The organism is Coriobacteriia bacterium (assembly GCA_003149935.1).
GTDB lineage: Bacteria > Actinomycetota > Coriobacteriia > Coriobacteriales > QAMH01 > QAMH01.
On record QAMH01000010.1, the window covers coordinates 1 to 115,343 of the forward strand.

Annotated in this window: 90 protein-coding genes, 5 tRNA genes and 1 pseudogene (1 of these 96 running past the window's edge); 24 read left to right on the forward strand and 72 right to left on the reverse strand. The window is 59.5% G+C overall.

The window, feature by feature from the left end; genetic code table 11:
* From DBY20_08625 to DBY20_08640, 4 genes are all read right to left on the reverse strand, one after another.
* The coding region (locus DBY20_08625) for a hypothetical protein (protein PWL77428.1) at nt 1-1,646 on the reverse strand (1,646 nt) is incomplete at its 3' end.
* A 216-nt stretch (nt 1,647-1,862) separates the two neighbouring features.
* Complete coding sequence (locus DBY20_08630) at nt 1,863-2,423, reverse strand: hypothetical protein (protein ID PWL77429.1); 561 nt, start codon at nt 2,421-2,423, stop codon at nt 1,863-1,865.
* Between the two features lie 302 nt (nt 2,424-2,725).
* The gene (gene higA / locus DBY20_08635; protein ID PWL77430.1) at nt 2,726-3,040 is read right to left on the reverse strand and encodes an addiction module antidote protein, HigA family; all 315 of its coding nucleotides are present in this window, start codon (nt 3,038-3,040) and stop codon (nt 2,726-2,728) included.
* 11 nt (nt 3,041-3,051) lie between these two features.
* Nucleotides 3,052-3,330, reverse strand: coding sequence for an excinuclease ABC subunit A (locus DBY20_08640; GenBank protein PWL77431.1), 279 nt, complete (start codon nt 3,328-3,330; stop codon nt 3,052-3,054).
* A 427-nt stretch (nt 3,331-3,757) separates the two neighbouring features.
* On the opposite strand from DBY20_08640, the gene DBY20_08645 reads away from it, so the two are divergent.
* Nucleotides 3,758-4,957 carry a hypothetical protein gene (locus tag DBY20_08645; GenBank protein PWL77432.1) on the forward strand — a complete coding sequence of 400 codons (1,200 nt, stop codon included), beginning with the start codon at nt 3,758-3,760 and terminating at the stop codon, nt 4,955-4,957.
* Nucleotides 4,958-5,268: 311 nt separating this feature from the next.
* Here the strand turns inward: DBY20_08645 and DBY20_08650 are convergent, their stop codons facing one another.
* From DBY20_08650 to DBY20_08700, 11 genes are all read right to left on the reverse strand, one after another.
* Nucleotides 5,269-5,781, reverse strand: a complete 513-nt coding sequence (locus DBY20_08650) for a peptidylprolyl isomerase (protein ID PWL77611.1) — start codon at nt 5,779-5,781, stop codon at nt 5,269-5,271.
* A 15-nt stretch (nt 5,782-5,796) separates the two neighbouring features.
* Nucleotides 5,797-6,078, reverse strand: coding sequence for a hypothetical protein (locus tag DBY20_08655; GenBank protein PWL77433.1), 282 nt, complete (start codon nt 6,076-6,078; stop codon nt 5,797-5,799).
* 2 nt (nt 6,079-6,080) lie between these two features.
* Nucleotides 6,081-6,623: a hypothetical protein gene (locus DBY20_08660; protein PWL77434.1), complete on the reverse strand. Its 543-nt coding sequence runs from the start codon at nt 6,621-6,623 to the stop codon at nt 6,081-6,083.
* A gap of 68 nt (nt 6,624-6,691) precedes the next feature.
* Nucleotides 6,692-7,495 (reverse strand): oxidoreductase, encoded by an 804-nt coding sequence (locus DBY20_08665; GenBank protein PWL77435.1) that lies wholly within the window; start codon nt 7,493-7,495, stop codon nt 6,692-6,694.
* 12 nt (nt 7,496-7,507) lie between these two features.
* Nucleotides 7,508-10,297, reverse strand: a complete 2,790-nt coding sequence (locus DBY20_08670; GenBank protein PWL77436.1) for a dehydrogenase — start codon at nt 10,295-10,297, stop codon at nt 7,508-7,510.
* A gap of 131 nt (nt 10,298-10,428) precedes the next feature.
* Nucleotides 10,429-11,010, reverse strand: coding sequence for a hypothetical protein (locus DBY20_08675; protein PWL77437.1), 582 nt, complete (start codon nt 11,008-11,010; stop codon nt 10,429-10,431).
* Between the two features lie 261 nt (nt 11,011-11,271).
* On the reverse strand, nt 11,272-12,108 hold the full coding sequence (locus tag DBY20_08680; protein ID PWL77438.1) for a hypothetical protein: 837 nt from the start codon (nt 12,106-12,108) through the stop codon (nt 11,272-11,274).
* A 13-nt stretch (nt 12,109-12,121) separates the two neighbouring features.
* Complete coding sequence (locus DBY20_08685) at nt 12,122-12,958, reverse strand: hypothetical protein (protein ID PWL77439.1); 837 nt, start codon at nt 12,956-12,958, stop codon at nt 12,122-12,124.
* Nucleotides 12,959-12,994: 36 nt separating this feature from the next.
* Complete coding sequence (locus DBY20_08690) at nt 12,995-14,428, reverse strand: hypothetical protein (protein ID PWL77440.1); 1,434 nt, start codon at nt 14,426-14,428, stop codon at nt 12,995-12,997.
* A gap of 254 nt (nt 14,429-14,682) precedes the next feature.
* The gene (locus tag DBY20_08695) at nt 14,683-15,360 is read right to left on the reverse strand and encodes a hypothetical protein (protein ID PWL77441.1); all 678 of its coding nucleotides are present in this window, start codon (nt 15,358-15,360) and stop codon (nt 14,683-14,685) included.
* A gap of 41 nt (nt 15,361-15,401) precedes the next feature.
* Nucleotides 15,402-16,271 carry a short-chain dehydrogenase gene (locus tag DBY20_08700; GenBank protein PWL77442.1) on the reverse strand — a complete coding sequence of 290 codons (870 nt, stop codon included), beginning with the start codon at nt 16,269-16,271 and terminating at the stop codon, nt 15,402-15,404.
* A 360-nt stretch (nt 16,272-16,631) separates the two neighbouring features.
* Here DBY20_08700 and DBY20_08705 point away from each other — a divergent pair, with 360 nt between their 5' ends.
* The 5 genes from DBY20_08705 (at nt 16,632) to DBY20_08725 (ending at nt 24,759) form a co-directional block, all read left to right on the forward strand.
* Nucleotides 16,632-17,990: an ATPase gene (locus DBY20_08705; protein ID PWL77443.1), complete on the forward strand. Its 1,359-nt coding sequence runs from the start codon at nt 16,632-16,634 to the stop codon at nt 17,988-17,990.
* A 76-nt stretch (nt 17,991-18,066) separates the two neighbouring features.
* The gene (locus tag DBY20_08710; protein PWL77444.1) at nt 18,067-19,836 is read left to right on the forward strand and encodes a hypothetical protein; all 1,770 of its coding nucleotides are present in this window, start codon (nt 18,067-18,069) and stop codon (nt 19,834-19,836) included.
* A gap of 10 nt (nt 19,837-19,846) precedes the next feature.
* Nucleotides 19,847-21,193 (forward strand): biotin carboxylase, encoded by a 1,347-nt coding sequence (locus DBY20_08715; protein ID PWL77445.1) that lies wholly within the window; start codon nt 19,847-19,849, stop codon nt 21,191-21,193.
* A 9-nt stretch (nt 21,194-21,202) separates the two neighbouring features.
* Entirely contained in the window at nt 21,203-23,521 is a 2,319-nt protein-coding gene (locus DBY20_08720; GenBank protein ID PWL77446.1) for an ATP-dependent helicase, read from the forward strand.
* A 143-nt stretch (nt 23,522-23,664) separates the two neighbouring features.
* A complete protein-coding gene (locus tag DBY20_08725) occupies nt 23,665-24,759 on the forward strand; it encodes an ATP-binding protein (GenBank protein PWL77447.1) in 1,095 nt (364 codons plus the stop codon).
* Nucleotides 24,760-24,802: 43 nt separating this feature from the next.
* Here DBY20_08725 and DBY20_08730 read toward each other — a convergent pair whose 3' ends face one another.
* Nucleotides 24,803-25,195, reverse strand: a complete 393-nt coding sequence (locus DBY20_08730) for a hypothetical protein (GenBank protein ID PWL77448.1) — start codon at nt 25,193-25,195, stop codon at nt 24,803-24,805.
* A 71-nt stretch (nt 25,196-25,266) separates the two neighbouring features.
* Between DBY20_08730 and DBY20_08735 the strand changes: the two genes are divergently transcribed.
* A complete protein-coding gene (locus DBY20_08735) occupies nt 25,267-26,079 on the forward strand; it encodes an MBL fold hydrolase (protein ID PWL77449.1) in 813 nt (270 codons plus the stop codon).
* A gap of 278 nt (nt 26,080-26,357) precedes the next feature.
* Here the strand turns inward: DBY20_08735 and DBY20_08740 are convergent, their stop codons facing one another.
* From DBY20_08740 to DBY20_08825, 18 genes are all read right to left on the reverse strand, one after another.
* Nucleotides 26,358-27,779, reverse strand: a complete 1,422-nt coding sequence (locus DBY20_08740; protein PWL77450.1) for an amino acid permease — start codon at nt 27,777-27,779, stop codon at nt 26,358-26,360.
* A gap of 12 nt (nt 27,780-27,791) precedes the next feature.
* Nucleotides 27,792-29,282, reverse strand: a complete 1,491-nt coding sequence (locus DBY20_08745; protein ID PWL77451.1) for an MFS transporter — start codon at nt 29,280-29,282, stop codon at nt 27,792-27,794.
* Nucleotides 29,283-29,404: 122 nt separating this feature from the next.
* Nucleotides 29,405-30,661: a hypothetical protein gene (locus tag DBY20_08750; GenBank protein ID PWL77452.1), complete on the reverse strand. Its 1,257-nt coding sequence runs from the start codon at nt 30,659-30,661 to the stop codon at nt 29,405-29,407.
* Between the two features lie 262 nt (nt 30,662-30,923).
* Nucleotides 30,924-31,000 (reverse strand) — tRNA-Pro (locus DBY20_08755).
* Between the two features lie 132 nt (nt 31,001-31,132).
* On the reverse strand, nt 31,133-32,416 hold the full coding sequence (locus tag DBY20_08760; GenBank protein PWL77453.1) for a hypothetical protein: 1,284 nt from the start codon (nt 32,414-32,416) through the stop codon (nt 31,133-31,135).
* Between the two features lie 17 nt (nt 32,417-32,433).
* Nucleotides 32,434-32,733 carry a hypothetical protein gene (locus tag DBY20_08765; GenBank protein ID PWL77454.1) on the reverse strand — a complete coding sequence of 100 codons (300 nt, stop codon included), beginning with the start codon at nt 32,731-32,733 and terminating at the stop codon, nt 32,434-32,436.
* A gap of 120 nt (nt 32,734-32,853) precedes the next feature.
* Nucleotides 32,854-34,083 carry a hypothetical protein gene (locus DBY20_08770; GenBank protein PWL77455.1) on the reverse strand — a complete coding sequence of 410 codons (1,230 nt, stop codon included), beginning with the start codon at nt 34,081-34,083 and terminating at the stop codon, nt 32,854-32,856.
* Nucleotides 34,080-34,631: a hypothetical protein gene (locus DBY20_08775; protein PWL77456.1), complete on the reverse strand. Its 552-nt coding sequence runs from the start codon at nt 34,629-34,631 to the stop codon at nt 34,080-34,082. Before DBY20_08775 ends, DBY20_08770 begins: the two co-directional genes overlap by 4 nt.
* 101 nt (nt 34,632-34,732) lie before the next feature.
* Nucleotides 34,733-35,713 (reverse strand): (4Fe-4S)-binding protein, encoded by a 981-nt coding sequence (locus tag DBY20_08780; protein PWL77457.1) that lies wholly within the window; start codon nt 35,711-35,713, stop codon nt 34,733-34,735.
* Between the two features lie 18 nt (nt 35,714-35,731).
* Nucleotides 35,732-37,039 carry a radical SAM protein gene (locus DBY20_08785; protein ID PWL77458.1) on the reverse strand — a complete coding sequence of 436 codons (1,308 nt, stop codon included), beginning with the start codon at nt 37,037-37,039 and terminating at the stop codon, nt 35,732-35,734.
* Between the two features lie 181 nt (nt 37,040-37,220).
* On the reverse strand, nt 37,221-38,144 hold the full coding sequence (locus DBY20_08790; GenBank protein PWL77459.1) for a hypothetical protein: 924 nt from the start codon (nt 38,142-38,144) through the stop codon (nt 37,221-37,223).
* Between the two features lie 5 nt (nt 38,145-38,149).
* Nucleotides 38,150-40,369, reverse strand: a complete 2,220-nt coding sequence (locus DBY20_08795) for a dehydrogenase (GenBank protein PWL77460.1) — start codon at nt 40,367-40,369, stop codon at nt 38,150-38,152.
* Nucleotides 40,370-40,724: 355 nt separating this feature from the next.
* Complete coding sequence (locus DBY20_08800; protein ID PWL77461.1) at nt 40,725-41,954, reverse strand: hypothetical protein; 1,230 nt, start codon at nt 41,952-41,954, stop codon at nt 40,725-40,727.
* A gap of 123 nt (nt 41,955-42,077) precedes the next feature.
* Nucleotides 42,078-43,169, reverse strand: coding sequence for a hypothetical protein (locus DBY20_08805; protein PWL77462.1), 1,092 nt, complete (start codon nt 43,167-43,169; stop codon nt 42,078-42,080).
* On the reverse strand, nt 43,166-43,729 hold the full coding sequence (locus DBY20_08810; GenBank protein PWL77463.1) for a 4Fe-4S ferredoxin: 564 nt from the start codon (nt 43,727-43,729) through the stop codon (nt 43,166-43,168). Before DBY20_08810 ends, DBY20_08805 begins: the two co-directional genes overlap by 4 nt.
* 16 nt (nt 43,730-43,745) lie before the next feature.
* A complete protein-coding gene (locus tag DBY20_08815; GenBank protein PWL77612.1) occupies nt 43,746-46,595 on the reverse strand; it encodes a dehydrogenase in 2,850 nt (949 codons plus the stop codon).
* Between the two features lie 361 nt (nt 46,596-46,956).
* Entirely contained in the window at nt 46,957-47,781 is an 825-nt protein-coding gene (locus tag DBY20_08820; GenBank protein ID PWL77464.1) for an ATP-binding protein, read from the reverse strand.
* A gap of 170 nt (nt 47,782-47,951) precedes the next feature.
* Nucleotides 47,952-48,026: transfer RNA gene (locus tag DBY20_08825), tRNA-Val, on the reverse strand.
* 102 nt (nt 48,027-48,128) lie between these two features.
* Here DBY20_08825 and DBY20_08830 point away from each other — a divergent pair.
* Nucleotides 48,129-48,204, forward strand: a tRNA-Gly gene (locus DBY20_08830).
* Between the two features lie 55 nt (nt 48,205-48,259).
* Nucleotides 48,260-48,333: transfer RNA gene (locus DBY20_08835), tRNA-Cys, on the forward strand.
* A gap of 41 nt (nt 48,334-48,374) precedes the next feature.
* Here the strand turns inward: DBY20_08835 and DBY20_08840 are convergent.
* From DBY20_08840 to DBY20_08905, 14 genes are all read right to left on the reverse strand, one after another.
* Nucleotides 48,375-48,450: transfer RNA gene (locus DBY20_08840), tRNA-Met, on the reverse strand.
* A gap of 28 nt (nt 48,451-48,478) precedes the next feature.
* Nucleotides 48,479-49,663: an RNA polymerase sigma factor RpoD gene (gene rpoD / locus DBY20_08845; GenBank protein PWL77613.1), complete on the reverse strand. Its 1,185-nt coding sequence runs from the start codon at nt 49,661-49,663 to the stop codon at nt 48,479-48,481.
* Between the two features lie 287 nt (nt 49,664-49,950).
* Complete coding sequence (locus tag DBY20_08850) at nt 49,951-51,810, reverse strand: DNA primase (GenBank protein ID PWL77465.1); 1,860 nt, start codon at nt 51,808-51,810, stop codon at nt 49,951-49,953.
* Between the two features lie 2 nt (nt 51,811-51,812).
* On the reverse strand, nt 51,813-52,670 hold the full coding sequence (locus tag DBY20_08855; GenBank protein PWL77466.1) for a riboflavin biosynthesis protein RibF: 858 nt from the start codon (nt 52,668-52,670) through the stop codon (nt 51,813-51,815).
* Nucleotides 52,671-52,779: 109 nt separating this feature from the next.
* Entirely contained in the window at nt 52,780-53,751 is a 972-nt protein-coding gene (truB, locus tag DBY20_08860) for a tRNA pseudouridine(55) synthase TruB (protein PWL77467.1), read from the reverse strand.
* Nucleotides 53,748-54,797 carry a recombinase RecJ gene (locus tag DBY20_08865; GenBank protein ID PWL77468.1) on the reverse strand — a complete coding sequence of 350 codons (1,050 nt, stop codon included), beginning with the start codon at nt 54,795-54,797 and terminating at the stop codon, nt 53,748-53,750. The genes truB and DBY20_08865 overlap by 4 nt, the downstream gene beginning before the upstream one ends.
* A 51-nt stretch (nt 54,798-54,848) precedes the next feature.
* Nucleotides 54,849-55,184 carry a 30S ribosome-binding factor RbfA gene (rbfA, locus tag DBY20_08870; GenBank protein PWL77469.1) on the reverse strand — a complete coding sequence of 112 codons (336 nt, stop codon included), beginning with the start codon at nt 55,182-55,184 and terminating at the stop codon, nt 54,849-54,851.
* A 2-nt stretch (nt 55,185-55,186) separates the two neighbouring features.
* A complete protein-coding gene (locus tag DBY20_08875; protein ID PWL77470.1) occupies nt 55,187-57,739 on the reverse strand; it encodes a translation initiation factor IF-2 in 2,553 nt (850 codons plus the stop codon).
* A gap of 8 nt (nt 57,740-57,747) precedes the next feature.
* The gene (locus DBY20_08880) at nt 57,748-58,047 is read right to left on the reverse strand and encodes a DUF448 domain-containing protein (GenBank protein PWL77471.1); all 300 of its coding nucleotides are present in this window, start codon (nt 58,045-58,047) and stop codon (nt 57,748-57,750) included.
* Nucleotides 58,047-59,321 carry an antitermination protein NusA gene (locus DBY20_08885; protein PWL77472.1) on the reverse strand — a complete coding sequence of 425 codons (1,275 nt, stop codon included), beginning with the start codon at nt 59,319-59,321 and terminating at the stop codon, nt 58,047-58,049. The genes DBY20_08880 and DBY20_08885 overlap by 1 nt, the downstream gene beginning before the upstream one ends.
* A 10-nt stretch (nt 59,322-59,331) precedes the next feature.
* Entirely contained in the window at nt 59,332-59,847 is a 516-nt protein-coding gene (locus DBY20_08890; GenBank protein PWL77473.1) for a ribosome maturation factor, read from the reverse strand.
* A gap of 477 nt (nt 59,848-60,324) precedes the next feature.
* Nucleotides 60,325-62,838 carry a leucine--tRNA ligase gene (locus tag DBY20_08895; protein ID PWL77474.1) on the reverse strand — a complete coding sequence of 838 codons (2,514 nt, stop codon included), beginning with the start codon at nt 62,836-62,838 and terminating at the stop codon, nt 60,325-60,327.
* A gap of 93 nt (nt 62,839-62,931) precedes the next feature.
* On the reverse strand, nt 62,932-63,513 hold the full coding sequence (locus tag DBY20_08900) for a hypothetical protein (GenBank protein ID PWL77475.1): 582 nt from the start codon (nt 63,511-63,513) through the stop codon (nt 62,932-62,934).
* A 9-nt stretch (nt 63,514-63,522) separates the two neighbouring features.
* Nucleotides 63,523-64,242: a dioxygenase gene (locus DBY20_08905; GenBank protein PWL77614.1), complete on the reverse strand. Its 720-nt coding sequence runs from the start codon at nt 64,240-64,242 to the stop codon at nt 63,523-63,525.
* A gap of 306 nt (nt 64,243-64,548) precedes the next feature.
* Between DBY20_08905 and DBY20_08910 the strand changes: the two genes are divergently transcribed.
* Nucleotides 64,549-64,917: a 3-hydroxyisobutyrate dehydrogenase gene (locus tag DBY20_08910; GenBank protein ID PWL77476.1), complete on the forward strand. Its 369-nt coding sequence runs from the start codon at nt 64,549-64,551 to the stop codon at nt 64,915-64,917.
* Nucleotides 64,918-64,929: 12 nt separating this feature from the next.
* Here DBY20_08910 and DBY20_08915 read toward each other — a convergent pair whose 3' ends face one another.
* Nucleotides 64,930-65,322 carry a hypothetical protein gene (locus DBY20_08915; GenBank protein ID PWL77477.1) on the reverse strand — a complete coding sequence of 131 codons (393 nt, stop codon included), beginning with the start codon at nt 65,320-65,322 and terminating at the stop codon, nt 64,930-64,932.
* A 274-nt stretch (nt 65,323-65,596) separates the two neighbouring features.
* Between DBY20_08915 and DBY20_08920 the strand changes: the two genes are divergently transcribed.
* Nucleotides 65,597-67,021: an aminopeptidase gene (locus DBY20_08920; GenBank protein ID PWL77478.1), complete on the forward strand. Its 1,425-nt coding sequence runs from the start codon at nt 65,597-65,599 to the stop codon at nt 67,019-67,021.
* 326 nt (nt 67,022-67,347) lie between these two features.
* Here DBY20_08920 and DBY20_08925 read toward each other — a convergent pair whose 3' ends face one another.
* The 4 genes from DBY20_08925 to DBY20_08940 form a co-directional block, all read right to left on the reverse strand.
* Nucleotides 67,348-68,664 (reverse strand): hypothetical protein, encoded by a 1,317-nt coding sequence (locus DBY20_08925; GenBank protein PWL77479.1) that lies wholly within the window; start codon nt 68,662-68,664, stop codon nt 67,348-67,350.
* A 416-nt stretch (nt 68,665-69,080) separates the two neighbouring features.
* Complete coding sequence (locus DBY20_08930; GenBank protein PWL77480.1) at nt 69,081-70,337, reverse strand: hypothetical protein; 1,257 nt, start codon at nt 70,335-70,337, stop codon at nt 69,081-69,083.
* Nucleotides 70,338-70,346: 9 nt separating this feature from the next.
* Nucleotides 70,347-71,153: an oxidoreductase gene (locus DBY20_08935; protein ID PWL77481.1), complete on the reverse strand. Its 807-nt coding sequence runs from the start codon at nt 71,151-71,153 to the stop codon at nt 70,347-70,349.
* A gap of 2 nt (nt 71,154-71,155) precedes the next feature.
* On the reverse strand, nt 71,156-73,741 hold the full coding sequence (locus tag DBY20_08940; GenBank protein ID PWL77482.1) for a dehydrogenase: 2,586 nt from the start codon (nt 73,739-73,741) through the stop codon (nt 71,156-71,158).
* Nucleotides 73,742-73,951: 210 nt separating this feature from the next.
* Here DBY20_08940 and DBY20_08945 point away from each other — a divergent pair, with 210 nt between their 5' ends.
* Nucleotides 73,952-74,878 carry a hypothetical protein gene (locus tag DBY20_08945; protein ID PWL77483.1) on the forward strand — a complete coding sequence of 309 codons (927 nt, stop codon included), beginning with the start codon at nt 73,952-73,954 and terminating at the stop codon, nt 74,876-74,878.
* A 13-nt stretch (nt 74,879-74,891) separates the two neighbouring features.
* Here DBY20_08945 and DBY20_08950 read toward each other — a convergent pair whose 3' ends face one another.
* Nucleotides 74,892-75,845, reverse strand: a complete 954-nt coding sequence (locus DBY20_08950) for a hypothetical protein (GenBank protein PWL77484.1) — start codon at nt 75,843-75,845, stop codon at nt 74,892-74,894.
* A gap of 119 nt (nt 75,846-75,964) precedes the next feature.
* On the opposite strand from DBY20_08950, the pseudogene DBY20_08955 reads away from it, so the two are divergent.
* Nucleotides 75,965-76,081: pseudogene (locus DBY20_08955) on the forward strand (hypothetical protein).
* 45 nt (nt 76,082-76,126) lie between these two features.
* Here DBY20_08955 and DBY20_08960 read toward each other — a convergent pair.
* The 3 genes from DBY20_08960 to DBY20_08970 all read right to left on the reverse strand — a co-directional run bounded on the left by DBY20_08960 (nt 76,127) and on the right by DBY20_08970 (nt 80,726).
* On the reverse strand, nt 76,127-76,579 hold the full coding sequence (locus tag DBY20_08960; GenBank protein PWL77485.1) for a hypothetical protein: 453 nt from the start codon (nt 76,577-76,579) through the stop codon (nt 76,127-76,129).
* Nucleotides 76,572-76,931: a hypothetical protein gene (locus DBY20_08965; GenBank protein PWL77486.1), complete on the reverse strand. Its 360-nt coding sequence runs from the start codon at nt 76,929-76,931 to the stop codon at nt 76,572-76,574. Before DBY20_08965 ends, DBY20_08960 begins: the two co-directional genes overlap by 8 nt.
* A gap of 69 nt (nt 76,932-77,000) precedes the next feature.
* The gene (locus tag DBY20_08970; GenBank protein ID PWL77487.1) at nt 77,001-80,726 is read right to left on the reverse strand and encodes a phosphoribosylformylglycinamidine synthase; all 3,726 of its coding nucleotides are present in this window, start codon (nt 80,724-80,726) and stop codon (nt 77,001-77,003) included.
* Nucleotides 80,727-81,345: 619 nt separating this feature from the next.
* Between DBY20_08970 and DBY20_08975 the strand changes: the two genes are divergently transcribed.
* A complete protein-coding gene (locus DBY20_08975) occupies nt 81,346-82,296 on the forward strand; it encodes a hypothetical protein (protein PWL77488.1) in 951 nt (316 codons plus the stop codon).
* Nucleotides 82,297-82,641: 345 nt separating this feature from the next.
* On the opposite strand, the gene DBY20_08980 is transcribed toward DBY20_08975, so the two are convergent.
* The 3 genes from DBY20_08980 to DBY20_08990 form a co-directional block, all read right to left on the reverse strand.
* Entirely contained in the window at nt 82,642-85,434 is a 2,793-nt protein-coding gene (locus tag DBY20_08980; protein PWL77489.1) for a hypothetical protein, read from the reverse strand.
* A gap of 363 nt (nt 85,435-85,797) precedes the next feature.
* Complete coding sequence (locus tag DBY20_08985) at nt 85,798-85,995, reverse strand: hypothetical protein (protein PWL77615.1); 198 nt, start codon at nt 85,993-85,995, stop codon at nt 85,798-85,800.
* A gap of 200 nt (nt 85,996-86,195) precedes the next feature.
* Nucleotides 86,196-86,813, reverse strand: a complete 618-nt coding sequence (locus DBY20_08990; GenBank protein ID PWL77490.1) for a hypothetical protein — start codon at nt 86,811-86,813, stop codon at nt 86,196-86,198.
* A gap of 98 nt (nt 86,814-86,911) precedes the next feature.
* Here DBY20_08990 and DBY20_08995 point away from each other — a divergent pair, with 98 nt between their 5' ends.
* Nucleotides 86,912-87,664, forward strand: coding sequence for a hypothetical protein (locus DBY20_08995; protein PWL77491.1), 753 nt, complete (start codon nt 86,912-86,914; stop codon nt 87,662-87,664).
* 8 nt (nt 87,665-87,672) lie between these two features.
* On the opposite strand, the gene DBY20_09000 is transcribed toward DBY20_08995, so the two are convergent.
* Nucleotides 87,673-88,122 carry a ribonuclease HI gene (locus tag DBY20_09000; protein PWL77492.1) on the reverse strand — a complete coding sequence of 150 codons (450 nt, stop codon included), beginning with the start codon at nt 88,120-88,122 and terminating at the stop codon, nt 87,673-87,675.
* A gap of 6 nt (nt 88,123-88,128) precedes the next feature.
* Nucleotides 88,129-89,631, reverse strand: a complete 1,503-nt coding sequence (locus tag DBY20_09005) for an aspartate aminotransferase (GenBank protein PWL77493.1) — start codon at nt 89,629-89,631, stop codon at nt 88,129-88,131.
* A gap of 351 nt (nt 89,632-89,982) precedes the next feature.
* Between DBY20_09005 and DBY20_09010 the strand changes: the two genes are divergently transcribed.
* Together DBY20_09010 and DBY20_09015 are read left to right on the forward strand one after the other, a co-directional pair.
* Nucleotides 89,983-91,524 carry a DNA methylase gene (locus tag DBY20_09010; protein PWL77494.1) on the forward strand — a complete coding sequence of 514 codons (1,542 nt, stop codon included), beginning with the start codon at nt 89,983-89,985 and terminating at the stop codon, nt 91,522-91,524.
* Nucleotides 91,521-91,736, forward strand: a complete 216-nt coding sequence (locus tag DBY20_09015; protein PWL77495.1) for a hypothetical protein — start codon at nt 91,521-91,523, stop codon at nt 91,734-91,736. Before DBY20_09010 ends, DBY20_09015 begins: the two co-directional genes overlap by 4 nt.
* 23 nt (nt 91,737-91,759) lie before the next feature.
* Here the strand turns inward: DBY20_09015 and DBY20_09020 are convergent, their stop codons facing one another.
* From DBY20_09020 to trxA, 6 genes are all read right to left on the reverse strand, one after another.
* Nucleotides 91,760-92,065 (reverse strand): transcriptional regulator, encoded by a 306-nt coding sequence (locus tag DBY20_09020; GenBank protein PWL77616.1) that lies wholly within the window; start codon nt 92,063-92,065, stop codon nt 91,760-91,762.
* Nucleotides 92,066-92,410: 345 nt separating this feature from the next.
* Complete coding sequence (locus DBY20_09025) at nt 92,411-93,802, reverse strand: sodium-dependent transporter (protein PWL77496.1); 1,392 nt, start codon at nt 93,800-93,802, stop codon at nt 92,411-92,413.
* A 65-nt stretch (nt 93,803-93,867) separates the two neighbouring features.
* A complete protein-coding gene (glmM, locus tag DBY20_09030) occupies nt 93,868-95,190 on the reverse strand; it encodes a phosphoglucosamine mutase (GenBank protein PWL77497.1) in 1,323 nt (440 codons plus the stop codon).
* A gap of 80 nt (nt 95,191-95,270) precedes the next feature.
* Nucleotides 95,271-97,361, reverse strand: coding sequence for a glutamine synthetase type III (locus DBY20_09035; GenBank protein PWL77498.1), 2,091 nt, complete (start codon nt 97,359-97,361; stop codon nt 95,271-95,273).
* Nucleotides 97,362-97,465: 104 nt separating this feature from the next.
* Nucleotides 97,466-98,407 carry a thioredoxin-disulfide reductase gene (gene trxB / locus DBY20_09040; protein PWL77499.1) on the reverse strand — a complete coding sequence of 314 codons (942 nt, stop codon included), beginning with the start codon at nt 98,405-98,407 and terminating at the stop codon, nt 97,466-97,468.
* Between the two features lie 31 nt (nt 98,408-98,438).
* Nucleotides 98,439-98,747 carry a thioredoxin gene (trxA, locus tag DBY20_09045; protein ID PWL77500.1) on the reverse strand — a complete coding sequence of 103 codons (309 nt, stop codon included), beginning with the start codon at nt 98,745-98,747 and terminating at the stop codon, nt 98,439-98,441.
* Between the two features lie 204 nt (nt 98,748-98,951).
* Between trxA and DBY20_09050 the strand changes: the two genes are divergently transcribed.
* The gene (locus DBY20_09050) at nt 98,952-101,837 is read left to right on the forward strand and encodes an excinuclease ABC subunit UvrA (protein PWL77501.1); all 2,886 of its coding nucleotides are present in this window, start codon (nt 98,952-98,954) and stop codon (nt 101,835-101,837) included.
* A 20-nt stretch (nt 101,838-101,857) separates the two neighbouring features.
* On the opposite strand, the gene DBY20_09055 is transcribed toward DBY20_09050, so the two are convergent.
* Nucleotides 101,858-102,445, reverse strand: coding sequence for a hypothetical protein (locus tag DBY20_09055; protein PWL77502.1), 588 nt, complete (start codon nt 102,443-102,445; stop codon nt 101,858-101,860).
* A gap of 189 nt (nt 102,446-102,634) precedes the next feature.
* On the opposite strand from DBY20_09055, the gene DBY20_09060 reads away from it, so the two are divergent.
* From DBY20_09060 to DBY20_09075, 4 genes are read left to right on the forward strand one after another with little or no spacing between them, the layout of a single operon-like run.
* Nucleotides 102,635-103,789: a hypothetical protein gene (locus DBY20_09060; GenBank protein ID PWL77503.1), complete on the forward strand. Its 1,155-nt coding sequence runs from the start codon at nt 102,635-102,637 to the stop codon at nt 103,787-103,789.
* 37 nt (nt 103,790-103,826) lie between these two features.
* Entirely contained in the window at nt 103,827-104,681 is an 855-nt protein-coding gene (locus DBY20_09065; GenBank protein ID PWL77504.1) for a hypothetical protein, read from the forward strand.
* Nucleotides 104,682-104,723: 42 nt separating this feature from the next.
* Nucleotides 104,724-106,025 carry a hypothetical protein gene (locus DBY20_09070; protein ID PWL77505.1) on the forward strand — a complete coding sequence of 434 codons (1,302 nt, stop codon included), beginning with the start codon at nt 104,724-104,726 and terminating at the stop codon, nt 106,023-106,025.
* A gap of 2 nt (nt 106,026-106,027) precedes the next feature.
* Nucleotides 106,028-106,570, forward strand: coding sequence for a hypothetical protein (locus DBY20_09075; GenBank protein ID PWL77506.1), 543 nt, complete (start codon nt 106,028-106,030; stop codon nt 106,568-106,570).
* Here DBY20_09075 and DBY20_09080 read toward each other — a convergent pair.
* Together DBY20_09080 and mfd are read right to left on the reverse strand one after the other, a co-directional pair.
* On the reverse strand, nt 106,567-107,688 hold the full coding sequence (locus DBY20_09080) for a hypothetical protein (GenBank protein ID PWL77507.1): 1,122 nt from the start codon (nt 107,686-107,688) through the stop codon (nt 106,567-106,569). The genes DBY20_09075 and DBY20_09080 overlap by 4 nt on opposite strands.
* A gap of 411 nt (nt 107,689-108,099) precedes the next feature.
* Entirely contained in the window at nt 108,100-111,564 is a 3,465-nt protein-coding gene (gene mfd / locus DBY20_09085) for a transcription-repair coupling factor (GenBank protein ID PWL77508.1), read from the reverse strand.
* A 104-nt stretch (nt 111,565-111,668) separates the two neighbouring features.
* Here mfd and DBY20_09090 point away from each other — a divergent pair, with 104 nt between their 5' ends.
* Nucleotides 111,669-112,205, forward strand: a complete 537-nt coding sequence (locus tag DBY20_09090; protein PWL77509.1) for a hypothetical protein — start codon at nt 111,669-111,671, stop codon at nt 112,203-112,205.
* Between the two features lie 6 nt (nt 112,206-112,211).
* Nucleotides 112,212-113,885 carry an ABC transporter gene (locus tag DBY20_09095; protein ID PWL77510.1) on the forward strand — a complete coding sequence of 558 codons (1,674 nt, stop codon included), beginning with the start codon at nt 112,212-112,214 and terminating at the stop codon, nt 113,883-113,885.
* A gap of 87 nt (nt 113,886-113,972) precedes the next feature.
* Here the strand turns inward: DBY20_09095 and DBY20_09100 are convergent, their stop codons facing one another.
* Nucleotides 113,973-115,343, reverse strand: the 3' portion of a protein-coding gene (locus DBY20_09100; GenBank protein PWL77511.1) for a sodium-dependent transporter. 21 nt of this gene lie beyond the right edge of the window; only the last 1,371 of its 1,392 coding nucleotides appear in the window; its start codon lies beyond the right edge, outside the window; its stop codon occupies nt 113,973-113,975.

Sequence of the window (115,343 nt, forward strand, 5' to 3'; positions counted from 1 at the left end):
ACGAAGAACTCGACCTCGTCGGTGCGGATGGCGTCCTGGTAGTTGAAGCCGCCGTCCCAGCAGTTCATGTTGCAGGGTTTCTCCGACCACAGCATGTGAACCTTGGAGAAGCGCGGTATATTCTGCTTCTTCTTCTCGTACTCGGCCTCAAGCTCCTCGAGCGTGATGCCGCGCGAGTTAGCCATAGCCGCGTTGGGCGTACCAAGAGCGGTGACGAAACTCTCCTCGGTCGTGGGGTACACGAATTTTTGGAACTGCTCGCTCGTCTCGACGTAGACGATGGAGGGAGAACCCCACCACTCGAGCTTGCCCTTCTGCAGCGCCTCGGCCACAAGGGTGCGCGGAATGGTCTGCGCGCTGGGATAGAACATGCGGCACTGGATTGCCATGGTAAACGGCGCTGACGTGGAACGGCCAATCTTCTCCTTGGCGACGACCAGCGAACCAAGGTGCAGCTGCTGCACACCTGGCTTGCCCAGGCCCTGCATGGCCATGAGATAGGCAGAGGTGCGGGCGGGCTCATGGCTATACGGCGTCTTGATGTGGCCAGAGCTGTAGTGGACGTGTGCGGTCGCCTTCTCCATGACGTTGCGCGCAAAGGCCTTGATTGTCCAAGTCGGAACGCCACAGCGCTCGCTTGCCCACTTGGGATCCTTGACCTCGCCGTCCTCCTTGCCCATGACGTAATCGACGAGCTTATCGAAGTGGATGGCGTGCGTTTCGATGTAGTCCTTGTCGTAGAGTCCCTCGGTGATCAACGTATGGAAGACGCCGAAGTGGAAGGCTGCGTCAGTATTTGGAAGCACCGGGATCCACTTCATGTTGTGGCAGACGTTGGTGTAGTTGCAGAACGGGTCGACGCTCACCATCTCCTTGCCAAGCACCTCGAAGTAATCCATGAGCTGCGAGAGGAAGAGGCTTGCATAGTTGGTAGTGAGCTCCCAGTCGCCAGCATCGAAAAGCAGCATCTGGGAATTCTCCGCAACGTCCTTGATGACGTTCCAGGGGTTGTAGCCGGTCTCAACAGGCGCGGCAAGACCCAGGCCCTTGTTGCAACCGCAACCCCAGACGTGCTTGGCACCCCAGTACCAGCCCTCGACGGAGTCCGGCGTGCGGGTCTCGCGCGTGTAGCCACCCAACTTGTCCATGAGGTTTGCGTGCATGCCGCCGCCGGCGTGCAGGTCCTTGGACTCGCGGTGCCCGTCCTCGCCCACGCAGAAAACAGCGTAGGGGCCGTACGTGTCGATGATGCGCCTGAGCTCGCTCTCCATGATGTCGAGCGCCTCGTCCCAGGAGATCTCGACGAACTTGGACTTGCCGCGGTTGGCCGCGTTGATCTTTGCGGGGTCGCCGCCCGGCTCCCAGTCCACGCGCTTGAGCGGTTTGAGCACGCGGTTCTTGGAGTACACGCGGTTCTTGTAGGCAAGCGCCATCCAATTGGGGCAGGTCTTAATCGTCGGCTTGAACACCTCGCCGTCGACGTCAATCTCCCACATCGAGTCCTTCAGCTCGTCGAGCGTGTACTTGGTGTCGATGCGAAACGGCCTGATGCGCACGATCTTGCCGTCCATGGTGTCGACCGCGGTCATCTCACCGCCCGTACCGCCGCAAGCAATGCTCTGGAGCGTCGTCTCCATCTTGCTCATGTGCTCTCCTTCCTCTCATCTTCATGGCATTGGGCATGCGAAAGACACACCTTTGCCACCTTGTGCATCTATCTTCTTCTGCATGGAGGGAGCGCACAATTTACAAAGTCAACGAGTCATTGACGTGCGAAAGCAATCTGGGTGCTTCGTGATGTGCGGGATTACAAATCAATTCGTTTGTACATCCTCTTGCGAGAATGATGTACGAAAATGAGCCTACTGCTTGATGCTGCGCCAAAAGCTCGCAGTAATGGAGCTGTAGAGCGTGGAAAGCTCGTGCGGTGTCATGGGAAAGCCGTCACTTACCCACTTTTGCATGAGCATGGCCTGCGAGGATGCAAAGAAGTACGAGACGTAGTCGGCTTTGAGGGGATCCGTCAAAGTCGAAACGCTCGGGATAAGATGCATGTTCAGGTCGTAGATGACATGCGTGACCACGCGCAGGAAGGTGTCATCATGACCGCGCATGGGCCCGACGAGGTTACGATAGAACTCCCCGTTGTCTGCCAGGCGTTCGTACATGCGCTCGTTGATGAGTTCCATCATGGGGTCGAGGTCGTTGTTGGTTAGCAGGCGATTGAGGTCGCGGATGGGCTGGATGACATCCTCCCGGAAGATATAGGTGATGACGTCTTCCTTGTCCTCGAAATTGGCGTAGAAGGCGTTGCGCGAGACGCCCGCGCGCTTGCACAGCTCGTTCACCGTGATCTTGTCGTAGCGCATCTCCTTGACCATGCCGGTAAACGCCTCGATGACACGCTCCTGCGTCGCCGTCATTATGCCTCCCCCGCAATAATTCCCCTTGCGGTGGATTGTAGCATCTCGAACGCACAGCGGCGTCGAATGATGACGACACGCTTTGCCGGTCACTGACCAACCATCTTTGCCAAATGACAAAGACAGCCGGTCACTGACCGTATATCCTTGTCGTGGCGAGGTCACAAACGGCAATCTCTGCCACGTGCGAGCAACTCTTTCTTTGCGCAGGGGCCGCGTTTCACGCAGCCCGCGGGGTGCCTTGCAGGCGTCCCCTGCACAATCGTGATCGCGGGCCAATCCTTGCGCAGGGACCTGGTGCACTAGGCCATTTCGAGCTCGCAAAGGGGCGTTATCGTGGCAAGCTCGCCTTCGATGCGCCGTCTGGCAAGCTCGGTATCGTATGCTGCCTGGGCACGTAGCCAATAGCCATCCGTCAGGCCGAAGTACCTGCAGAGCCGCAGATCCGTGTCCGCCGTGACCGCACGCTTGCCAGCGACGATCTGACCAATGCGGCCGGCAGGCACGTGAATATCCTTTGCCAGGCGATACTTGGAGATGCCCATGGGCTTGAGGAACTCCTCCTCGAGGAGCTCGCCTGGCGAGACGGGCACGATTGCATATTCGACGGTTCCCATGGCTTGACCTCCTAGTGATAGTCGACTATCTCGACGTCAGCGCACCCGGCTTGCGTCCAGACAAAGCAGATGCGGTACTGATCGTTTATGCGAATGCTATGCTGGCCCTCCCGACTCCCCTTCAAGGCCTCAAGATGATTGCCGGGCGGCACACGCAAGTCGTTGAGCGATCCGGCAATCTGGAGCTGGCGAATTTTCCTGAGCGCCACTCTCTCGATATTCGCGAAGCGGGCTACATGCTGTCCGTCAGCAAGCTTGCGCGTATCCGAATCTTTGAACGACTTTATCATGGAAGAATATTAACGTCATTCGTTATTAACGTCAAGCATCAATACTTATCATGAACTTGTCTTCGCCCGCGAATCATCCTTTGCGCAGGGGCCGCATTCCATGCGGCCCACGCAGCCCACTGCAACTTGTGTGGGCCAGATGAAATCCGGCCCACAAATCCGGCGAATCGTCGGAGTGAGCCGCAAAATCCAGATGCGCTGCCGGCGATTCCGGCAGCGCATCCGCATAAGGGGGGCGGATTCACTCCATGAGGGGAAGGCTCACCCGACATGATTCCAGACACGTCAAGACGCCCAGTTGAGGAAAAGGAGCTAATGCGATGGACAGGCATCTGTCACCACGAATCCTGGCTCATATGATGCTCGTGACAGCACACTCAATCAATTGCCAGTCGAGGCAAATCGTTTTCTCCTCGCAGCAATCGACATGCATAGTCTATGCAGCACGTTACATATCAGGCAAGATGTTGAGCGCTGCTTATCAAACGCCGGTTTCATGCTAGACACCCTCCCACCTCCCCCTCTTTGTCCGCTACCGCGCGACAGCCCTGCTCTATACCCTAGACATACAGGGAAACCCGAGTGGATTGGAGAGAACATGGAAGGGAACATGAAGGCGTTGATGTACCGAGACATCGGCAAAGTGGAATGCGTCACGCTGCCCATTCCCGAATGCGGACCCAAAGGGATCACCATCGAGGTGGCACGGGCAAGCATCTGCGGGTCGGACATCCACGCATACAATCGTGGCCCGCTTGCTGGCGGCCTATGGGGCAAAGACGTCCAGTTTGGTCATGAGTTCGTGGGAATCGTCGTCGAAGTCGGCGACGAGGTCGAAGGCATCAAAATCGGCGATCGCGTATGGGTCAACCCTGACTTTTGCAAGGGAGATCCGCGCAAGTCGTGCATGGCCGGTGGCTTTGCCGAGTATGCATCCACCGTCGACGCGCGCCTTGGCGAGACGGTTTTCATCTTGCCCGACAACGTACCCTTCAAGACAGCCGTGCTGCTCGAACCAATGGGCGTGGGCGTGCACACCAAGAACCGCGCCGGCGTGAAACCGGGCGACAAGGTGATGATGATTGGTGCCGGCCCCATTGGCCTCATGGGATGGGCCGCCATGAGGCACCAGGGCATCAAGGACATCATCGCCGTCGAGTACATGCCCTCGCGTGTCGAGTTCGCGCGTGGATTCGGCGTGGAGGCCTACTGCAACCAGGACAAGGACTCATACGAAATCGCAGCCGAGAGATTTGGCACGGCAAGCCCGTTCACGTACGAGCGCGCCGATGTCGACGCCGTCATCGACTACGCTGGCCTCGGGTCGATTCTTGGCGAATACCTCGAGAAGGGACGTGGTAAGTCGACCTTCACCACGCTTGGGCTCGACCCCACGTCGCTTACCATCCTTCCCAACGAGTTCATGAGCAAGGAGTTCACGGTCAAGGGTGCGCGCGGCTATACTCCCGAAGACATTCGCGAGTGCATCGACTTGCTCGCCGACGGCGAATATGACCTGTCGAGGCTCGTGACAGCAGAGTATCCCCTCGACGAGCCCATTCGCGCCTTCGAGGCGGCATGCGGACGTGACGACAACTGCAAGGTGGTCTTCAACATCAGTGACTAGGACGAGCTTTCCTGTCGCAACAAGAGGTGCCCGGGGGCCATGCGGTTCCCGGGCACCTTCTTTGTTTATCTGATGCAGAACTAACCGTAAGAGTGGGCTCGGTGTCAGCCCGCGTGGTGCAAGATGAGGCGTAGAGCACAACTTGCACGATTGGGCTTCGAATCCGCGTGCGCGCGTGGTGCAAGATGAGGCGCGGGGCACAACTTGCACTATGGGTCGTGTCAGGAAACGGGGATAGCGACATGCAATTTGCATGTCGCTATCCCCGTTTCCTGACACGCTATCCCCGTTTCCTGATGCGACTCGGCGTGCTATTTGACGGCTTTCAACGACTCCTGCAGCCTATCGCAACCGCATGCGCAGCCGGCAGCGTGCTTCTCGCGCTCCATGACATCGTCATCCTCCACATCCACGAGCGTGATGTCGAAGTTGAGCGCCTCGCCCGCAAGCTCGTGATTGCAATCGAGGACGACCTCGTCGTCGTTCACCTCGACAACGCGCACGCGCATAACCTCGCCATCGGGTCCCTGAATGCCGAGCATAGCCCCGACGGGCAGCGGCTCGCCGTTGGGAAGCGAGGTCACGGGCATCGATATCACAAGGCTCTCGTCGCGCATCCCATAGCCTTGCGCCGCGGGAACGTGAATGCTCACCGACTCGCCGGGGTTGAGGTTCATGATGGCCATCTCGAAGTCCGGAAGCATGATGCCCGCCCCGATGGTGAATTCGAGCGGCTCTCCCTGGTCCCTGGTACTCGCGAAAACGGTACCATCATCGAGCTTGCCGCGATACTCGACAATGACGCGGTCTCCTTGTCGTGGCATAAGCATCACCCTTTCCTATGCCTTAATTGCCAATGAGCTCTGGCTCTTTCGGCAGCTGTTATCTGGTCCGTACAGGTATGTCCAACGGCCGTTCTTGCGCTTGTAGAACGGCTTGAGCACGATATGCCCGCCATGCGACCCGCTTCCATGGTAGGCAATCGTGCCTTCCTCGACGGGGCCTTCCATAACGAACAAATCATTGGAGACTTCAAAGTAGCGATTCTCATGCGCGTCGATAAACGCGCGCGCTGCCTTGTCAATCCCAACGATGGGTATTTCTCGTAACGTAATTTGCATTGCTAATCCCTGCCTGCCACCATCTTCATGACATCTTGGACGCCAATGAGCGCCGGGTCATCCAGCTTCTGATGAATGCCCTTGCCCATCTGCGCGAGACGGTCATTGGGATTGTTCACCTCGATGTACTGCCCCAGCGTCTCGCGCATGTCAAAATACACGACGTGCAATCCCGCACCACTCGTGAGCTCCATGGCAATCTCGAAGCCGCGCTCCTTGAAGTCGGCCTTGGCCTGCTCGACATCGTCGACCCATATGCTGTAATGGTTAAGCCCATAGCGCCCCATCTCCTGATACGGGCTCGGGCAATTGCTCAGAACCTCGATGAGCTCGATCTCCATGTCACCTAGATAGCCAATGGCAGTGCGCATCTCGACGGGCTCCTCCATGCCGCGTACCTTGCAGGTATCGGGCACGTTTACGCCCAGGTCTATGAACGGTCCTGCCCCCAGTAGGCCATGGAATAGCTCGGCCGTCTCCTCGATGCTCTCGACGTAATAGCCCAGCTGCTTGATTCCGTAGGTACCAAATAGCTTGTTGTCCATATGCCTGTCCCCCTCACAAGAGCAAAGGCCGCCGCATTTCCAGCGGCGGCCCCCAGGTTCTCGTGCATCTACACAAACGCGACGTCTCCGAGGCCCTTGTCCTCCTTGATGGTATCAACCTCACGGAAGGCCCTCTTGCCGTCCTTCTCGAAGTCGACACGCCACTCGGCGGCGGGCAGGTCCTCCAGCCAGAAGTCGCCCCAATCATCGGTCATGGTCGTGAACTCGCCCTCGGCCCACGAAGCCGTGACCTTGGCGCCCACGACGACCTCCTCGGTGTCCGGGTCGTAGAGCGTGCCGGCAATGAAGCGCTTGGGGAGCTTCGTGTAGTACACGTGCGGGTCGGTCTTGTACTCGGGGTGCAGGACCTCCATGTCCTCAAGGTCGAAGTCCTCGGCCTCACCGAAGCGGATGACGTCCAGGTGGCAGTTGTCCACGCAGCGCGGGGTGCGGATGGGCTGCTCGGGGTCGTCGATGAGGTGCGCGCAGCCCGTGCACTTCTGAGGAATCTCGAGCTCCTCGTTCCAGTAGATCACATCGTACGGGCACGCGTCCACGATCTGCTTCTGGCCCTTGGCCTTGACCGGGTCGATGATGACCAGGCCGTCGTCGCGGCGGTAGACCGCGTCGTTTTGCGCAGCCTTGATGCACGGAGCGTTGCCGCAGTGGTTGCACAGGCGCGGGGTGTAGCTTACGCGCACATGCGGCTTGTGCCCGCGTTCCTTCTGATCGACCTTCATCCAGAACTGGCCGATCTCGGGCTGGGACTCCGCGTACGGCATCCAGCAGTTGCCGCAATGCTCGTCCTTGCAGCCGATTTGGCAGTCATGGCAGCCGACGCAGCGGGTGGGATCAATGACAAATACCTTCATGTTGACCTCTCTTTACTTCTCGATGATCCACGAGTCACGGGTGATGCCGGTGGCCGGGTCATACTTGCGCTCGAACGCCTCCGGGTAGTCGCGCTTCCAGCCCTCGTACTCCTCGTCCGTGACCTTCTGAACCTCGGCGAGGTAGCCGGTGACGGCAAAGCCCTTGCAGTGCTTGGAGATCTGGTTTTGCGGGCAAATCAAGTTCGCCGCGCCGCCGCGGTCCAGGTGCGGGGCGATAGGGTCTACGCGGCTGCCCTTGGCGATGATCACGCTTCGCTCGGCGACGCGCTCGGAGATGCGCGCACCGCACAGAATCGTGCCGCGGTCGTTGTACACCTTGCAGATGTCGCCATCCTTGATGCCGCGAGCCTCAGCGTCTTCCGGGGCAATCCAGACGGGCTCGTACAGGTAGCCGTCCTTGCCCTTGACCTTGCAGGTCTCGATCTCGCGGAACCACTTGATGTCGTCGCCCTGGACATGCACGCGCCACTTTGCCGGGTTTGCGGTGACCAGCAGCGGGTACTTCTTGCAGCGCTCGCCCCAGAAGGTCTCGTCATGCGTCCAGCCCTCCTCGGCTGGCCCGCCGACGATCCACTTGGCAAGCGGCTGGCGCTCCTTGTCATCGGGGAAGTTGTCCGCAAGCGCCTGGCTCCAGAACTCGAGTTTGCCACTCGGGGTGTCCAGCGGATAGGCCTCGGGATCTTCGTAGAAATTGCGCATGCCCGGAACCATATCTTCCCAGTTCTCCTCGAGCTGGGGATAGTAGTAGCCGCGCTCCTTGTAGTCCTCCCACTCGATCTCCTCGGGCAGGCGCGAGCTCTGGAAGGCGACCTCGAGCCACATGTCGTCGCTCATGCCCTTGTCGATCGCCTCGCGCACGCCGAAGCGCTCGCCAAGAGTGGCGGCAATGTGGAAGTCGGACATGCTCTCGCCACGTGGCTCGATGGCAGGTGGGGTCAGACCGGCGTGTCGCATGGAAACCGTCTGCGAAGAGCCCATGTCGTCGTTGTCCTCGAGGCAGGTGGTGACGGGGAGCACCAGGTCGGCGAACAGCGAGTCATTCTCGAGCCACTGGTGGTTGGTCACGAAGAACTCGACCTCGTCGGTGCGGATGGCGTCCTGGTAGTTGAAGCCGCCGTCCCAGCAGTTCATGTTGCAGGGTTTCTCCGACCACAGCATGTGAACCTTGGAGAAGCGCGGTATATTCTGCTTCTTCTTCTCGTACTCGGCCTCAAGCTCCTCGAGCGTGATGCCGCGCGAGTTAGCCATAGCCGCGTTGGGCGTACCAAGAGCGGTGACGAAACTCTCCTCGGTCGTGGGGTACACGAATTTTTGGAACTGCTCGCTCGTCTCGACGTAGACGATGGAGGGAGAACCCCACCACTCGAGCTTGCCCTTCTGCAGCGCCTCGGCCACAAGGGTGCGCGGAATGGTCTGCGCGCTGGGATAGAACATGCGGCACTGGATTGCCATGGTAAACGGCGCTGACGTGGAACGGCCAATCTTCTCCTTGGCGACGACCAGCGAACCAAGGTGCAGCTGCTGCACACCTGGCTTGCCCAGGCCCTGCATGGCCATGAGATAGGCAGAGGTGCGGGCGGGCTCATGGCTATACGGCGTCTTGATGTGGCCAGAGCTGTAGTGGACGTGTGCGGTCGCCTTCTCCATGACGTTGCGCGCAAAGGCCTTGATTGTCCAAGTCGGAACGCCACAGCGCTCGCTTGCCCACTTGGGATCCTTGACCTCGCCGTCCTCCTTGCCCATGACGTAATCGACGAGCTTATCGAAGTGGATGGCGTGCGTTTCGATGTAGTCCTTGTCGTAGAGTCCCTCGGTGATCAACGTATGGAAGACGCCGAAGTGGAAGGCTGCGTCAGTATTTGGAAGCACCGGGATCCACTTCATGTTGTGGCAGACGTTGGTGTAGTTGCAGAACGGGTCGACGCTCACCATCTCCTTGCCAAGCACCTCGAAGTAATCCATGAGCTGCGAGAGGAAGAGGCTTGCATAGTTGGTAGTGAGCTCCCAGTCGCCAGCATCGAAAAGCAGCATCTGGGAATTCTCCGCAACGTCCTTGATGACGTTCCAGGGGTTGTAGCCGGTCTCAACAGGCGCGGCAAGACCCAGGCCCTTGTTGCAACCGCAACCCCAGACGTGCTTGGCACCCCAGTACCAGCCCTCGACGGAGTCCGGCGTGCGGGTCTCGCGCGTGTAGCCACCCAACTTGTCCATGAGGTTTGCGTGCATGCCGCCGCCGGCGTGCAGGTCCTTGGACTCGCGGTGCCCGTCCTCGCCCACGCAGAAAACAGCGTAGGGGCCGTACGTGTCGATGATGCGCCTGAGCTCGCTCTCCATGATGTCGAGCGCCTCGTCCCAGGAGATCTCGACGAACTTGGACTTGCCGCGGTTGGCCGCGTTGATCTTGGCAGGGTCGCCACCCGGCTCCCAATCGACGCGCTTCAAGGGTTTTAAGACGCGGTTCTTGGAATACACGCGGTTCTTGTAGGCAAGCGCGAAGTAGTTGGGGCAGGTCTTCATCGTCGGCTTGAGCACCTTGCCGTCGACCTCAATCTGCCACATCGACTTTGCCAGCTCTTCTTCGGTATAAGACGTGTCCCTTCGGAACGGCCTGATGCGCACGACCTTGCCATCCATGGTGTCGACTGCGGTGATCTCACCTCCCGTGCCGCCACTAGCGATGCTCTGGAGCGTGGTCTCGATCTTGCTCATAAGCTCTCCCTTCATCCTCTCTTTTCTGCTGCGAAGCCGCCTCATGCAGGCTTTGCCAGCTTTCGGATTCATAGTGAAGAGGAGAGGGGAATGCTTCAATTATCATTGGATGCAATACGTTTGCGTGTCAGGCCGATTGAGGTTCCCCGTATGTGGAAAGGTTACAGAAGGACGCTTGTGTGAAAGAGATGTACTCGCGCGGATTAGCGCGATACGTCATGCCAAAACGCTGATGTAATCGAGCTATAGAACTCCGAAAGATCGGCCGGAGTTATCTCCATGCCATCGCACACCCACTTTTGCATGAGCATGGCTTGCGAGGAGGCGAAGAAGTACGAGGCATAGTCGAGCTTCCATGGCTCGCTGATCGTCGAGACCTTGGGGATGATCTCCATGTTGAGATCGTAGATCGCATGGGTTGCGATGCGCAGGAAGGTGTCATCGGTACCGCGCATCGGACAGATGAGCTTGCGAAAGAAGCCTCCGTTTGCCTTGAGGCGCTCGTACATCTGCTCATTCATGCGCACCATGAGTGGTTCAAGGTCGGCAATCGTAAGGAGTCGGTTGAGGTCGCGGATGGGCTGCACGACGCGGGCATCAAATACGAAGCGCGCCACGTCTTCCTTGTCCTCGAAGTTGGTATAGAAGGTATTGCGCGATACCTTGGCACGCAGGCAGAGTTCATGGACCGTTATCTTACGATACGGCATCTCGTTGAGCATGCCCTCGAGCGCATCGACGACGCGTTGCTGTGCCTCCGTCATGATTTCCAGCCCTTCCCCCATCTCATTGTATCACCGGGGGACAAAGGGCGTTCGCGCACACATGCGGCGTTTTGTTACCCTAAGGCAAAACGACGCGAGGCGGGAAGGGCATCGCCTTGACGGTCGCTCCCCGCAAGCCCGCTTCGCGGTCTTCGCGGCTCGCTCCCTTAACCTCGGCTCTGCTCTCCCCGCCTCGCTCAATTCACCGTCCCGAACCCGCGGACGCAGTGTAGCCTCCGACGCAGAGGCCGCGCATCCACGCGATCCGCGGGGCTCGTTCCCCTAGTCGAGCTGCTTGACGGTCGTGAGTGCGAGCTTGCCGCCGTCATGCAGGACGTCGACACCCGTGAGGTAATCGTGTCCCGGGCCCACCAGCTGCGCGATAAGCACCGCCATCTCCTCGGGCGTGCCGAAGCGGCCAAAGGCGGTGCCCTGCTTGGTCGATTCGGTGTTGCCCGCGCCGCCGCGCAGCATCGGCGTGTCGAACGAGCCGGGCGCAATCGACAGAATGCGCGAGTTGCGCTTGCCAAAGCGCATGGCATTCGCCATCGTGTAGTACATGACGAAGCGCTTGGAACCCGCATAGAACGCGAAGCTGTCGCCCAGCATCTCGGGGAAGGGGTAATCGGTCGATTCCACGACCTTCGTCCACTTCTCGACGAAGCCAGGGTCGTCCGGGTGACTCCACACCTCGATATCGGCGGGTGACGGCTGGTAGAGGTATCCCGTCACTGAAGAGAAGTGCATCATCACGCTGTCGTCCATGTGGGGCAGGAACTCCTCGGTCACGTACACCACGCCAAGCATGTTGATCTGGATGAGCGCGCTATCGGGAACATCGCCCCAGTCGACACCGGCGGCGTTGACCACCGCGCCGATCGGCCCCAGGGACGTGGCATACTCCACGAGCTCCTTGACCGACTGCCTATCGCCCACGTCACACTGCTTGCCATAGACCTCGATGCCATCGGCCTTCAGCTGTTCGAGCGCGTCGGCGAGTCGCTTCTCGTTGCGCCCGGCAATGACGACCGGGCCATACTGTCCCAGCTCCTTGGCGGCAGCCATGCCCATGCCCGAAGTTCCTCCGGGAACAACCTGCACCTTTCCTTCTATGCTCATGACCCAATCCTCTCTAGCCTTGCGCCAGCTCGCCGCCGTCGATGACAAGATGCTGCCCGGTCATCCAGCTCGACGCATCGCTTGCCAAGAACAAGACGCCGTGTGCCATGTCCTTGACCTCGCCAAAGCGGCCCAGCGGAATGTTGGCGAGCATCATCTTGGAAGCTTGCTCGTTATCGACAGCTGCCTGCGTCATATCAGTCGCGACAAGACCTGGATACAGACCATTGATGCGAAGCTTCATGGGCGCAAACGCCTTGCCAAAGTAGGTGACCCAGCCGCGGATGGCGCACTTGCCGGCCGTGTAGGCAGCACTGCCGCTGGCATGCCATGAGGCAAGCGAGCCCACGGGGATGATGGAGCCCACGCCATGCTTGGCGCATTCGGCGTAGCCATGCTTGAGCATCCAGAACACGCCGTCCATGTTGATACCAACCATCTTCTTGTAGTTGTCGGTATCGAAGATCGCATCCATGCCACCAGATGCCGATAAACCGGAAATGCCCGCAGCAAGCACCATGACGTCGAGCCTTCCAAACTTCGCGACGCATGCTTCGATTGCTGCCTTGCACTGCTCTTCGCTCGAGACATCGCACACGGCGTATCCAGCCTCGCCGCCATCGGCCTCGATCTCGGCAACCGCGCTCTTGAGCTGCTCTTCGCGACGTGCCGTCAGGAATACCTTGCAGCCATGCGCGGCGAGGATGCGCGCGGACTCGTTACCGATGCCGTGCGAGCTCGCGCCCGTGATGATCGCCACGCGACCGGTCATATCAAAGGGATCCTTCTCGTAGCTCATGATGAGCCTCCTTTCGCGGGACTCCCGTCCCACCCCATCGCGCCCATGCATGTGAGCACGGGCGCGACATCTTTTGCAAATCGAACGCTACTCGTCCTTGGAAAGCTTCTTCAAACCCAACGCAGCCACGCCCGCGATTACGGCGCAGACGATGGATACCCAGATAGCGATCATGATGCCGCCCATGAGGCCACCGATGCCAATGCATAGCGTGAACACCGCGATGCCGATGGAGCTACCAAGCGTCTGCATCTGCTGGATGACGGAATTGGCCTGGTTGCGAATCTCGGGCTTGAGCTGGACCTGCGGGCCTGCGGAGAACACCGAGCCGCCAGCGCAGTTGTAGACGCCACCAATGAGCATGAAGATGCAGATGAGCCACATCGGGGTCGTCGGCGTCAGGAAGAAGATGAACAGCAGCGCGACGATGATGCGAAAGACCGAGACGACGAGAATCGAGCTCTTGGCAGAGCCGGACTTGCCGATGATCTTGCCGTAGATGGGGCTCAGGAACAGGCCAGCCACCGAATAGCAGGCCATGATAATGCCGGACTCGGTCGTCGATAGACCCATGACCTGGATAACATAGAGCGGCAGGAAGAAGAACAGCGCCATGTTGGCGATGTTCGAGAAGAAGTTCGAGATGATGAAGCACACCGAATTGCGGTCCTTGAAGACACTCAATGGGATGATAGCCGCATCCTTCTTCTTGACGAGCACGACAATGAAGACAACGAAGGCGACGGCCGCAACGACGAACACGATGTTCGAGGGAAGCGTGCCAAAGCGCATGAGGCTCGTGCCAGTGGAAAGCGCAATGACGAAGGCACCCAGGAAGATGGCCATGAAGATGGTGCCGGGCACATCAAAGGCCGCCCTGGTCGATGCGAGGTCGGCCACCTGCTCCTTGGTAACCTTCACGCCAAAAAGCAGAACGATGAGGCCACCAAGCGCCATGATCGGCCAGATGATCCAACACAGCACGCGCCAACCCAAGAAGTCCATGATGACGCCGCCTACGACAGGACCAACAAGCGCGCCAACCATCATGACCGTGCCGCATACGCCCAAATAGGTACCGGCCTTCTCGGGGCCATACATGTCGCGAATCATCGAATATCCCACAACAAACAAGCCCGAGCTCACGAAACCGTAGAAGGTTCCGGTCACGACAATGGTCATCATGTCGGGCGATATGGCCCTGATCAAGATGACAGCTGCGCCGATGAACATGGAAATCGCAAAAATCGGCCGCTTGAGCTGCGGCGACTTAGACGTGAGATAGGCCCATAGCGGCATGACGATGATGCCGCAAACGCCGCCAAGATTCGACGCGAGCGAATAGTAGTCCGTACCGCCAATATCAGCCGCCGCCACTGCTAACAGCGTAGACATCGTGTTGGACTGGATAAGCGAGCCCAAGAGCGCGATGTAGATGCCCACGAGCGTGAGCGTCTTCGCCCGATTGGGCGCGGCGAGAAACGCGTTGGGTTTCTCGGCCTGCACTTCTTTCTCTCCCATCTTTCCTCCTTGAATCCTCGGGCATGAGACGCCGCCCTATGCGATGCGTCTCGCAATGCACCTTTGCCGTCAGACTCCCCGTCTCACGGAAACATTCACGCTGCATTGCCCCATGCACCACCATGCTGCGTGAGAGGAAAAATGCCTAGATAACAAAAGCGGTGGCGCGTTTTTGCGCCCCCGCTATATGGATACATACGTCTATGATGTGGTAACGGTTCAAATAACCGTCACCTGCCCGGTTCACACTTACGCTACTTGTAACTCGGGAACTGGGCCTGATCATTCCTGTCACGCCAATAGCCCAGCGCCAGACGGCTGTAGAGCTCGCCGAGCTTCTCGGGTGGAATCTCCATGCCATCAGATATCCACTTTTGCATGAGCATCGCCTGCGATGAGCCAAAGAAGTATGCCGTGTAGTCCCGTTCCCATGCGGGAAGCTCGGTGCCGCGCTCATCGAGGATCATGAGGTTGTACTCGTAGATGATATTGGTCGCAACGCGCAAAAAGGTATCATCGACTCCGCGCATAGGGCCCACGAGCCGTATGTAGAAGTCCTTTTCGGCAAGCACCGACTGGTAGAGCTTCACGTTGAACATGACCGCATTCTCGACCGCGTAATCACGCGGGAGAAGCTCGCGCAGCTGCGACTGCGTCATCACCACGTCGCGTTTGAATATATGCGCGACCAAAGCTTCCTTGTCGGTGAAGTGCACGTAGAAGGTCTTGCGTGCGATTCCCGCATCCTCGCAAATCGCCGACACCGTGATCTTCTGATAGGACATCCTGGTAAGCAGCGATCTGAAGCTTTTCTCGATCCTCTCCTCGACGTTCATGGCAAACCCCCATCCCCCCAACATGATGCGTATCATTATGGGGGACGGGGGCTCGCCAAAGGCGCTTGATTCCAACTGCGCCATATGTTCGTCCATATCGAGGTTACAAAACCTTCAAACTGTAACCCTTCTAAGCGTTAGACCGTCGCACCGCCACCATTGAAGATGGTCTGACCAGCAATGTACGTACAGGCATCCGAACACAGAAACGCAACCGTGCTCGCGACTTCCTCGGGAATGGAGACGCGCTTCAAGATGGTGTCCTGCACGGTACCCACCATCGAGGCGCGTATGCCCAGATTCTCCTCGGTGGGGTTTTCGAACATGGCGCGCAGCGTCTTCTTGAACATGACGCCTGCCGCAACCCCGTTGACGATGATGCCGTATTGCGCGAGTTCCCCGGCAAGCGAGCGGGTAAGGCCGTTGACGGCCGACTTGGAAGCGCCATACACGGACAGGTTCACATTGTCGGAACGCTGTGAGGCTTCCGAGGAGATGTTGATGATCTTTCCCCCACCCTGGGGAATCATGTAATCGCAGATATGACGGCAGGTGTTGATGACGGAAACGTACGGGCCCTCGACACTCAGCTTGATCTGCTCTTCGGTAAAGTCCTTGAACGGACCGCCTGCGTTGAAGTTGGCGCTGTTCACGAGCACATCGATGCGTCCCACTTCGTCATGGATTGCTTTGAAGCACGCACCGACCTCGTCGTACTTGGTCAAATCGCAGGTAAACACCCAGGTCTTCACGCCCCAGCGCTTGGCGACCTTTTCGGCGGTGTCACGCGTGTTCTCCTCGCGACGACCTACGCAGATGACGTTGGCGCCCAGGCTGGCAACGCGATTGCATATCGCCTGACCCAAGCATGGACCACCTGCACCTGTAACGAGGATGTTGCGTCCCGTGAGATCCATGAGCTCAATCATGGACTTGTCGATGATTTCGGTCGGTACCTTGTCCCAGCCCATCTCCTCCAAACCGTATTGCTCGACGTCTTTTACCATAACGTCCCCCTTTCACCTGGGTTGTCAGTGGCTCCATGCTTGCCGAGCACGCTCAAACGGACAACTGGCAGTACGATGCAGCTGTCTGCGGGTGGGGAAGCGGCGCGCGCAGACGTTACGCCACGGGTGACAGATGCATGCAAATGACGATATCTGGCAATACGTCGCGCCGTCCTGAGCGAGCGCAAGCGAGTCGAAGGACGACGAGGGCTTACCTCAAACGCGTGAACAGGGCTACGTCCCCCTGTTCACGCGGCACTCCTGTCCTTTCGGGATTCGCCATTATTTGGTTGATGCCGATATCGGGATTCGCCATAATAGGGCCAATACCGATATCGGGATTCGCCATTGGAGGCAAAGATGCATCGTAACGCCATGGCTAGACTTATCGCATGGAAAGATGACCTTCGCAGAAAGCCGCTCATCATCAACGGGGCAAGGCAGGTAGGGAAGACTTGGCTTGCGTTGGAATTCGGGAAGACTCATTTTGAGCAAGTCGCCCATGTAGTCTTTCTGGACAACGAGGAGATGCAGCGCGCTTTTGAAAGAAGCCTTGACCCAGATCGGTTGCTCACTATCATCGGTGCCGCGACAGGCACGAACCCACAATCGGGAGACGTCCTCGTCTTTCTGGATGAAATCCAAGAATGCCCCCGGGCGCTGACATCCCTCAAGCGCTTCTGCGAGGAAAGACCCGAGATTCCCGTTATCGCTGCGGGCTCCCTCCTTGGACTTGCCCTCAATCGTGCAACGGACACAGCTCCCAATGGAGCCTCCTGGCCTGTAGGCAAAGTAAACTACCTTGACTTGCATCCAATGGCATTCGACGAGTACCTCGAAGCTCTGGGACAGGGGCAGTTCGCGGACATCCTCAGGTCAGGCGATATGGAGATGGCAGACGCCTTTCACGAGCGTCTCGAAGAACATCTGAAGACATACATGTACGTGGGGGGAATGCCCGAGGCTGTTACGGAGTACGTGGAAAGCGGAGATTTCGAACGCGTGCGTCAAGTGCAGACAGAGCTCATCAACGGATACGAACGCGACTTTGCAAAGCACGTGCCCAACCCAACCACGACCGAGCGAATCAGGCAAACGTGGAAATCAGTCCCCAGACAACTTGCCCGTGAAAGCGACATGAAGCGCTTTACCTATGCAGCGATAGAGGAGCATGCGCGCGGCCGTGACTATCGTGATGCAGTAGCATGGCTCATCGACGCCGGACTCGTGACGAAAGTCGAGCGCATATCGAAACCGGGAATACCCTTGGCAGGATATGCGGACAGCTCCTATTTCAAGCTCTACCTTCTCGACATCGGATTGCTGGGTGCAATGACCTCGCTTGACGCGAGCTCCATCATCATGGGGAACAAGCTATTCACAGAGTACAAGGGTGCTTACGCAGAGCAGTACGTCTGCCAACAGCTCGTGTCAACCAATTCGTGTGTCCCCTATTATTGGTCGGCAGATGGGAAGAACAAAAAGGGCGAAGTAGACTTCGTCGTGCAGAATGGTGCTTCGGTTTTGCCAGTCGAAGTCAAGGCCGAGGAAAACGTCAGGGGCTCAAGCATCGCCAACTTCGCAAAACGCTATGACATACAGAAATCCGTACGCTTCTCTGCTAAACCTTATAAAGACCAGGGCTGGCTTGTCAACGTCCCCTTGAACATGGCGGAATTTCTGTTCAAGGTGCCCGCCTTGCGTGATGGTGCCATGTAAAAGCCATGCCACTCCTGGGACATATGCTATATAGAACACATGTTCGCTTTCGTGTATACTCGTATGCCTGACCTTGATGGCTCACGGCAGGCGGAAAGGAGACAGCATGGCGCAACGCTCGGCACGGCAGATGAGCGTCGACGAGCTGCGCACGCAGATCTCCCAGCGCCTGCGCTCCAATGCCGCCTTTAGCAAAACCGTCTACCAAGACCAGCCCATCATCATGACGGGTAGCCAGCTCAAGAGCTTCGTGCCGGATGCCATCCGCGAGGCCCGCCAGCTCGCGAAGCAGGGTTACGCACGTAATCTCAGCGTCGTCGACGTCTTTTACGAGCAAGCGCGGCTCCTTGCCGGTTACGAGGACGACTTCGAATTCATCGGCACGTTTTCGCATTACTACCCCAGCTACGAGGACATGAGCAACGAGCAGCTACGCGGCTATTTTGCGTGGCGCACCAAGGTACGTCACGGCAACATCGAGCAAGGCTCGCTCTCCTTTGCCTACGTCTACCTCTACGAGCTTATCAACCTCATCGGCGTCTCAAGCGCGCAGGACGCCTATGACACGCTGCTCGCCTTCGGCACGGCGTACCGCCGCTTCGACACGCGCTTCGGCCAGCTCTTCGATACCTGGCTCGATGATTTCGTCATCTACTACGGCCTGGATGCAGGCTTGCTGCGCACGCGCTCGTTCGCCAAGCGCGATGCCGCCTTCGACGTGCTGCTGCACCATGAGATGCATGCGGAAGGCGAGCTCTTCGATGCGCTTGTCACACTCAGTGGCTATGCGATCATGGACTCCCCCTTCTTCGTCGAGCACGAAGCCGAGCTGCGCCACCTCGTTGCGCATGCCTACCGAGCTGCCGCCCAGCATCACGCCAAGCTCAAGACCACGCTACCCGCCAAGCTTGCCGGACGCCTCAAGAACGAACGCCTCTGGCTGTTCGAACGGGCCGTCTTCGCCAACCCACTCAACATTACAAGCGCCGAGTACCAGATCAGTCCCCACGACACCGTCTATTGTCGGGGCGCAGCCTGGTTCCGCACGCGCTACGAGAATCTCGAATATCCAATCCCCTGGGTCACCCAGCTGCTCGAGACTTGCGAGTGCATTCTGCGCGATGTCTACGCATACCCCAACACGCTCGAGCGCAAGCTCACAACCAAGTACCTGCTCAAGGCCGTCGAGACGCGGGCAAGTGAGCTCGCCGAGGAGACACGCCTGCGCGAGGAACGGGCCGTGCATATCGATTTTTCGCAGCTCGACCACATCCGCAAAGCAGCGAATGAGACCTGCGAGAAGCTCATCGTGGAGGAAGGGGAAGGGATTTCTCCACTCCGCGGCCTTGCGGCCGCTCCGGTCGAAATGACAATAGGGAACGGCGTCCCTGCTGTCATTTCGAGCGTGCGAAGCGAGTCGAGAAATCCTTCCGCCCCTGCTGCCATTTCGAGCGAAGCGAACGAAGTGAGCGCAGTCGAGAAATCTCGACCCTTACGTTCTGCCTGCTGTGGCGAGGGAGATTTCTCCACTCCGGCGCTTCGCGCCTCCGGTCGAAATGACAACGGGAGCAGCCCATCCGCCCTCGGTCGAAATGACAGGGGGGACGGCCCATCCGCACCCTCGCTTTCCCCCAAAGAAATCGAACTTGTCGCATGCCTGCTCTCCGGCGGCTCGGTGCGCGAGTTCGAGCGCGCGCATGCCTGCATGGCATCCGTGCTCGTCGACTCCATCAACGACAAGCTCTACGACGAGTTCGCCGATATCTGCATAGACGCCACCGGCGACGAGCCCGCCATCATCGAAGACTACGCCCCCGAGCTGCGCACGCTGCTCGGCCTGTCCTGAAGGAGCTGTCATGGCCACCAAGATCCCCAAACGCATCGCATCGACCGTGCTCAACTCCCTTAAGGGCGGCGTCGTGCCACGTGTCGGCCTGCCCTACGTCGCGGTCGGTCGTGAGGCGGAGATCGATGCGCTGCTCCACGACGTCGACATCATCGCCGACGGCGGGGCAACCTTCCGCTTCATCGTCGGCAAATACGGAAGCGGCAAGAGCTTCCTGCTGCAAACCATCCGCAACTATGCGATGGATCGTAACTTCGTCGTCGTCGATGCCGACCTCTCCCCCGAGCGCCGTCTCCAGGGCAGCCACGGCCAGGGCCTTGCCACCTACAAGGAGCTCATCCGCAACATGTCGACCAAGACACGCCCCGAAGGTGGCGCGCTCACGCTCATCCTCGATCGTTGGATTTCGAGCGTGCAGCAAGACGTGCTTGCCGAAGGGCTCGAGCCCGGTACGGAAGCTTTCGCGCAGCGTGTCGAGATGCGCATCCACGAAGTGGTGAGCACGCTCTCGGAGCTCGTGCACGGCTTTGACTTCGCGCAGCTGCTCGTCATGTACTACCGCGCCTACGTCAACGATGACGAGGACACCAAAGCCAAGGTCATCAAATGGTTCAGGGGCGAATACGCCAACAAGACCGAGGCCAAGACCGAGCTCGGCATCCGCATCGTCATCTCCGACGACGATTGGTACGAGTACATCAAGCTTTTCGCATCCTTCCTCGTGCAAGCGGGCTACGCCGGGTTGCTCGTGCTCATCGACGAGCTCGTGAACATCTACAAGGTGCCCAACTCCATCACGCGCCAGTACAACTACGAGAAGATCCTCACGATGTACAACGATACGCTGCAGGGTAAGGCGCAGCATCTGGGCATCATCATGGGTGGCACGCCCCAGTGCGTCGAGGACAAGCGCCGTGGCGTCTACTCGTACGAGGCACTGCGCAGCCGTCTGGCCGAAGGGCGCTTCGCCAGCCAGCAATACAAGGACATGCTCGCCCCCATCATCCGTCTCGTGCCACTCACGCACGAGGAGCTCTTCGTACTCGCCGAGAAGCTCACCGCCATCCACGCGCAGCTCTTCGATTACGAGCCACGCCTGACCGACGATCAGCTCGTCCAGTTCATCAAGACGGAGTTCGAGCGTGTGGGAGCAACCACGCACATCACGCCCCGCGAGGTCATCCGCGATTTCATCGAGCTGCTCGACATCATGTACCAGAATCCCGACGCGCAGATGGACGAGCTGCTGGCAAGCGAAGCATTCACCAGCGCCATTGCGCCCGATGCTTCGAGTAACGTGAGCGTGGCTGCCGAGACAAGCGACCGGCAAGAGAACTTCTTCGAGTTCACGCTCTAGGCGGTGATCATGGACGTCTTTGCCTCATATGCGCCCTTCATCCAGGACTTCATCTACCGTAACGGCTGGGAAAGCCTGCGTTCGGTGCAAGTCGCCGCCGCCGATGCCATCTTCAATTCCGAGGACAACGTCTTGCTGGCCGCATCCACGGCCTCCGGCAAGACCGAGGCTGCGTTCTTCCCCATACTCTCCCAGCTTGATGAGGACCCCTCCTCGAGCGTCGGCGTGCTCTACATCGCACCGCTCAAGGCGCTCATCAACGACCAGTTCGGCCGTCTCACCGAGCTCTGCGAGGAGGCCGAGATTCCCGTCTGGCGTTGGCACGGCGACGTCGCGCAATCACGCAAGAGCAAGCTGCTCAAGCACCCGAGCGGCATCTTGCAGATCACGCCGGAATCCCTCGAAGCGCTGCTCCTGCACAAGCATTCCCACATCCCCGCGCTCTTCGGCGACCTGCGCTTCATCGTCATCGACGAGATTCACTCCCTCATGCGCGCCGACCGCGGTGGTCAATGTCTCTGCCTCATCGAACGCCTCTCGCGTCTCGCATCATGCAGCCCGCGACGCATCGGGTTGTCGGCAACCATCGGCGACCTCGAGCTGGCCGGACGCTTCCTTGGCGCCGGCTCGGGTCGCGACACCATCATCCCCCGCATCGAGGACACGCAGCAGCGCTGGCGCCTGTCCATGTCTCACTTCTTCGTGGGAGAGGGCGCCGAGGAAATGGGTGAGACACATTGGACAGGTACATCTGTCTCATTGGCAGAATCCAATGAGACAGATGTACCTGTCCAATGTGTCTCACCCTCCCCGCCCGAACCCGCCACCGATGCCGCTCCCGCAGGCGCGGACCTCGGCCTCGGCTACATCTTCGAGCATACGCGTGGCAAGAAGTGCCTCGTCTTCTGCAACTCGCGCGAGGAGGCCGAAGGCGTCACCACCACGCTACGTCGCTATTGCGAGGCCAACAACGAGCCCGACCGTTTCCTCATCCATCACGGCAACCTCTCGTCGGCCGTGCGCGAGAGCGCGGAAGACGTCATGCGCGACGAGGAGCTCGACCAGACGACCGTCACCACGGCCACCCTCGAACTCGGCATCGACATCGGTCGCCTCGAGCGCGCCTTCCAGATCGATGCCCCCTTCACGGTGAGCGCGTTCTTGCAGCGCATGGGGCGTACGGGACGGCGAGGCTCGCCCCCGGAGATGTGGTTCGTCATGCGCGAGGACCGCGCCGAGCCGCGCACCACCCTGGGCGCGACCATCCCCTGGAAGCTCCTGCAGGGCATCGCACTCGTACAACTCTACCTCGAGGATCGCTGGGTCGAGCCACCGCGACTCGACCGCCTGCCCTACAGCCTGCTCTACCACCAGACCATGGCAACCCTTGCCAGCGGGGGCGAGATGACGCCGGCCGAGCTCGCAGCCCGCGTCCTTACCCTCGGGTACTTTCATCGCGTGAGCAGCGAGGACTTCCGCGTCCTGCTACACCACCTCATCGACATCGACCACATCCAGCTCACCGAGGAGGGCGGTCTCATCGTCGGCATCGCAGGCGAGCGCGTCATCAACAGCTACCGCTTCTACGGCGTCTTCCAGGAAAACGAGGAGTACACCGTTCGCAACGAGTCCCAGGAGCTCGGCACCATCGTGCTGCCACCGCCCGTGGGCGAAAAGCTCGCCATAGCCGGTGCCACCTGGCTCGTCGAGGAGGTCGACCACAAGCGCCACCTCGTCTACGCCACGCAAGTAAAGGGCCAAGTGCCGGCCTACTTTGGCGACTGCCCCGGCGACATCAACACGGTCGTACTCGAGCGCATGCTGCGCGTGCTCATGGAAGATGCGGATTATCCCTACCTCATGGACAACGCGCGCGGCAGGCTCGCCCAGGCCCGCTCGACCGCACGCAACGCCCATCTCGACCACATCCCGCTCGTTCGTCTGGGTGGCAACACCTGGGGGCTCTTCCCCTGGCTTGGCAGCTACGCCTTCCTCGCACTCGAGCGTTTCCTCAAGATCAAGTGCGCCGACCAGCTCCAACTCAAGGGTCTGGACTCGTCGCGTCCCTATTTCATGGAGTTTCGCATGAAGGGCGACGAGCAGCTCTTCTACGATGTGCTCGCGGAGCAGGCAACCACACCGTTCGATCCCCTTGACCTCGTCTATCCCGACGAAATCCCCATCTGGGAGAAATACGACGAATACGTGCCCATCGAGCTCATCCGCAAGGGCTTCGCCGAGAGTGTCCTCGACATCGACGGCATGCTCAAGCGCGTGCGCCAGTGGTGCGGCCTGCCAGACGAGAAGCCGCTGCAGCTCCCGGGCTAGACGCAGAGCTCAGTAATTGGAACCACATGGAATTTCGGTGACATGCGTGCTTTCAACAGCTGATGCCTAATCTTGCAAAAATCGCCTAAAAATGCAAAAATCGCCTAAAAATGCAAAAGCCAATCTTATCCGAAAGGCCTTATATGGTGCCGAATCCTTTCACTCCCACATTTGGACGAATTCCGCTCTTGATGACGGGAAGAGATGCCATCATAGAAGAGATGGAGCAGGCTTTCGATATTGGTTCGGGCGACCCCAATTTATCGACAATCTACACTGGCGCCCGTGGCACGGGAAAAACCGCGCTCTTGCTCTATCTATCGCGTATCGCATCGGCCCATGGTTGGATAGCCGTTAATGTCACGGCCATTCCCGGGATGCTCGAAGATATTCTTGAGCAGACCAAGCAGGGAGCCGCGCAGTTCCTCGAAGCCTCTGACAATCCAAGATTGAGGAGTCTCACCATTGGCCAATTTCTTGGTTTGGAATGGGACAACCCGACGCAGGAGCGTGGCAACTGGCGTACGCAGATGGGAAAGATCATTGCCTCGTTAAACGATCAGGAGATCGGGCTGCTGATCACCGTAGATGAAGTTAATCCCAAGCTCGATGAAATGGTTCATCTTGCAACCACATACCAGCACTTTGTGGGAGAAGAGCGACAGGTGGGCCTGCTACTTGCCGGTCTTCCAGGCAATGTCAATTCGCTTTTGCGAAACGAGTCCGTTTCGTTTTTACGCAGAGCAAACCAACACAAGCTGGTGCGCATATCCGATGAAGACATTGCCGAGGGCATCAGAACCACTATCGAGGAAGGTGGCCGTTCTATTTCACTTGAGGCCCTCTCATCAGCAGCTAAAGCTAGCGAGGGCTTTCCTTACCTCATGCAACTTGTAGGCTACCAAAGCTGGGCCAGAAACCCCGATAGCGAGACGGTCTCCGAAGAAGATGTTCACTGGGGCATAGCACGTGCCAGAGCAAGCTTCTCCGAACGAGTGCTCGACGCAACGTATTATGACCTCTCGGATGGGGACATTCGCTTTCTTCGGGCAATGCTTGCCGATACGAGGGAAAGTCGCTTATCGGATATCGCCTCGAGAATGGGAGAGGCCAGCAACTACACAAGCACGTACAAGCGTCGCTTGATAGAGCAGGGAGTCATAGGCGAGCGAGGGTCGTCCTACGTTTCTTTTGAGCTTCCCGGATTCCGCGAGTACCTCGAAGACAGATTCAAATAACCCGATTGACGTCACTCGGATCCGGCATCTCAAAGCGCAACTGCTACTCTCCCACCACCTGCACGTACACCTTGCGATGCCGCGGGCCGTCGAACTCGCAGAAGTAGATGCCCTGCCAAGTCCCAAGCGCCATGGCGCCGCCCGTCACGGGAATGGTCTCCGACGCGCCGATGGCGCTGCTCTTGAGGTGTGCGGCGCTATTGCCCTCGGCATGCCTGAAATCACGCCGGTCGGGAAAGATGTCCGCCAGCGCGAGCTTGAGGTCGCGCACGACGTCGGGGTCCGCGTTCTCGTTGATGGTGATCGCGGCGGTGGTGTGCGGGCAATAGACCACGCATAGCCCTTCCTCGATGCCGCTTTCCCGCACGATTTGCCTTATTCGCGCCGTGATTTCGACAAACCCGTAGACCGGCGTCTCCAGTTCGAATCGCTCCATGTCTGCCTCCCGTTAAAATGAGACAATATCTCTGAGCAATTGTCTCATTTTCGACGGCGAGGAGCATGACCATGAAGACGACGATACTCGTGGACAATGACGCGCAAAAAGGGCTCGGCTGCGAATGGGGGTTCTCCGCGCTCATCGAGACCGACGACGCTACCATCCTGCTCGATTCGGGCGCATCGGGGCTCTTCGCGCAAAACGCGCAGGCCCTCGGCATCGACCTGTCAGATGTCGACTATTGCGTGCTCTCCCACGCCCATTACGACCATGCCGACGGTTTCGGGGACTTCTTCGCAATCAACGACCATGCGCCGCTGCTCATCCAGGATGCCTGCGAGGAGGTATGCTGGAGCGATGCCAAAGGCGACATGAAGTACATCGGCATCCAGAGGGGGCTTCTCGAGCAGCAGGCATCACGTATCGAGCGCGTCGACGATGCCCTGCAATTCGCGTCCGGCGCATGGCTCCTGGGCCACAGCACAAAGGGGCTCGACAAGATCGGCGAGCGCGAGCACCTCTACCTGAAGACCGATGACGGGCTCGTCGGCGACGGATTCGACCACGAGCAGAGCCTCATCATCGAGACGCCCGCGGGACTCGTCATCTTCAACAGCTGCTCCCACGGAGGCATCGAGACCATCATCAACGAGGCGCGTGCTGCGTTTCCCGGCAAGCCCATCCGCACGCTCGTCGGCGGATTGCACCTGTTCCTGCGCGAAGATGACGAAGTACACGCCCTTGCGCAAACCATCCGCGAGCTTGGCATCGACAAGATCTACACCGGCCATTGCACGGGAGAGCATGCGCTCGAAATCCTGCAGGAGGAGCTCCCCGACATCGTCGAGGCAACCTACGCAGGCCAGATTTTCGAGCTGTAGGAGGCATCTTCGCACGGCGTTTTCGTGACAAGGGGGACGGGGGTTCTGTCACATCCATGGATGTGACAGAACCCCCGTCCCCCTTGTCACGCCCCCGTATCCCCTCACTTCGAAGGCCCGCAAAACAGAATCGCGAGCATCATGATGATGATGACGAACCACGCCATCGCGCTGGAACCTGCGAGTAATGCCGACAAGACGCCCATGATGTTTCTCCTTCGTTTGAACTGAACGACAAACCGAGAGTACCAAGCGCCTGTGACACGTTTTCCACCTGCTCACTCCATGGTAATCTCGCGGTGCAGAGCGCGTGTCATGACCAGGTAGTACACGATGCCGATGGCTATCCACACGACGCCGATGATCTTGGCGGGCACATCAAGTGAGAGCAGCAACGCAAAGACCACAATCATGCCCAAGATGGGGCAGACCAGAAAACGTCCGGGATTGCCGTGATCCTTCTTCTTGAACCAGAACCATACGACCACGCAGAGGTTAAGGAGGAAGTACGTGGAAAGCGCACCGAAGTTCACGACCTTGCCCAATCCCTCCATACCGATGAACAGGAAGGGCGCGAGCAGGACAAGCGAGAGGACCGACACGAAGCACGTGGCGACGATGGGCACCTGGCGCTTCTCGTCGATCTTGGCTAGGACGCCGGGAAGCGACCCACTCTTGCCCATGACGTAGAGGATGCGTGACACCGACACCGTCGCGACCAAGCCGGTGAAGACGCCCTGGGCCAAGGCCACGGACACGGCGCAGACGACGCCAAACCACTTGCCACCCACGAGCTCGGCGATATGGTAGAAGCCGTTGTTCTCGTCGTTCTTGCAAATCTGGCCCGACGGATCGACGCAGGTGGCGATGAAGCACGTCAGGACGAAGATGGCCACGAGGATGATGACCATGATCATCATCGCGCGCGACGGCCCGTGGCGCTCGTCCTTCGCCTCGTCGGTGAGCGTCGCCACGCACCCGAAGCCCACGAACGAGAACACCGCCAACGAGGCGGCGCCCATGACGCCGGATACCGAAAAGGTATTGGGATTGAACAGGGCGGTCAGCGAGAAGCCGCTCGTCTCGGGGTGCCCGATGATGTAGACCACGCCGAACACGATGAACATGCCGAGCACGATGAACTCGAGGATGAGCGCGATGCGGTTGACGAACATCGTCGTGCTCATGCCGCGTGACGCGACGACGAAGACGAAGACGAGGAAGATGAGGCACCAGCCCCAGACCGGAATCTGCGGCACGTAGGTGCTCAGCGCCTCGGCACCCATGATGAAGACCATGTCGGGCGACGTGAGATACTGCAGCAACATGAGCCAGCCGGCCACGAATCCGAGGCCCTTGCCGATGCTCTTGGACGTGTAGGTATAGATGGAGCCCGACGACGGGAAGGTTCCGATCATCACGCCAAAAGACAGCACGGAAAAGAACATGCCGATGAAGGCGACGAAATACGCGAGTGCCGGCATACCGCCCGATGCGTTGGACACGCCGCCGAAGAGGCTGAACGTGGCGATGGGCACCATGAAGATGAGGCCGTAGACCACCATGTCGAACACGCCGACTGTCCTCTTGAAGCCGGCATCCCCCTGTGACGAAGACGCGTCCGCAGCCTGTGTCGCAGCTGGCGAGTCACCTTGCACCGAAGCATCCGTCTTCGGAGCTGCATCCTTGGCATCAGTCATGATGACCCCCTCCTATCCTCTCCCGGTTTTCTCGCTCGTCGCGCTGTCCGCAACAGCCGTCTTCCCCTTCTGACGGCGTACGAGACGCGTGTAGACGACGGTGAGAATGACCGCCACTATCAATATGCCAATGGCAATGAGCAGAGTATGCGAAAAGCCAAACGCGTAGGCATCGGCCTTGCTCATTCCCCCCGCCATCAAATGGGTGATATCGCCGGACATGATGCCGACGAAGAGAGCCGACGAGACTGAGCTGCCGATCTGCACGATCGTCGAGTGGATGGACGAGCCATACGAGGAGATGGCGCGGGGAAGCACGTTGAGGTCGACGGTCTTTACCGCCGGGAAGAAAATGCCGATGCCCGCATAGGCTATGGCAGCGCAGGCAAGCAAGACGATGACGAGGAGCTGCGCGGAGGCGAAGTACATGCCGATGTAGCCGATGAGCACGATCGCAAACCCCACCGGCACGAGCGGCCACACGCCGTGCTTCGCAAGCAGATGGCCGCTGGGAAAGCAGCAGGCCGCATAGCACAAGATGGGCACGATGCACATGCAACCGGCTATGAACGGCGAGTACGATGCCGCACCCTCGAGATACAGGGGAACGAGCAAGCTCATGTACACCGATGCCATGAACGCAAGCGTGACGAGCGTCTCGCCGACGGTGAACACCGGATTGCGCAGCGGCGTCAGATTGAGCAGGGGCTCGTCGATGTGCAGCTGACGATACACGAAGATGGCGAGTATCGCGATGCCGGCGAGCATGATGACGAGTGGCGGAAAGACCTCATGTGAGATCTCGTTAAGGCCGTAGAGGAAGCAGGCCAGGCCGACAAAGCTCAGCGCAACGCTCGGGATGTCGATATGGGCTTTTCTGCGCATATACAGATTGTGGATAGCCGGCCTGCCCGCAATGATGAGGACAAGGGCAATCACCGCGGGAATGAGGAAGAGCGGGCGAAGGCCGACGCAGGTGATGATAAGACCTGAAACGGGCGGGGCAAACGCCAGTGCGACGCCAATGACACCGCTGTTCACGGCGAGCAAAGTCGCCGCCTTGCCCTTTGGCGCGATGGTGAGCAGTGCCTCGTTGATAAGCGGAAAGCACAGCCCCGTGCAAACGGCCTGGAGGGCACGGGCGACGATCATGACCGGATAGTTCCAGGCAAAGAAGCCGAGCAACGATCCCACGAACGAGAAGACGAAGCCTATGGTCATGAGCTTGTGAAGGCCTATGCGCTCGAGCAGCTTCGCCGCCATGGTGATGGTCGTCGCGGTGACGATCGTGAAGGCGAGCACCATCCAGTTGGCTTGGGAAAGCGTGATGTGAAAGTCGGTTGCGACATAATCGAGCGCAACGTTCATAAGCGATTGCGTGAACGATGCGAGGAGATTGCTCACGAGCAGGACGACGATCATCGCCGTCCGCGCCGCGCCCACCGGCGGGCTTGGTATGCTCGCATCAGCCGCCATTTTGGCCCCACATTCGATAGTGTACATTCATCGTTTGTCAAGAGCATTGTACTACCGAATAGGCGAAATGCGCTATTTATTATTCGAGTGGCAATAGTGGTGCTAAGCAGTTGGTCTGTCCAGCAGCATCGAGATCCGGAAGGCCTCTTTTACCGCATCTTGCAAAGTGCCGTACATAGCGTACCGACAAGGCCGATGATCATGACGACACTGCCAGCAAGAAGCGTGTTCTCGAACGAGGGGCCCAGCAAGCCCTGGACGAGGAACGTACCCAGGAACTGTCCAATCCCCTGGACGCAGATAAGAACGCCCATGCCGATAGTCGCAAGCTCCGGTCTACTGATCACCTTCATGAAGGCGGTTATCATGAGGCCGGTGGTGCCCATTCCGATCACACCCATAACCACTGCTCCCACCCACATCACGGCACTTTCGAAGTTGTAGAGAACGAAGGTGCACGGCCCCAGGAAGAACAGGCAGAAGACGAGCAGCCATTTGGTCTTGCCGGTCTTGTCGGATAGCATTCCGAAGAAAGGAGAAGAGGCAACCGAGATTATCATCGGCAGCGTGCTTACGAAACCCGACAGGCTTACATCCATGCCGCGCATCTGCAAAATCGAGGGAACCAGGCTCAGGACCGCAAGCAAGCATATGTTAAACGCGATGAACCCGCAGAAAAAGAGTAGGACGTCCTTCGTCAGAAGCTCGCGATACGAGGGCTTCGCTCCTATATGCGAGGCGGCTGCCTTGCCAGGTGTGACGTCCGATTGCGCCACCCCCGAAGCCCCTTCGGAGGCATTGACTGCGTCCTCGGGCGCCACAGGCGAGCCCTTCTTGAAAGGATCTCTTACGCAAATACACATGATGACAGTCGCAATCACGACCAGCGCACCGTAAAAGAGCCAAAGCGAGGTGAGCCCCGCAAACGCGAAGACCAATGGCGTCAGAAACGCGGCGATGGCGGAACCCAAAGACCCCCACATACCCCAGATGCCCATGGAAGTGCCGATACGCCCTGGTGCGACGCTTTCTTGTATGACCAGCGGGCCGCACGTGGTCACCGCCGTAAGTGCTATGCCCTCTATGCCACGTGACACGAGCAAGACGATGCCATTGGGCGCGAATGCCCCCATGACAGAGCCGAGAACGATGAGGCACGTCGCGAACACGATGATTCTCTTCGGGCTCATGCGAACCGACAACTCACCTATGGCGATTGCCGTCACGGCCATCATGAGCGTGAAGATGGACATGAGCCACGAACCGCCACTTGCCGACATGGCATACTGCTCCATGATGGCGATCATGATCGTGGGAACCTTGTATTGGACCATTGCCATGGTCACCCCAACGGCCAATACCGAAAGGCTCACGACAAGATAGTTCTGGTACTTCGGCTGAATCACGAGGCGTCCCCACTTCCTCCACGTTTACATGGTTTTCCGGCGTCACCGGACATGAGAAAGTCTAGGGAGGGCGTCAATCACGAGCATGACCCCCTGGGCACGGTTTTGGGGATGAGAGGTGAGGGTTATGTCACGACGCTTGAATGACATACGAGCGTCACCAGGATGCATCGTGAACGGGTTTCGAGCGGCATTCGAGCGGCAATTATCTCGTCGCCTGATAAAAAGGCCAGCGAGAAAACCCGCTGACCTTGCCTTTTACTGGTCGGGTGGACAGGATTCGAACCTGCGACCCCTTGACCCCCAGTCAAGTGCGCTACCAAACTGCGCCACCACCCGATATGCTGCGTGCCCCGCACGCGAGTTGCTATGTTACCACAACGACGGACACATAAAACACCTTACTTTTCAAACAGAAGACAACTTGCCTGACACCAAGGACACCTTGCCCTCATTTCCCTATCCCGAAGCCTACGAATCGCTTATCGCAAGACCACAGCTGCGACTTCTCTTGAGATCGGCAATGATCTCATCGGCGCGCACGACAAAACGCGAGGCGACCTGCACCGCCTGCGGACCGCATATCTCGATGACGAGCTGCGCATTGTTCCAGCAGTCGCAGAGTTCGCCGAGCATGTCCTGCACCGCCTTGGCCCGTGTATTGGTATCCTCAGCCGTATCGGGCAAAAGCTCTGCAAACTCACGTGTCACGTAGCGCAGCGCCTTGGCCAGCTTGCGCACGTCATGAACAGCCTCTTGGTCGTCATAGCCAACGTGCGCCATCTGCAACTCGTAATCGGTACGCATCTGCGAAACGCGCCTGACGAGCTCCTGCGCATCGAGGCCGGACTGCCTGACGCAACGACGCCAGGGCATGTCCTTGATGCGCCCGACCACGCGCGTAATTGCCTTTTGCGTAGACTCGGCAGCAAAGCGCTCGATGAATCCCGTACGAAGCTGCGTGCAAGCATCGGCCACGATACGTGCCTCGACCGTCTGCGAATCGAGCGCCTCGCAGAGCATGTCTAACTCGCGCAGACGCGAGGTCGGATCTTGTAGCTTCTTGATATCGCGCATGGTCTTCTTGAGCGCAGAACCCTTGCAATACGGCGCGAGGAAGCCCAGCAGCGAGCGCGCAATTCTCAACGAGATGCGATACTGATGCAGCGATTCGGGATCATCGGGATTCTCGAGTAGCATGACGCTACAGCGCGCGATGCGTGCGGCGGCATCGGAAAGGGCGTCCTCCACATCGACGATGCTCTGCCATAGCACGACACGCGGCCCCTGCACGAACCATTCGAGCCACGAGCCAACGCTTGCCGGATCATCCGTCGCCGCAAAACCGAACGACGCCATGGCACCAGTTCCCATGCCCTGCGGAGCCCCACTCAAGCGTGCGTAGAGCTCGTCCATGAAGGGATTATGTCCGACGGCGATAACGGTGCCCTGCTCTTCGACGAGCTCGGTCATGAAAGCATCGACGCTGTTGGCGTAAAGCGAATCCCGCACCTCGATGCCATCGACGCCGAGCGCATGCGCAACGACCTCGGCGGTTTGCATGGCACGCAGCGCCGGGCTGCTCCAGACCTTGACCTCGGCGACATCCTCGTCAGCCAGAAGCTGGAGCGAGATGGGAAACCGCGCCTCGATGCTATATCGACCGGCACGCGTGAGCTGACGGTCCTTGTCGATGAGCTCGGGGTTGCGCGCCTGGGTCTTAGCGTGCCTGACAAGAACCAATCTGGAAACCATGGGAACCCTCCTCGCGGCTATAGAGCCTCTGGATCTTCGCGTTTCAAGATGAAGTGATAGATGATGAGCACGATGCCCTCGATGGCCGCGGCGATAAGCGCGATGATGATGACGATGTGCGCGTACAGGTAGATGCGCGCAAGGGCAGAGCCCGTGATGACAAGGATTGCCCCAATGACGACGGCAAGCGGAATATAGGTCTTGCCCTTGCCGGGGTCGCAGGAGACGGCATAGCCTGCCAGCGCGAAAACGACGGCCGAAAGTCCGGAGAACCACGTAATCGACGCAATGACCGTACCGATCTCCTGCACCTGCATGAGAAGGCTAAATCCACACGCCGACCCACCGACGCCCGCGACGATCACCGAGATGATACGCGTCAGAATCTGTCGAGCCGAAAGTCGATACTCATTACTCATGCGGCATATGGTACCAGCTTACAGCGTGAACTGCATGCCGTCTTCGGCCACAATAACACGACCATCGAACTGCGCGGCATATGCGTAGATCTCGTCGATCTCGTTCACACCCGGATCGCACATGTGCGGCGCAAGATGCGTGAGATATATGTGTCCGGCATCGAGAATGTCGATGCCCTCGTGCACCGTCTGACGTACGTCATGATGCGAGCGTGCGGTCCCGTGATTCTCCCAGAACGTCGAATCCATGACGAGGTTGTCGACACCCTTGAGCATCTCGATGACCTCGGGCTTGAGATCGCTCGTATCGGGCGCGTAGAACGTACGACGTCCCTCGGGCGTGGTGATGAGGTAACCGAAGGTACCCGGCGCGTGCTTGAGCGGCAGCGCCTGAATCGCGAGGCCGTCCACCTCGCGTACGTCGTACGGGTTCATCACGTCGAGCGCAAAGCAATCGTCCATGTAGGAGTATTCCTTGAGCGCTTCGGCTATGGCGTGCTCGCTTCCGTGAAACGGCATCGTGCCCATGAGGTACAGGCGGATGAAGTACTCGAACTCGCCCAGACCGCCCATGTGGTCGTAGTGGGCGTGGGTGAGGAAGAAGTCGTCGATGACATCGATGCCCTCGCGATTGAGCTGATGGCGGATGTCAGGTGACGCGTCGATAATGGTCGTCCCATGACCGCGCAGGGCAACGCCCGTGCAACCGCGACGCTTCGTCGGGTCCTTGCGTGCCGCCTCGCACGCAGGGCAATGGCAAAAGAAAGCCGGCACACCGCAGCCCGAGCTCGTCCCAAGGAAAGTGAAGGTCCGCTCGATGGGAAGGGAGCGGAAGGGCAGCGGGCCGCATGCGGCCTTGTCGGGACAGGCTTCGCACTCGGCACGATACTCGGGCGCGATGGCATCCCAGCCACAGCGCTCAAAGCCGCAGGACAGGTAGAAGGGCTCGATCTCACCGCGTGCCACGAGACGCAGGTCCGGATGAAGTCGCAACGCATCCTTGAGCAACGCACGACCCACGCCCTTGCCCTGGACGACGTCGAAGACGACGATGGGGCGCACGTTCCACGAACCGTCGCTGCCCTGCTCCAGGCGGCAGGCACCGTACATCGTGTTGTCTGGTGTCACGGCGACGCGTATTCCCTCGGGACTCGTGAGGTCGCTGAAGCCCTCGACCGAAAACAGGTACCGGATGAGATCCATGTCCGCCTCGACGCAATCGCGGATGTGGTATTCGGGTGCGATCATGCGTTGAATCCTTTCTCGAAGCGCCCGAAACGCCCGCGCTGCCCCATGAGCAGCGCCGGACACGGCTCGAGCTTGCCGTTGCCGTCGAGTTCGCCGCGCGTCTCGGCAACGAGCGTCCTACCGACGAAGAGCTCGTGATCCCCATGCACGCGCGATTCCACCAGCTGGCACTCGATCCACGAGATGGCCTGCTCGATACGGGCGGCGTCAACATGAGCAGCCGGACACGCCGTGAGTCCCGCTTCGGCGAAGCGATCCTCGACGCCGTGCTTCCTACCGCACGCCATCGCGATGCGCGCGGCATCCTCGTCAGCACCGAGCACGTTCACGACGAAGCATCCCGACTCGCGCATGGCGCACGCGGTCTGCCCGCCGGGGCGAATGGCGACGGCGATGAGGCTCGGCTCGTGCGAAATGGGCATGACCCATGCGATGGTCGCGACCTTGTCCATGCCCGTGACATCACGAGCCGTGACGAGTGTCACGGTCGTGGGAACGAGCAGCGTGGCGATCTCGTTGCCGGTCAACTTGCTGAACGACTCCGTCATTACAATCTCCTCGATGAGACAGTTGCTCAGGGACGTTGTCTCATTTCTTCATAATGAGACAACGTCCCTGAGCAACTGTCTCATTTTCCCGGTCATCGCACCTACATGATGGGCGGCACGTAGATCTTCATGCGCGACTGCGGAATGGCGCGCTTGGCAAGCTCCTGGCAACCCTCGACGATGGTGTCGAGGCGATTTGCCGGCACACCCATGTACATCATGTCCTCGCCAATGTCGCTTGACGCGCGGCCGCCATAGCAGCCAAACGAGATGTTCGGCTCGTCGTTCATGAGCGGCAGCAGCGTCGCCTCCACGCATTGCGCGTTGAAACCCGACGCGTGGAAATCGTGGCGGTGTCCATCGAAGTACGACATGCTCATCGACAGCCACATCATCTGCTCGGGCGTACCCGTGAAGACGATGACCTCGGGATGGCGCGTGCATGCGCCGAGTGGCTGCACGAGGGTGGCGCGCTTGGAGTTGGGCGGTAACGTGGGGCGCTCGGCCACCATCTTGGCCGCGGCCTCGGCATCCACGACCTTGTGGAAGAGCACGTAGATCTCGCCGGTGGCGAGCTTGTCGGGCACGCCGGTCATGCCGAAGATCGAGGTGCCGTCGGGACAGGCGTGGCAATGGGGCGGCATGAGTATCGATGCGCCGCGGCGCGCCGCGTTCATGCTCTGGCAGTAGCGCAGCTTCTCGGTGGGCATGGGAACATCGGGCAGTGGCTCGTCGATGTCGATGAGCCCGACGGCCACCGGATGCCAGCGCAGGTCGAGCGCTTCCATGATGGCCTTCTCCGCCTCGGCGTAATGCTGCTGCTCCTCGGCGGAAATGGGCTCGGCGCGCTCCTCGCCGGCATACGGATCGAAGGCTGCGGCGCCGGGCAGCGACTTGATCACGATGGCGCGTTGCGGGCATTGCCCCGAGCAGGTCGTGCAGCCGACGCACGCCTCCATATCGACAGCCCTCGGCATGCCGTTATCGTCCACCTCGAGGCAGTACTGCGGGCAAAACGCCACGCATAGGCCGCAGGCAACGCAGCGATCCGCATCGTGTATGAACTCGTAGTCAGCGCTCATGGACTGCTCCTTGTCGCATTAGGCAGTGGGGCCGGTTCCCCACATCTCGTAGATACGCTCACCGGCAGAATTCGTCATCTGGTAGCTGCAAAACGGAATCACGCGCCCGTCCTTCATCGCCACCGTCATCGAGCATTCCGCCATGCGTTCGGTCGTGGTCGTCATCGCGTCCATGTAGTTCATGATAATGACGCTGATGCCGCGATAGAGGTTGACGCCCTTCTTGTAGAGGATGTCGGGCAATACCGAGCCCTGCGGGGACGTCGGGTCGTAGTACTGCATGTACTCCTCGCTCGACAGGCCGCGCGTGGCCGGGATATAGCTGCCGTTTTCGTCCGGCATGAGGAAGGTGCCCGTATCGCACAGCGGGTGCGAGCACCCGAGCGGCATGATGTCTGCGACCTTGATGCGTCCGCCTGTCTGCTCCTCGAGCGCGTAGATGGTGTCACCGGCCGTGTACGGTGCGTACTCGCTCGGCTCGAAACGTCCCGAAGTGAACGCGGGTTGCAGCGCCACGCCGATCACCACGTCGGAGTTCTCCCACGCAAAGTCGATGACCTCGCCAACGCGGTCGTCGTTGACGCCCTTGACGATCGTCATGCACAGAACGACCTGAATGCCCACCTCGCGGCAGTTCTCGATGCAGGCCATCTTATCGGCGAGCATCGCGGCCTTGCCGCATATGGCCTCGTAGGGCTCCTCGTCAATGCCGTCGAAGGAGAGGTAGATACCCGTGATGCCCGCGTCGACGAGCTTCTGCAGATAATCCTTGGAGCGGCCGATGACGATGCCGTTCGTGTTGATTTCGATGCCGGTGAAGCCGTGACGGCGTGCGCACATGACGATCTCGGGCAGGTCACTGCGCACCGTCGGCTCTCCGCCGGTGATTTGCAGGCCCGTCTCGGGGCCGACCTTCTCGGCAAGCGTCGTGATGAGCCCCTCGATCTCGTCGTAGGTGATACCGTCACTCGGGAAATCCGCGCTCATGAAGCACACGGGGCACTTCGCGTTGCAGCGGCGCGTGACTTCGATTTCCACCAGCGTGCCACGGCGCAGATGGCGCTTGCACAGGCCACAGCTCATGCAGCAGTCGCCCTCGATGGGATACTCGCGCCACTTTGGCGCCGTCGGCGTGACGCGCATCGAGCGCAGCCACTCGTAATGCTCCGCATTGGGCCACACGTACGTGATGGTCTCGCCATGCTCGGGACAGGTGCGCGTCATCCAGACCTTGCCGTCGCTGTCCGCGTAGATTTCGGCCTTCAGCTGCTCGAGGCAGTGCGGGCACAGCGCATGCGCCGTATGGAGAGTTCGATTCTCAGTCATGAAGGTCCTTTTCCATCCTTTTCACCTACGGAGGTAGCTCTTTCTCAAACAATAGCGAAGCAGAAAACGCTTTTCGTGAGGTGCCCTTGCGAGGACTGTCTGAGCAGGCGCTTTTTGCCTGCGAGTTCCGCAGCAGCCGAACGAAAAGCGTTTTCGGTTGCGGAGCGTGTTTGAGAAAGAGCTACCGGAGTATCCCTTCGGTCTCCTCCGGCTCGTGTGCGGGCGCGTCGGCGCCATCCTCCACATCATCCAGATACTGGCGCGGATCATGGTTCTCGTTAGGTGCGGCATGCGGTTTGAGACCGAGGAAGTCAGCCCACTGCAAGACGCGCTTGGGCACGTAGATGCCGGTCTGGTACTCCGATGCCGTACGCAGGGCACGCGCGCAAGACAGACAGTGCGCGAGGTCCTCGACCTCGTCGACGTCGGCAACAGGCGCAAGATAGGCGTTGGGAATGCCTTCCTCGACGAGCTTCTCGACGTAGCCATCAAGCGCGGGGCGTCCGGTCATGTTGTAGTAGATGCCCTGGTGGTTGATGGGCGTGTCGAAGTTGAATCCCACGAGCGAGGTGCCGCATTCCTGGCACGGCGCCTGCACGAAGCCCGGCGTCCCGAGCACCTCGGCAAAGTAGATGAGCCACTGGAAAGCCTGGGTCACGTGCGCACGCGGCAACGTGGGAATGTCAGCGCCAATGGAGACGATGGCCTCATAGCCCTGGTCGAAGATCTCCTTGAACGCCATGTCGAAGTGATCGTCGAAAGTCGCGCCACGGTCGTACATGTAGTGAATCTCACGCGGCCACTGCCCGATTTCCTCGATCGTCTCCTTCATGAGGGCGACGTTCTTCTCGGGCGTCGTCGAGATGAAGAGATCGTAGCTACGCTCGGGAGCACTCGGATCAGCCTCGCGCTCTTCGCGATTCAGCGCCTCGAGGTCATCCATGCACCACATGGCAAGTTCGGTCACATCCCACAGGCTGCGCTTGAAGAACTGGGCGGCCTGCTCCTGGGTAAAGCCGCCACCACGCTCTACGGTGAGACGCGTTTTGACCAGACCGGGAATCGGCGGCTTGGAGAAGATGAGAATCGCGTACTTCTTCTGCATGGGTGCTACTCCTTCTTTCTAATGCGGCAGGGAATGCCGTTGTAAATCCACGTCCCGATAAGCGGCTCGCGCGCGCCCTCGACGGTACCGCGCGTGAGCAGATTGATGTTTGACTCGAAGCATTTCCCGAAGTCGGGGTCGTCTTCGACTGCCTCAGGGTACCACCATCCGTATTCGGCTGATGCGACATCGTCAAGTATATTCGTGATATGCACATATTGGAGTACCTCAACGTCCGGCGTATCCTGACGCGAGATGAGGCACGCATCGCCTTCGGCAAGGCCCAGACGCTCAGCCGTTGCCTGCGAAAGCTCGACAGTCGGCTTGGGATGGCGAGCGCGCATCGATGGAATCTCGAAGTACGAGGAGGCCCAATAGGGCTGCTTGCGCGCGCCGGTGATGAGCGTGACGCAATCGGGATCGTGGCATACATCCGCATGCACGCCGGGCACCGGCGTGAAGCGAGCTACTACATCCGCCCCCCGTCGCTGTAAGAACGGGATGGCGAGCTCCACTTTGCCGCTTTCGGTCGCGAACCCGCGTGGCTCGCCCGTTGTCTCGTCAATCTCGAGGTGCTTGAAGTAATGTGCTCCCCCACCACACAAGCCCGTAATGGTGAAATCCTCCCAGCTCATGCCCGTCGGCGCGATCGTACGCGCGAGCTCTTCGGTCAGGTCTCGCGCCGGCCACAGCGCCTCATCACAGCCCATGCGCAAGGCGAGGTCGCGCAGGATTGCGTAGTCCTCGCGGCGCTCGAACTGCGGCTCGACCGCCGCCGGACCGCCGTAACAGAAGTCGGAGACACCACCCATCGCCTGGAAGCACGGGTGCTCGACGGCAGCGGCAGCGGGAAGAACGTAGTCAGCCATGAGGGCCGTGGGCGTCATGACGAACTCGAGCACGACGATGAGATCCATCGCCTCGAACGCTTCCATGACAAGCCGCGTGTCGGCATAGGTGACAAGCGGGTTTGCTCCGTCGACGATGAGCGCACTCACGCGATAGGGCTTATCGGTGATAGCCGCCTCCCATACGCGTTGCGGTAGCGCGGAGGTGAGGTAGCGCATCGGCAGATGACGCCCAAGCTTGCCCGTGCGCGCGTCGGCGAGCTCCCAGCCGGCGTAGCTCTGTATGCCGCAATCGGGTTCATTCAGCCCATGCGCGCGTGCCTCGGCAGACAGCAACGCGCTGTCCTCGAGCTCGAGCTCGCTCATGAAGCTCGGTGCCTCGTTGAGGACGTTGCCGCCCGGCACGTCGACATTGCCCGTGATGGCACGCAGCGCTGCGATGACACGATGCAACGGCGCGGTATTGGGACCAATCTGGTCGACGCCGCGTCCCGAGAGCAGGCCTGCCGGCTTGCTCGTCGCGTACATGCGAGCTGCCGCACGTATATCCTCGGCACTCACCTGCGTGATGGCAGCTGCCTCGTCTATCGTGCGCTCGAACGCAGCGGTCTTGAACTCGTCGAAACCAGAGCACCATTGTTCGACAAACTCGTGATCATAGAGGTCCTCCTCGATGATGACACGGGCAAACGCGTAGGCGAGGACGAGATCGGTACCCGGGAAGGGAGCGAGCCACAGTGTCGCCTTGGCCGCCGTCATGGAAAGCCGCGTATCGATGATGATGAGCTTGCCATCGTTGCGGACGTAATCGGCGATGTTGCGCCAGAAGAGCGAATTGTCCGACTCGGCCGGATTGGTGCCCCAGAGCATGAGGCATTCCGTGAGGTCGGGTCTGAAGTCGCACTCGACCGACCAACCGTAGGTCATCGTATCCATCCAGATACGGGGGTTCCAGCAAATGGGGCCGATGCCCATGTTGTTGGGGCTGTCGATGAAACTCATGAAGCGATGAAGTGGCCAGTAGACCGCATGCGGCCCCCCGATGGCGCTCGCCACCGTCCACGGCCCGTGGGCGTCGATGAGCAAGCGCAGGCGCGTCGCGATATCGTCAAGCGCCTCGTCCCAGCTCACGCGAATAAACCCACCGCCGCCACGTGGCCCTATGCGTTTCAGGGGATAGTTGACGCGGGTGCTTTCGTCGTAGAGCTTCTCGAGGTTGAGCGGCCAGCGGCAGCAGCGTGCCGCCACACTCGTGTCATACGGATAGCGCGTGGGATCCGGCGTGAAATCGACAACACGCCCGTCCTCGAGCGTTGCATCGAAGGCGCACAGGTATCCGCAGTAATGGCAATTGGTTTTGCGTATCTCAGTAGTCATAGCTCATGATTGTACTGCATGCACCGAACAAACACGGGGACTCTCCGGTTACAACACGGAGACGGAGCGCCCCCCCCCTTGTCATTTCGAGCGGAGCGGACGGGGCCGCGCCCCCCTGTCATTTCGAGCGAGGCGAACGGGGCCGCGCCCCCCCCTGTCATTTCGAGCGGAGCGAACGAAGTGAGCGGAGTCGAGAAATCTCGGTCTTTCGCTTAATAGACAGCAGCGGTGGAGATTTCTCCACTCCGGCGCTACGCGCCTTCGGTCGAAATGACAAGAGACAAACCTTACGGCCCCTTCGGTCGGAATGACAAGGGGTAGGCCTTACGGCCCCTTCGGTCGGAATGACAAAAGGCTAGTCGACGAGCGTAAGCTCCTCGTTCTCCGAAAGCTCCGCGTACGCCGGGTCGGCGAAAAGTGCATCGACGCTCGCGTATACCTCGCCCCAATCGACGGGGCAATCGAAGATTTGCTCAAGGTAATGCTGCACGGGCGTGCTTCCCACACCGCGTTGCAACGAGTTGACACATGAGAAGCAGGTCGAAAGCACGCGGTCAGCATCCACTCCGTCAATCTCGGCCAAACGCAGGTTGCGGCGATACGCGCAGTAATCGGGAGCGCACACGCTCACCATGCCACCCCCACCGCAGCACAGGCAATCGCGTTTCTCGTGCGGCATGCTCTTGAATGTCGCGTTCTCAAACAGGCTGCGTGCCGCACTGCCAAAGAAACCGGCAGAACGGTCGTAACACGCGTCGTGAAAGGTGATGGTCTCGGTGCTCTGCGATATCATGCCGCGCTCGACGAGCAGATCGGGCAGCCGCACGATCTCGATTTCCATTCCCTCGATAAGCTGTGGCAGCAGATGAGCGCAGTGCGGACAGGTGACGACCAGGCGCTTGATTTCCTTCTCGCGCAGAAAAGCCTGCACGCGCTCACGATAGGCATCGTACTCGTCATAGAAACCGACATCGTAGAAGGTCGCACCGCAGCAAATTGTCAGGGTATAGGCGGCGATGTCCTCGTCGCGCAGCCACTGCGAGACCTTGGCGGTAAGTTCCGGAGCATACGCATACAACGCACAGCCCGGGAAGAAGGCGGTGTGATTAGCGTCTTCACCCAGGTTAGCCTCGCCTTGGATATAGGTGACGTTGGTGATGTCGCCGGCATCACGTGCGCGCAGCGCCGAGAACACGTTGTACTTGAGATCTGTCCTGAATTTGCGATACAGGGGCCTCAGCTCGGGCTTCTGCTTAAGTAGTAGCGCCCTGAGCGGCTTGGTGGCGCGTGAGGCGACCAGGTCGACCGGACAATTAATCGTGCACCGATTGCATAGCGCGCACGTGAAGGGCGCGTAATCCCAGGTTTCCTCGCCGTTGAGGATGGACTCGCACAGCTCGCCGAGATTAGGCTCGCCATTCGAGAAGTTGCCGCAATCGGTCCGGGCACAGAGGCCGCAGCGAATGCAACTGTCAGAAAAATCCTGCACGTCTTCCAGCGGGTGATGCATCTCGAGTCCTTCCTCGCAGCGTGTTTGTGCCCGATTATACGCCAATGTGCCAAGAGGCCTGACCCCCTGACACATTCACGCTTGCAAACGAGCAGGTAGCCGTCAACTTCCCCACCACGTCAAACAAAGACCCCCGCCTCTTGGAGGAGACGGGGGTCGTTCGCATTACTCGCTCGTAGCGAACTGCAAAAGCAGCTCCTACTGGGCGCCAGTCATGGCCGGGTTGGGGCCAGAGGTCTGGTAAACCTCATCGGGACCGTCGGCAGGTGCCTCATCGGCAACCTCACCAGCAGGCGTAACCCACGTCCAGTACTCCTTGCCAGCCTCCCAGTAATCCATGAAGTCCTGGTGGCTCTGCGGCAGACGCGTGTAGTACTTGAGCTCTGCGGGGGTGACGCGACGCTGATAGCTCCAGATAATCATGAAGCGGAGCAGGCAGCCACCCATGAGGGCGATGATCTGCGAAGCGTAGCCGCCCACGCTCGTGATGTTGAGCACGAACGGAATGACCAGACCGCAGCAAACCATGAGGCCCCAGAAGTAACCGGCCCACTCGCCACGGACCCAGCGCTCCGCATGGGACTTGGCGGTCTCGTTGGAAGCGCAGAACTGCAGCATCACGTACAGGAGCAGCACGACGAGCTCGAGTGCGATGAGAATCGCGTCGGCAACGTGCAGGATGTGACGCAGCTCCTCGGTGAGCAGCGCGGCAAGCGGCGTGGACAGGTTGACCTGCAGCCACTCGGCCGGGAAGGGCCACACGCCGATGCACATGGAGAGCAGGGCCGCACCCGTGGAGCAACCGGACACCATGAAGAGCACGGGCAGAACCGGCGTGTTCCAGAACGGACGGGACTTCATGCTGGAGAGCAGAACGCCCGTGTAGATCGTGACGCAGAGGCCGAAGATGCCGGCGATGCCGAGCAGAACCTGAGCGCAGCCTTCATACGGAATGAAGGGCAGGAACGTGAACCAGGAGAGCTCCCAGAAGATGAAGAGCACGCCTGCGATCATCGAAATGGAGAGGAACACGGCACCCCACTTGATGACCGAGGTCCTCGTCACGAAGGCACGGTAGAAAATCCACGGCTGACCGAGCTCGAACACGAGCAGGCCAGTGCCGATGCCCAGGATGAGGAACGCGATGAAGACGCCCCAGACCAGAGCACCACTGGTAAGAGCAGACGGCGCGATGAGCAATCCGACAACGGCGGCGGTCGCCATCATGCCGCCACCAAGGCCGCCCAAGAAGAGGTAGAGGGCGATAGGCCAAATCCAGAACTGTTTCACTGTACCGTACCTCCTAAATCGGGGATGTAGTAGATCATGGGCTCGGTACCAACCTCGGGATAGACCTGCTCGGTGTAATACGAGTTCACGAGCTTCGAGACCTCGCTGTTGGGGTCATCGAGATCGCCGAACGTGCGGGCCTTCTGATGACAGGTCATGACGCAGAAGGGCTGCTCGCCCTCGCGGACACGATCCTTGCAGAAGGTGCACTTGCGGATGTAGCCCTCGTGCTCGTTCATATCGCGAGCGCCGTAGGGGCACGCATTCGCGCAGACCTTGCATCCCATGCACTGGGAAGGCTCAACCCACACGATACCGTCATCGTCCTGGCGGGACGCGCCGGTCGGGCAGGCGGGCACGCAAGCGGGCTTGTCGCAGTGCATGCAGATGAGCGGCGTGAAGGTCATGTGGACATGAGGCCACACGCCCTCTGCTCCGTTGGAAACAACGGGGTTGTAGATGATGTCAATGGGCAGCTCGTTCCAGGTGCGGCATGCGATGGTGCATGACGAGCAACCAATGCAACGACGCTGGTCCATAACCATTGCGTAACGGGTCATTCCAGTCCTCCTCTCTTTACTGGTTCGCTTGGACGCTGGCGTCCTTGATGTTATAGGGCGCTTCGACAGGCTGCATCGAGAAGTCGTACCAGTCGTTCTTCTCCTCGTCGACCAGGTAGTTACCGCCCTCATGCTGCACGAAGCGATAACCGGTACCCGGCTGATAGTGGAAGGAGCTCGTCGGGTCGATCAGCCAGCCACTGCCCGTGTCATAGTAACGGCCCTTGTCGTCCTCGGCCTTGAGCGTGACGGGGTTCCACGTCGTGCCGGCGGGCAGCTCGAAATCGGCCTGCGGGCCCTCGCAGGGCTGCATGGAGAAGTCGTAGAACTGGCCCGTGCTCTCGTCGAGCAGGAAGTCGCCATTGTAGGAGATGTACTTGTAACCCGTGCCCATCTGGTAGAAGGTGCCCGTCGCATCGTCGACCATCCAGCCAGAGGCCTGATCGTAGCGGCGGCCATTCTCGTCATAGCAGGCACGCTTGCGGTAATCCCAGGTGAGACCCTCGGGAACCTCGAAGTCGGGCTGCGCGAAGACGGGCTCGGCAAACTCGAGTGCCATCTTCTGGGTGCTCGGCATGGCGTGCACGCCCGGGCCCTCGGAAGCGAAAGCGGAACCGGGGATGGAGAACTGGCAGTCGCGCTCCGTGTACTCGTAGTCGATGTCGGTGCACTTGTAGACCTTGCACATGAGGCCACGGTTGGCCCAGCAGCCGGTCAGCGGATCGCAGTGCTCGTCATCGACGGACGTGAGCACGTTGGTGTTGGACTCGAGGCAACCAAAGGGCTCGGGGCCTTCGGGGCTACGCTCGGGGAACCACCAGCCGCGCTGCGTGTAGATCGCACGCGGATCGATGCCCGGCTCGACGTTGGCGCGCATCTTGATGCGGCCACGACGGGTCTCGATCCAGCACCAGTCGCCCATCTCGATGCCCAGCGTGAGGGCGAGGTCGGGATGGATGGTGAAGTACGGATCGGGCTTGATGTAACGGATGATCGGGTTGTTGAAGTGCTCCGAGTGGTGGAACGGCATGAAGCCGCCGCCCGTCGTAAGAACGATGGGATACTCGGCTGCAACCTCGGGATCGTCGATCTCGTTCTCGGCCGGACCGATGTACTTCGGGAACGCCGGCAGACCGAACTCCTCGAAGACCGAGCACTTGAGCTCGACCTTGCCCGAAGCGGTGCAGAACTGGCCCTTCTGCAGGTACTTCTGGTACTGCAGCGGCGGATAGTACATGCGGAAGCGGGCGACGAAGTCGTTGTAGTCCGTGATGGGGAGACCAAGCGGCGAGAGAACGTGGAAGTATGCGTCCTCAAGCTCCGGCCAGGGCCAGTCCTCTTCGGTCTGACCGCAGGCAAGGCCCAGGTCCCTCCAGATGTTGTAGTCGGTCTTGCGCTCGTACATCGGCCAGATGGCACGCTCGGAGCAGACGATGGAGTCGGTGACGCCGTAGTTGGTGTGAACCATCGGGCGCTCCATGGCACCTGCGACCGGCAGTACGAAGTCGGCCATGAGGGCCGTCGGGGTCATGAAGTACTCGAGGACGACCAGGAACTCGACCTGCTTGCAAGCCTCGAAGGTCATCTTGGCGTCGCCATAGGACGACAGCGGATTGGAGCCACTGACGAACAGCGCGCGGACCTGATAGGGATCGCCCGTGAGGATGGCCTTGAAAACGGACGGGCCATGAGCCTCGCACATCCACTCGGCGGTAAAGGCCTTGCCCCACTTGTCCTTGGAGATCTGGGAAAGACGCTCGTAGCCGGGCCAGGAGGTCATCTTGTACTTGTCGGCACCGATCTGCTTGGCGCGCATCTCGACGGGCAGGCGGTCATTGGCCTCGAGCTCCTCGTCGGTGACATATGCCGCAGGACCGGGCATGCCGTCGCCACCGGGGCAATCGAGGTTGCCGCAGATGGCGCGCAGGATCGAGCGGGCGTGCATGCCAGCACCGGCCGTGCGGCCGAGCTGATCCCAGGTGCAGCCCCACTGGATGTTGCCGGGACGGTTGGTCGCGTACATGCGAGCAGCCTGGCGGATGAGCTCAGGATCGAGCCAGGTGAGGGGCGCGGCCCACTCGGGGGTGTACGGCTCGATGTAGTCGCGAAGCTCGTCGAAGCCCTCGCACCACTGATCGACGAAGTCCATGTCATAGATGAACTCGTTCATGATGACGTTGATCATCGCCATGGACAGGGCCGTGTCAGAACCCGGGCGCAGCGGCAGCCAGAGGTCTGCGTGGGCCGCGGTCTCGGAGTAACGCGGATCGACGACGATGAGCTTCATGCCGGTGGCCTTCTGCAGGTCGGTGTAACCATGCATGCCGGGCATGGAAGATGCGCCGGGGTTGAAGCCCCACAGGATGACGCACTTGGACGCGCCCAGGTCGGTCTCAAACGGAGACCAGCCGTTGATGGCGGTCTCGACCATGAAGGTCGGGATCCAGCACAGCAGGGCGTTGTGGAAGCCGTTGGGCGTTCCGAACATGTTGAGGAAGCGACGCCTTGCCCAGTCGTCGGTACGCAGGGTACCGGCCGCAGCGGCGACTGCCTCTGCGCCAGACTCCTCCTTGATCTGGTTGAGCTTTGCGGCGATCTCGGTCAGGGCCTGATCCCAGGAGACGCGCTCCCACTTGTTCTCGCCCTTCTCGCCTGCGCGCTTCATCGGGTAGTTGATGCGCGACGGATTATCCACGAACGTATAGGCCTGGTTGCCACGCGTGCACAGGCCACCAGCGTTGGTGGGATGATCCGGATCGCCTTCGGCGTAGATGAGCTTACCGTCCTTGACGTAAGCCAGAACACCGCAGTTCTGATGGCAGAAATAGCAGCATGACTTCTTGACCTCCACGCCTTCTGCGTGGATTTCATCCAACCATTTCGTCGATGAATAGTCTCTCACTCTGCCTCCTCCTTCATTCTCTCTTGCCACATGTTTGCATTACCTGCTTTCCGCAGACCATGCAGTCATGCGGAACACCTCCTACGAAGACGTCGCCATCTTCGCGTGTTGACGTTATCTACCTGCACCGCCTGTGACCGCAATGACAAGCGGACATGGCGATGCCGACGTCTAACGTCTAACTTCCGTATTAAATCACGGGATGGAGGTTATGTGAAGCTATGAAAAGGGGGATTTCGCCTGCGAGCGCAATCTGCACCGCTTTCGGCGAAATCCCCATCATGTTCGTGCGCTAGCAAGCGCTTTTCACACAAGGAGTCAAGTACTAGATTGACTCAATCTTGTTGACGATCGGGTCAAGCCAGTCGCCCTTGATGTCCTCGACATTGCCCGAGTCGACCTCAGCCGAAATCTTCGGATCCATTGGCACGCAGGCCCAGGCATCGATGCCCTTGCTCTTGGCGATGGCCTCGACCTCGGACTTGCCAAAGATCTCGTGACGCGAGCCACAGTCAGGGCACTCGTAATACGACATGTTCTCGACCAGGCCCAGCACCGGCACGTTCATGTGCTCGGTCATGCGGATGGCCTTCTCGACGATCATGTTAACGAGCACCTGCGGCGCGGTGGCAATGACAACGCCCTTGAGCGGGAACTGCTGGAAGACCGTCATGGGGATGTCACCCGTTCCCGGAGGCATGTCGACGATGAGGTAGTCGAGCTCGCCCCAGTTGATGTCGCTGTAGAACTGCGTGAGGATGCCGTTGAGGACAGGACCGCGCCAGAGGAACGGCGTCGCCTCGTCGGCGGTAAGCATGTTAGTTGACACGACCTTGATACCCGTCTTGGTCTCGGCCGGCCTCAGCATGCCATCCTCGTCGACGGCGGGAGGCTCATGAATACCAAAGGAACGCGGGATGGACGGGCCCGTGATATCTCCATCGAGAATGCCGACCTCGTGGCCACGACGACGTAGCTCGCAGGCGAGCATCGCAGCCGTAAGCGATTTGCCGACACCGCCTTTGCCGCTTGCGACGGCGATGACGTTTTTGATCTTCGTACCCTCATGAAGTTGCAGCGTCTGCGGAGCGGTGCGATCGGCACACCCGCTATCGCCACATGCGGAGCAATTGGAATTGCATTCAGCCATGTTGAATCTCCCTAAGCCGTCCTGACATCCCAGGACCTCTCTCTTAAAAGCCGTGCTTCATGGTAATGCATGCCCCAAGCGCACACCAGTTACGAAACGGCAACCAAGCACTTTGCCAGCACACGAAAAAAGGAGGCCAAGACATATGTCCCGGCCCCCTTGCATGTACCTGGTGGGCGTTACTGGGATCGAACCAGTGGCCTTTTCCGTGTCAGGGAAACGCGCTCCCGCTGCGCCAAACGCCCGTGGCAAAGTAGTCTAACAGAATGACGCTTCATCGCAAGCACGTATTTTTACAAGTTTCTCTTGCGCTTTGCCAAAAACTTCCCTAGAATACCGCTCTGCGCGCGGAAGTGGCTCAGTTGGTAGAGCACAACCTTGCCAAGGTTGGGGTCGCGGGTTCGAGCCCCGTCTTCCGCTCCATGCTAAGTCAAGAGCCGGCTTCCCAGTCGGCTCTTTTACTCAAAGCACGTGGCATGGCGACGTGGCCAAGCGGTAAGGCAGAGGCCTGCAAAGCCTTTATCACCGGTTCGATTCCGGTCGTCGCCTCCAGCAAACGAAAAGGGCCGGGTAACCCCGGCCCTTGTTTTTTTTGGTGGCCCCACCAGGATTCGAACCTGGAACCTGTCGATTATGAGTCGATCGCGCTAACCATTGCGCCATGGGGCCAAACGACGGCCATTATACACGAGGGCCGTTAATCCTCCAGATAATCCTTGAGTTTGCTCGAACGACTCGGGTGACGCAGCTTGGCGAGCGTCTTGCTCTCGATCTGGCGGATGCGCTCGCGCGTGACGCCAAACTCGCGCCCGACCTCCTCGAGCGTGCGAGGGTGCCCATCCTTGAGGCCAAAGCGCAGCTCGATGACCTTGCGCTCGCGCTCGGCAAGTCCGTCGAGCACCATCTGCAATTGCTCCTGCAGCATCGAGAAGCCGGCAGCGTCATCGGGACGTACGGCCTCGTGATCCTCGATGAAGTCGCCGAGCTGGGAGTCCTCCTCCTCGCCGATGGGCGTCTCGAGGCTGACCGGCTCCTGGTTGATCTTCTGGATCTCGCGCACGCGCTCGGCGGTCATGTCCATTTGCTCGCCGATCTCCTCGGGCGTTGGCTCGCGGCCGAGCTCCTGCAGCAGCTGGCGCTGGATGCGCACGAGCTTGTTGATGGTCTCGACCATGTGCACCGGGATGCGGATGGTGCGGGCCTGGTCGGCGATGGCACGGGTGATGGCCTGGCGGATCCACCAGGTCGCGTACGTCGAGAACTTGAAGCCCTTGGTGTAGTCGAATTTCTCGACGGCGCGGATGAGGCCCAGGTTGCCCTCCTGGATCAAATCGAGAAAGAGCATGCCTCGACCGACATAGCGCTTCGCGATGGAGACGACGAGGCGCAGATTGGCCTCGATGAGTTGGTCCTTGGCGTCCAAGCCGACTTGCTCGACACGCGTGAGGCGACGACGCTCGCGACGCGTGAGCTCGACGCCCTCGTCTTCGGCGCGCTCGAGCTCCTCGGTGGCCTTGAGGCCGGCCTCGATCTTCATGGCGAGATCGACTTCCTCGGAGGCGGTGAGCAGGTCGACCTTGCCGATCTCCTTCAGGTACATGCGCACCGGATCACCCGTGAGCATGACGACAGAGCTTGCCTCGATGCGGGCCTTGCGTGCCTCGGCACGGCGCTTCTTGGCGTCAGCCGGCTTTTCGTCTGCGCTGATTCCCGCGGCCTTCATCGCCTCGGCAGCCTCGGCCTCCACGGCCTCTTCGGCCTGCTTGATGCTCATGGCCTCGCTCGGGGCACCGAGCTCGTCTTCGGGGATGCCCTCCATGATTTCCTCGTCGCTCATGGCGGCGTCGATATCCTCGTCGCCATCGACCTCGACGACCTGCATGCTCTTGCCCGTGAGCTTGATACCGTTGGCCGTCAGGTACTCGAAGACGGCAGCCATCTGCTTGCTCGAGAGATCATCGTCGGAAAAGCTGCTCTCGACGACGCTGCGCTCGACCTTCTTGCCCGAATCCTTGATGAAGTCATCAAGGCGGGCGATGAGCTCGTTGTCGAGAACGCCCTCTTCGGCCTCCGCCTGCTTGATTGCAGCCGACTTCTTGGCTGCGGATTTGCCCGTCTTTGCCGTGCTCTTTTTCGTGGTGGAAGTCTTTGCCACGTCAATCCCCTTTTCTAATCCTTCATATCGTCAGGCGCGTTGTTTCGCAGTCTGACGAGTTCCTTTTGCATCGACACGGTCCGCTCGAAGAGCTTGTCGAGTTCCTCGGGTGAAAGCCCACTTTCCGAACGCATGCGTGCCTTCGCATCTCGAATGCTTCGCTCAAGGTCACGCTCGCGTAGCGTGCGAACCATGAGGCGCGCTTGAAACAGCTTCTCTGTGCTGTCCTCCGTTTCGATCATCGCCTGGGCGAGCAGGGTCGAAGCATCGGGACACGCCCTCTGGACTGACGCGAGCGCCTGCGCGGCAGATGCATCATGGTCAAGCGCGATGAGAGCATCGGCCATGCTCTCTGCGGCCTGATCCATCCACCTGATGCGCATCAGGTCCTTCCCAATGTGATCGAGAAGATGAGCGTCTGTCACAACGAGCGCGATGAGCCCATACTCCATACGAGCGGATTGTTGGTCCGCCTCGATGATCTGCTCGGCTACCGGGTTAACCGCATTCGGTTGGGGCTCTGAGACGGCCTGATCGTTTTGATGGCGGGCAGCCATAGGGGCCTTGGTCTCCTTGAGAGCCTTGAATACGGCAGTATACTCCACATTCAAACGGTCGGCGATGATATTGACATAATCCGTTGCCGAAACGGAGTCCTTGATGGGATACAGAATCTGCAGTGCCTCCGTCATGGCACGCGCCTTGTTTTCCGGACGACGCAAGTCGTAGCGCTCGATGCAGCGATTGATCGAAAAGGCGAGCAGCGGCTCGGCAGCGGCGATGATGGCACGCATCGCATCCGCATCATGCGCACCGAGGAACTCCGCCGGGTCGTTGCCATCGGGAAGCACCACGACGCGCAGGTCGATCGGATCACGACGGCTCTCGACCGCCGATTGCCAGTCGATGAACTCGCTCGCGCGATCCGCCGCCTTCTGGCCCGCGGCATCACCGTCGAAGAGATAGACGATACGCGAGGCGAAGCGGCTGATGAGCTTGACATGCTGGGCCGTGAGCGCCGTGCCGAGCGTGGCGACGGCGTTCTTGATGCCAGCCCGGTGCATGGCGATGACATCGGTATAGCCTTCCACGACGATGGCCTCGCCGCTGTTGACGATGGCATTCTTCGCAACGTCGATACCGAACATGTTCGATGACTTGTGAAAGATGGGCGTCTCCGAAGTGTTGAGGTACTTGGGTTCGCCTTGCCCCATGATGCGGCCGCCAAACGCTATGCTGCGCCCCTGCAAATCGTGCACGGGAAACATCACGCGCTCGAAGAAGCGGTCGATGAGATATCCGCCCTTGTTCACGAAGGCGAGGTTCGCACCGACGAGCTCGTCACGGGTAAATCCCCGTGACTGGAGATGTGCGACGAGCTTGCCGTGGCCGGGGGCATAGCCAAGCTTCCACTCCCGCGCGCACTCCGAGCCAAAGCCACGCTCGTGCAAATAGGCGCGGGCCTGCGTGGGGCCAGCATCGCGCGAGCGCATGAGCTCCATGTGATAGAAGTTCTCGGCCTCGGCGCAGGCCTGCATCATGCGGTCCTTGAGGCTGCGGGGAACGCCGCTCCCGCCCACCTCGGTGATCTCGATGTTGGCGCGATCGGCCAGCGCGCGCACGGCCTCGGGAAACTCGAGATGCTCGCTTTCCATGAGATAGCCGAAGACATCGCCGCTCTTGCCGCACCCGAAACAGTGCCAGTTCTGCAAGTCGGGATCTATCTTGAACGAGGGGGTCTTCTCGTCATGGAACGGACAGCATCCCCAGAACAGACGGCCCTTCTGATTGAGCACGACGCGCTCGTTCACGAGGGAGACCAAATCGGTCGCCTCGCGCACGCGGCGGATGTCGTCATCGGAGATGCGCGCCATGGCTACTTGCCTCCCAGGTGCTCACGCACCCATTCGATGTTGCCCATCACCGTCTCAATGAGCTCATCCTTCGTCTCGAACACGCGCGGTCCACGCAGCCACTCTTCGAACTCGATGCGAATGTCCTTGCCGTAAAGATCGCCGTCAAAGTCGAGCAAATGTGCCTCGACCGGAGCCGTCGCCTCGGCAAAGCTCCTGGCAACGCCCACGTTGACGGCAGCCGCGTAGCGTGCGCCATCGACAATGCCGTACGCACCGTAGACGCCTTCGCGCGGCAACATGGTCTCGCAATTCGAAAGGTCGAGATTGGCCGTCGCAAAGCCGAAGCCGTCACCTGCGCCACGACCATGCACGATGGTGCCGACGATGCTGTGCGGCCTGCCGGCAAGCAAGCGCTTTGCCTGCGTAACCGCGCCCTCGCGCAATTCCGCGCGTATGCGTGTCGACGAGATGACCTCGCCATTCTCCTCGATGAGCTCGCAGGAGACGGGTTCGCATCCGTGGTCGAGCGCCCAACGCCCCAGATCCTCGACCGTGCCGCTGGCATGGGCGCCAAAGTGAAAATCCAAGCCGGTGAAAATAGCACGTGGATTCGTGACGCTACCCAGGAAGTCGAGAAACTCCGCGGGCGGCATCGAGAACAGCTCCGAGCTCGTGACGAGGTTCAGCACCCCGCCTTCGGCCTGCTCGGCAACCATCGCAAGGCGCTCGTCGTTCGAGAGCAGCTTGCCGAAGGTGGGATCATCGGCACGGAATATCTCATCGGGATCGCGGTCGAAGGTCACGGCGACGAGGGGCAGGCCAAGCTCGCGAGCCCTTTCGCGCGCTTGCGCGAAAATCGCCCGGTGACCGATGTGCATGCCATCGAAAACGCCAATGACGAGAACAGTCCCATTGTTATCTCGACCGAGCGGAGAGATCTCGCCCGCACGAAACGCCGCTGGATCGCACCGTGTGATTGTCCCCGCCTTAGCCAACGCCGATGACACCCCCGGGAATGACCGTCGCGGGGCGACATGCCCCGGCAACGAAGTTGTAGACGGCGAGCAGCTTGTTGTCGCGAATGCACGAAATCATGCCCTCGTCTGCGGAGATATCGGTAAGTTCGCGACCGTTTGCCACACATTGCGCCTGTTGCTCGCCGAGCTCGATGACGGGAAATCCCAAGAGCCGAGCCGGGTCGCACCACGGCAGCACGCCGCCTGCCTCGGCACGGTTCGCGAGCTCGTCGATGGAGCAGGCCTCGTCAATGCCCATCGTGGCAACCGACGTACGGCGAAGCGAGCCCAAATGGGCGCCGCATCCGAGATAGGCACCGATATCACGCGCGAGGGCACGGATGTACGTACCCTTGCTCACGTCGAAATGGACGTCCCAGAAGGGCAGCACGCGCACCGACGTGCTGCCATCGGCGCAGATGAGCTTCGCCTCGCACACGCCCGCGCCCACAAGCTGCGCCCCGTACACAGTGACGTGGCGCGCCTCAAGCTCGAGGCACGTGCCCTCACGCGCCGCCTTGTAGGCGACGACGCCGTTCTTCTTGATGGCAGAATACGCAGGCGGAAGCTGCTCGAGCTCGCCCGTGAACTCGTCGAGGATGGCCTGGGCATCCACTGACCGCATGATATCCGCAAGCTCCCCGTCAGACGCGCTCGCGAGCGTGCGTCCCTGGGCATCATCCGTATCGGTGGCGGCGCCAAAGACGATGCGGGCATCGTAGCCTTTGTCGTGTCCGGTGAGGTACTCGGACAGGCGCGTGGCTGCGCCCACTCCCACGAGCATGAGACCCGTCGCGGCCGGATCGAGCGTGCCGGCATGCCCCACGCGCCGCTCACCCGTAATCTGGCGTACGCGATTGACCACATCGTGCGATGTCATCCCATAGGGCTTGTCGAGCGCGAGCACGCCGCACAGTCCGCTGGCACCACGCCTGCGGCTCATAGCATGTCCTCGCGAATCCTCGTGAATGCCGTCGTGGCGGTTACCTCGGCATCCGTCGTCATCGAGGCCTTCGGTTGTTCGGCAAAGGACTCCGCAACGAGGCCCTCGACGATGGCACGCGCTTCGGGCAGCTTGCCGTGAATGGTGAAGCCGGCTGCCGCTTTGTGACCGCCACCGTTCATCTGGGCGGCGATGGCAGCGACATCGCGATCGGTCTTGGAGCGAATCGAGCCGCGCACGACGGGACCCTGCTCACGCAGCATGACGGCGATCTCGACGCCATCGAGCTGGCGTATCGCGTCGATGAGCGAATCGCCGTCCTCCTTGCTCGCGCCAAGCTCCTCGAAGTCGGCCTCGCAAGCCCACGACAGGGCGAGCTTGCCGTCGAAGAGCAACTCGAGACGACGCACGACGAGCGCCTCGAGCTGCAAGGCTGCCCAACTGCGACGCTGGTAGACGTAGCGTGCGACTTCGGAGGGAAGCGCGCCGGCCGCCGCCATGTCGGCCGCCGCCATGAGCGCACGCGAGTCGGCATTCTGAAACTGGAACCTGCCCGTGTCGGTCACGAGCGCGGTATAGCAACAGGTCGCGATATCCGCCGTCATCTCGGCGCCGGCCTGTTCGAGGAAATCCCAGACGAGCATGCCCGCAGCCGCAGCCGTGCTGTCGACATAGCCGACATCGGCAAAGGATGCATCGCCCTGGTGATGGTCGATGACAAGCGTCTTCTTCGCGCGCTTGAAGACGTGCTCGCCATCACCGGCACGCGCGGCGCTCGGCACGTCAACGAGAATGAAGACGTCCGGGCGCGCATGATACTCGCAAGCGGGCATGAAGTCCCCGTAGCTTGCGAGAAAGTCGTAGAGCTTGGGCTGCTCGCGCGTCGCGAGCAGCGGCGTCACCTCGTAACCGAGACTGCGCAGGCCCAGCGTGAGGGCAAGCGCGCTGCCGAGGCAATCGCCATCCGGGTTGACATGGCCGCAGACGGCGACGCTTCGCGCCCCGTCAAGCAGCTCAATGCCATTCGTGTAATCGAGCTTCGCCATTGATCGTCCTTTTGGTCCTGGTACGTGATCGCAAACGATGATTGCGCTGCGCTAGCCCTCGTCGGAAAACAGCGACGCGATGCGCTCGGCAGCGTCGACCGACGGGTCGATGAAGAAGCGCAACTCGGGCGTGACGCGCCAACCGAGGCTCTTGCCGACAAGCGAGCGTATGCGGCCCTTGGCGGCTTCGAGCCCCTCCATGACCTCGTCATAGCGGCTCGCATCGGCGCTCACGTAGACGTTGGCGACTTCGCGGTCCTTGGAGACCTCGACGTCGGTGACCGTCACGAGCTCGAGACGCGGGTCGGCGATCTGGAACAGCAGCACGTTGGCGATCTTCTCGCGCAGTTCCTCGTTGACACGACGCGATGTGGGTGTCTGTTTCATGTCTATTCCTTACGGGCGACCTGCTCGATGCGATAGCCCTCGATGACGTCGCCTTCCTTGATGTCCTGGAAGTCCTCGATGCCGATGCCGCACTCCGTGCCCGAACGCACCGATGACACGTCATCACGATAGTGGCGCATGGACATGATGGAGCCGTCGTGAACGATGACGCCGTCACGCACGATGCGCACGTGGTCGGTGTTGGCGATTTCGCCTTCGGTGACGATGCAGCCGGCGATGACGCCGACCTTGGGCATCTTGAAGGTCTCGCGCACGGTGGCGGAACCGGTATCGACCTCGACCTCCTCGGGAGCGAGCAAGCCGACGCGTGCGGCGTTGATGTCCTCGATAGCCTGGTAGATGACGCGGTACAGGCGGATGTCGACCTTCTCGCGCTCGGCAGCCTGACGCACGCCGGCCTGCGGACGCACGCCGAAGCCGATGATGATGGCATCGGATGCCGCGGCAAAGTTGACGTCCGTCTCGGTAACGCCACCGACGGCGGCGCGGATGACGTTGATGCGCACCTCGGACTGATCCATCTTCTCGAGCGCACCGCGCAGAGCCTCGATGGAACCCTGGGTGTCGGCCTTGACGATGAGGTTGAGCTCGGCATGCTTGTTGGCCTCGATGCGGGCGAAGAGGTCATCGAGGTTCATGTGACGCGGAGCCTCCTGCGCGGCCAGGCGCTGCTTGAGCTCGCGCTCGGCAGCCAGGCTACGGGCCTCGGACTCGTTTTCGAAGACGGCGAACTCGTCACCGGCGCTCGGGACCGAGGACAGGCCCAGGATCTCGACCGGATCGGCGGGCTTGGCCTCCTTGACCGAATTGCCCTTCGGGTCGATGAGCGCACGCACGTGACCGAAGCACACGCCTGCGACGAGAGCGTCGCCCACGCGCAGCGTACCACGCTGCACGATGACGGTCGCCACCGGACCGCGGCCCTTGTCGAGGTTGGCCTCAATGACGAAGCCGCTCGCGGTCGTATCGGGGTTGGCCTTGAGCTCGAGTACTTCGGCCTGGAGGATGATCGTCTCGAGCAGCTCGTCGATGTTGAGGTTCTGGCGAGCCGAGACCTCGACGAACATGTTGTTGCCGCCCCACTCCTCGGGCACGACGCCACGCTCGGCGAGTTCGCTCTTCACGCGATCGGGATTGGCGCCCGGCTTATCGATCTTGTTAATGGCCACGACGATGGGGACATCGGCTGCCTTGGCGTGATCGATGGCCTCGATGGTCTGCGGCATGACGCCGTCATCGGCAGCGACGACCAGGACGATGATATCGGTGACCTGCGCACCACGCGCGCGCATGGCGGTAAACGCCTCGTGGCCCGGGGTGTCGATGAAGGTGATCTGATTGCCGTTGATCCAGACCACGGATGCGCCGATGGCCTGCGTGATGCCACCGGCCTCGGCCTGCTGCACGCCCGAATGACGAATGGCATCGAGCAGCGAGGTCTTGCCGTGGTCGACGTGACCCATGACGGTAACGACGGGCGGACGCGGCTTGAGGTCCTTCTCGTCATCGTAGAAGGTGAACGACATCTCCTCCTCCGGCGAGATAATCTTGACCTCGCGGCCAATGTCGCCAGCGATGAGCTCGACCAAGTCGTCGCTCATCGACTGGGTGAGGGTCAGCGGCGTGCCGAGCAGGAAGAGCCTCTTGACGACCTCGTTGCCGGGCACCTCGAGCGCATCGGCGAGCTCGCCCACCGTGATGCCGCTCGTGACCTGGACGACGCCCACGGGCACACCCGTGATTTCTGCCTTGCGCTGCGCCTCTTCCTCGGCCTTCTTGGCAGCTTCGGCGGCTCGGCGCTCCTTGCGCTTCTTGCGACGGCCAGTCGATTGCTTCTCGACCTCGGCAACGGCGGCACGCGCCTCCTCGAGAACCTTGTCGCGCTGCAGCTGCTCGACGGCCTGCGCCATCTGGCGGTAACGGTCGTCCTCGGACTCCGAGTCGACCTCCACCTGCTGGCGAGCCTTCTTTTTCTTCTTGGCGCCCTTCTCGCGATAGGGCGAATCGGCCTGCGCGGGCTCGGCGCTCGCCTGCGCGGCAGCAGCGGCGCGAGCCTCGTCCGCCTCTTTCTTCTCCTGCGTCAGACGGTTGCTCTCGGCAGCGATCTGCGAGAGAAGCCCATCGAAGACCGAGGGCTTGGAAGGCTTGGGTTCCTCGACGACCTCCTCGACCTCCTGCTGGCTGGCGGCCTTGGCCTCCGCCTCGGCAGCCTCGCGCCTCTTCTGCTCCTTCTGACGACGCTTGATCTCGGCCTGGGCAGCTTGCTTGTGCTCCTCCTCGAGGCGCTTGCGCTCCTCTTCCTCGGCACTTACCTGCTCCTCGGCAGCGGCGTCCTTCCCTTTGTCCTCCTGGGCCTCCTCGGTGCGCTTTTGCAACTCTGGCCCAAGCTCCTTGCGAATCTTGTCGACATAGGCATCGACAAGCGTGGACGCATGATTCTTGACGGGGATCTTCATCTCCTTGAGTCTCTCGACGAGCTCCTTGGAGGTCATCCCGAACTCTTTGGCGAGCTCATGTACACGCATTCCTGCCATATTCCCTATCACCTATCCCCTGCTGATGCCGCACTCGAGGTGCGCATGTATGCGTCAAAATCGGCCCTCAGCCGTTCGTAATCGTCGTTTCCCACCTTGGTGCGCAGACGACCGCCCAAAAGGCGCTTCTCGCATGCCTTGGCAAAGCACGCCTCGTCCGCGCAGACATAGGCCCCACGTCCCGCCATCTTGCCGCTCGCATCGAGGGCAACCACCCCGTCTGCGCCGCACACGAAACGCACGAGCGTGCGTTTGTCAGAACTCGCGCGGCATGCGATGCAGGTGCGTATGGGAACCTTCTTCGTCATTAGATGAGGGACTCCTCTTCCTCGTCCTCGACGGGCTCGGATCCCTGGCCATCGGCATGGATGCCGCAGAAGTGCGAGCCGGGACGGGCATGGTTGCGGCAACGGACGCCCTCGGGGCTCACATACTCGCAGCGCTGGTCCACCGGCTCCTCGACCACGTCGTCTTCCTCGTCGATGAGGGAGGTCATGGACACGAGCGACCCGCCATCGGCGGCAACGAGGCTCGCCGACTTGATGTCGATGTGCCAGCCGGTGAGGCGCGCCGCAAGGCGCGCGTTCTGGCCTTCTTTACCGATGGCGAGCGAAAGCTGGTCATCGGGCACGACGACGGTTGCGTAATGGGTGTCCTCGTTGATAAGCACGCTGGAGACCTTGGCCGGCGAGAGCGCGTTGGCCACGAAGGTCACCGGATCCTCGCTCCACTGGATGACGTCGATGCGCTCGCCGCGCAGCTCGCCGACCACCATGCGGATGCGCGAGCCCTTGGGGCCGACGCATGCGCCTACCGGATCGAGGTTGGACTCGCGGGAATGCACGGCGATCTTGGAGCGGGCGCCGGCCTCGCGCGCGACGGACTTGACCTCGACGACGCCATCGTAGATCTCGGGCACCTCGAGCTCGAGCAAGCGACGGATGAGATCGGGATGCGTGCGGCTCACGATGATGCTCGGACGGTTGCCACCATCGCGCGTGCGCGTGGCCCCCTGTGCCTGCTGGCTTGGGTCGCGTACGTCGATGATGAGCGCTTTGATGCGCTGATTGTGCTGGTAATACTCGTTGGAAGGGCGCTCGTTGCGCTCGTTCTCGTTGCGACGCCTGTCGAAGTGCGGCAGCTCGGCCTCGACGCCATCGCGGATCTTGATGATGGTGAAGTCCGGCGTGGTCTGCAGCACGGTACCGGTGATGAGCTCACCCTTGCGGTCGGCGAACTCCTTGTAGATGCTCGCACGGGCGGCATCGCGGACGATCTCGTTGATGACGCGCTTGGCGTTTTGCGCGGCGATGCGCGATACGTTTTCGGGCGTCACGTCACGCGGCTCGTAGTCCTCGTACTCGCCCGTCTCGGGATCCTCCTCGCCGATGCCAACCATCTCGTAGACGAAAATGCGGCCGCTCTCGCGGTCGATGGTGACCTGCGCATCCCAATCAAGGTCGAGAATGCCCTTATAGCTGCGCGCAAGATCCTGCTCGAGGCGCTCGAGCACGGCGAGCTGATCGATACCACGCTCGGCGGCGAGATCGGAAAGTGCGCTGATGAGTTCTGATGACATGATTCCTCCCTATTTAGTTGTCCTGATCAAGCGTCGCGTCTTCGTCATCGAAGTTGCGACCGCCAAAATCGATTTGGCCAATGATGTGCGCCTTCTTGATGCGATCAAAGGCAAGGCGCTCCATCGTGCCATCTTCCATTTCAAGCACGAGCTCATCACCTTCGAGCCCGTGCGAGATTCCCGTGAACTTGCTGCGTGCGGCCCCTGGCTTGAGATAGACCACCGTGGTCTCTCCCGCAAAGCGATCGAAGTCATCGCGCTTGCGCAGGGGACGGTCGATGCCCGGTGACGAGACCTCGAGGTCGTATGATTCCATGAAGGGGTCGGCTTCCTCAATGGCCGCATCCACCCACTCTTGGGCATCGACGAGCTCGTCGAGTGTGATGCCACCAGCCGGAGTGTCGAGAAACACGCGCAGAACGGGACGCTTGCGCGTACCGGCAACCTCGACCGTCACGAGGTCGAGACCGTGCTTGCTTGCAAGCGGCTCGAGTACCTCGATGAGCTTGTCTTCCCTATTCACCTGCACGTCTCCTTACAAACAAAGAAAGCGGGGCAAATCCCACTTTCTCCTTCACTCTTCTAGCTCTAACGGCGGCGTAGAAAGCCATACCGTGGCTGCAAGCAGCCTCGAAGCACACCGAATGGACGCTTCGACAAGCCATCCTATTGTACTCGGATTCATGCACAAGTCAATGAGACAAAAACCCGCCAGGGCGCTTTTGCCTCGTCGTGTCACAGGGGTCAGACCCCGTGACACATTGGCGGCATTGCGACAAGGATGACGAGTGCGCGACCGCTTCCGGACGCTCCGTGCCAAGAAACCCCGCCGCGTGACCGCCAAAAGAGGCGTTTCTTCCCGTTTTGCCAAGCCAGGCGGTCACTGACCGTGAACTTTGGCATCCGGCGGTCAACAGCCCAACATCCTTGGCAACGCGTCTCCGAAAATGGTCATGCGCCCGCCATCCTTGGCAAGCGTCGCGCACCTGTCGACAGACAAATCCCGTTAATTCGCAACCACGTTGACGACGGTCGGGGCGACGATGGTCTTGCGCACGGTGAGCCCCTCGATGCGATCGGCCACAGCTTCGAGAGCCGCCGCGACGATCTCGTCCTCGCTGGCATCGGCCGCCGTCGTTATGTGGCCGCGTACCTTGCCGCCGATCATGACGGCGCGCTCGACCTCGTCAGCCTTGGTGGCCTCCTCATCGAAGCTCGGCCAGCTGGCAGCATAGGCACTGCCCTCGTTACCGAGTGCCTCGGTCCACAGCTCGTCTGCCCAGTGCGGGGCATAGGGAGCGAGCAGCAGCACGAGCGTTGTGGCGACCGCACGGCACAGCTCCTTGTCGCGTGCGTCCTCCACCGTGGCGTTGAGATAATCGGCCGTCGTGTTGGAGAGCTCCATGATGGCCGCGAGTGCCGTGTTGAAGTTGAAGCGCTCGATGTCGGCGCCCACTTTCTTGATGGTCGCATGCATCTGACGGTTGAGCTCCTTGGCGAGTTGCCCGTCATCGGTCGGACCAGTGGCATCGGCCAGCGACCACACCTGCCCCCACGCGCGCTTCAAGAAGCGCGCCATGGCCGCACAGCTCTTGTCGTCCCACTGCAGGTCCTTGTCGGGTGGCGCCATGAACAGGATGCACGCGCGGGCGGCATCGACGCCGTACTCGTCGATGAGCGACTCGGGCGACACGACGTTGCCCTTGGACTTGGACATCGTCTCGCCCTTGGAGTCCTTGACCATGCCCTGGCACAGCAGGTTCGTGAATGGCTCGTCGAAATCGAGCATGCCGGCATCACGCGCGACCTTGGTCCAGAAGCGCGAGTACAGCAGGTGCAAGATGGCATGCTCGATGCCACCGATGTACTGATCGACGGGCATGAAGCGATCGGCCTTGTCCTTGGCAAAGGGCAGGCTCTTGTTGTGCGGGTCGGTATAGCGCAGGTAGTACCACGAGCTGCACGTGAAGGTGTCCATGGTGTCGGTCTCGCGATGCGCGGGCTTGCCACACACGGGACAAATGCACTCGTAGAACTCCTTGGAGTCCTTGAGCGTCTGGCCGGCGGCGATGTCGATGTCCATGGGGAGAATGACCGGCAGGTCCTGTTCGGGAACGGGCACCAGGCCGCACTCGTCGCAGTAGATCATCGGGATGGGATTTCCCCAATAGCGCTGACGGCTGATGAGCCAGTCGCGAAGGCGGAAGTTCACGACCCCCTGGCCCAGGTCGCGCTCGGCGAGCCAGTCGATGACCGCCTGCATGCCCTCGGAGTCGTGTCCGCCGGGCATGCCGGTGAACTGCCCGGACTGCACCATGATGCCGTCGCCGGCATAGGCCTCGTCCCAATCCACGTCGGTCACCTCGAGGTCGCGCACGTCGGCAAGTTCGGTGGCAAGCGGGCTGTCCGCAGGCACGACGACCGGCGGGATGGGCAGGCCGTACTTGCGCGCAAACTCGAAGTCGCGCTGGTCGCCACAGGGCACGGCCATGACGGCGCCCGTGCCGTAGTCGGTCAGCACGTAGTCGGAAACCCAGACCGGCACCTTGGCACCGTTGACGGGGTTGATGACATAGCGGCCCGTGAACGCGCCGTGCTTCTCGCGGTCGCCCATCGTACGCTCGACGGCCGTGGCGGCGGCCGCAACCTTCTGCACCTCGCGCACCTCGGCCTCGTACTCGGTGCCCGCGATCAGGCGCTCGACGAGCTTGTGCTCGGGCGCGAGCATGAAGAAGGTGCAGCCGAAGAGCGTGTCGGGACGCGTCGTGAACACGGTGATGGTCTCGTCGGTGGGCTCGCCCGTCTCATCGCAGAGCGTGAACTTCACCTCAGCACCCTCGCTGCGGCCAATCCAGTTGGCCTGCATCTGCTTGACGCGCTCGGGCCAGCCAGGCAGCTTGTCGAGATCATCAAGCAGCTCTTGAGCGTAATCGGTGATCTTGAGATACCACTGGTCGAGCTCGCGGCGCTCGACGGTGGAGTGACAGCGCCAGCACGTGCCCTGCTCGACTTGCTCGTTGGCGAGCACCGTCTTGCAGTCCGGACACCAGTTGACGGGATTCGACTTGCGATACGCCAGGCCCTTCTCGTACATTTTGAGGAAGAACCACTGACCCCAGCGGTAGTAGTCCTCCTTGCACGTGATGACCGTGCGGTCCCAATCGTAGGAAAGGCCCATGCGCTTGAAGCTCGCCATCTGGGTGTCGATGTTCTCGAAAGTCCAGGTGGCCGGATGGCTGTGATGCTTGATGGCGGCGTTTTCGGCCGGCAGGCCAAAGGCATCCCATCCGATGGGATGCAGCACGTCGTAGCCATTCATGTGCAGGTAGCGCGCGTAGACGTCGCCGATGGTGTAGTTGCGCACGTGACCCATGTGGATGTCACCGCTCGGATACGGGAACATCTCGAGCACGTACTTCGCAGGGCGCTCGGATGCCTCGTCAAGCTTGAATAGCTCATGCTCCGCCCAGTACTGCTGCCATTTGGGTTCGATGGAATGCGGATCATACGCCTCGTGCATGGCCAACCTCCGATGTGCCGTCAGATACGTGCGTCAGATAAAACAGTGACACATCATACCGCAGCGTCACGACGATAACGCGCTCAAACGCCGCTAAAACGCGATGAGACCCAGATGTTCGAGGAGTATCTTGAGACCGATGGCGATGAGCACGATACCGCCCGCGATCTGCGACGGCTTCTCGAAGCGCACCCCAAAGCGGTTGCCCACGACAACGCCGACAAGCGAGAGGACGAAGGTCGTGCAGCCGATGATCAGCGCAGCCGCCACGATGTCGATCTGCAGAAACGAGAAGCTGATACCGACGGCCAACGCGTCGATGCTCGTGGCGATGGCGAGCATGAAGAGTTCGCGCAAGTCGAGCTTCTGCGTGGACGTTTCGCCGTCCTCTTCCGCATCTTCGTCATGGAAGGCATCCCACAACATCTTTCCGCCGACGAGCGCGAGCAACGCAAAGGCGATCCAATGGTCGACCGCCGTGACGTAGACCGCGAACGCGCTTCCCACCAACCAGCCGATGACCGGCATGAGGCCCTGGAAGACGCCGAAGAACAGCGCGATGACGAGCGCATGGGCGTAGTTGACGCGATGCATGCCCAGGCCCTTGCAGACGGACACCGCAAACGCATCCATCGACAGGCCAACGCCAATGAGGAATATCTCGACGAATCCCACGAAAAAGCCCTAGGCCACGGCATCCGGTTCGGTCGGTTGGCCTTCGGCTCGGTTCACGTCCATGAGCTCCCTTTGGAGCTGCTGCATCGTGGGCGGTACCCAGGTGATAGCGTCCGCGCCGGCATCGATCGTGCTCCTGATGGAGGCGGCGTCCTTGCCGCCACTCGCGATGATGGGAATCTCCGGGAAGCGCTCGCGCACCTTCTCGACGACCATCGGCGTGTCCTTGCCGGCGGCAACGTTGACCACCTTGGCGCCGGCCATGATCTTGGTGGCGATGAGCTCGTCGAAAGTCACAACCGTGAGGACGACGGGGATATCGATGCTCGAGGAAATCTGATGTACGTCCTCGATGCTCGTGGGCGAATTAACGACGACGCCGTAGGCACCCTGCATCTCGGACTGAACCGCCATCGCCTTCGAGCGCGTGCCCGTGGTGGTCGTGCCGGCGACACCCGTGAAGACCGGGCGACCCGAAGCGGTCACGAGTCCCTGCGTGATGATGGGCTGGCAGGTGAAGGGGTACACGGCGAGCACGGCGTCGGCATCGCAGTTGCAGATGATGGCCAGGTCCGTGGAGAAGACGAGCGACTTGATGCGACGGCCGAAGAACGAGATGCCCGGACAGGCGTCGATCTGCCGGGGAACGTGCAGCGCGGCAGGCGCGTGACGGTACACACCGTCGATAGCCTTGGGGTCACAGCGCGTGACGATGGTATCGAGGTGCATGACGTCTGCCGGCGCGGAGGAAGAGCTCCCGTCATTGCGGGAGCGCATGCCCTTGAGGGCGCGAATCTTGTGAAGTGGCGATTTGCTCTTCATCGTCAGTCCTAACTCGAGGCGCCCTACAGGCCCCATCTCCAAAGGGGAGACAATGATAGCAATTCGCCTCGTTCCCGCGATGCTCGTCGCCGAAATTTAAGGAGATTCTAAGCGGGACAAGAAAATGAGACAGTTACTCAGAGACGCTGTCTCACTGGAATCCATGAGGCTATACTTCAGTCGATATCCAAACTTCGCTCAAGGAGGCACGTCATGGAACAGGCCACGTTCGATTACGTCGCACCGCGCGTCGACATTCTCTCGACATCACAGGCCAGTACGCAGGTGACCAAGGACGCAGCGCTCGCATGGAAGGAAGCCGTCGCTGCCGACAACAGCGATGCAGCCGTCGAGCAGGCAACCGAGCAGCTGCTCGACATCCTCGAGGGACGCCCCACCACCATCGACGGCGTCATCGCCTTTGCTCAAGGCCCCGCCAAGGAGATGTTCGGCGAAGAGGCAGCCGCCCAGATTTTGGCGAAGCAGGAACAACGCAAGGCCGACGGCGCAAAGTGGTGCGACTGCGACGCCTGCACCGCCGCCACCGAGATCCTCGCCCAATTCAGCCGCGTAGAGCTGTAAAGGAAAAGCTCTCTATACCCCCGGGTTCGTGAGGCGCAGGATGCTGCGCCCAAACTCGTAGCCGTACGGCGGCTCGGCCACCCAATCGGCCCTGAAGTCGCGCGTCGTAGTCGAGATGCTTTCCCCGCGGTTCACCGTCAGGTACTCGTCACTCCATATGTCGCGGTCGAAGGCGAGCAGCCCACCGTCCTCGCTCTCGATGATCACCGCCTGCACGCATTTGAAGTCGATGAGTCGCCGCGATCCCTTGACGAGCAACGCCGTATCCACCACCACGAGTATGTCGGCCACCTGAAAGCCGCACTCCACGCGCGTCACGTGCTTGCCCGGCGGCGTCCACAGCTCCCCCTTCGCCGGCTCGGCACGCAGAATCGTGACCTCCTCCTCGATGAAGTCCGGCCCCAACGCAAGTGTCTCGTGCTCGTTCACGAGGTCGATCGCAAAGCCGTCGAAGACGAGCCGCGCGGTCTTGTATATGTGGTCGCTCTCGCCGTCGAGGCAATAGCCCTCGTATGCGACGAGCTCGCGCCCGATGCACGAGCGCAGAAGCGCCAGCGCTGTATCGTCAAACTGACGGCTAATTTCTATCAGGCTCATGACAATCGCCTTCCCACTCGCGCACTCGTAGTATATTGACGCACTAAGCATACTGCATCGACCACCATATAGGAGGGTGTTCATGGAACGCGAGAACGCATGGAAGAGCTATAGCGACAAGGATCTCGATGAGCTCGAGAAACTCAGCAACGATTACATCGAGTTCATCTCGGAGAACAAGACCGAGCGCGAATGCGTGAGCGCCTCGATCGCTCTGGCCGAAAAGGCCGGGTACAAGTCGCTCGCCAAGGCCATCAAGAAGCAGCGCAAGCTCAAGGCCGGCGACAAGGTCTACGCCCAGACCCACGGCAAGGCCCTCATCTTGGCGGTGCTCGGTACCGACCCGCTCGAAGACGGCTTCAACATCTTGGGCGCCCACATCGACTCGCCTCGCCTCGACGCCAAGCAAAACCCGCTCTACGAGAACACGGACATCGCGCTGCTCGACACGCACTATTACGGCGGCATCAAGAAGTACCAGTGGGTCACGCTCCCGCTGGCTATCCACGGCGTCATCGCCCTCAAGGCGGGCAAGTCCATCGAGGTCCGCGTCGGCGAAGACCCATCCGACCCCGTGTTCTGCATCTCGGACCTCCTCCCCCATCTGGGGCAAAAGCAGATGGAGAAGAATGCCAAGGAGGTCATCGATGCTGAAGACCTCGATGTGATCGTGGGCAGCAGGCCGCTTCTCTTCGAGAAGGACAAGCTCAACGACGACTCTCCCGCATGGGAGAAGGTCGCCGAGAAGGAGCCGGTCAAGGCATCCGTGCTCAAGTACCTTGCCGAGTACTACGGCATCGAGGAGGAGGATTTCCTCTCCGCCGAGCTCGAAATCGTTCCAGCCGGTCGTGCCCGCGAGATGGGCTTCGACCGCTCCATGGTCATCGGTTACGGCCAGGACGACCGCGTCTGCGCCTACACGTCGCTCGTCGCCCAGCTCGCCATCGAAAATCCCAAGCGCACCGCCGTCACCGTGCTGGTCGACAAGGAGGAGATCGGTAGCGTGGGCGCTACGGGCATGGAGTCACTGTTCTTCGAGAACACCATCGCCGAGATCATGGAGCTCGCCGGCGAAGGCGGCCAGCTCAAGCTACGCCGCGCGCTCGGTGCGTGCAAGATGCTGTCCTCCGACGTCTCCGCCGCACTCGACCCCTGCTACGCGAGCGTCTTCGAGCCCAAGAACGCCGCCTACATGGGTCGCGGCCTCGTCTTCAACAAGTACACGGGCGCACGCGGCAAGAGCGGCAGCAACGACACGTCGGCGGAGTTCGTCGCCGAGGTGCGCCGCGTCATGGACGGTGCGGGCGTCGCGTTTCAGACCGCCGAGCTCGGTCGCGTCGACATCGGCGGTGGCGGTACGATCGCCTACATCCCGGCCAAGTACGACATGGACGTCATCGACAGTGGCGTGGCCGTGCTCTCGATGCACGCACCCTGGGAGATCACGAGCAAGGCCGACATCTACGAGGCCCGCAAGGGTTACGAGGCGTTCCTGAAGAACGCATAGGTGACATTTAGCTGATAGCCTTAAACGGGCGGTCGCACTTTGCGGCCGCCCGTTTCGATTGACCAACGTCACTTCATTCCATTGGGATGCATGAAACTGACGATTATGTGAGACCGCGGCAAGACCCGTGTAAGAAAATTTCGATTATGTGTGACTAATCGCAAAGCAACTTTCACACAATCGAGAAAACCCTACAATCACGGCTGGCCAACTTCACAAAATCGTAAATTTCCCGCACCCCCGTACCGCCGGCTACACATAATCGAAATTTCTTTGCATGCGAGCCCTATCACATGCGCACCATCGCAAATCGAAAGCCGCGCTTCTTACTGCTTATCAAAACTGATAAGGCGGCGAGGTATCGCAAAGGCGATGATGCCAGCAGCTAGATACACGATGCCCGTAATTGCGAACAGAGCATAGTTGTTGGAGCCTGCACCAAGGGCGATGAGAACCGGTATGAGCCACGCTCCAAGGTTCTGCAACGTCGCTTGCAGACCGCCTGCAACACCCATTATCTCCGGCTCGCGGATAATCTCCTTCAACATGCCCAGAAGCGCCTTGCCAAGCGGATTCACAACGCCATTGAAAAAACCAGTTATGCCCAACAGCAAAACGACAAGCTCGCCATTGGGCATGAACCATCCGAACACGCATATCAGGAAGATACATAGGCATCCGCTCAAAATGCACGCCTGCGTTCTCTTCATGCCAATCTTTTCGAGAACGAACGGAAACAGGATGCTCACAGCCATCATTCCAAAGCTGTTGAGCGTAACCATGTTATTTGCAAAGATCTCCGTTACCCCTTTCGAGGCTACGACAGCAGCCGTCAGACTCGACGCGAAGGTCGTGCCAGCTCCCATGGGCAAGGCAATGACCAGTGAGGCGATCCAAACCCAGGGTCGCTTGAAAACAGCGAGATACTCGGAAATGCCAATATGGCTGCCAGCTGACTCTGCCGCCTTCTGCGGCGTCTTTCCCAGAAGCATGAAGCACAGGACACCAACTGTGGATACGACGCTCGTGGCGGTGAGGACGGCCATCGTCGATTCAAAAAGGGCGGGAAACTGCACGCCCAGTGTAATGCCCACCGGCGCTCCTGCGACGTAAAACCCCATCGCCAAGGCAATGCGATTCTTGAACCATAAGCTTAGGTACTTGAGCGAATTCGCATTGAGCCCGGCAAGGCCAAATCCTATGACGAAAGTCGCAAGATAATATAGCCAGAACTGGCCTGTGGGATAGAATGCGACACGCATCCACACACCAGCCAACGATATAAGAGCGCCAATCTTCATGGCAGTCGAGACTTGTATCTTGTCTCCAAGAACACCAAACGGAATGGCAAACACGGCTCCGGTGAGAAAAGAAGCGGACGCGAGCACGCCAACATCGGCTGGATTGATTCCGTAATCGCTTACCAAACGCGCGCCAACGCCGCCGGTAACGCCCACTGCACACTCGAGCGCGACGTGGCACAAAAAGATTCCTGCAAGGGCAATCCACTTCTTGGCCCCGTAAGGGTCAAGAATACGCTGATCCGCGAGGGGCTTTGACGCGCAAGCCCCTCGCTGCTCTTCATTTAACGACATGGTCCATCTCCCTGCACTACCAGCTGTTGATGCGTTTATGAAACACATCGGCTGAAATAAGCGAATAATCCCTCATAGTGCATTTCTCCAAATCTCTCCTGGTCACCCACAAGACGAAAGACCAGGTCGTCTTTTGCTATTCACCGGAGGGAGGCTTGGGAATGAAGATGTCGCGTTTTTTCGCATCATTGGCGACATGATTGTCTGCCATGCCCATGCGCTCGTAGGAGGTAAGCTCCCTCTCCTCCTGAGCCTCCTCGACACGCTTTTCGTCAGCTGCACTTTCATCTGCCATGATGGTCTCTCCTTTTCTTTAGATCGTCAGCAATATCGCAAGACCTGGAACTCACCTAACGATGCGTTCCGTAGTCGCAAGTTGCCAACATGAACGAATGGGGGGGGTGCCCAGCCGGTTGGGGGCAAAACTCAGGGAAATAGCCGGCTGGGCAAACGGATGGACGGTACTACTTGCCTTCCAGGTCCGGACGCACCGGAAGCACCTTCTTCTTGACGTAGAGAGTGAGCATAACCGTAAGCACGAGGCTGACGATTGCAAGCCCGACGATGAGCGGCAGGCACGCGGCCCACACACCACCAGCGCCATCGATGAGGGCACTGGGCAGCGTCACTCCGAGAGCGCCACCGATGTTAGCGCCAATCATCATGATGCCCATAGCCATCGAGAGCGTCTTGGGATTCTTCAGGATATCGGGCACCCAAGCAAACGCCACCGGCATGTTGATCGTGGAAACGAACGAGTACCAGATGATGAAGATTGCCATGATGGCAGCCGGGACACTGAATACGACGAGGAACGTCACGATACTCACGGCGCATATCGCCAACATCAGCCAACCGCGCTTGGTCGGCTTGACGATATTGATGATGATGCCAATGAGCACACTGCCGACAATGCCGCCAAGAGATCCCAGAGAAACCAGATTATTCGCATCTGCAGGATCCAGACCAGCGCCCATGGGGCTCGACAGGTAAGCCGGATACAGGCCAGTGTAAACAGAACATCCAAACGCCAGACCACAGCAGATGAGGGTGAGCAGCCAAGGGCCTGGCTCCTTCAAACCATCGACGATCGAAGCCTTCTCCTCTGGCTCATCGGTGCCATCGGCATCGGCAGCTTGCTGACCCGGATTCTTAATGAACAAAATGAACAACACGAGGGCGATGATCTGGCAAACGCCAACAACAATCCACTCGCCCTGCCAGCCGAATGCAGGGACGACGCCATTAGCGATCTGAGCGACCAGAAGCTGCGCGACAGGAACCCAAATAACCCAGATACCATTGGGCAAGCCTCGTTGTTCAGGAGCGAAGCTTGCCGAGATAATCGCGACGCTTACCATGGTCAGACAGCCATAGGAAACAGCGTCGAGCACGCGGCTTGCGATAAGCAATTCGATACTCGGAGCAACGGCGCCCAAAAGGCATTCCAGAATGCCGCAGACGATGACAATGATGCCAAATGTCTTGACGCCAACCTTCTGCATGATGCCACCGGCGGGAAGCGCGGTAACCAGACAACTGATACCGACAATGGACATCATCCAGCTGACCGTAGTCATGTCAGTCCCATAGAAGTTCATGATGTTGGGCATGTTGACAGGGACCTTGAACATGCCCATTGCAATAGTGATGCCCGCGAAAAAGACGATTGCAAACTGCAACCACGCCTTTGCCGGACTCATGGTTTGCTTGTTATCCATCGTAGCTCCTTATTCCTTTTCCAGTGGAAAGTCACCTATGTTGAGGCTTTCTTGCAACGTGATGGGCTTGTTCTTCACACCTTTGAAACCTGGAGCTTCAATGTTCAAAACATACTCACCAAGATTCAGGTGCTTGAACCAAAAGTCACCAAACCCATCCGTCTCGGTCTCGAGAGTCTCGCCACTGGGGCAGCGCAAAGTCACCTTCGCACCCTCAATGATGAGATCGGCTTCTGGATCCCATACTTCACCGGAAATAAAGAAGCCGAATGGGTTGAGATAATGCACGCGCGAACCCGAATCAGCGATATTGAACGCGCCGGTATCTTGCGCAATCTCGTCAGCAAACTCCTCTTCATCACCGAAACGTAGGGCACCCGTTGCGCAGGCATCAACACAGTGAGGGAGCTCTCCTTCATCGACAAGGTGAGCGCAACCGGTGCATTTTTGAGCAAGGCTCAAATCTTCGTTCCAATACACCGCACCATACGAGCAAAGATGCACCAGGTCTTTCCTACCCACGGCCTTCTCAGGATCGATGATAACCAGGCCATCCTCGCGACGATACACGGCTTCGGGTGCAGCCTCGATCAAAGGGCAATACTCACAGTGACGGCACAGCATCGGACGATACTCAATGCGAACTTTAGGGACTTGGCCATGAGTGCGCTCGTACATCTTGAGCCAGAATTGTCCCGTATTTGGCTCTGGCTTCGAGTAGGGCGGCCATGCATTGCCAACGTTCTCATCCTTGCATGCAAGCTGACAGGCGTAACAGCCGTTGCACTTGTTAAGATCAACGACGAAAGTCTTCATCCTTATGCCTCCTCTTTAATCCAGCTGGTGATGTCAACGCCCTCGGCAGGGTCATAAGGACGATTGAACGCCTCGGGGTATTCCTCTGCGAGTCTGAAAACGTCGACTTTCTCGATACCAACGAGGAAGCCACTGGTGACTTCACCCGCAGCGTTCTTGGATGTAATCTTCGAAGGAGCGATAAGATTATTGGCACCTCCACGATCGGAAACACCTGGCTCGATGGGATCGAGACGAGCGCCATGATCCTGATAAACGGTATTGGTGCGAATGCGCTCGGTCACAATAGCACCGCCCAAGACCCAACCGCGCTGGTTGTAAATCTTCACGATGTCGCCACTGATGATTCCAAGGGGAGCCGCATCTTTCGGATTGATCCAGACGGGCTCGTACATGTAGCCATCAGGTCCCTTTACCTTGCAGGTCGGGATTTCACGGATCCAAGGAATATCATCCATGTTCGCATGAACGCGCCAACGAGGATGATTCGACACCATCAAGAAGGGATACTCTTGCGCGCGGTCGCACAGGAGGCTCTCCTGATGGCGGGTGCCATACTGGATGGAATGCGGAACCGGCCTGCGCTCCTTGTCATCAGGGAAGTGCTCCGCGAGACCCGTTGCGTAGAATTCGATTTTGCCTGTTGGAGTCTGCAGAGGAAACGCCTCGGGGTCATTGCAGAAATTCTCCCAACCGCGGGGCAGGTCTTCCCAGTCCTCCATCGTGGGGGCAACGTAATAGCCCTTCTCCAAGAACTCATCGAACGTCATCTTGTCGGGAGCGCCTTGCTGAGCGCAATCAAAGCCAACCTTGACCCACTCCCTGACGTCCTTGCCCTCGGTGTACTCCTCGTAGAGGCCGAGCTTCTTGGCAACTTCGCCAACGGCTTCATAGTCACTCATCGATTCTCCGAGCGACTCAACTGCCTGCGCCTCATAGAAGATGCTGCCAAACTGGCCGCCACCATTATCCTGTCCGACATCCTCTTCCTCGAACTTGGTGTTAATGGGAAGCAGGATATCCGCGAAGAGGCAGTCGTTCTCCATCCAGGGGTGTTGAGCAACGACGCATTCGATTCTCTCATCGCGAAGCGCGTCCTCCATGGTGTTGCCACCGTTCCAGCATGTCGTCCAACACGGAGTGTCCGTCCAAATCATGTGAATCGGCTCAGCTCCCGGAATGGGGTACTGATACTGCTGGAACTGGTTTTCACGTGGCCAGGAGCACACGGTGTAGCCCATCCAAGTCAAGGGATTCTCGGCCGTATAATCGCCAAGGAGCGCCTTGGCAACCAGAGTCTTGGGAATGGAAGACTTGGTTTCCTGGAAGTCCCAGCCATGGTAGGCCGCACCAACAATCATGTTGCTCGAATAGCAGGGAGCCGGTTGCTGAGACGGCAGGCCGTACATGTACCACTCGATGAACTTGACAATGTTACGACCGGGCTTGCCAAGACCCATCATGGTCATGAGCGCGGCTTCGAAACGCGCAGGCTCATGAGAGTAGGTGGAGCGAATAAACGATCCGCCATTGCCATGGCCGATGCTCGTGGCCCGCTTTGCCCATTGATGGGCAAGCGCTTTGATTTGGCGGGAGGGAACACCGCAGATAGGAGAAGCCCATTCAGGCGTCTTGGGCTGCCCATCTTCCTTGCCGAGAATATAGTACTCGAACCAATCATAGCCCACGGAATGCGTATCGATATACTCCTGGTCAACGAGACCCTCCGTCATCCAGACATAGGCAACAGCCGCCTGCAACGCAGAGTCCGTATTGGGAAGAACAGGAATCCATTTGTCAGCATGCACCGCTGCGCCGTAGTTGAGATCAGGGCAGATATAGACTTGCTGAACACCGATCTCGGTAAGCCAGAAGCAATAGGCGCTGGGAAGCTGCCCCTGCCAACCCCAGGTCGTCGTCTCCATATCGCAGCCCCACAGAAGCAGCATGTCGGAGTTCTCGGCGATGTCCAGAAGAAGGTTGCCGATCTCGAACTGACCCAACGGGTCTTCGCCCCACATGTGCTTTGCTCCCCAGTACCAACCTTCCCAGGAGTCTGGCTGGCGAGCCTGATAGGTCCAATCGTCGCCGATAAGGTTCATGAGGCGTGTCGGGCATCCATGCGACGCGTGGATAACCTTCGTCTCGCCATGTCCATCGGCCTGTACAAACACCGACGACAAACCGTAGGTGTCTTTGACGCGCATAACCTCATCGGCGACGATCTGAGTTGCCTCATCCCAGGAGATACGCTCGAACTTGCTTTTTCCTCGATTCTGGGGATTCCTTTCTCCCTTGGGATCCCAATCAACGCGCTTCATTGGATAGAGGATGCGATTCTTCGAATACACACGATTCTTGTATGCGTATGCATATGGCGGAAGCATGGTCTTGAGACCGGAATGAAACTCGCTTCCTCTTGCTTTGATGGTCCACGGCTTGAGATGCTCCACGGAGTACTCTTTGTCGTAGCGCAGCGGGCGTGTGCGAATAATTTTGTCATCCTGCACATCGACCTCGGCAACATTCGCACCGATGCCGAACGAGTTCAGACCCGTTGCCTTGATAACTGTTTTCTTGTCAGCCACGAAATCCTACCTCCTTCAAAAAGACGCTCTCTCTTTTCTCAGAATTCTCGATACGTTTTGCGCGCGATGAACGTTGAGAATTCCCTCCGAACGTATTATTGGAAGGGGCTTGGCTGCTTGAACAGTCACTATGATTTCATAATGCATATGTCAAAAATGCATACCTGCAGTTAGACGTGCATCACGCTAAAAACGAGAACACGGCGTTGCATGTTGCAGAGGGATTTCAGGACTAGAATAGAATCGAGGGGAGGCACAGATATGCAAATTGAGTTCATTCGTGAGTTTCTCACTGTTGCGGATTGCAAAAGCATCTCTGAAGCAGCCCAGAATCTCTTCCTGACGCAGCCAGTTCTAAGCAGACATATCAAGGCGATCGAAACGGAACTTGGAACCGATTTGTTTGCCCGATCTTCAAGGGGACTCGAGCTCACCGATCTGGGCGAGGAAGTATATAACTCATTCACCAATATCTTGCGTTCATATGACAGCCTTGTCGACCGAATAAGCGCCGTAAAGAAATTCAATACTCATTCGATTCATTTTGGCATACTGGCCATGACAGCCGATCGTTATGCCATTCCGTTGGCAAAACAATTCCGTGAAGAAAATCCTGATGTCAGGTTTACATTCATTACCCTCAAGCCCAATGACATCATCGATGGCCTGGTTGCAGGCAGACTCGACGTAGGTTTCGTGGGAACCAACAAGTTCCAGGATAAGGGGCAGCTCACATATGTGAAAGTTGGAAAAGAGCATCTCAATCTCGCAGTACCCCTCACCAACAAGACGGCAAAGATGGACTTCATAACCGCTGAAGATATCGGCGACAGGCCTCTCGTATGTTTAAAAATGAATGACACGACACGAGTGCTCAACAACGCGTTATTTAATGCCGGTTTTCAACCAAGAAAGATATTGTCTGTCGACGAGCTCGAAATTGTAGCCACAACAGTTCTTGAAAATAATGGGTATTTTGCAATACCCGACTACATGCGTCCGCTTTTTAAAATGAACCCGTCGCTTCGCGTACTCAGAATTGAGCCCCCTCTACAATTCAATGCATACTTCGCATACAAGACCTCGACAGTCAACGCAACCACCAAACGCTTCATAGAGAGCGTCGAGAAACCCTGAGCAGTTAGTATCCCTATTGCAAACCAAGCTCACGAAGCCTCTCGATAACACGCTGCATCCCGTCCTCGACCTCAGGGATGCCCTCTCCTTGATTCAAAAGATATGCATGGTGCAATCCCTCACCCACAATGAACTCGACATCCCCACCTGAGCACGAAATAGCCCTGACGAATTCGCGGATACCTGGATAAAGCTCTTCAAGCGTGCCACATAGCACCAACATGGGAGCCAAACCCTTCTTTGGCCCATAAAACGGATCGGGCGGAAAAGCGTCAGGAGCGTTTTCGGTTCCTTCCACGAGCAACCGCGCTATCTCTCTGCTCCCATACCAATCGAGCAGAGGATCATCCACTTTATAGCCTTCGCGATCCGCAACAACTCCCATCAAGTCTACAAACGGGGAATATGGAATCAGAAGATCGGGCTGCGCGAGATCCCTCTCTGCGCATATTTGCGAAATAGCAATAGCCAGCGCCCCTCCGGCGGAGTCCCCCATAAGGGCAATCCTTTTGTCCGGATACCTATTTCTAATCGTTTCGTATGCCTCAAGACATGAAGAAAGAATCTCCTTGATTGAAGCTGAAGGGAGCAGAGGGTACATGGGCAGTGATACACCACATCTTAGCTCTCGCACCAAACGAGCGGACAAAAAGTAGTGTGGGGGCACGGCCGGAAACACATATCCTCCGCCATGGATATAAATGACGTGGACATTGCTGACACCTCTCGAATCATCTGCCTCTTTTGGAAGCAAGGTCACGAGCTCTGCAGTGTCCGTAATCTGCGAAATTTCAATCCTTGCATCTCTTAAGACAGAGACAGGAATCTCAAGCATCTTTTTATCGGACTGTTGGGCAATGCGGCTTCCGTCGATTATCTGAGCAAACAATTGCGGGTTGCGAAAGCCTTCAACCATATTTGCCGCACGCATCGCATCGATGCATTCTTGCGCTTGCCTGCTCAACATAAAGCATGCCTCCTTCGGATAATGTATGCTCTTCTAGAATTAATTATTAGTGCGCGAGGCGCTGGTGCATAGGCGCTTTTTTTCATAGAGCCTATGTAATAACTGCATAGCTAGCATATAACGTCATCGACAGTGGCGTGGCCGTGCTCTCAATGCACGCTCCCTGGGAGATCACGAGCAAGGCCGACATCTACGAGGCCCGCAAGGGCTACGAGGCGTTCCTCAAGAACGCGTAGGTGACTGACACTCGAATGAGACAGTTGCTCTGAGCAACTGTCTCATTAGACATCCAGGAGTGCGGCCATCAGCTCCTTATCCTCATGATCGACCGTGAGGAGGAACTCCTTGGCCGTGACGCTCTTCACCTTGCTGCCCACAAAGGCGTCCTCATCACGTGTGATAATGAAATCAGCCCCGTTCAGCTCTGCGCACGCACGGACGAGCCCGTCTTCGAAGTCGGGCTCGTTGCTCCGAAGGGAGCGGTCGCATTCCTCTGCGGAAACGGGAGCAACCGCCACGAGGCCCAGAAGGTTCTCGAGCGCCTCGCGCGCAATCGCCTCGCTGTAAGCCCGACACAAGATGTAGTAGGCGTCGTTGAAGGAAGTCGCTGCCGCAAATCCGTAATCTCCACTACCGTTGCACCACCTCAGCAACGCAAGCGCTTCGTCATGCTGAGGACGATTGGGAATAACACTATCCAGGAGAATATTGGTGTCGAGCAAGATCCTATACATCGCGCTCACCCAGAAGGTCTTTCATCTGCGCATCTGACATACCTGCAAACGCCTCGGGCGCTGGCGGAAGCGTCTCCACGAACTCGACGAAGCGAGAGAACTGGGCGCTTGGAACCGGCTTGCTGGCAGGCGCGGTCAGAGCCTCGGGCAACTCCCCCGTCTGGGCGATCGAGAACCACGTGGCCTTGATCACATCGGCCACTGTAAGGCCCGATGCGCGTATGACGCGATCTGCGCGCTCCTTTATGGCTTGGTCAATTCGGCCCGAGACAACAGCAGTTTGCATAACGCCCTCCATCTTGATGTATACAGTATACACCGACAAGGAGGAGCTATTCCAACGAGGCGTCATCAAAAACGCATAGGAGTTATTGTTTGAACCTGTAGTCGCTAGGCGCGGGGTCGCGCCTAGCGACTCACCTTACTCCGTGAAGTACCCCACGCCGCCTTCAATGAGCGGCTGGTAGCTCAGGTCCGGGATGTTCTGGTACACGCCCGCGCTCCAACGCTCGGTGTGCCCCATCTTGCCGAGCACGCGCCCGTCCGGACTCGTGATGCCCTCGATGGCGAGCACCGAGCCATTGGGGTTCACGTCGAGGTCCATGCTCGGCATGCCATCCAGACCCACGTACTGCGTCGCGATCTGCCCGCTCTCGATAAGCTGCTCGAGCGTGTCATCGTTGGCGACAAAGCGTCCCTCGCCATGGCTGATGGCGACGGTATGGATGTCGCCCACCTCACAGCGCGAGAGCCACGGCGACAGGTTGGACGCCACGCGCGTGCGCACGATGCGGCTCTGGTGCCTGCCAATCGTGTTGAAGGTGAGCGTCGGACAGCCTGCATCGGTCGTGACGATATCGCCATAGGGCACCAATCCGAGCTTGACGAGCGCCTGGAAACCGTTGCAAATACCCAGCATGAGGCCATCACGATCGTTGAGCAGACGGCGCACCGCCTCCGTCACGTTGGGGTTGCGGAAGAACGCCGTGATGAACTTGGCGCTGCCATCGGGCTCGTCGCCACCGGAAAAGCCGCCGGGAATCATGATGATCTGGCTGTTGTCGATTTTCTCGACAAAGGCACGCGTACTCTCTGCAACCGCATCCGGCGTCAGGTTGTTGATGATGAAGGTCTCGGGCAGGGCGCCGGCGCGCTCGAAGGCGAGCGCCGTGTCGTACTCGCAATTGTTGCCTGGAAAGACCGGAATGATGACGCGCGGCTTGGCAAGATTGCCGCAATACGTGAGCGGCACATGGCTCGCATCGCTGATCATGTCGACCCCGCCGCCATCCTCACGATACGGGAAGACGTCCTCGAGCTCGCTCTCCCATGCCTCCTGCAGCACGGCAAGACGCACGGTCTGCCCACCGGCAATGATCGCGTATTCCTCGATGGTCTCGCCCAGGTCAACCACGTGCATGTTCTCCGTCGATTCCGGAAGCTCCGCTCCGGGTGCCATCTCGACGGCGAAAGATCCGTACGCGTTGACGAACAGTGTGTCGAGATCGACCTCGTCGTTGATGCGCAGACCGATGCCGTTACCCAGGCACATCTTGAAGAGCAGCTCGGCATCTCCGCCGAAGCCCGGCGTGCCCACGGCGAGCACCTGACCGTCCTTGATAAGACGCTCGACCGTGTCGAGGCATTCGAGCAGACCGTCCTTCTCGGGCATGAGCCCATCGGCTTCGTAGAACGGATGGATGCACAGCACCATGTGCCCAGCGCCCTTGAACTCGGGGCTCATCGCATGGTCGACCGTACCGACGGCCGTCGCGAAGCTCACGAGCGTGGGTGGAACATCGAGGTCCTCGAAGCTGCCCGACATGGAGTCCTTGCCACCAATGGAGCCCACGCCCAAATCGACCTGGGCCATGAGCGCGCCAAGCAGCGACGCGGCGGGCTTGCCCCAGCGCTCGGGGACGTCACGCAGCGAGCCAAAGTACTCCTGGAAGGTCAGATACGCGTCCTTGCGAGCAAAGCCCGCGGCCACGAGCTTTGCCACGCTCTCGACAACCGCGAGATACGCGCCCTTGAACTGATTGGCCGACGATAGATACGGATTGAATCCCCAGGCCATGCCGCTCGTCGTGGTGGTTTCGCCCTCGACGGGAAGCTTGGCGATCATTGCCATGGGAGTGGTGAGCTGCCGTGCGCCGCCAAAGGGCATGAGCACCGTATTGGCGCCGATGGTGGAGTCGAACATCTCGACGAGGCCCTTGTTCGAGGCGACGTTGAGATCGGTAACGACGCTCTTCATGCGCTCGGCGAAAGTCGAGCCCTCCCACCGCGGCGCATAGTCCTCGCCAGCGACGATATGCACGTTCATCTGCTTGGAGGCACCATTCGAGTTGAGGAACTCGCGGCTTACGTCGACAATCGTGTCCCCGCGCCATGTCATACGCACGCGCGGCTCCTCGGTGACGGTCGCGATGACGACAGCCTCGACGTTTTCCTCCTCGGCGTACTTGAGGAACTCGTCCACGTCCTCCGCTGCCACAGCACAGGCCATGCGCTCCTGGCTCTCCGAAATGGCGAGCTCGGTGCCGTCCAAGCCGTCATACTTCTTGGGAACGCAGTCGAGGTCGATGAGCAGGCCATCGGCGATCTCTCCCGTGGCGACGCTCACGCCACCTGCGCCAAAGTCGTTGCAGCGCTTGATGAGCCGGCAGGCGTCCTTGCGGCGGAAGAGGCGCTGCAGCTTGCGCTCGACCGGCGCGTTGCCTTTCTGTACCTCGGCACCGCAGGTCTCGATGCTCGAGACGTTATGCGCCTTGGACGAGCCGGTCGCACCGCCGATGCCGTCACGGCCCGTACGGCCGCCGAGCAAGATGATCTTGTCGCCCGCGATCGGCGTCTCGCGCCGTACGTGGTCGGCGGGCGTCGCCCCCACCACGGCGCCGATCTCCATGCGCTTGGCCGCATAGCCCGGATGGTACAGCTCGTTGACCTGGCCCGTTGCCAGGCCAATCTGGTTACCGTAGCTCGAATAGCCATGCGCCGCCGTCGTCACGATCTTGCGCTGGGGCAGTTTGCCCGCAAGCGTCTCGGCAATGGGAGTATGCGGGTCGGCGGCACCCGTCACACGCATAGCCTGGTACACGTAGGAGCGACCAGACAACGGGTCGCGAATGCAGCCGCCGATGCAGGTTGCCGCACCACCAAAGGGCTCGACCTCGGTGGGGTGGTTGTGCGTCTCGTTCTTGAAGAGGAACAGCCAGTCCTCGTCCTCGCCGTTGACATCGACCTTGACCTTGACGGTACAGGCGTTGATCTCCTCGCTCTCGTCGAGGCCCGTAAGGATGCCCTTGCTCTTGAGATACTTCGCGCCAATGGTGCCCATGTCCATGAGGCAGACGGGCTTCTCGTCGCGCCCAAGCTCATGACGCATGTCCAGGTATGCATCGAAAGCGGCTTGGACAATCTCGTCATCTATCTCGATGTCGGTAAGTTCGGTGCCAAAGGTGGTATGACGGCAATGATCGGACCAGTACGTATCGACCATCTTCACTTCCGTGATGGTCGGGTCGCGATGCTCGACGTTGGCGAAGTAATCCTGGAAGACCTTGATGTCGGCGAGGTCCATCGCCAACCCGCGCTCGCGGATGAAAATCTCCAGGACCTCGTCGTCATAATCGATAAAGTGCTCGATCACCTCGACGTCGGCTGGTTCGGGATACTCCGTCTTGAGCGTCTCGACCTCATCGAGCGAGGCCTCGCGCGCCTCGACGGGATTGATGACATAGTGCTTGATGGCAGCGATGTCATCATCACTCAGATCGCCCTCAAGCAGGTACAGCGTCGCGCTGCGCACCTCGGGACGCTCGCCGCACGAGACGAACTGGATGCACTCGCTCGCCGAATCCGCTCGTTGGTCGAACTGACCGGGCAGATACTCGACGGCGAAGAGCACGGAGTCATCGGTGAGAGTGGGCAGGCGACGATGCGCCATATCGACCTGGGGCTCGCTAAAAACAGTGGGAACGCATTGCTCGAAGAGCTCGTCATCAATACCCTCGACATCGTAGCGGCGGATTGTGCGCAAACTCTCGAGCCCCTCGATTCCAAGCAACGTGCGAAGCTCCGCCTCCAGCTGCTTTGACTCGACATCAAACTCGGGCTTCTTTTCGACGTAAACGCGAGAAACCATTCCCAGGCCTCCAATTATCTCGTGGCTTATTTGCCACGAGATATCTTACATGAATGGAGCATGTGGTATCGTTTGCACAACGTCTCGACAATGCCAAAGGAGCCATCATGAAGCGCTCGTTCATACTCGTCATCTCTTGCGTTTGCGCACTCGCGCTCGCCCTGTTCGCCATGACCGCCTGCGGTGGCGGCTCATCGGACTCCTCGCAAAGCTCGGCTTCGAGTTCCGCGGCATCTTCGGATGCAAGCGGCACGGAAGGTGCCGAGGAAGGCAATCCCGAGGATGCGACGGCTTCGAGCATGTCTTCCGACGAGGTTCGCAGCGTCTTCGAGCAGGCCGTCACCGGCATGAGCGAGTACTACAAGGGCACAACGCCCGTGGGCGAGCAGCTCTACTACGCTGGCGGCGCCGATGGTGAGAACGCCATCCTCGTCTTGGTCGTCCCCGAGTCCAGCGCATCAGCCGTCTTCATCGGCCCGGCTACGGTCGGTGATGACAACAAGCTCACGGTCCAGGACGAGACGACGGGCAGTTCCATCTCCTTTGCCGTCATCGATAACGGCGACGGCACGTATTCGTTCAGCATGGGCGACCAATACGGTGCCGCCGTGATGAGCAGATGCAGCTCCGCCGAGGTCGTCGATGCGCTCACCGAGGTCGTCATGGCGACAAGCGCCGCCCAGGCAGGAGCCCAGGGCACCGCCCAAGGCCAGGACCAGGCCCAGCCGCAAGAGTAGAAGTGACCCCAAAACGAAGCGAGCGCATGAGCCAAACTTCTAATCGAACACGTCGAAGCGCTTCGGGACGTTCACGCTCCTCGAGCCGCTCGCGCTCAACCCGTCCTCCCATCACGGGTAAGCGCAGCTCGGTCAAAGCAGCTGCCCAGCGCCAGGTCAACCTCAGAGGCGCTGTCAACAGCCGTAATCTCAAGCGCGTGAAGACGCCCCGCAAGGCATCGCGCATGGTGCTTGTTATCGTGCTCTGCATCGTCATTGCCATCGCCGGCGCCGCCGCGCTCTTCTCCCAGACCGACACGGCAAAATACGCCGCATGCGAGCAATATCGTCCCGTCGTCCAGCAGGCATGCAAAGATTGCAACCTTGACACGGAATGGGTCGATTGCCTGCTTGCGGCCATGGTCGTCGAATCGGGTGGCGATAAGAACGTCAAAAGCGTACTCAACGTCGATGGCGATATCATGCAGGCCGCAGAGGGCGCATATGGCTGGATCGTCATGAACGGCTGGCCCGAACGCGGCATCTCCGCCGAGTCGACCGAGGCGTCCATCTACGCCGGCGTCATGGAGTTTAAGCAGAATCTCCAGCTCTGGGAGAGTTATCTCGGCACCATCACCCCCAATGACGCAACTGAGATCCAGCTCGTCATCCAGGGATATAACTTTGGTGCCGACGGCTGGTTCAAGTGGTGCAAGGAACGTGGCGTCAAAGCCTATACCGTGGAGCTCGCCCGCGAGTACTCCGAAACGAAGATGCCCGCAGACGCGAAGGGCACTCCCACGCATGCCCAGAAGTGGCTCACGGCCTACGACGCCATCCACGCCGGCCACTAGCGCCCGTCGCCATTGCGGCCGAAGCCCCTCTTTGTCATTTCGACCGGAGCGGCGATCGGGTGCCGTCCCTCTTGTCATTTCGACCGGAGCGGCGATCGGGTGCCGCCCCTCTTGTCATTTCGACCGGAGCGGCGATCGGGTGCCGCCCCTCTTGTCATTTCGACCGGAGCGGCCGCAAGGCCGCGGAGTGGAGAAATCTCCTCCACCAGCGAGAGAGATCTCTCGACTCCGCTTCGCTTCGCTCGAGATGACAATAAGGGACGCCGTAGCTCCGCTCGAAGTGACAAAAAACGGCGCAGGCCCGATTCTGGGTCTGCGCCGTCGATTCCGGGAAAAGGTATCCCCCTACTTCATGCCGTACCAGCCAACGCCCTCGTATCTCCAGCCTATGCTCACGAGATAGTCACGTTCGGCTTCGCTCGTGGTGTAGTTGTGCGATCCGGAATTGTTGAAAGGTGCACTCGGATCGACATTGGGATTGAACTCGCGGTGCAGAGGCACCCCCTGGGCATCGTCGGAATACCAGCCGACGCCCTCGTCATCCCAACCCACCGAAACCAGGTAGTCGCGCTCGACGGTCGAAGTCGTGTAGTGGTGGTCGGTGCCCGAATACAGGCGGTACACGGGCGTCGTTGACTCGTCTGGCGCAATCCAGCCAACGCCCTCGTCATTCCAACCGGCCGCGACAGTCGCATCACGCTCGGCCGTGCTCGCCGTGTAGAAATGCTCGCCGGAATTCGGATTGTACAGGCGGTACATGGCCGTCTGCTCGGGATCGTAGGCGCCCTCGGTACCGGCCTTGCGGGCGTTCCTGAAGTCCGTCATCGCCTTCTCGAGGTTGAAGAGTGCCTTGTCGATGTTGAGCTGCGTGGGCTTGTCGGAGGCGATCAGGTCCTCGGCCTGCTTCGTCCTCGTCTCCAGCTCGGTGAAAACGTCAGTCGGTACCCAGTACTTGGACGGATGCACGTCGGATCCGTCCTTGCTGGCAACGGCACTGTCCATCAGGTCCTTGGCCCACTTTGCGTTGCTCTCGAGCTTCTTGAGGTCCTCGTCGGCCGCAGGATCCTCGTAGGCATAGGCCTTGATGGGGAAGTTGTCTATCTGGGTGCCGGCAAGCGCATCGATGTCCCGTGCGTCCTTGGAGAAGTCCCTCCATGCAAGGTCAGCGCCAGGGTCTTCGTCGGGAGCGGCAAAGAGGAAGCTCTCGCCCTCGTTTACCACGCTCTTCGAGTAGAAGGCAGGCGACATGTTCTTGACCTGCTCCACGGTTTGCTCTTCTGCGAGCTGTTTTATCTCCTCCACCTTGCCGGGATCCTCGACATAGGCGTTTGCCGCGGCCTTTGCCTCCTCGTCGGTCTTGCCCTCGGCCTTCGCTGTGCCGTACTCGCGCTCCCAGAGTGCGTTGCTCAGGGTTTCGACCATCTTGGCAAAGATGGTATCGTGATATTTCTCATAGTTCTGGTCGTAGATTTTCTCCCATGTGTTCTTGTCAAAACCGGTGTCGAAGCTCACGTAGTAGTTGCCGTCATCCAGGCACTTCTGGGTCAGCACCACGGAGAAAAGCTCGCCTTCGGGCAGGGAGAAGGCCTGATCGCCCAAGTCGATGGTGTGGAATCCACCAAAATCGTACGTTGCCTTGACGGTCGCGAGCTTCTCACCCTGGACGGGAGTCGTCGCATCCTCGTCCAGTTGGTAGACCTCGAAGGTCACCTCGGTATTCGGCCGCGTCGTCTCGCAGGTCAGCTTGCGCACCGTCTGGCCACCGGCCGAGGCAAAGACATTGGCCTCTTGTATCTGACGGGTATCGGATTGTGCCGCCGTGCTCTGCGACGGCATGTAGTCGTACTGGTAAATCGAGTAGGACTCGCGCTCGTCAACGATGGACTCAACGTCAAAGTCGAACGTCTCGGGCTTGGAGATGGTCTTGTCGTAATACGAGAGATAGAAGTAACCGCTCCCGTCTATTCCCCAGCCACCGGGAACCTCATTGGGGAACCCGCCATCCTTGGAGCCCCAACTGTTCTTGACGATCCAGGCGCCGTCTCCCGGAGGCTGGTGGCTGGGATCGACCTCGCCCGTCGCGGGATTGGGATTGCCGAAGTTCTCCTTCGAATAACTGTCATCCCAGCCCACGATGGTCACGGCATGGGTGATGGGGACCTTGTCGTAAGTATAGTGTGCCCAGGTCTGCGGGTTCATGTATCCCGTGTTGGTGATCTGGCCAGGGCGGGACTGATCGGCCATGAAGGCGATGGCAACGCCATGACCGGCTTGCAGCTGCTCCTTGATTGCGGTATTCGCCGCAGCCAGGGTCTCCTGACCGCCCTCGATGAAGGAGCCATCCGATTCGTAGCAATCCCCTGGGGAGGGGAGCTGGAAAGACTCCTGCAGCTCGACGCCCTGGCGGAAGCGCTGGCTCTCATCCACCGACCAGTCATCGTCGGAGCTATAGTAGATGCCACTGGAATCTACCTTGCCCTCCTTGCCCTGGTAAGGCACATCCTCTTCGGGGACGGGACCAATGCCAGAGGAGAACAGCGAGGTACCATAGATCATCATACCGCCCGATGTGAAGGGGGCGTTCACGCCCTCCTTGGTGCTTATCATGCCCTCGTCGCCCTGATTCGAGTCATCACCCTCGGGCAGTGGTTGATAGGTGAACCAGGTGAGGTGACGCTCAGAGAGGTCCGGCGTGTCTATGTCGATGCCCTTGTCCTTGGCCTCGGAGAGGATGCTCGTCTCGGATGCCGCGGCAACGGCAAACGCCCAGCACGAACCCCAGGGATTCTGGAGCTTGACGGGAGTAACCGCTCCCTTATCGCGCAAGTCAAACTTTGCCGGCAGGTCCGCCGTCGCCCGCAGGCTATCGGCAGAAGCCAAGGTTGACCAGGCAAAGGGATCCGATGCATTGGACTCGGCAACGGATTGCGCGATGACGCTGGTGGAGTTCGCACCCGGGGCGGCAAATGCAGCCGCCGGAACCCCGACCAGGCTGGCAGCTAGAGCAGCCGATAGGGTGATTCGTCCGAGCCAGGCACCGCGCTTCTTCATACTTCTCGTAATTCCCACGGCAACACTTCCTTTCCATAGAAAGACACCGTCACGTGGAGGGATCCCTCCATGCATGTATGTCGTCATGATATCAAGGGATTACCGCTCCCCTCGACAGCATCCCGACATCAGGATGGCGAGAGAGTCGCGTGTCCCCACAGATGACCGCCCCTAAAAAGGCGGAAAGCTCACCTATCGTCCGCACGCAGACGACAGATGAGCTTCCTATAGCAGATGCCCCAGAGACATCCGAACCAAACGTTGCAGCGTCTTGGTCTAGCTGTAACGACGGCCGTAGGCTACGACGCCGGAGCTTCTCCTGTTAAAGATCCAGTGCCGACGGATATAGATTGCGTTTTCTTCACGATTGAACAGCCTGGAAATCCACATTTAAACCACCCTTGTACTGCTATCCGTTCCCGCCTTGTATTTCCCGATGAAACCGATTCCCTAGCACGCCTCTTCCCGCTTGTCCTCGTCCTCCGACTGCGTGTCGGGAACGACGAGGTCAAACGGAATACGGTTTTGGGCAACAAGTTGCTTCGTTGCCATGACGACGTAGGTGTTGAAGTTCAGTCCAAGCGCGTCGAGCTTTGCGCTGGCTTCCTTCTTCAGATCGTCGTCCATGCGTATGGTCGTCGACTTCATCATTGTTCTTGCCTTTGGCTACGTTTATGTAATATGTATATCTATTAGTAGTGCATTAGGCGTGCATAGTATATCTCATATATTTCTATTTGACATAATTTTTTAGGCAGAAAATCCAGAAAAAAGAACGACCGACCCCTCAACGGGGTCGGCCGAGCCTTCTGCGGTATGTCTGATGTATGTCTTTTTAGGCTTTTTGCCTAATTACCTTCGAACGCATCCAGGTCCCATTGGAGCCACGCAAGCGCAAGCTCCACGATGGCACGATAGAAGCCTGATCCGTCCTGCTCAGCTTGCTCGTTGTCGAGCATGCGCTGCAAAAGGGCAAGAGGGTGCTCTTCGAAGAAGGCCGCCAGCGTCTTGAGCTGCTCGTCGCTTGGCTGCTGAAGGTAGTCGAGCGGCACGAGCATGAAGAGCTCGTTGGCGATGTGGTCATCCGGCAAGAAGCGCTGGATGCTTGTCTCGACGCCCAGCTCGTGGGCCACATCGTAGATGGTACCCCCATCGAGCCCGTACGCGCTCTCGAGCGGAGGCATGGGTGCGTCTGGCAGCAGGAAGGTCTGGGCGTACTCGGCATCCATCGCCATTTTGCGATGGTCCTCGGGAATGTCAGCCAGCTTGGCGACCGCCGCCTCGACATGATCGAGTGCGTCGTGGGTGCGCTCGTTTTCGAGGCTCTCCCGCAGACCAGCCCAAAACGCCGGATCGCTCACATTGTAGAGCAGGGTCTCGTCAAGCGGATAGCCGAGAATGTTGCCGAGAAACTGGTACACGGGCATGCTACCCTGTCCGTCGTGGCCATGATCGTGATCGTGCATGCCATCTCCTTCCAAATGAGACAAGAATCGCCGGAGCGGTTTTGTCTGGTTTCGCAGGTCAAAGTGTCTTCCGCGAGTATAATGGCTGGCACTACCAAATGACGGGACAGCGAATGATTGACACCGAACTGATAGTGGACCTCAAGGTGACCGTTCCCCTGCGTGTCACCGACTTTGATCGCTACGGGCGTCTCAAGCCCTCGGCCGTCCTGGCACTCTTCCAGGAAGCGGCAACCGTGCAAGCGAACGTCATGGATATCGGCCATGATGCCATGGAGCGTCGCGGCGTGTTCTGGGCAGTCATTCGCACCTATTACGAAGTCATTCGTCAGCCTGAACTCTACACGAGCGTGCAAATTCGCACGTGGCCCCACTCGCCCTCGCGATTCTCGTTCCAGCGTGATTACATCATGAGCTCGCTTGATGACGAGGTGCTCGTACGCGGTACTTCCGAGTGGGTGCTCATGAGCCCGGAAACGCGCCAGTTCGTGAGCCTCGCCGGGGTGTACGAGCCACCGGAGAACCTGATCGAAGAGCGAAACTTCGAGAAGAAGCAACGTAAGATTCGTGACTTCGACACGGGCGATGCCATGCCGTACGTGGTCGTTCCGCCCTATACGGCAGCCGACATCAATGGCCATGTCAACAACAGCGTCTACGCCGACTACCCCTTTGACGCCATCAACCCAAGCTCGAAGCACGGCGTCAAAAGCTTCCAAATCGACTTCAGGCACGAAGCGCGCACGGGCGATCCACTCGCCATCTACACCAAGCGCGATGATGGCACGATCTTCACCAAGGGCGTCGATGCGAAGGGCGAGATCGTCTTTGCCGCACGGACGGAATTCTAGGCCTCGCCCTACGTCAGCTCGTCCATCGCGCGGTTGGCCAACTCGTCGGCCCTGATATTGCCCGCGTTATCCGCATGACCCTTGACCTTGTGGAAGCGTATGTCGGCAAAGCGATCACGCTCCTCGTCAAGCGCAATCCACAGCTCCTTGTTCGCAACAGGTTGCTTTTTTGAGTTGACCCATCCCTTGCGTTTCCATCCCTCAATCCACGAGGTGATGCCGCCGAGCACATAGGCACTGTCGAGGTACACGTCGGTCGGAACCGCCTTGTTCTTGATGGCACGCAGGCCCTCGATGGCTGCCGTCAACTCCATCTTGTTGTTGGTGGTGTCGTGCTCGCCTCCGTAGAGCTCCTTCTCGTGCTCTCCCCAGACGAGGTAAACACCCCAGCCGCCCACATTGCTATCGCTCTGATTGCCACGGCAGCCGCCATCGCAGTAGATTTCCAGTCTTGTCATGGCCGCCTACTGACGGTAGTAGGTCAGGAAGTCTTCGATTGCGTCCATCGCCTCGCCAAGCGTGCGACGGCGCGGCAGGTAAACGATGCGGAAATGGTCGGTGTCGGTGCAGTTGAAGCCGCTTCCCTGGACGATGAGCACCTTCTTGTCCTTGAGCAAGTCGAGCGCGAATCGCTCGTCATCGGTGATGTTGAAGCGCTTCTTGTCGAGCTTGGGGAAAATGTAGAACGCGGCCTTGGGCTTCACGACGCTCACGCCGGGCATCTCGCACAGGCGATCGTAGACGAAGTTGCGCTGCTCGTATATGCGGCCACCGGGGACCACGTAATTGCGCACGCTCTGATGCCCCCAGAGTGCCGTCTGCACGATGGACTGCGCCGGTACGTTGGAGCACAGACGCATGTTCGTGAGCATGTTGAGACCCTCGATGTAATCCCGGGCAATGCGCTTGTTGCCGGAAAGCGCCATCCATCCGATGCGGTAGCCCGCAATCATGTGCGACTTCGATAGGCCCGAGAAGGTGACGCAGAACAAATCCGGTGCAAGCGACGCGATGGAGATGTGCTCCCCCTCGCCTTCCATGACGAGACGATCGTAAATCTCGTCGGAGAAAATCATGAGCTGGTGCTCACGGGCGATATCCACGATTTCCTGCAGCACCTCGCGTGGGTACAGCGCGCCCGTAGGATTGTTGGGATTGATGATGACAATGGCCTTGGTACGCGGCGTGATCTTGGAGCGAATGTCATCAAGGTCGGGATACCATTCCGCCTCCTCGTCGCAGACGTAATGCACGGGATGACCACCCGCGAGCGTGGCACAGGCCGTCCACAGCGGATAATCGGGCATGGGCAGAAGAATCTCGTCGCCATCGTCGAGCAGGGCCGACATGCAGATGTTGATGAGCTCGGAGACGCCATTGCCTGTGTAGATGTCCTCCATCTGCACGTTGGGCAGCCCTTTGAGCTGGTAGTACTGCATGATGGCTTTGCGGGCAGACCACAGGCCCTTCGAATCCGAATAGCCCTCGCAGTCCGCAAGCTGCAGCGACATGTCGTGCACGACCTCATCGACCGCACGAAAGCCGAAAGGCGCCGGATTGCCGATGTTGAGCTTGAGCACGTGCATGCCCGCCTGTTCCATGCGGTTTGCCTCGTCGAGCACCGGGCCACGTACGTCGTAGAGAACGTTGTCGAGCTTCGTGGACTTCTTGAACTGACGCAAGGGTGCCGGCTCTTCCTCGATTGGCCATCTATCCACGTGCGGATGCTGCGGCTCCTCACCTGCCTGCTGGCCCGGATTGAGCCAGTCCGCTGCGACATCGAGTGCCTGGGCAAGGAAGTTCAACGTTGATTTGCGCGGTATGGTCTTGCCGCTCACGTATTGGCTCAGCTGGCTCTTGCCCAGCTTGACGCCCTGGATTTCGGCCTGTCGTAGCAAGTCGACCTGCTTGAGGCCGCTCGCCTTCATCGCTTCTCTGAGTCGTTCGGCAAAAACAGATGAGTTCATTTTCTGCTCCATAAGTTCAATTTACTGGTCACAAAGTTCATTTTTAGCAGAATAGCATAACGAAACAACCAGAAGGTTCAATATCAGAAAATACGGTAGGGGATCAGTCGCATTTAACGGAACATGCTATCAAGCAACCTGGCGTCGGACAGGCCGTCGAGTCTATTTTGCTGCATCCGTGCGGGCAGGCTGTGAAGCGGAGGTCCAAGGGAGCGCGCCGTAAAGACCGCGAAGCGGGCTGTCGGGAAGCGACCGTCGGAGCGGAGCAGCCTGCCCACACGGATTCCCACATTCCAAAAGCAAAAAGCGAACGCTTGTTCGTGTCACAGTCATCCCCTATACTTTCGTGCCATGGAAGAGAGCAGCAAAAAGCAACGGTCGTACGTCGCAATCGACCTCAAGTCCTTCTACGCATCGGTCGAGTGTGCCGAGCGTGGCCTCGATGCGCTCACGACCAACCTCGTCGTGGCAGACAAGCGTCGCACCGAGAAGACCATATGCCTCGCCGTCTCTCCTTCTCTCAAGGCGCACGGCATCTCGGGCAGGGCGCGCCTCTTCGAGGTCATCCAGGCCGTCAAGAAGATCAACGCCCAGCGCAGGGCGCAGGCGCCGGGCCGCAAGCTCGTAGGCTCCTCAAGCAATGCCATCGAGCTATCCCAACACCCCGAGCTCGCCCTCGACTATGTCATCGCCCCGCCACGCATGGCCCTCTACCTGCAACGCAGTACGGAGATTTACGAGATATACCTGCGTCATGTCGCTCCCGAGGACATCCACGTCTACTCCATCGACGAGGTCTTCATCGACGTGACGGGCTACCTGCGCACGGCCGGCATGACGGCACACGAGTTCGCCGCCATGCTCATCGCGGACGTTCTGGCCGAGACGGGCATTACGGCCACGGTCGGTCTCGGTACCAACCTCTACCTTGCCAAAGTCGCGATGGATATCGTTGCCAAGCACATACCCGCCGGTCCAGATGGGGCCCGCATCGCCGAGCTCGACGAGATGAGCTATCGCCGCCTGCTCTGGAACCATCGCCCTCTCACGGACTTCTGGCGTGTGGGCCTCGCGACAGCTCGCAAGCTCGACCAGGTGGGGCTCGGCACGATGGGGGATATCGCCCGGGCATCGGTTGCCGGTCCGCAGGCAAGCAGGAACGAGGACACGCTCTACGACCTCTTCGGCGTGAACGCCGAGCTGCTCATCGACCACGCCTGGGGCTGGGAGCCCTGCACGCTCGCAGATGTGCGGGCATATCGTCCCGAGTCCAACAGCCTCGGCTCGGGGCAAGTGTTGCAATGCCCTTACCCCTTCGAGAAGACGCGCCTCGTCATGCGCGAGATGGCCGAGCAGCTCAGCCTCGACCTTGTCGAGAAGGGCCTCGTCACCGCTCAAATCGTCATCACCGTCGGCTACGACAAGGAAAACCTCAGCGATCCCATCCGTGCGATGAAATACGATGGCCCCGTCACGACCGACCATTTCGGTCGTGACGTTCCCAAGCACGCGCACGGATCCATCAACTTGCCGCAGTACACCTCGTCGTCACGTCTCATCATCGACGCCGCCCTCGAGCTCTTCGACTCGACCGTCAACCCACACCTGCTCGCCCGTCGCCTTAACATCACGGCATGCGACGTCAAGCGCGAGCAAGAGAGCACGCAGGATGCCCCACAAGAAGAGCAACTCGAGCTCTTTGCCGATTACGACGAGGACGAGCACGCCAATGCCGTCAAAGAGCAAGAGCTCACCCAGGAGCATCGCCGCCAGGAGGCGATACTGGCGGCCAGAAGACGCTTCGGGAAGAACGCTGTGCTCAAGGGCATGAACTTGCAGGAGGGCGCCACGCAAACGCAACGCAACAAGCAGATTGGAGGCCATCAGGCATGAGCGATGCAGAGCACATATACGCCGACATCATCGACTTGCCGCATCATGTATCGAGCAAATATCCCCACATGTCAATGGAGCAAAGGGCAGCCCAGTTTTCGCCCTTTGCGGCACTTGCCGGACATACCGAGGCCATCAAACAGGCAGCGCACCACGCCCAGGAACATGGGCCTGATGCGCCGATAGACCAGTCGGAGTTCGATTACTGCTGAGTCACTACCACGTGCAATGGGAGCTAGCCATTGATGTACGAATATCCCTGCGAAAGAAGCGTCTGCACGCGGTCATCGGCCAGCGAGTAAATGACCTGCTTGCCATCGCGCACGAAGTCCACGAGGCGCTCCTGCTTCATGCTGCGTAGCTGGTGCGAGGTGGCACCCTGTGTGACTCCCGCTGCATGCGCGATGTCGGCGACGCACTTGGGGCCCTCCACGAGGGAGTACAGAATCTTGAGACGCGTTGGGTCGGCAAAGATCTTGAAGAGGTTGGCGAGGCTGAAAAGCGACTCCTCACTCGGCATCTTGAAGTTCATCGGCTGCATGTCGTAAATGGTCTGCGGCTTGGACGTGGTCTTGCTGTGTGATCCCATCGAGTGCTTGGGCACATAGGCCGAAGACATCTTGGGCTGCGTTGCCGCCGGCTTGGCCGTGGACACGGTCTTGCTCGCAGACTGCACCTGCGGCGTTGCGTCATGCTTCTTGTCGTGCTTCTTCTCAGGCTTGGACTTCGACGGCTTGACATCGACCTTGAGCTCGAGCTTCGCGGCTTTGTCTTTCGCCTTGCCCTTCTTCTTGTCCTTGTCCTTCTTCTTGCCCTTTGCCATGACGCGCCTCCTTCTACTGCGATGGCCGGGAATATGCCCGACCATCGACCGCATCGATTGTCGTTACCCCGTTATGAAGGGAAGAATGTTCGTGATGAGAATCACCGCGACGAGAATCGGGGCGATGTACTTGATCATAACGACCCAGGCCTTCTCGGCCTTGAACTCGCTTGAAATCTCGATCTCCTCGATAAGCGCCTTGGGCTTGATAATCCAACCAACGAAGACGCAGGTCAGAATCGCGACGATGGGCATGAGCACCGAGTTCGAGATGAAGTCGAAGAAGTCGAGCAGCGTCGATCCTTCGCCGATGGGCTGGATAAACGACAGCGAGTTATAACCCGCATTGACGACGAAGCCAACCGCCACGATGAAGATCATCACGATGATGAGGGACTTGGTGCGCGACAGGTGCGTGCCGTCGGACACGATCGACACGAGCGCCTCGGTCAGGCTGATGGCACTCGTCAGCGCCGCGAAGAACACGAGCAGGAAGAACACGAAGCCGATGACGGTCGCCCAGGTAAGGTCCATCGTGTTGAACACCTCGGGCAGGGTGATGAACATGAGTGACGGGCCGGACTTTGCGGCAACGGCCTCGGCAGAGCCCATCGCGACGAAGGCAGCCGGCACGATCATGAGACCGGCGAAGAATGAGACGCCGAAGTCAAAGCCCGCGATGCGCGTGACCGATGACGTCAGACTGTCCTGCTTGCGCATGTAGCTGCCATACGTGACCATGATGCCCATGGCCAGCGAAAGCGAATAGAACATCTGCCCCAACGCGTTGATGACGAGCTCGGGCGAGAACTTGTTGAAGTCGGGCACGAGGTAATATGCGGCGCCCTCGAGCGCGCCGGGCATCGTGAGCACGAAGCCGGCAATCGCGATGGCCATAATGATGAGCGCGGGCATCATGATGAGATTGGCCTTCTCGATGCCCTTTTGCACGCCAAGCGCGACGATGATGAAGACGATCGCCATGAAGACGAGCATGAACAGGAAGCTCTCGGTGTTGCTGCTGATGAAGCCACCGAAGAAGTCACCACCATCGGCCAGTGCCGCCGGACCCGCCGTAACGTAGCTCACCATGTACTTGGTGACCCAGCCGCCGATGATGCAGTAATACGGCGTGATGATGAACGGCACGGCCGCCGCGAGCACGCCAATGAAGGTGAACTTGGCACCAAAATGCCTGAAGGCGCCGATGACGGATTGGCGTGTCTTGCGACCAAGCGCGGTCTCGAGCAGCAACAGGGAGACGCCGAAGGTCAAGACGAGCACCAGGTAGGTGAGCAGGAACATGCCGCCGCCATACTTCGCGGCGAGATACGGAAAGCGCCAGAGATTTCCGAGGCCGACGGCCGATGCCGCCGCAGCCAAAATGAACGCCCACTTGCCCGACCACGTCGCACGGGTCGATGCTTCTTGAACTTCCTTAACTTCTTGTGCCATTGTTCAATTCCCCAAATATTCGTATAAAACAAGCATATGCGATTATACGCAAAGCTCCTTGGAAGCTACGCGCCAATCTGTTCGATCACGACATCGGCCACGCGATTGGCAATCGCATCGGCCTGCTCCTGCGTATGCGCCTCGACCATGACGCGTATGAGCGGTTCGGTGCCCGACGCCCTCACGAGCAGACGGCCCTCCTCGCCAAGCTCCTCCTCGGCAGCTGCCTCGGCGGCGGCGATGGCCTCGTTTCCCTCATAGAGGGCACGGTCGGTAACGCGCACGTTGACGAGCGCCTGCGGAAACTTCTCCATAACCTCCATGAGTTCCTTGGCCGTCTTGCCACTTGCGGCGATGACGCCGAGCAGCTCGAGCGCGGACACGAGGCCGTCGCCCGTCGTGTTGCGCTTGCCGAAGATGATGTGGCCGGACTGCTCGCCGCCGAGCACGGCACCATGCTCGCGCATGGCCTCGAGCACGTAGCGGTCACCCACCTTGGTGGTGATGACGTCGATACCCTCCCGTTTCATGGCAAGCTGGAAGCCCAGGTTGGCCATGACCGTCGATACGACGAGGTTGTTGTCGAGCAAACCGCGTTCCTTGAGATCCTTCGCGCAGATGGCGAGCAGGAAATCACCGTCGATGACCGTACCGTCAGATGCGAGTGCGAGCATGCGGTCGGCATCGCCGTCATGGGCAATCGCGATATCGGCACCGCGGCTTTCCATCAGGAACTTCACCGGCTCGAGGTGCGTCGAGCCGCAGCCCACGTTGATCTCGCTGCCATCGGGATCGGCGTTGATGACAAAGACCTCGGCACCGAGCGCGCGCAGGGTGGCCGGCGTCGTCTCGCACGATGCACCGTGCGCGCAATCAACAGCGATCTTCATGCCGGAAAGGTCGACGCCGCGCTCCTGCAGCACCGCAGCCGCGTGGTTGGCGTAGTAGAGGGCGGCATTGGGCACGGGGCGCGATTGTCCGGTCTCGACCTGCTCGCCGCGCAGCTCCTCGACGAGCTCTTGCATCTCGTCCTCGAGCGCATCGGGCAGCTTGTAGCCCTGCCCGTCGAAGAACTTGATGCCGTTGTATTCGGGCGGATTGTGGCTTGCCGAGATGACGATGCCGCAGTCGGCACCCATCTCGCGCGTGATGAGCGCGACGGCGGGCGTCGGGACAATGCCGACGACAGCGGGTTGTCCGCCTTCCGCGCAAATGCCGTCAACGAGCGCTTGCTCGAGCATGGGACCTGACTCGCGACTATCGCGTCCGATGAAGATGCGCTTGCCAATCTTGCGAACCGCCACACGCCCCAGGGCAACCGCTAAGTCGCGGTCGAGTTCCTCACCTGCGACGCCGCGTACGCCATCCGTACCAAACAATCGAGCCATGCCGCCTCCCGCTCTCGCGATACAAGTTCCTGAAAAAGGGTTTCTGGAAATTGTATCGCAAACGAGCGGGCAGAGCGTCCTTAGACGTAGAAGAGCATGTCGTTGTACGTGGGCATCGGCCAATAGGCGCGATCGGTGAGCTCCTCGAGGCGGTCGGCGACACTGCGCAGATTGTCCATGGCGGGCACAACGAGCTCGACGTAAGCAGCGGCACGCTCGGGCCAGGTCTCCTTGTCGTAGGCCTCCTCGTGCAACATGTGCAGCGCGTGCGTCTTGAGGCCCATCTCGTGCAGGCAGTCTGCAAGGCGCTCGAGCAGCTTTTCCTCGGTCTCGGCCGAAAGGTCGGGATTGACGGCCTTCTTCGCGATGATCTCGTCGGCAACGACCTTGCTGTACTTGATGACGGCCGGCGTGATGATGCGATTCGCGATGTCGAGCATGCACATCGCCTCGATGTTCTTCACCTTGGCGTAATGCTCCATGTCGACACCGTAGCGCGCGCGCATCTCGGCCTCGTCGAGGATGCCGAAGCTGTCCATGAGCTCGATGCTCTCGGGCTTGATGTAGGCCTGCAGGGCATCCGGCGTCGTGCGGTTGTTGGCAAGACCGCGACGCTCGGCCTCGATGGGCCACTCCTCGGAATAGCCATTGCCGTTGAAGATGATGCGCTTGTGCGCGTTGAAGACATCACGGCAGATGGCGATTGCCTCGGCCTCGACATCTTCGGCGCCCTCGAGACGGTCGGCATACTCCTTGAAGCTCTTGGCGACGGCCGCGTTGAGCACCGTGTTGGGAGACGAGAGGTTGAGCTCGCTTCCCGGCATGCGGAACTCGAAACGGTTGCCGGTGAACGCAAACGGAGACGTGCGGTTGCGGTCGGTGTTGTCCTGCTCGAGCGAGGGAAGCACCTCGCTGCCGAGGTCCATGCGCCCCATCTTGTGCGAGATGGCGTCCTCGCCCGCGGCAATCGCGTCGACGATGCTCGTGAGCTCGTCGCCCAGGAAGATCGACACGATGGCGGGCGGTGCCTCGTTCGCACCGAGACGATGATCGTTGCCGGCAGATGCAACCGTGGCGCGCAGCAGTTCCTGATAATCGTCGACGCCCTGGATGACGGCAGCGAGCGAGAGCAGGAAGATGTAGTTGTGCGCCGGGTCATCGCCGGGGTTGAGCATGTTGAGGCCAGGCGTGGCTATGGACCAGTTATCGTGCTTGCCCGAGCCGTTGATGCCCTTGAAGGGCTTCTCGTTGAGCAGGCAGGCAAGGCCATGATGCGGCGCTGCCTCGCGCAGGACCTCCATCGTCAGAAGATTGTTGTCGATGGCGACGTTCGCGCGCGAGAAGATGGGCGCGATTTCGTGCTGACACGGCGCAACCTCGTTGTGCTTGGTCTTCGCATCCACGCCCATGCGCCACAGCGTGTCATCGACCTCCTTCATGAAGTCGCTCACGACTTCGCGAATGGCACCGAAGTAATGCTCCTCGAGCTCCTGCCCCTTCATGGGGTGGGCACCAAAGAGCGTCCTGCCGCACATGATGAGGTCGGGGCGACGACGGTAATCGTCCTCCTTGATGAGGAAGTATTCCTGCTCGGCGCCGACGGTGGTGACGACCTGCGGAACATCATCGATGCCAAAGCAGGCAAGCACGCGCTTGGCCTGGTCGGAAATCGCCTTCATGCTGCGCAGAAGCGGGGTCTTCTTGTCGAGGGACTCACCCGTGTAGGAGATGAACGCCGTGGGAATGCACAGCACCTCGTCCTTGATGAACGCGAAGCTCGTGGGGTCCCAAGCGGTATAGCCACGTGCCTCGGCCGTGCCGCGCAGGCCGCCGCTCGGGAACGATGACGCGTCTGGCTCGCCCTGGATGAGCTCCTTGCCGGAGAATGACGTGATGGCCGCGCCGTCTCCGAGCGGGTCGATGAAAGCGTCATGCTTCTCCGAAGTGATGCCGGAAAGCGGCTGGAACCAGTGCGTATAGTGCGTGCAGCCGTTTTCGATGGCCCATTCCTTCATGGCGTGCGCCACGGCATTGGCGGAATCCTCGTCGAGCGCCGTTCCGTTCTGGATGGTCTCGTGCAGGCTCTTGTACACCGGCTTGGGCAAGCGGTCATGCATGACCTTGTCGTTGAACACCATGCTTCCATAGATCTTGCTGATATCTTCCGCCATGAGCTTCTCCCTTGGGCGTCATCGGTAGTGGGCAGTAGTGTATCGTACGTGAACGAAATTCACGATAAAGGCGTTTTGTTTCGATTGTTTTAACGATTATTGTGCTATTCGTGCTGAATGAGGTACTGGGCGACGTCCTCGGCGGCATTGGCGCCATCGGCGACTGCCGTCGTGATCTGGTAAAGCTCCTTGGAGCGTATGTCGCCCGCTGCGTAGACGCCCGGCACGCTCGTCTCTCCCATCGAGTTGGTGACAACGTGGCCGGTACGGTCAAGCTCGACGGCATTGTCCAGAAACTCGACGTTGGGCACCGTGCCGATGGCGACGAAAAGCGCCGAACACGCGATGGTCGACTCCTCGCCCGTATTCACGTTCTTGAGCTTGAGCCCCGTGACCGCGAAATCCTCGCCGACGATTTCCTCCACGGTCGTGTTCCAGATGATCTCGACGTTGTCGAGCTCCTTGAGCTTGACGTTGTAGATGGCCGTGGCGCGCAGCACGTCGCGGCGCACGATGACCGTCACCTTGTTACAGATGCGCGAGAGGTAAATCGCATCCGCGACGGCCGTGTTGCCGCCGCCGACGACACAGACATCCTTGCCCTTGAAGAAGTTGCCGTCGCAGGTGGCGCAATATGAGACACCCGAACCCTTGAACTCTTCCTCGCCCGGAATGCTGAGCAAGGCAGGCCTGACGCCTGTGGCGATGATGACCGTCTTCGCCGTCAAGTCATCGCCGGATGCCATATGGAGCTTCTTGGGGCAGGCGTCGAAGTCAACGGAGAGCACGGCATCGTAGATGATCTGCGCGCCGAAACTCGTCGCCTGCTTGGTCATGATCTCCGAGAGCTCATAGCCACTCGTCGACTGGTTGAAGCCGGGGTAGTTCTCCAGATGCTCGGTAAGCGCCATCTGGCCACCGGGGGCGAGTCGCTCGATAACCGCACACGTAAGACCCGCACGTGCACAGTACATTGCGGCGGTCAAACCCGCCGGACCCGCCCCGATGATCAGGGCATCATACGTTGTCGACGTATCGGCTGCCATATCGTGACCTCTCGTTTGCCTGGCGCGTGGCCTAGTCGAACATGGCGAGGACACCGTACTTGGGTATCGCGCCCACGTTCTTCTTGACGGGCTCACCGTTCTTGAAGAGCATCAGGGTCGGTACGGAGCTGATGTGATAGCGCTCGGCGATATCGCGACTCTCGTCGATGTCGACCTTGAAGACATGTGCCTTGCCCTGCATCTCGTCGGCGACCTCCTCGATGACAGGCGCGAGCATATTGCACGGGCCGCACCACGTCGCAAAGAAGTCTACGAGCACGGGCTCCTGCGCACCGAGGACGACCTCATCGAAGTCTGCTGAAGTTGCATGCTGAACCATTTTGGGTCCTCCGTTCATCCAGTAATTCGTACGCTTCGTATTATATGCGCATCCATAAACAATATATTCGCGATAGAATAGTTTGTTACGAAACCTTCACGCTTCACCTTGGTAACTTTTGGTTGCCAGTTCTTCCCAAATCTCCCGAATTGCCTTAGACTGTTTCGAACATATGTTTGCATACAATTAATCAAGGGCGGGTTCATGGCTTCCGAAAACATCGTCATCAAAGGCGCACGCCAGCATAACCTCAAGGACATAGACCTCACGATTCCCCGTGACGAGCTCATCGTCTTCACGGGCCTCTCCGGCTCGGGCAAAAGCTCGCTCGCCTTCGACACCATCTACGCCGAGGGCCAGCGCCGCTACGTCGAGTCCCTCTCCTCGTACGCGCGCCAGTTCCTCGGGCAGATGGAGAAGCCCGACATCGATTCGATCGATGGCCTCTCCCCCGCCGTCTCGATTGACCAGAAGACCACCTCCAAGAATCCGCGCTCGACCGTCGGCACCACGACGGAAATCTATGATTACCTGCGCTTGCTCTATGCACGCATTGGCACGCCCCACTGCCCCGTCTGCGGACGCGTCATCGAGAAGCAGACGGCCGACCAAATCGCCGATCGCATCATGGGACACAGCACGCCCGGCGATCGCATCATCGTCATGGCTCCCGTCGTGCGCGGCCGCAAAGGCGAGTTCGTCAAGTTCTTCGAGGACCTGGTCAAGGAGGGCTTCTCGCGCGTGCGCATCGACGGTGAGATGCACCGCCTCGACGAGGGCCTCAAGCTCGACAAGAAGTACAAGCACGACATCGAAGTCGTCATCGACCGTATCGTGCTAAAGGAGAGCGCCCTGCCGCGCCTCGTCGAGGCCATCGAAACCGCCACGACCCTCACCAAGGGCAACGTCCTCATCAAGGTGCTGCCCAAGGACGACGAGGGCGAAGGCCGCGTCGAGCACTCCTCGGGTGCGCTGGCCGCCGCCGGTGTCGAGGGCGAATACCTCTTCAACATGGCGCTTGCCTGCCCCGAGCACGACTACTCGCTCGACGAACTCAACCCGCGCGACTTCAGCTTCAACGCCCCCTATGGTGCCTGCCCCGACTGCCTGGGTCTGGGCGCGCGTCAGGAAGTCGACCCGGAGCTCGTCGTTCCCGACAAGAACCTCTCGCTCGAAGAGGGCGCGATCGCGTTGTTCAGCCCCTCGAGCAACTACTATCCGCAGATGTACGCCGCCGTGTGCGAACACGTGGGCGGCGACATGTCCACGCCGTGGAAGGACCTGCCCCAAAAGACGCGCGACGCGCTGCTCTACGGCCTCGGCGACGAGAAGATCCGCATCGACTACGTCACGCGCGACGGACGCGACACCTACTGGTTCACGCGCTGGGAAGGCGTGCTCGCCGCTATCATGCGCAAGCACGACGAGAGCGACAGCGAGCGCACGCGTGCGCGCCTCGAGGAGTTCATGGCGATCAACCCCTGCCATACCTGTAACGGCAGCCGCCTCAAGCCCGAGGTGCTCGCCGTCACGATCTCCAACAAGAACATCTTCGAGGCCACGCAGCTTTCCGCCGTGCAGGCGCTCGACTTCTTCGAGAACATCGAGATGACCGAGATACAGGCCATCATCGGCAAGCCCATCATCAAGGAGATTTGCACGCGTCTCAGGTTCCTCGTCGACGTCGGCCTCGACTACCTCACGCTCGACCGGCCCACGGCAACGCTCTCGGGCGGCGAAGCCCAGCGCATCCGTCTGGCCACGCAGATCGGCGCCGGCCTCATGGGCGTGCTCTACATCCTCGACGAGCCCTCTATCGGCCTGCACCAGCGCGATAACGAGCGTCTCATCGAGACGTTGCGCCACCTGCGCGACCTCGGTAACACCGTCATCGTCGTCGAGCATGACGAGGACACGATACGCAGCGCCGACTACGTCGTCGACATCGGGCCCGGCGCCGGCGTTGCCGGCGGAGAGATCGTCGTGGCCGGCTCGCCAGCCGATATCGCCGCATGCCCGGAGTCGATCACCGGCCAGTACCTCTCGGGCGAGCGCATCGTCCCCGTGCCGGCCAAGCGTCGCAAGCCCAAGCGCGGAGCCATCAAGCTCAAGGGCGCACGCGCCAACAACCTCAAGAACATCAACGTGCAAGTCGAGATCGGCACGCTCACGGTCGTGACGGGCGTGAGCGGATCGGGTAAGAGCTCGCTGGTAACGGATACCTTGGCCCCGGCACTTTCCAACCAGGTCATGCGCACGCGCAAGCGCGTCGGCAAGTTCCGCTCGCTCGAGGGCGTCGATCTCATCGACAAGGTCGTCAACATCGACCAGTCCCCCATCGGGCGCACCCCGCGCAGCAACCCGGCCACGTACGTGGGCGTGTGGGATGACATCCGCAAGCTCTACTCGAGCCTGCCCGAGAGCCGCGCGCGCGGCTTCTCGGCCGGGCGCTTCTCGTTCAACGTCGCCGGCGGCCGCTGCGAGGCATGCAAGGGTGATGGCCAGCTCAAGATCGAGATGCACTTCCTGCCCGACATCTACGTCCCGTGCGAGGTGTGCGGCGGCGCGCGCTACAATCGCGAGACGCTGCAGGTCACGTACCGCGGCAAATCGATTGCAGACCTGCTCGACATGACCGTTGCCGAGGCCTGCCAGTTCTTCGAGAACATCCCGGGCATCAAGCGCAAGCTCCAGACCCTCAACGACGTCGGGCTGGGCTACATCACGCTCGGCCAACCGGCCACGACGCTCTCGGGCGGCGAGGCGCAGCGCGTCAAGCTGTCGAGCGAGCTGCAAAAGGTGCAGACGGGCAAGACCTTCTACATCCTAGACGAGCCGACGACCGGCCTGCATTTCGAGGACGTGCGCCAGCTGCTCGAAGTGCTCGAGCGCTTGGTCGACGCGGGCAACACCGTGCTCGTCATCGAGCACAACCTCGACATCATCAAGGCAGCCGACCGCATCATCGACTTGGGGCCGGAAGGCGGCGATGGTGGTGGCACGGTCGTTGCCTACGGCACGCCCGAGAAGGTCGCGAAGGTCGAGGAGAGCCACACCGCGCGCTTCCTGCGTGGCCTGCTGCCTGCTTAGCGGAGGCGCACGACTACGCGCTAGCCTCTTTTTGGAAGCTGGGCTCCGTCCAACGCCCTGCACAGGCGTGGGGGCAGCACCTGACTTTCCCGTATGAAGCCGGGCGTGGAATCATATTGAACGCGCACGAGCATTTCGATGGGCCACTGCATCTGGTTGCGACACCATTCCAAGAACGTGTCGGTAACCCCGATTATCGCCTGGTCAATGGCAATGATGCGGTAAAGCGTCTCCGCCTCGGCCATGTCCTCATCGATGAACTCCTCACGCAAGAGCTCTCTCATGAACGAGATAAAGGTCTCGCGAAAGTTATTCTGACCCTCGTGAAAGGGCAGCTGGCAGAAGAAGCCCTTGTGCTCGACAGCAAACGAATATGCCTCGAAAACGGTCTCCGCGAAATAGGCTGGTCGTACGTACGTCTCCAGAATGTTCGTCGTCAGATACCCAATGAGATCGTTGACGTCATTGAAATGGTTGTAAAACGTTTGTCTGGCAGTGCCAGCCTGGGCAACGAGGGCGGTGACAGTGACATCTGATAGCTTGCGGCTTTCGCAGAGGCTCAAAAGCGCATCGCAGTAGAGTTTCTTCGTGAGATTTGCGTCTGGCATATGCCCTCCACCAATTCAGTGCGAACTAATCCCAAGACCTCATCTGGCGTGCTCTTTGCGCAACAATCGAGCCCAGCGAGTATATCACGCTCATCATGCCGTTCGCGAAGCCTCGCCTAGACGATATGCCCTCGTTTGTCTATTCGACATATCAGGCGCGCGTAGGATGTTCCCCATCTTGGAAGCACGATGGGGAGGAAAATGATGGATGCAGAAACCATAGTGGTGGGCGGCGGCATCGCCGGCATGAGCTGCGCACGCAAGCTCAAGGACAATGGCCGCGACGTGCTGCTCATCACAGACGAGCTTGGCGGCCGAGTTTGCTACGACCCCGAGCTGCACAATAACTTCGGCGCTGTCTTTTGCATGGAAAACTACGATAATGCCTTCAAAATCGTCGACAAGGATGGATATCTCGAAGTCGCGCTCGGCAGCCTCATGCTGCACAGCACGCCAACGAAGAAGTTCAAGGGCACGAGCCTCACCATGATCTCGAGCCTGCCCCAGCTTCTGAAGTTTCGTTCTTTCATGAACAAGGACTTCATCCCTGAGTACTCTCGTTATAAGAAAGATTGCGAGACGATGCCCGCGGCAAAGGCCCTCGATGCCCATCCCAAAATCAAGCGCTTCTACCACATGAAAGCAAGCACGCTCATCGAGGAACTCGGCATCCAGAAGATTGCTGACAACTTCATATCGAAGTTCGCCTACGCATGCACGGGCTCCCGCATCAACGAACTTAACGCGCTCGACTTTCTCAATGTCGCACAAGGCGTCGTAATAAAGCTCTTCAACTTCACCTTCGATGCAGACAAGTTCATCGCATTGCTTGATGGCAAAGTCGAGATTGCAACGGTCACGGGTGTGGAGAAGATCCAAGGCAGCTGGAAGGTCACGACAAGCGACGGCCTTGAGCGCACCTGTGAGAATCTCGTTGTCGCCACCACCGGCCTCACAACGCAGCGCCTCTTGGGCGTCGAGGAAATCAGGCAGCCAACAAAGCTCGTGAGCTACCTCGTCAAGGGAACCCCGAACGCGCAAATTGCTGAGGCGAAGGCGCACTACTATAGCGACGAATTTGACACGATCGCCATAGCGCAACGCGATGATGGCCTTTTCAATGTCTTTAGCCGCGATGAAATCGACCTAGGTGAGCATTTTGACCAATACGAGGTCATCAAGTACCGCGTTTGGCCTGAGGCGCTATTCACGTATGGCGACAGCATCCTCAGGCAAGATTGGGACGACAATTGCTACATCGCTTGCGATGTGAACGGGCTTGGGGTCGAACCGGCAGCCATCTCCGGCATTTACGCGGCAAACAGGATTCTGGGCATCGCATAAGAAAGCTCGAGCAACAAGCGCCTATCAAGGAGTGTCAATGGAAAACGTAAATCCCTATATTCCGGCAACCAAAAAGGATGCCGAGCACCTCAAACGCATGCGGGCACGTGTCTGGCCGCAGTTCTGGCTCTGCGTGGTCATCCTCGTTGCGATAATCACCACTTGCTGGATTCACTTCGGGTGGATTCAGACGCTTGTCGGCTGCATCGTGGTATTCGTGATTGGCTTCGGCGTGCTCGCAGGCTACGGCATGAAGCACGCCTGCTCGGAGGAAGAAGTGAGGCTATGCGAGGAGGCGCTGCCGGGCCATGACATCCTCTCGCCTGAAGATATCCGACTCACGGGTGGTCAGTCGTTCGATTTCGATTGCGCGCCGCAAGACCTTTATCCGTACCTTGCCCAAATGAACCTCACCAAGGCCGGCTTCTATAGCTTCCAGGTGCTCGAGCGTCTTTTCGGGTTTCACATTCGCAACGATTACTTCGTGCGCCCCGAATGGCAGCCCGTGCAACCCGGCGATTGGATGTATTACCACCAAAACGGCATGGGTACGGGAGTCGTAGACGTCAAGCCCAACGAATACATCCTCACCTACTCGGACACGCGCTTCAAGCCAACGCAGGAACTCGCCGTTGCCTGGAGGCCTAAATGGATGAAGGGCTTTGCCTGGACGTGGAACTTCATCTTGCAGCCGACGAACGGTGGAGAGGGCACGCATTTCATCAGCTACCTGCAGGCGTGGTGGCCCGAGGAAACCTCGAAGCTCACCATAGCTCGGCTGACACTGCAATGGGGGCTTCCCTCTAACTTCATGATGCACAAGATGGCATCGAAGATGGGCAAACTCGCTTGCAAGCGGGCGCAGGAAAGGCGAGCAGGAGCCTTGCGCTAACTCTGCAAATCAAAGAAAAGACCCAACAGAAACGAGGCTGACATGGAAAATGCAAATGGCGTCACGCTCGACATTGACGAGCAAATAAGAACAACGCCCAACTCTGCTGCATCCACCACCGACCGCGTACGCAACTTCGATGGAACAGTTCCCGCAGACGGGGAGCTCCCCTCCTTCTATGCAAACATCGACGAGCAGGGAAACGTGCTATTCCTCGATGCGGAGAGGCTCGGGCGCAAGACGGCAGGACCGGGACCCAGGCCAATCTACAAGAACAAGCCCAACGGCCTCGGCATCAAGAACTTCATCGTCACGCACACCTCGGCGCGGCAATGGAACTGGAAGGTCGTCCTCAAGGTATTCGCTTGGATACTCAACATGTCCAAGGTGCTAAAGAAGCCCGGCTCCCTCGGCGACAGAATCTATCGCAAAGCCATGATGTTCGATCCGCCTGAGCAGTCCTATTCGGCGGGCTTCGCTTTTAACCTTAACGTTGACGTTCCCGAGGATAGACCCGGCACCGCACACCACAACGACTATATCGTGCACAAAAACACGGATCCGGCAAAGCAAGCCTTCGCATGCAAGCATGACGAACCCGATGGCAAATCGGCAAAGGCCAAGACAATCGAGATCAACAAGCGCATAAGCGATGATGTCGACCGTGATACGGCGACAGTGACGCTGCCCATCGACCTCGTAAAGAAGGCAATTGACGAGGCCGAGTACATCGGCGGCATGAAGGAGTGCCTATGTCGCGCGGGGCGCGATTGCCAGGATTACCCGCATGATCTGGCGTGCCTGTTCCTCAACCTTGGCGGCCGCGTCGTCGTCGACCATGGCATGGCGGTGGAGCTCACAAAGGAGGAGGCATATGAGCGCGTGGAGAAAGCCGCTGCCCTCGGTCTCACCTGCCAGTCGCTCTGGGTTCAAGTCGAGCAACTCATCTGGGGCTTCAAGAACGACCAGATGGACGCTTTCCTTGAAATTTGCTTCTGCTGCCCGTGCTGCTGCGTGGGCATGAACCTCTCCAAGAATGGTCCGCGCAACATAAAGCGCGGCTTCATTCCCAGTGGCTGGACGGCCGTGGTCGACCATGACCGTTGCACAGGATGCGGACATTGCCTGGATAGCTATTGCCCGCAAGATGCCATTCACTTCCGTGAGAGCGACGGCAAGATGGTGGTCAATCAAGAAGTCTGCCTTGGATGCGGGTATTGCCGTTCGCGCTGCCCCGAAGGCTCGATATCCATCAAGCAGACGATGCCCATGCTCGACAGTGTGCAGGATTACTTTCTCGAGCAAGCCCAGCTCAAGATTGTTCCGGGCGTATACCGCAAATAGCCATGGCCAACTCGAAAGAGCTGTATTGCGAGGCGCTGCTTCGGATGTGCGAGACGCAGCGCCTCGGCAAGATTACGGTAACCTCGCTCATAAAGGAGACGGGCACCGCTCGTCAGACCTTCTATAACAACTTCCGCGACATTAACGACCTCGTGAGCTTCATTCCCATCCATTATCTGACCACAGGCGGAGTGCCTATCAACGCAATCGAGAACATACGCCATGCCTTCGTCTACGCCCAGCACCACAAGGGCTTCTTCAGCCAACTGCCAGACCATGCAGGGCAAAACAACTTCCGGGACACCATCGTAAGCTGGCTGCAAGAGGCGAGCTATGAGGAGCACATCGATCCGTCTTTGCCGCCAGACGAGCAGCTTCTGCTCAAACTCAAGATCGATGTGTACCTCTATGGCATAGTCGACGTCTTCTTGCAGTGGTGCAAAACAGGCCTGGAATGGTCGTTCGAGGTCGTGCTCGACGCCATCTGGGAATGCTCCCCCGCATTCTTGCGTAAGCGGCCATTGCAGCCAGCAATACCCAGCTAGGCCTCGACGGGATAACGCACCCCTTCGATGGTCGCCTCCTTGTTGTTGCCCAGGAAGTACTGCTCCCACAAACCCGTCTCTGTTATCTTCTCCTGCTCGCCATTGCGTCTCACGTCTACGGTGACGTCGCCCATAACACGCATGTACGTTGGATTCATGCCGACGAGCTTGCCTAAGAAGCGCTTGATGGGTGTAACGACCTCGAGAAGGCTCCGCGGCATGATGTCACGTTTGCGCTCGAACGTGATGATGTATTCCTCGTCAGGGCTCACCGTTTGCGTATAGACGAGCGTGTCATCCATGAACTTCTTAGTGAAGTCGTTGATGTGGGTGTTCGCCCTCTCGATTTTGGTTATGGACGCGTCGTCATTCAGAATCTTGCCGTCTTTGGCGATGAAGAAGACAGGGAGACGCTTGTTGCCGTACTTCTCTTCGGCGATGATGTCACACGCGATGACCGTGTAATCGCCGACCTTGGCTCTTCCCCAATACCAGTGGTTCATCATGTTCTCGAGACCGGTATAGCCCCAGTTGTGGTCATGATACCCTTTGCCCTTGAGCTTGCGCTCCTTGCCATCGATGACGAGTCTGCCCTCGACGTCGGCTGTGGGAGCGGCGACGAACCAGCCGTACTCTAGCGCTTCTGCGCCTTCGCCGAAATTCCATATACCAGTATCCGGGCGCCACATGGGCGTCGTGGGCGTCATGGTCGCCTCGTAGATAATCTTGCCATCATTAAAGTACAGCTGGTACTTGCCATCGACGTACTTGATATGGCAATTCTCAATCTGGACATCGCAAGGCCCCCCAGCTTTCTTCACGGGCGTGCCCTTCGGACCGCGCACAACATGGTTAATGCGCGTACCGTCCTTTTCTGTTATTTCGAGATCGACCGTTGGCCATGCGGGACCTGGGACATCGAAGTAGTTTTTGGTGAACCAAATTGCGACGACCGTGGTTCCATCATCGAAATTAGCATCCGTGTACCACCACTCGAAGGTTCCCTTTCCTCCCGGCGTGTGCATGTCGTCTTCGAATGGCTGCGGGTTCCCTTTTTCAATTCCGTATTTGCGGTAGTCCTCGTCTCTTGTACATAATCGTGCGGCCTGCGTTGCCATTGGCTCCTCCTTAAGATCTGGGCGTCAATTAGCTGACATTGCCATCTTATGAAGGGGGCATGCGGCAAACCAACAGACGATGAGCAGCGATGTTCTAATCGGGTGGACAATCAGGCTGGTGTGTCCAGATTACGGATAGATACAGAATACGAAGCTCTCCGCTTTGCCACACCGCGCGCTTCCTGCGTGGCCTGCTGCCCACAGACTAGAGGCGATAAAACCAAACATAGGGCATAGCCTCTCGTTGCTCCGAGCATGGCGAGCCAGAGTCACCGTCGTTCTGAGCGAAGCGAGCGCACGCGAGCGGAGTCGAAGAACCTCGCGGTGAGTGGTGATTCAAAGTGAGATTCTTCGGCTCCGGGCACATCCGCCCCTTCCGCTCAGGATGACAGACATAGACGCGTGTTCGCGCTACCTGTTGTCCTCCGCCACTTCGTAGAGCGCCTCGAGAAGCTCCATGGCGGGCGCAAGCGGCGACTCGCCCTTGGCGCAGGGCACCGTGTACTTATCGGACTTCGCGAAGTACAGCGCCCGCAGTCGCTCGAGCGTCGCGCGTGCGTCATCGTTCTTCATCGCCGCGCTCTTGAGTGACGCCGACACCGGCGCGATCACGACCTTGCCACCCGATTGCGTGACCGACGTGACCCCGCATTCGGCAGCCAGCGCCTTGAGCTTGGCGCGATCGAGCATGTTGCGTGCGGGTTCGGACAGCGCGCCGTATTTCGACTGCATGCTCTCGGCGATCCTATCCACGTCCTCCACGCTCTGCGCGGCGGCGATCTTGCGATAGAACAGCACGCGCTCGTCGGTTTCGGGCATGTATTCCTCGGGAATGAAGAAGTCCGCAGCCAGGTCGATTTGCACGTCCTCGTGCGCAATCCCCTGCTCGCCACGGGCGTCGGCCACCGCTTGCGCCAGCATCGATGCGAACAAATCGAAGCCGACGGCGCTCATGTTGCCGCTCTGCTCGGCGCCCAGAATGCTTCCCGCACCACGGATCTCGAGGTCCTTCATCGCGATCTTCATGCCACTGCCCAGGTCCGTGAACTCGCCGATCGCCTGCAAGCGCTCGGTCGCCTCTTCGGTCAGGGGCTTCTCGGGCGGGAAGAGGAAGTATGCGTAGGCCTGCTGGTTCGAGCGACCGACGCGGCCTTTGAGCTGATAGAGCTGCGCCAGGCCCAGGCGCTGCGAATCTTCGATGATGAGCGTGTTGGTGTGCGGGTTATCGATGCCGTTTTCGATGATGGTGGTGGCGACGAGCACGTCGATCTCGCCCGCCGCGAACTGCTCCATCACGGTCTCGATCTGCTTGGCGCTCATCTTGCCGTGCGCGATGCCAATGCGCGCTTCCGGTGCTGCCGACTCGACACGCTCGAGCGCGTCCTCGATGGTGCGCACGCGATTGCTCACGTAATACACCTGCCCCCCGCGCTCCATCTCGCGCCTGATGGCGCCGCTTACGATGTCCTCATCCCACTCGCCCACATGCACGGCGACGGGACGCCTGTTGGGCGGCGGCGTATGGATAAGCGACATGTCGCGCACGCCGGACAGCGACATCTGCAGAGTGCGCGGGATGGGCGTGGCCGAAAGCGTAAGGACGTCGACGGATTCGCGCAGGTTCTTGAGCTGCTCCTTATGGCCCACGCCAAAGCGCTGTTCCTCGTCAATGATGACAAGCCCGAGATTCTTCGGGTTCACATCGCGACTCAGCAGACGGTGCGTGCCCACGAGCACATCGACGCTGCCATCGGCAAAGCCCTCGAGGGCGGCCTTCTGCTGGGCACTCGACCTGAAGCGGCTCATGACTTCGACGCGGATGCCGAAGGGCTCGAAGCGGTCGTGAAAGGTCGTATAGTGCTGCTGCGCGAGAATCGTCGTCGGACACAGAATCATGACCTGCTTCTTGTCACTCACGGCCTTGAACGCCGCACGCAGCGCGACTTCGGTCTTGCCAAAGCCCACGTCACCGCAAATGAGGCGATCCATGGGCTTCTCGGATTCCATGTCGGCCTTCACATCGGCGATGGCCTTGAGCTGGTCAGGCGTCTCCTCATAGGGAAAGACCTGTTCCATCTCCTCCTGCCAGACGGTGTCCGACGAATATGAGAAGCCCTTGACGGAAGAGCGCCGCGCATACAGATCGATCAGGTCGAATGCGAGCTTCTTGGCCGATTTGCGAGCGCGGCCCATGGTACGGCTCCAGTCGGCCGTATGCAGGCGCGTCAAGCGCGGAGCCGAGCCATCGGGCCCCACGTAGCGCGTCACGCGGTCAATCTGCTCGACGGGAACATAGAGCTTGTCGCCTTCGGCATACGAAAGCAACAGGTAGTCGCGCTCCTGCCCGGCCGCTTCCTGACGCACCATGCCCGAGAAGAGGGCGATGCCATGCGATGCGTGCACTACGTAATCGCCCGGCTTGTACGGGAAGGTGATGTCGGTGATATCGATGTTCTTGGCCTGACGGGCACTGCCCCCACGCCGCGACAAGTCCGCGATGGAAATCATCGCGAGGCGCGCATCGGGGATGATGAAACCATTGGGCACGTCGATGTCAATGATGTTGAGATAGCGCCGGTCAAGCGATTTCTCGCCCTCATCGGGCACCTCGACGAAGGGTATGGAGCAGTCGCCGAACACGAGCTCAAAATCCTCGCGTGCCCTGCGATCGGGAACCGCGAACATCGTCGTCATGCCGGCTTTGATCTGCGCCCTGATAGCGGTGTACAGCTTCTCCTCGCGCCCGGCGACATTTGGGCGTTGCACCGCTACGTCAGCATCGACATCACCGCCAATGCGCATGATGGATTGCAAGGTCAGGCGCTGACGCGTCCCGAAGTCCATCTTTGCGGGCGCCGCAAACAGTCCCTCGAGCTCGTCATCGGAGACACCGGCCTCATGTGCCATGACCTGTATCTCATCGAAACGATGCGCCGCATCGTCGAAGAGCGACCGTGGCTCTGCGATGACGATGAGCGAGCCCTTCGCCGCGTGGGAGATGGGCTGCCCCAGTTCCTTGTAGAGATACGGCGCAAAGCGATCCATGTCGCCAAAGACGACGCCCTCCTCGAGCATCGCAACCTTGTCGATCGTCTCGCGGTTGCTCGCAAGCTCGGCACGCAGGGCTTCCTTGAGACGCTTGAGGCCGCCAGCGCTCACGGCGAACTCGCGCGCCGGCCAGATCTCGGCTTGCTCGATTTCGCCAATCGTCTGGCCCGTGCTGGCCACCACGCGACGTAACCCGTCCACGTCATCGCCGAAGAACTCGATGCGTACCGGCGCGGTCATGCCCGAACCAAACACGTCGACCGTATCGCCTTGTTGCGTGAAGGTGCCAGGGCCATCGAGCTCGCCGAGTCGTTCGTATCCGCGGCTCACGAGCATGTCGGCGAAGTCCTCGTAGGCGACGAGCTCGCCCGTTGCCGCGTCCACGACGCCATCGGCACACGAGACGACAAGCGGCGAGAAAACGCTGCCCGAGGCAGGCGCGACCTTGCGCAGCAACGCACGCGCGGAGGCGACGACCACCACGGAACGCCCGAGCGTGAGAAGTCCGAGCGCCCGCGCACGTGCACCGATGATCTTGTGGTCGGGACGCACGTCCTGCCAGGGCATGTCCGTGCGCTCGGGATACACGCAGGTGTGCGCACGCCCGATATAGGCCGCGACGTCATTGGCGAAGCGCTCGGCCGCATCGTTGCCGCTCACGACGACGAAGATCGTGCGCGGCTCACGCGCGAACAGGGATGCCACGACGAAGGGCCGCACGGACGCGACAATGCCCAACGAGGTATCGTCGCCTGCCTCGAGCTTGGCGAGCACCGGCTTCAGCTTCTCCGCAGAGAAGAATTGACGTTGTAGTTGATCTATCAGCATGCTCGCTAGAATAGCCCAAACAAGTGGAAAGGTCATGCGGTACGCAACATCATCCTGCGCTAAAATGAATATGTTCGATATTCACCTTTGCAAAGGAGAGCATCATGACGAACAACGTTGCGAACAATCTCACTGAGACCTTTCAAAACATCTTCCTCGCCGGCGTCGGGGCTTTGTCTATCGGTGGCGAGAAGGCCAAGGCCGTCATCGACGATCTCGTGGAACGAGGACAGGTCACCGTCGACCAGGGCCGCAAGATGAACGAGGAACTCAAGCACAAGGCCGAGGAGAGCGTCAGCAAGGTGCGCGAGGAATCCATTCGCGCCTACGTGCGCTCGCTTACGCCGGAGGAGCGAGTCGCCTTCGCCGAGCAGATGGCCCAAATCGCCCGCGAGATGGAAGATGACGGCAAAGATGACGTCGTCGTCGAGGCAGAGGAGGTCGCAGACGATGACGATGTCGTCATCAGTGCCGATGGCGTCTACGTTGGCGATGATCTCGACCCCGTCGATCACCTCGACGCCAAGATCCCCACAGAGCCCTCAGCCGGCACAGCCGACCCCGGCGATGTCGTCATCAATCCCGACGGCACCTACGGAGGCAACGACGTCGATCCCGTCGAGCACCTCAAGAGCGAATAACGGGTCATGCCAACGAGCGGCAACAATCTATTCAGGCGCGTCTTCGGCACGCCATCGGGTGTCAGCCCGCAAAAGCAGTTCGGGCTGACACGCCGCTCTCGCTTCGCGCGCCTACGCGAGCTACTGAGCATCGTACGCCGCTACCATGCCTTCCAAGGCATCACCCCCATCGAAATGCGCTCCATGCTCGAGGAGCTCGGCCCGAGCTTCATCAAGATCGGGCAGACGCTCTCGACACGCTCAGAAATACTGCCGCCCGCATACTGCGAGGAACTCTCGCGCCTTCAGACGGACGTCGATCCGCTTCCCTTCGACGAGGTGCTCGCCACGCTCGACACCATCTATGGCAAGGAGCGTCGCGAGCAGATCTTCTCGGAAATCGACCCCACACCCCTTGGCAGCGCTTCGCTTGCGCAAGTGCACCGAGCGGTCTTGCGCGAGAGTGGCGAGCTTGTCGCCATCAAGGTGCAGCGCCCCGGCGTCCGTGTCACCATGGCGCAAGATATCGACATGATGCGCTCGCTCGCCAAACACGCACAGCGCTTCATGAAGGGCAACCAGATCGTCGACTTGCGCGACGTGGTCGAGGAGCTCTGGCAAACCTTCCTCGAGGAAACGGACTTCGATAAGGAAGCCCAGAACCTTGCCGAATTCGCCGAGCTCAACAAGGACGTCGCCTTCCTCCACTGTCTCAAGCCGTATCCGCAATATTGCACCGAGGAAGTACTCGTCATGGAGTACGTTGACGGTATCTCGATTCGCGATACGCAGAAGCTTGTCAAGAACGGATATGACCTCGCCGAAATCGGCGAGAAGCTACTCGACAACTACGCCACGCAGATTCTCGACGACGGCTTCTTCCACGCCGATCCGCATCCCGGCAACATCGAGATCAAGGATGGCTGCATCGTCTATCTCGATCTTGGCAACATGGGCCGCCTCACGCCTGACGAGCGCGCAAGTTTCATGCGCATTATCGTCGCCGTCGGCCATGAGAGCTCGACCATGCTCGAAGACGCGCTCATCGGCTTCTCGGTCGGCGGAGACGTCAACGCCATCGACCACCCCCGCCTGCTCAGCACACTCGACCGCATCATCGACCGGTACGCATCGGCGGAGATGGACGAAATAGACATCGGCGCATTCCTCACCGACATCACCAACGCCATGCGCGAGTGCAAGCTCGAGCTGCCGAGCTGTCTCACCGCCGTTGCCCGCGGCCTGGTTACGCTCGAGGGCACGCTCATCAACTTCGTGGGCAGCTTCAACATGGTCGATGTCATCAACGGACACCTCAGCCGCGAGAAAACCCCGATGGACGAGTTCAAGCAGATGACGCACGACCTCATCATCAGCCTCGATCGCTCCGCCCGCGGTCTCGCACGCGCCACCGAATACATCGGCGATGTCACCCACATGCTGAGCCGCGGCCAGCTCAAGGTCAATATGGAGATGCTGAGCAGCCAGGAGCCTCTCGGCAAGCTCTCGCGCATCATCAACCGTCTCACGCTCGGCATGATCACGGCCGGTACGCTCGTGAGCGCCGCGCTCGTGAGCACGATCTCGGAGCCGACCGTCGCGGGGTTACCCGTGCTCTCGTTTACGGGCTACTGCGTCGGCATTGGCCTCACGCTCTGGATCATCATCGACATCATTCGCCACGGCGGTAATAACGCCTAGACGGGGACACCTCACATAGCGCCGGGAATCCTTGGCAACATCTTCGCCGAGGCAGACACGCACCCGCCTCGGAAGATACCGCGCGTGCTAGATGCCCAGCCAGCCTCCGATAATCGGCATCCAACCCATGATAAAAATGATAACGAGGAGCACCGGAATGCAATAGCTGACCCAGCCATGCATCCATTGCGGAAACTTCATGCCCTCGCCGGTATCGACTTCCTTGATGAAGTTCTTCCAGCCCCAGCCAAACTTGCGCGTGCAAAAGAGCAGGAACACGAGCGAGCCAAGGGGTAGCAGGTTGTTCGAGACGATGAAGTCCTCGATGCCCTGGATATCGCCGATGCCCGGAACCTGCACGCCAGAGAGAACGTTGAAGCCCAGAGCACACGGCAGCGACAGTATGGTGATAAGCACAAGTGCAATGCGAACGGTCTTGAGGCGGTCCCAACCCTTGTAATCCATGAACATCGCGATGATGTTCTCGAACACAGCGACAACCGTGGAAAGCGCCGCAAACGACATGAACAGGAAGAAGAGCGCGCCCCAGAGCTGCCCAAGCCACATCTGCGCAAACACGTTGGGCAAGGTCACGAACACGAGGCCCGGGCCGCTCCCCGGGTCGACGCCAAAAGCGAAGCAAGCAGGAAAGATGATGAGGCCGGCCATGAGCGCGATGACGGTATCGAGCACGCCGACGGAGAGCGCCTGCCCGAAGATACGGCGCTCCTTGCCCAGATAGCTGCCGAAGATCTCCATGGAGCCAATGCCGATGGAGAGCGTGAAGAAGCTCTGCCCCATCGCGGCGTAGACGACCTCCGCGAAACCCGCGGGACCATTGGCGAACATCTTGGAGAAATCCGGCATGAGGTAAAACGCCAGACCGCCCTCGGCACCCGGCAATGTAACAGCGCGAACAACGAGAACGAGAAGGATCACGAACAACGCGCACATCATGAACTTGGTGACACGCTCGACACCCTTGTTCACGCCAAATCCGCAGATGAGCATGCCTATTACGCACACGATGATCGTCCAAACCACGACCTCGCCGGGATTTGCGAGCATCGTCTCGAAGACGCCGCCTACCTGGGCAGTGTCCAAGCCATTGAACTCGCCGGACGCCATCTTGATGAAGTAGTCGAGCATCCAGCCCGCCACGCAGGTATAGAACATCATGAGCATGAAGTTGCCGATGAAACCCACCCAGCGCATGAAGTGCCACTTGGTACCCGCAGGCTCAAGCACGTCGAAAGCGCGCGAAATGGACTTCTGGCTTGCGCGACCCACCGTGTACTCGAAGCAGAGCATGGGCAGGCCGAAGAGCATGAGAAAAAGAATGTAGAGGATGATGAAGGCAGCGCCACCGTACTCACCCGTGATGTAGGGGAAGCGCCAGACGTTTCCCAGGCCGATTGCGCAACCTGCACTTACCAGCAGAAAGCCGATGTTGCTCGA

What these genes read in the sequence shown, in the direction of transcription:
- mfd (PWL77508.1), bottom strand. Translation starts at nt 111,564, where the DNA reads ATGCTGATAGATCAACTACAACGTCAATTCTTCTCTGCGGAGAAGCTG.
- DBY20_09025 (PWL77496.1), bottom strand. Translation starts at nt 93,802, where the DNA reads ATGGCACAAGAAGTTAAGGAAGTTCAAGAAGCATCGACCCGTGCGACG.
- DBY20_09055 (PWL77502.1), bottom strand. Translation starts at nt 102,445, where the DNA reads ATGCCAGACGCAAATCTCACGAAGAAACTCTACTGCGATGCGCTTTTG.
- DBY20_08770 (PWL77455.1), bottom strand. Translation starts at nt 34,083, where the DNA reads ATGATCGCACCCGAATACCACATCCGCGATTGCGTCGAGGCGGACATG.
- DBY20_08760 (PWL77453.1), bottom strand. Translation starts at nt 32,416, where the DNA reads ATGGTTTCCAGATTGGTTCTTGTCAGGCACGCTAAGACCCAGGCGCGC.
- DBY20_08910 (PWL77476.1), top strand. Translation starts at nt 64,549, where the DNA reads ATGGAACAGGCCACGTTCGATTACGTCGCACCGCGCGTCGACATTCTC.
- DBY20_08820 (PWL77464.1), bottom strand. Translation starts at nt 47,781, where the DNA reads ATGGCTGAATGCAATTCCAATTGCTCCGCATGTGGCGATAGCGGGTGT.
- DBY20_09075 (PWL77506.1), top strand. Translation starts at nt 106,028, where the DNA reads ATGGCCAACTCGAAAGAGCTGTATTGCGAGGCGCTGCTTCGGATGTGC.
- DBY20_08975 (PWL77488.1), top strand. Translation starts at nt 81,346, where the DNA reads ATGCAGCTCCGCCGAGGTCGTCGATGCGCTCACCGAGGTCGTCATGGC.
- DBY20_08920 (PWL77478.1), top strand. Translation starts at nt 65,597, where the DNA reads ATGGAACGCGAGAACGCATGGAAGAGCTATAGCGACAAGGATCTCGAT.
- DBY20_08945 (PWL77483.1), top strand. Translation starts at nt 73,952, where the DNA reads ATGTTGCAGAGGGATTTCAGGACTAGAATAGAATCGAGGGGAGGCACA.
- DBY20_08880 (PWL77471.1), bottom strand. Translation starts at nt 58,047, where the DNA reads ATGACGAAGAAGGTTCCCATACGCACCTGCATCGCATGCCGCGCGAGT.
- DBY20_08855 (PWL77466.1), bottom strand. Translation starts at nt 52,670, where the DNA reads ATGCACATCGGTCACCGGGCGATTTTCGCGCAAGCGCGCGAAAGGGCT.
- DBY20_08715 (PWL77445.1), top strand. Translation starts at nt 19,847, where the DNA reads ATGGCCACCAAGATCCCCAAACGCATCGCATCGACCGTGCTCAACTCC.
- DBY20_09095 (PWL77510.1), top strand. Translation starts at nt 112,212, where the DNA reads ATGCCAACGAGCGGCAACAATCTATTCAGGCGCGTCTTCGGCACGCCA.
- DBY20_08995 (PWL77491.1), top strand. Translation starts at nt 86,912, where the DNA reads ATGACGGGACAGCGAATGATTGACACCGAACTGATAGTGGACCTCAAG.
- trxB (PWL77499.1), bottom strand. Translation starts at nt 98,407, where the DNA reads ATGGCAGCCGATACGTCGACAACGTATGATGCCCTGATCATCGGGGCG.
- rbfA (PWL77469.1), bottom strand. Translation starts at nt 55,184, where the DNA reads ATGAAACAGACACCCACATCGCGTCGTGTCAACGAGGAACTGCGCGAG.
- DBY20_08720 (PWL77446.1), top strand. Translation starts at nt 21,203, where the DNA reads ATGGACGTCTTTGCCTCATATGCGCCCTTCATCCAGGACTTCATCTAC.
- glmM (PWL77497.1), bottom strand. Translation starts at nt 95,190, where the DNA reads ATGGCTCGATTGTTTGGTACGGATGGCGTACGCGGCGTCGCAGGTGAG.
- DBY20_08665 (PWL77435.1), bottom strand. Translation starts at nt 7,495, where the DNA reads ATGAAGGTATTTGTCATTGATCCCACCCGCTGCGTCGGCTGCCATGAC.
- DBY20_08850 (PWL77465.1), bottom strand. Translation starts at nt 51,810, where the DNA reads ATGGCGCGCATCTCCGATGACGACATCCGCCGCGTGCGCGAGGCGACC.
- DBY20_08645 (PWL77432.1), top strand. Translation starts at nt 3,758, where the DNA reads ATGCATAGTCTATGCAGCACGTTACATATCAGGCAAGATGTTGAGCGC.
- DBY20_08980 (PWL77489.1), bottom strand. Translation starts at nt 85,434, where the DNA reads ATGACGACATACATGCATGGAGGGATCCCTCCACGTGACGGTGTCTTT.
- DBY20_09020 (PWL77616.1), bottom strand. Translation starts at nt 92,065, where the DNA reads ATGCAGCCGATGAACTTCAAGATGCCGAGTGAGGAGTCGCTTTTCAGC.
- DBY20_08800 (PWL77461.1), bottom strand. Translation starts at nt 41,954, where the DNA reads ATGTGTCAGGGGGTCAGGCCTCTTGGCACATTGGCGTATAATCGGGCA.
- DBY20_08990 (PWL77490.1), bottom strand. Translation starts at nt 86,813, where the DNA reads ATGCACGATCACGATCATGGCCACGACGGACAGGGTAGCATGCCCGTG.
- DBY20_08925 (PWL77479.1), bottom strand. Translation starts at nt 68,664, where the DNA reads ATGTGTTTCATAAACGCATCAACAGCTGGTAGTGCAGGGAGATGGACC.
- DBY20_08775 (PWL77456.1), bottom strand. Translation starts at nt 34,631, where the DNA reads ATGACGGAGTCGTTCAGCAAGTTGACCGGCAACGAGATCGCCACGCTG.
- truB (PWL77467.1), bottom strand. Translation starts at nt 53,751, where the DNA reads ATGAGCCGCAGGCGTGGTGCCAGCGGACTGTGCGGCGTGCTCGCGCTC.
- DBY20_09005 (PWL77493.1), bottom strand. Translation starts at nt 89,631, where the DNA reads ATGAACTCATCTGTTTTTGCCGAACGACTCAGAGAAGCGATGAAGGCG.
- DBY20_09070 (PWL77505.1), top strand. Translation starts at nt 104,724, where the DNA reads ATGGAAAATGCAAATGGCGTCACGCTCGACATTGACGAGCAAATAAGA.
- DBY20_08685 (PWL77439.1), bottom strand. Translation starts at nt 12,958, where the DNA reads ATGCATGGGCGCGATGGGGTGGGACGGGAGTCCCGCGAAAGGAGGCTC.
- DBY20_08675 (PWL77437.1), bottom strand. Translation starts at nt 11,010, where the DNA reads ATGGGGGAAGGGCTGGAAATCATGACGGAGGCACAGCAACGCGTCGTC.
- DBY20_09000 (PWL77492.1), bottom strand. Translation starts at nt 88,122, where the DNA reads ATGACAAGACTGGAAATCTACTGCGATGGCGGCTGCCGTGGCAATCAG.
- DBY20_08965 (PWL77486.1), bottom strand. Translation starts at nt 76,931, where the DNA reads ATGACGCCTCGTTGGAATAGCTCCTCCTTGTCGGTGTATACTGTATAC.
- DBY20_08785 (PWL77458.1), bottom strand. Translation starts at nt 37,039, where the DNA reads ATGACTGAGAATCGAACTCTCCATACGGCGCATGCGCTGTGCCCGCAC.
- DBY20_08905 (PWL77614.1), bottom strand. Translation starts at nt 64,242, where the DNA reads ATGCACCTCGATACCATCGTCACGCGCTGTGACCCCAAGGCTATCGAC.
- rpoD (PWL77613.1), bottom strand. Translation starts at nt 49,663, where the DNA reads ATGCAGGTCGTCGAGGTCGATGGCGACGAGGATATCGACGCCGCCATG.
- trxA (PWL77500.1), bottom strand. Translation starts at nt 98,747, where the DNA reads ATGGTTCAGCATGCAACTTCAGCAGACTTCGATGAGGTCGTCCTCGGT.
- DBY20_08970 (PWL77487.1), bottom strand. Translation starts at nt 80,726, where the DNA reads ATGGTTTCTCGCGTTTACGTCGAAAAGAAGCCCGAGTTTGATGTCGAG.
- DBY20_09080 (PWL77507.1), bottom strand. Translation starts at nt 107,688, where the DNA reads ATGGCAACGCAGGCCGCACGATTATGTACAAGAGACGAGGACTACCGC.
- DBY20_08670 (PWL77436.1), bottom strand. Translation starts at nt 10,297, where the DNA reads ATGAATCCGAAAGCTGGCAAAGCCTGCATGAGGCGGCTTCGCAGCAGA.
- DBY20_09010 (PWL77494.1), top strand. Translation starts at nt 89,983, where the DNA reads ATGGAAGAGAGCAGCAAAAAGCAACGGTCGTACGTCGCAATCGACCTC.
- DBY20_08725 (PWL77447.1), top strand. Translation starts at nt 23,665, where the DNA reads ATGGTGCCGAATCCTTTCACTCCCACATTTGGACGAATTCCGCTCTTG.
- DBY20_08875 (PWL77470.1), bottom strand. Translation starts at nt 57,739, where the DNA reads ATGGCAGGAATGCGTGTACATGAGCTCGCCAAAGAGTTCGGGATGACC.
- DBY20_08695 (PWL77441.1), bottom strand. Translation starts at nt 15,360, where the DNA reads ATGGACGAACATATGGCGCAGTTGGAATCAAGCGCCTTTGGCGAGCCC.
- DBY20_08960 (PWL77485.1), bottom strand. Translation starts at nt 76,579, where the DNA reads ATGTATAGGATCTTGCTCGACACCAATATTCTCCTGGATAGTGTTATT.
- DBY20_08985 (PWL77615.1), bottom strand. Translation starts at nt 85,995, where the DNA reads ATGAAGTCGACGACCATACGCATGGACGACGATCTGAAGAAGGAAGCC.
- DBY20_08765 (PWL77454.1), bottom strand. Translation starts at nt 32,733, where the DNA reads ATGCAGGTGCAGGAGATCGGTACGGTCATTGCGTCGATTACGTGGTTC.
- DBY20_08700 (PWL77442.1), bottom strand. Translation starts at nt 16,271, where the DNA reads ATGGTAAAAGACGTCGAGCAATACGGTTTGGAGGAGATGGGCTGGGAC.
- DBY20_08690 (PWL77440.1), bottom strand. Translation starts at nt 14,428, where the DNA reads ATGGGAGAGAAAGAAGTGCAGGCCGAGAAACCCAACGCGTTTCTCGCC.
- DBY20_08660 (PWL77434.1), bottom strand. Translation starts at nt 6,623, where the DNA reads ATGGACAACAAGCTATTTGGTACCTACGGAATCAAGCAGCTGGGCTAT.
- DBY20_08745 (PWL77451.1), bottom strand. Translation starts at nt 29,282, where the DNA reads ATGTACACTATCGAATGTGGGGCCAAAATGGCGGCTGATGCGAGCATA.
- DBY20_08740 (PWL77450.1), bottom strand. Translation starts at nt 27,779, where the DNA reads ATGACTGATGCCAAGGATGCAGCTCCGAAGACGGATGCTTCGGTGCAA.
- DBY20_09015 (PWL77495.1), top strand. Translation starts at nt 91,521, where the DNA reads ATGAGCGATGCAGAGCACATATACGCCGACATCATCGACTTGCCGCAT.
- DBY20_09050 (PWL77501.1), top strand. Translation starts at nt 98,952, where the DNA reads ATGGCTTCCGAAAACATCGTCATCAAAGGCGCACGCCAGCATAACCTC.
- DBY20_08810 (PWL77463.1), bottom strand. Translation starts at nt 43,729, where the DNA reads ATGACCCGTTACGCAATGGTTATGGACCAGCGTCGTTGCATTGGTTGC.
- DBY20_08630 (PWL77429.1), bottom strand. Translation starts at nt 2,423, where the DNA reads ATGACGGCGACGCAGGAGCGTGTCATCGAGGCGTTTACCGGCATGGTC.
- DBY20_08680 (PWL77438.1), bottom strand. Translation starts at nt 12,108, where the DNA reads ATGAGCATAGAAGGAAAGGTGCAGGTTGTTCCCGGAGGAACTTCGGGC.
- DBY20_08780 (PWL77457.1), bottom strand. Translation starts at nt 35,713, where the DNA reads ATGAGCGCTGACTACGAGTTCATACACGATGCGGATCGCTGCGTTGCC.
- DBY20_09060 (PWL77503.1), top strand. Translation starts at nt 102,635, where the DNA reads ATGGGGAGGAAAATGATGGATGCAGAAACCATAGTGGTGGGCGGCGGC.
- DBY20_08730 (PWL77448.1), bottom strand. Translation starts at nt 25,195, where the DNA reads ATGGAGCGATTCGAACTGGAGACGCCGGTCTACGGGTTTGTCGAAATC.
- DBY20_08655 (PWL77433.1), bottom strand. Translation starts at nt 6,078, where the DNA reads ATGCAAATTACGTTACGAGAAATACCCATCGTTGGGATTGACAAGGCA.
- DBY20_08935 (PWL77481.1), bottom strand. Translation starts at nt 71,153, where the DNA reads ATGAAGACTTTCGTCGTTGATCTTAACAAGTGCAACGGCTGTTACGCC.
- DBY20_09090 (PWL77509.1), top strand. Translation starts at nt 111,669, where the DNA reads ATGACGAACAACGTTGCGAACAATCTCACTGAGACCTTTCAAAACATC.
- DBY20_09065 (PWL77504.1), top strand. Translation starts at nt 103,827, where the DNA reads ATGGAAAACGTAAATCCCTATATTCCGGCAACCAAAAAGGATGCCGAG.
- DBY20_09035 (PWL77498.1), bottom strand. Translation starts at nt 97,361, where the DNA reads ATGGCGGAAGATATCAGCAAGATCTATGGAAGCATGGTGTTCAACGAC.
- DBY20_08950 (PWL77484.1), bottom strand. Translation starts at nt 75,845, where the DNA reads ATGTTGAGCAGGCAAGCGCAAGAATGCATCGATGCGATGCGTGCGGCA.
- DBY20_08640 (PWL77431.1), bottom strand. Translation starts at nt 3,330, where the DNA reads ATGATAAAGTCGTTCAAAGATTCGGATACGCGCAAGCTTGCTGACGGA.
- DBY20_08930 (PWL77480.1), bottom strand. Translation starts at nt 70,337, where the DNA reads ATGGATAACAAGCAAACCATGAGTCCGGCAAAGGCGTGGTTGCAGTTT.
- DBY20_08650 (PWL77611.1), bottom strand. Translation starts at nt 5,781, where the DNA reads ATGCCACGACAAGGAGACCGCGTCATTGTCGAGTATCGCGGCAAGCTC.
- DBY20_08705 (PWL77443.1), top strand. Translation starts at nt 16,632, where the DNA reads ATGCATCGTAACGCCATGGCTAGACTTATCGCATGGAAAGATGACCTT.
- DBY20_08790 (PWL77459.1), bottom strand. Translation starts at nt 38,144, where the DNA reads ATGCAGAAGAAGTACGCGATTCTCATCTTCTCCAAGCCGCCGATTCCC.
- DBY20_08710 (PWL77444.1), top strand. Translation starts at nt 18,067, where the DNA reads ATGGCTCACGGCAGGCGGAAAGGAGACAGCATGGCGCAACGCTCGGCA.
- DBY20_08795 (PWL77460.1), bottom strand. Translation starts at nt 40,369, where the DNA reads ATGACTACTGAGATACGCAAAACCAATTGCCATTACTGCGGATACCTG.
- DBY20_08735 (PWL77449.1), top strand. Translation starts at nt 25,267, where the DNA reads ATGAAGACGACGATACTCGTGGACAATGACGCGCAAAAAGGGCTCGGC.
- higA (PWL77430.1), bottom strand. Translation starts at nt 3,040, where the DNA reads ATGGGAACCGTCGAATATGCAATCGTGCCCGTCTCGCCAGGCGAGCTC.
- DBY20_08865 (PWL77468.1), bottom strand. Translation starts at nt 54,797, where the DNA reads ATGGCGAAGCTCGATTACACGAATGGCATTGAGCTGCTTGACGGGGCG.
- DBY20_08895 (PWL77474.1), bottom strand. Translation starts at nt 62,838, where the DNA reads ATGCACGAGGCGTATGATCCGCATTCCATCGAACCCAAATGGCAGCAG.